The 115,343-nt window shown below is 59.4% G+C and carries 87 protein-coding genes and 15 pseudogenes (2 of these 102 cut by a window edge); 50 read left to right on the top strand and 52 right to left on the bottom strand.

All coding sequences use genetic code 11. The features are described 5' to 3' along the window. From QWI20_RS09740 to QWI20_RS09595, 30 genes and pseudogenes are all read left to right on the top strand, one after another. Positions 1-794, top strand: a pseudogene (locus QWI20_RS09740) (RHS repeat-associated core domain-containing protein); its annotated part reaches 2,257 nt to the left of the window's first position; the annotation flags it as partial. Positions 795-803: 9 nt separating this feature from the next. Continuing rightward, positions 804-1,163: an HNH/ENDO VII family nuclease gene (locus QWI20_RS09735; protein ID WP_369305413.1), complete on the top strand. Its 360-nt coding sequence runs from the start codon at positions 804-806 to the stop codon at positions 1,161-1,163. Between the two features lie 9 nt (positions 1,164-1,172). Further along, entirely contained in the window at positions 1,173-1,643 is a 471-nt protein-coding gene (locus QWI20_RS09730) for an SMI1/KNR4 family protein (RefSeq protein WP_369305278.1), read from the top strand. Positions 1,644-1,915: 272 nt separating this feature from the next. Then, positions 1,916-3,752 (top strand): annotated as a pseudogene (locus QWI20_RS09725) (RHS repeat domain-containing protein); the annotation flags it as partial. A gap of 422 nt (positions 3,753-4,174) precedes the next feature. Further along, positions 4,175-4,618, top strand: a complete 444-nt coding sequence (locus tag QWI20_RS09720) for an Imm26 family immunity protein (RefSeq protein ID WP_369305277.1) — start codon at positions 4,175-4,177, stop codon at positions 4,616-4,618. A gap of 288 nt (positions 4,619-4,906) precedes the next feature. Further along, positions 4,907-5,077 (top strand): annotated as a pseudogene (locus tag QWI20_RS09715) (hypothetical protein); the annotation flags it as partial. A 46-nt stretch (positions 5,078-5,123) separates the two neighbouring features. Then, positions 5,124-6,723 (top strand): annotated as a pseudogene (locus QWI20_RS09710) (RHS repeat-associated core domain-containing protein); the annotation flags it as partial. Next, complete coding sequence (locus tag QWI20_RS09705) at positions 6,724-7,353, top strand: hypothetical protein (protein ID WP_369305276.1); 630 nt, start codon at positions 6,724-6,726, stop codon at positions 7,351-7,353. 311 nt (positions 7,354-7,664) lie between these two features. Then, positions 7,665-7,979 carry a hypothetical protein gene (locus QWI20_RS09700; RefSeq protein WP_369305275.1) on the top strand — a complete coding sequence of 105 codons (315 nt, stop codon included), beginning with the start codon at positions 7,665-7,667 and terminating at the stop codon, positions 7,977-7,979. 6 nt (positions 7,980-7,985) lie between these two features. Continuing rightward, on the top strand, positions 7,986-8,201 hold the full coding sequence (locus tag QWI20_RS09695; protein WP_369305274.1) for a suppressor of fused domain protein: 216 nt from the start codon (positions 7,986-7,988) through the stop codon (positions 8,199-8,201). Positions 8,202-8,292: 91 nt separating this feature from the next. Continuing rightward, entirely contained in the window at positions 8,293-8,679 is a 387-nt protein-coding gene (locus QWI20_RS09690) for a hypothetical protein (RefSeq protein WP_369305273.1), read from the top strand. Positions 8,680-9,076: 397 nt separating this feature from the next. Continuing rightward, positions 9,077-9,391, top strand: a pseudogene (locus tag QWI20_RS09685) (RHS repeat-associated core domain-containing protein); the annotation flags it as partial. 223 nt (positions 9,392-9,614) lie between these two features. Next, positions 9,615-9,758 (top strand): annotated as a pseudogene (locus QWI20_RS09680) (type IV secretion protein Rhs); the annotation flags it as partial. A 7-nt stretch (positions 9,759-9,765) separates the two neighbouring features. Then, positions 9,766-10,197, top strand: a complete 432-nt coding sequence (locus QWI20_RS09675; protein WP_369305272.1) for a hypothetical protein — start codon at positions 9,766-9,768, stop codon at positions 10,195-10,197. Positions 10,198-10,598: 401 nt separating this feature from the next. Beyond that, positions 10,599-13,238, top strand: a pseudogene (locus QWI20_RS09670) (RHS repeat-associated core domain-containing protein); the annotation flags it as partial. After that, positions 13,232-13,690 carry a hypothetical protein gene (locus QWI20_RS09665; RefSeq protein ID WP_369305271.1) on the top strand — a complete coding sequence of 153 codons (459 nt, stop codon included), beginning with the start codon at positions 13,232-13,234 and terminating at the stop codon, positions 13,688-13,690. The pseudogene QWI20_RS09670 and the gene QWI20_RS09665, both read left to right, overlap by 7 nt. A gap of 55 nt (positions 13,691-13,745) precedes the next feature. Beyond that, the gene (locus tag QWI20_RS09660) at positions 13,746-17,396 is read left to right on the top strand and encodes an RHS repeat-associated core domain-containing protein (protein WP_369305270.1); all 3,651 of its coding nucleotides are present in this window, start codon (positions 13,746-13,748) and stop codon (positions 17,394-17,396) included. A 7-nt stretch (positions 17,397-17,403) separates the two neighbouring features. Next, on the top strand, positions 17,404-18,027 hold the full coding sequence (locus QWI20_RS09655; protein ID WP_369305269.1) for a DUF1963 domain-containing protein: 624 nt from the start codon (positions 17,404-17,406) through the stop codon (positions 18,025-18,027). Between the two features lie 256 nt (positions 18,028-18,283). Then, a pseudogene (locus tag QWI20_RS09650) lies at positions 18,284-19,934 on the top strand (RHS repeat-associated core domain-containing protein); the annotation flags it as partial. A gap of 587 nt (positions 19,935-20,521) precedes the next feature. Continuing rightward, the gene (locus QWI20_RS09645; RefSeq protein ID WP_369305268.1) at positions 20,522-21,382 is read left to right on the top strand and encodes a hypothetical protein; all 861 of its coding nucleotides are present in this window, start codon (positions 20,522-20,524) and stop codon (positions 21,380-21,382) included. Between the two features lie 1,032 nt (positions 21,383-22,414). After that, a complete protein-coding gene (locus tag QWI20_RS09640; protein WP_369305267.1) occupies positions 22,415-23,209 on the top strand; it encodes a hypothetical protein in 795 nt (264 codons plus the stop codon). Continuing rightward, positions 23,130-25,541, top strand: a complete 2,412-nt coding sequence (locus QWI20_RS09635; RefSeq protein ID WP_369305266.1) for an RHS repeat-associated core domain-containing protein — start codon at positions 23,130-23,132, stop codon at positions 25,539-25,541. Before QWI20_RS09640 ends, QWI20_RS09635 begins: the two co-directional genes overlap by 80 nt. 10 nt (positions 25,542-25,551) lie before the next feature. Continuing rightward, a complete protein-coding gene (locus QWI20_RS09630; protein ID WP_369305265.1) occupies positions 25,552-25,971 on the top strand; it encodes an NTF2 fold immunity protein in 420 nt (139 codons plus the stop codon). A gap of 740 nt (positions 25,972-26,711) precedes the next feature. Then, positions 26,712-28,112: pseudogene (gene tssI / locus QWI20_RS09625) on the top strand (type VI secretion system tip protein TssI/VgrG); the annotation flags it as partial. Between the two features lie 32 nt (positions 28,113-28,144). Then, entirely contained in the window at positions 28,145-28,714 is a 570-nt protein-coding gene (locus QWI20_RS09620) for a hypothetical protein (protein WP_369305264.1), read from the top strand. 33 nt (positions 28,715-28,747) lie between these two features. Then, positions 28,748-29,212 (top strand): DcrB-related protein, encoded by a 465-nt coding sequence (locus QWI20_RS09615; RefSeq protein WP_369305263.1) that lies wholly within the window; start codon positions 28,748-28,750, stop codon positions 29,210-29,212. 3 nt (positions 29,213-29,215) lie between these two features. Next, positions 29,216-30,538, top strand: a pseudogene (locus QWI20_RS09610) (DUF6531 domain-containing protein); the annotation flags it as partial. A gap of 58 nt (positions 30,539-30,596) precedes the next feature. Then, complete coding sequence (locus QWI20_RS09605) at positions 30,597-31,067, top strand: SMI1/KNR4 family protein (protein ID WP_369305262.1); 471 nt, start codon at positions 30,597-30,599, stop codon at positions 31,065-31,067. 329 nt (positions 31,068-31,396) lie between these two features. Next, positions 31,397-31,750 (top strand): hypothetical protein, encoded by a 354-nt coding sequence (locus tag QWI20_RS09600; RefSeq protein ID WP_369305261.1) that lies wholly within the window; start codon positions 31,397-31,399, stop codon positions 31,748-31,750. A 561-nt stretch (positions 31,751-32,311) separates the two neighbouring features. Beyond that, a complete protein-coding gene (locus tag QWI20_RS09595; RefSeq protein WP_369305260.1) occupies positions 32,312-32,656 on the top strand; it encodes a hypothetical protein in 345 nt (114 codons plus the stop codon). A gap of 541 nt (positions 32,657-33,197) precedes the next feature. Here the strand turns inward: QWI20_RS09595 and QWI20_RS09590 are convergent. From QWI20_RS09590 to QWI20_RS09560, 7 genes and pseudogenes are all read right to left on the bottom strand, one after another. Next, positions 33,198-33,638 carry an SRPBCC family protein gene (locus tag QWI20_RS09590; protein WP_369305259.1) on the bottom strand — a complete coding sequence of 147 codons (441 nt, stop codon included), beginning with the start codon at positions 33,636-33,638 and terminating at the stop codon, positions 33,198-33,200. A gap of 131 nt (positions 33,639-33,769) precedes the next feature. Then, the gene (locus QWI20_RS09585; protein WP_369305258.1) at positions 33,770-34,156 is read right to left on the bottom strand and encodes a nuclear transport factor 2 family protein; all 387 of its coding nucleotides are present in this window, start codon (positions 34,154-34,156) and stop codon (positions 33,770-33,772) included. 61 nt (positions 34,157-34,217) lie between these two features. Next, positions 34,218-34,961, bottom strand: coding sequence for an SDR family oxidoreductase (locus QWI20_RS09580; RefSeq protein WP_369305412.1), 744 nt, complete (start codon positions 34,959-34,961; stop codon positions 34,218-34,220). A gap of 115 nt (positions 34,962-35,076) precedes the next feature. After that, positions 35,077-35,610, bottom strand: a pseudogene (locus QWI20_RS09575) (alkene reductase); the annotation flags it as partial. Further along, on the bottom strand, positions 35,544-35,678 hold the full coding sequence (locus tag QWI20_RS09570) for a hypothetical protein (protein ID WP_369305257.1): 135 nt from the start codon (positions 35,676-35,678) through the stop codon (positions 35,544-35,546). The pseudogene QWI20_RS09575 and the gene QWI20_RS09570, both read right to left, overlap by 67 nt. Before the next feature lie 70 nt (positions 35,679-35,748). After that, positions 35,749-36,234: an N-acetyltransferase family protein gene (locus QWI20_RS09565; RefSeq protein ID WP_369305256.1), complete on the bottom strand. Its 486-nt coding sequence runs from the start codon at positions 36,232-36,234 to the stop codon at positions 35,749-35,751. 29 nt (positions 36,235-36,263) lie between these two features. Continuing rightward, positions 36,264-37,172 carry a LysR substrate-binding domain-containing protein gene (locus QWI20_RS09560; protein WP_369305255.1) on the bottom strand — a complete coding sequence of 303 codons (909 nt, stop codon included), beginning with the start codon at positions 37,170-37,172 and terminating at the stop codon, positions 36,264-36,266. Positions 37,173-37,302: 130 nt separating this feature from the next. Here QWI20_RS09560 and QWI20_RS09555 point away from each other — a divergent pair, with 130 nt between their 5' ends. Further along, complete coding sequence (locus tag QWI20_RS09555; RefSeq protein WP_108119461.1) at positions 37,303-37,692, top strand: RidA family protein; 390 nt, start codon at positions 37,303-37,305, stop codon at positions 37,690-37,692. Between the two features lie 122 nt (positions 37,693-37,814). Next, positions 37,815-38,510: a tRNA (adenine(22)-N(1))-methyltransferase TrmK gene (locus QWI20_RS09550; protein WP_369305254.1), complete on the top strand. Its 696-nt coding sequence runs from the start codon at positions 37,815-37,817 to the stop codon at positions 38,508-38,510. Positions 38,511-38,576: 66 nt separating this feature from the next. Here the strand turns inward: QWI20_RS09550 and QWI20_RS09545 are convergent, their stop codons facing one another. Together QWI20_RS09545 and QWI20_RS09540 are read right to left on the bottom strand one after the other, a co-directional pair. Then, positions 38,577-39,998 carry a sugar porter family MFS transporter gene (locus QWI20_RS09545; RefSeq protein ID WP_369305253.1) on the bottom strand — a complete coding sequence of 474 codons (1,422 nt, stop codon included), beginning with the start codon at positions 39,996-39,998 and terminating at the stop codon, positions 38,577-38,579. Between the two features lie 108 nt (positions 39,999-40,106). Then, positions 40,107-42,770 carry an ATP-binding protein gene (locus QWI20_RS09540; protein WP_369305252.1) on the bottom strand — a complete coding sequence of 888 codons (2,664 nt, stop codon included), beginning with the start codon at positions 42,768-42,770 and terminating at the stop codon, positions 40,107-40,109. 257 nt (positions 42,771-43,027) lie between these two features. Here QWI20_RS09540 and QWI20_RS09535 point away from each other — a divergent pair, with 257 nt between their 5' ends. The 3 genes from QWI20_RS09535 to QWI20_RS09525 all read left to right on the top strand — a co-directional run bounded on the left by QWI20_RS09535 (position 43,028) and on the right by QWI20_RS09525 (position 48,193). Next, the gene (locus tag QWI20_RS09535) at positions 43,028-45,091 is read left to right on the top strand and encodes a chemotaxis protein CheB (RefSeq protein WP_369305251.1); all 2,064 of its coding nucleotides are present in this window, start codon (positions 43,028-43,030) and stop codon (positions 45,089-45,091) included. A gap of 126 nt (positions 45,092-45,217) precedes the next feature. After that, entirely contained in the window at positions 45,218-45,931 is a 714-nt protein-coding gene (locus tag QWI20_RS09530) for a PAS domain-containing protein (protein WP_369305250.1), read from the top strand. A 12-nt stretch (positions 45,932-45,943) separates the two neighbouring features. Beyond that, positions 45,944-48,193: a putative bifunctional diguanylate cyclase/phosphodiesterase gene (locus QWI20_RS09525; protein ID WP_369305249.1), complete on the top strand. Its 2,250-nt coding sequence runs from the start codon at positions 45,944-45,946 to the stop codon at positions 48,191-48,193. On the opposite strand, the gene QWI20_RS09520 is transcribed toward QWI20_RS09525, so the two are convergent. After that, the gene (locus tag QWI20_RS09520) at positions 48,153-48,989 is read right to left on the bottom strand and encodes a phosphatase PAP2 family protein (protein ID WP_369305248.1); all 837 of its coding nucleotides are present in this window, start codon (positions 48,987-48,989) and stop codon (positions 48,153-48,155) included. The two genes, QWI20_RS09525 and QWI20_RS09520, sit on opposite strands and share 41 nt — an antisense overlap. 334 nt (positions 48,990-49,323) lie before the next feature. Here QWI20_RS09520 and QWI20_RS09515 point away from each other — a divergent pair, with 334 nt between their 5' ends. Further along, positions 49,324-50,010 (top strand): histidine phosphatase family protein, encoded by a 687-nt coding sequence (locus QWI20_RS09515; protein WP_369305247.1) that lies wholly within the window; start codon positions 49,324-49,326, stop codon positions 50,008-50,010. A gap of 26 nt (positions 50,011-50,036) precedes the next feature. Here the strand turns inward: QWI20_RS09515 and QWI20_RS09510 are convergent, their stop codons facing one another. Together QWI20_RS09510 and QWI20_RS09505 are read right to left on the bottom strand one after the other, a co-directional pair. Continuing rightward, entirely contained in the window at positions 50,037-50,423 is a 387-nt protein-coding gene (locus QWI20_RS09510) for a winged helix-turn-helix domain-containing protein (RefSeq protein ID WP_369305246.1), read from the bottom strand. Between the two features lie 87 nt (positions 50,424-50,510). Further along, the gene (locus QWI20_RS09505; protein ID WP_369305245.1) at positions 50,511-52,442 is read right to left on the bottom strand and encodes an LTA synthase family protein; all 1,932 of its coding nucleotides are present in this window, start codon (positions 52,440-52,442) and stop codon (positions 50,511-50,513) included. Between the two features lie 455 nt (positions 52,443-52,897). Between QWI20_RS09505 and QWI20_RS09500 the strand changes: the two genes are divergently transcribed. Continuing rightward, positions 52,898-54,376 carry an ArnT family glycosyltransferase gene (locus tag QWI20_RS09500; protein WP_369305244.1) on the top strand — a complete coding sequence of 493 codons (1,479 nt, stop codon included), beginning with the start codon at positions 52,898-52,900 and terminating at the stop codon, positions 54,374-54,376. A gap of 268 nt (positions 54,377-54,644) precedes the next feature. Here QWI20_RS09500 and QWI20_RS09495 read toward each other — a convergent pair whose 3' ends face one another. From QWI20_RS09495 to arnB, 8 genes and pseudogenes are all read right to left on the bottom strand, one after another. Continuing rightward, positions 54,645-56,039, bottom strand: coding sequence for a UDP-glucose/GDP-mannose dehydrogenase family protein (locus tag QWI20_RS09495; RefSeq protein ID WP_369305243.1), 1,395 nt, complete (start codon positions 56,037-56,039; stop codon positions 54,645-54,647). Next, positions 56,017-56,422 (bottom strand): annotated as a pseudogene (gene arnF / locus QWI20_RS09490) (4-amino-4-deoxy-L-arabinose-phosphoundecaprenol flippase subunit ArnF). The gene QWI20_RS09495 and the pseudogene arnF overlap by 23 nt, the downstream one beginning before the upstream one ends. A 53-nt stretch (positions 56,423-56,475) precedes the next feature. After that, complete coding sequence (gene arnE / locus QWI20_RS09485; protein ID WP_369305242.1) at positions 56,476-56,820, bottom strand: 4-amino-4-deoxy-L-arabinose-phosphoundecaprenol flippase subunit ArnE; 345 nt, start codon at positions 56,818-56,820, stop codon at positions 56,476-56,478. Next, the gene (gene arnT, locus QWI20_RS09480; protein WP_369305241.1) at positions 56,817-58,469 is read right to left on the bottom strand and encodes a lipid IV(A) 4-amino-4-deoxy-L-arabinosyltransferase; all 1,653 of its coding nucleotides are present in this window, start codon (positions 58,467-58,469) and stop codon (positions 56,817-56,819) included. Before arnT ends, arnE begins: the two co-directional genes overlap by 4 nt. Beyond that, on the bottom strand, positions 58,466-59,347 hold the full coding sequence (gene arnD / locus QWI20_RS09475; RefSeq protein WP_369305240.1) for a 4-deoxy-4-formamido-L-arabinose-phosphoundecaprenol deformylase: 882 nt from the start codon (positions 59,345-59,347) through the stop codon (positions 58,466-58,468). Before arnD ends, arnT begins: the two co-directional genes overlap by 4 nt. Further along, the gene (gene arnA, locus QWI20_RS09470) at positions 59,347-61,359 is read right to left on the bottom strand and encodes a bifunctional UDP-4-amino-4-deoxy-L-arabinose formyltransferase/UDP-glucuronic acid oxidase ArnA (protein ID WP_369305239.1); all 2,013 of its coding nucleotides are present in this window, start codon (positions 61,357-61,359) and stop codon (positions 59,347-59,349) included. Before arnA ends, arnD begins: the two co-directional genes overlap by 1 nt. After that, positions 61,356-62,369, bottom strand: coding sequence for an undecaprenyl-phosphate 4-deoxy-4-formamido-L-arabinose transferase (gene arnC, locus QWI20_RS09465; RefSeq protein ID WP_369305238.1), 1,014 nt, complete (start codon positions 62,367-62,369; stop codon positions 61,356-61,358). The genes arnA and arnC overlap by 4 nt, the downstream gene beginning before the upstream one ends. Further along, on the bottom strand, positions 62,366-63,514 hold the full coding sequence (gene arnB / locus QWI20_RS09460) for a UDP-4-amino-4-deoxy-L-arabinose aminotransferase (RefSeq protein ID WP_369305237.1): 1,149 nt from the start codon (positions 63,512-63,514) through the stop codon (positions 62,366-62,368). Before arnB ends, arnC begins: the two co-directional genes overlap by 4 nt. A 792-nt stretch (positions 63,515-64,306) precedes the next feature. Between arnB and QWI20_RS09455 the strand changes: the two genes are divergently transcribed. Next, the gene (locus tag QWI20_RS09455; RefSeq protein ID WP_369305411.1) at positions 64,307-65,194 is read left to right on the top strand and encodes a LysR family transcriptional regulator; all 888 of its coding nucleotides are present in this window, start codon (positions 64,307-64,309) and stop codon (positions 65,192-65,194) included. Between the two features lies 1 nt (position 65,195). On the opposite strand, the gene QWI20_RS09450 is transcribed toward QWI20_RS09455, so the two are convergent. Continuing rightward, positions 65,196-66,416 (bottom strand): MFS transporter, encoded by a 1,221-nt coding sequence (locus tag QWI20_RS09450; protein WP_369305236.1) that lies wholly within the window; start codon positions 66,414-66,416, stop codon positions 65,196-65,198. Between the two features lie 119 nt (positions 66,417-66,535). Further along, positions 66,536-67,915 carry an HD domain-containing phosphohydrolase gene (locus QWI20_RS09445; protein ID WP_369305235.1) on the bottom strand — a complete coding sequence of 460 codons (1,380 nt, stop codon included), beginning with the start codon at positions 67,913-67,915 and terminating at the stop codon, positions 66,536-66,538. A gap of 349 nt (positions 67,916-68,264) precedes the next feature. Between QWI20_RS09445 and QWI20_RS09440 the strand changes: the two are divergent. Continuing rightward, a pseudogene (locus QWI20_RS09440) lies at positions 68,265-69,161 on the top strand (ATP-binding protein); the annotation flags it as partial. A 3-nt stretch (positions 69,162-69,164) separates the two neighbouring features. On the opposite strand, the gene QWI20_RS09435 reads toward QWI20_RS09440, so the two are convergent. The 15 genes and pseudogenes from QWI20_RS09435 to QWI20_RS09365 form a co-directional block, all read right to left on the bottom strand. After that, a complete protein-coding gene (locus tag QWI20_RS09435) occupies positions 69,165-69,980 on the bottom strand; it encodes a DUF1206 domain-containing protein (RefSeq protein ID WP_369305234.1) in 816 nt (271 codons plus the stop codon). A 392-nt stretch (positions 69,981-70,372) separates the two neighbouring features. Further along, entirely contained in the window at positions 70,373-71,347 is a 975-nt protein-coding gene (locus QWI20_RS09430; RefSeq protein ID WP_369305233.1) for an alpha/beta hydrolase, read from the bottom strand. A 73-nt stretch (positions 71,348-71,420) separates the two neighbouring features. Beyond that, a complete protein-coding gene (locus QWI20_RS09425; protein ID WP_369305232.1) occupies positions 71,421-72,056 on the bottom strand; it encodes a LysE family translocator in 636 nt (211 codons plus the stop codon). A 212-nt stretch (positions 72,057-72,268) separates the two neighbouring features. Continuing rightward, positions 72,269-74,608 (bottom strand): type II secretion system secretin GspD, encoded by a 2,340-nt coding sequence (gene gspD, locus QWI20_RS09420; protein WP_369305231.1) that lies wholly within the window; start codon positions 74,606-74,608, stop codon positions 72,269-72,271. Further along, entirely contained in the window at positions 74,605-75,120 is a 516-nt protein-coding gene (locus QWI20_RS09415) for a hypothetical protein (protein ID WP_369305230.1), read from the bottom strand. The genes gspD and QWI20_RS09415 overlap by 4 nt, the downstream gene beginning before the upstream one ends. A 107-nt stretch (positions 75,121-75,227) precedes the next feature. Beyond that, positions 75,228-75,809 (bottom strand): annotated as a pseudogene (gene gspM / locus QWI20_RS09410) (type II secretion system protein GspM); the annotation flags it as partial. Further along, on the bottom strand, positions 75,799-76,830 hold the full coding sequence (locus QWI20_RS09405) for a PilN domain-containing protein (protein ID WP_369305229.1): 1,032 nt from the start codon (positions 76,828-76,830) through the stop codon (positions 75,799-75,801). The pseudogene gspM and the gene QWI20_RS09405, both read right to left, overlap by 11 nt. After that, positions 76,827-77,555 (bottom strand): type II secretion system minor pseudopilin GspK, encoded by a 729-nt coding sequence (locus QWI20_RS09400; RefSeq protein WP_369305228.1) that lies wholly within the window; start codon positions 77,553-77,555, stop codon positions 76,827-76,829. Before QWI20_RS09400 ends, QWI20_RS09405 begins: the two co-directional genes overlap by 4 nt. Further along, on the bottom strand, positions 77,552-78,163 hold the full coding sequence (locus QWI20_RS09395) for a prepilin-type N-terminal cleavage/methylation domain-containing protein (protein WP_369305410.1): 612 nt from the start codon (positions 78,161-78,163) through the stop codon (positions 77,552-77,554). The genes QWI20_RS09400 and QWI20_RS09395 overlap by 4 nt, the downstream gene beginning before the upstream one ends. 11 nt (positions 78,164-78,174) lie before the next feature. Then, entirely contained in the window at positions 78,175-78,558 is a 384-nt protein-coding gene (locus QWI20_RS09390) for a type II secretion system protein (protein ID WP_369305227.1), read from the bottom strand. Next, the gene (locus tag QWI20_RS09385; protein WP_369305226.1) at positions 78,555-78,992 is read right to left on the bottom strand and encodes a Tfp pilus assembly protein FimT/FimU; all 438 of its coding nucleotides are present in this window, start codon (positions 78,990-78,992) and stop codon (positions 78,555-78,557) included. Before QWI20_RS09385 ends, QWI20_RS09390 begins: the two co-directional genes overlap by 4 nt. Position 78,993: 1 nt before the next feature. After that, positions 78,994-79,419, bottom strand: a complete 426-nt coding sequence (gene gspG, locus QWI20_RS09380; RefSeq protein WP_192173599.1) for a type II secretion system major pseudopilin GspG — start codon at positions 79,417-79,419, stop codon at positions 78,994-78,996. A gap of 10 nt (positions 79,420-79,429) precedes the next feature. Beyond that, positions 79,430-80,632 (bottom strand): type II secretion system inner membrane protein GspF, encoded by a 1,203-nt coding sequence (gene gspF / locus QWI20_RS09375; RefSeq protein ID WP_369305225.1) that lies wholly within the window; start codon positions 80,630-80,632, stop codon positions 79,430-79,432. Between the two features lie 2 nt (positions 80,633-80,634). Further along, the gene (gene gspE, locus QWI20_RS09370) at positions 80,635-82,353 is read right to left on the bottom strand and encodes a type II secretion system ATPase GspE (RefSeq protein ID WP_369305409.1); all 1,719 of its coding nucleotides are present in this window, start codon (positions 82,351-82,353) and stop codon (positions 80,635-80,637) included. Between the two features lie 93 nt (positions 82,354-82,446). Then, on the bottom strand, positions 82,447-82,674 hold the full coding sequence (locus QWI20_RS09365; RefSeq protein ID WP_369305224.1) for a hypothetical protein: 228 nt from the start codon (positions 82,672-82,674) through the stop codon (positions 82,447-82,449). Positions 82,675-83,141: 467 nt separating this feature from the next. On the opposite strand from QWI20_RS09365, the gene QWI20_RS09360 reads away from it, so the two are divergent. After that, positions 83,142-85,883 (top strand): glycoside hydrolase family 3 C-terminal domain-containing protein, encoded by a 2,742-nt coding sequence (locus tag QWI20_RS09360; protein WP_369305223.1) that lies wholly within the window; start codon positions 83,142-83,144, stop codon positions 85,881-85,883. A gap of 125 nt (positions 85,884-86,008) precedes the next feature. Here the strand turns inward: QWI20_RS09360 and QWI20_RS09355 are convergent, their stop codons facing one another. After that, positions 86,009-86,635 carry a TetR/AcrR family transcriptional regulator gene (locus tag QWI20_RS09355; RefSeq protein WP_369305222.1) on the bottom strand — a complete coding sequence of 209 codons (627 nt, stop codon included), beginning with the start codon at positions 86,633-86,635 and terminating at the stop codon, positions 86,009-86,011. 290 nt (positions 86,636-86,925) lie between these two features. Between QWI20_RS09355 and QWI20_RS09350 the strand changes: the two genes are divergently transcribed. Further along, positions 86,926-87,147 (top strand): hypothetical protein, encoded by a 222-nt coding sequence (locus tag QWI20_RS09350; RefSeq protein WP_369305221.1) that lies wholly within the window; start codon positions 86,926-86,928, stop codon positions 87,145-87,147. Positions 87,148-87,194: 47 nt separating this feature from the next. Here the strand turns inward: QWI20_RS09350 and QWI20_RS09345 are convergent, their stop codons facing one another. The 6 genes from QWI20_RS09345 to QWI20_RS09320 all read right to left on the bottom strand — a co-directional run bounded on the left by QWI20_RS09345 (position 87,195) and on the right by QWI20_RS09320 (position 93,440). Next, positions 87,195-87,335, bottom strand: coding sequence for a DUF2256 domain-containing protein (locus tag QWI20_RS09345; protein ID WP_369305220.1), 141 nt, complete (start codon positions 87,333-87,335; stop codon positions 87,195-87,197). Next, positions 87,332-88,882: a cryptochrome/photolyase family protein gene (locus QWI20_RS09340; protein ID WP_369305219.1), complete on the bottom strand. Its 1,551-nt coding sequence runs from the start codon at positions 88,880-88,882 to the stop codon at positions 87,332-87,334. Before QWI20_RS09340 ends, QWI20_RS09345 begins: the two co-directional genes overlap by 4 nt. A 147-nt stretch (positions 88,883-89,029) precedes the next feature. Beyond that, on the bottom strand, positions 89,030-89,335 hold the full coding sequence (locus QWI20_RS09335; protein ID WP_346625882.1) for a protealysin inhibitor emfourin: 306 nt from the start codon (positions 89,333-89,335) through the stop codon (positions 89,030-89,032). Positions 89,336-89,373: 38 nt separating this feature from the next. Further along, complete coding sequence (locus QWI20_RS09330; RefSeq protein ID WP_369305218.1) at positions 89,374-90,438, bottom strand: M4 family metallopeptidase; 1,065 nt, start codon at positions 90,436-90,438, stop codon at positions 89,374-89,376. Positions 90,439-91,422: 984 nt separating this feature from the next. Further along, positions 91,423-92,169, bottom strand: coding sequence for a response regulator (locus tag QWI20_RS09325; protein ID WP_369305217.1), 747 nt, complete (start codon positions 92,167-92,169; stop codon positions 91,423-91,425). Further along, the gene (locus QWI20_RS09320; RefSeq protein WP_369305216.1) at positions 92,154-93,440 is read right to left on the bottom strand and encodes a GAF domain-containing sensor histidine kinase; all 1,287 of its coding nucleotides are present in this window, start codon (positions 93,438-93,440) and stop codon (positions 92,154-92,156) included. The genes QWI20_RS09325 and QWI20_RS09320 overlap by 16 nt, the downstream gene beginning before the upstream one ends. 276 nt (positions 93,441-93,716) lie before the next feature. On the opposite strand from QWI20_RS09320, the gene QWI20_RS09315 reads away from it, so the two are divergent. Genes QWI20_RS09315 through QWI20_RS09295 form a run of 5 tightly spaced genes read left to right on the top strand, consistent with a single transcriptional unit; the run spans position 93,717 to position 99,141 of the window. Next, positions 93,717-94,757, top strand: coding sequence for an ABC transporter substrate-binding protein (locus QWI20_RS09315; RefSeq protein WP_369305215.1), 1,041 nt, complete (start codon positions 93,717-93,719; stop codon positions 94,755-94,757). 59 nt (positions 94,758-94,816) lie between these two features. After that, the gene (locus QWI20_RS09310) at positions 94,817-96,274 is read left to right on the top strand and encodes a sugar ABC transporter ATP-binding protein (protein WP_369305214.1); all 1,458 of its coding nucleotides are present in this window, start codon (positions 94,817-94,819) and stop codon (positions 96,272-96,274) included. Next, a complete protein-coding gene (locus QWI20_RS09305) occupies positions 96,271-97,260 on the top strand; it encodes an ABC transporter permease (RefSeq protein WP_369305213.1) in 990 nt (329 codons plus the stop codon). The genes QWI20_RS09310 and QWI20_RS09305 overlap by 4 nt, the downstream gene beginning before the upstream one ends. Next, positions 97,257-98,213: an ABC transporter permease gene (locus tag QWI20_RS09300; RefSeq protein ID WP_369305212.1), complete on the top strand. Its 957-nt coding sequence runs from the start codon at positions 97,257-97,259 to the stop codon at positions 98,211-98,213. The genes QWI20_RS09305 and QWI20_RS09300 overlap by 4 nt, the downstream gene beginning before the upstream one ends. Before the next feature lie 16 nt (positions 98,214-98,229). After that, positions 98,230-99,141: an SMP-30/gluconolactonase/LRE family protein gene (locus tag QWI20_RS09295; protein ID WP_369305211.1), complete on the top strand. Its 912-nt coding sequence runs from the start codon at positions 98,230-98,232 to the stop codon at positions 99,139-99,141. A 48-nt stretch (positions 99,142-99,189) separates the two neighbouring features. Here QWI20_RS09295 and QWI20_RS09290 read toward each other — a convergent pair whose 3' ends face one another. Further along, the gene (locus QWI20_RS09290; protein ID WP_369305210.1) at positions 99,190-101,214 is read right to left on the bottom strand and encodes a methyl-accepting chemotaxis protein; all 2,025 of its coding nucleotides are present in this window, start codon (positions 101,212-101,214) and stop codon (positions 99,190-99,192) included. A 365-nt stretch (positions 101,215-101,579) separates the two neighbouring features. Between QWI20_RS09290 and QWI20_RS09285 the strand changes: the two genes are divergently transcribed. Then, positions 101,580-103,388 carry an EAL domain-containing protein gene (locus QWI20_RS09285; RefSeq protein WP_369305209.1) on the top strand — a complete coding sequence of 603 codons (1,809 nt, stop codon included), beginning with the start codon at positions 101,580-101,582 and terminating at the stop codon, positions 103,386-103,388. A gap of 268 nt (positions 103,389-103,656) precedes the next feature. Here QWI20_RS09285 and gloA read toward each other — a convergent pair whose 3' ends face one another. Continuing rightward, positions 103,657-104,187 carry a lactoylglutathione lyase gene (gene gloA, locus QWI20_RS09280; RefSeq protein ID WP_192173618.1) on the bottom strand — a complete coding sequence of 177 codons (531 nt, stop codon included), beginning with the start codon at positions 104,185-104,187 and terminating at the stop codon, positions 103,657-103,659. Positions 104,188-104,387: 200 nt separating this feature from the next. Between gloA and QWI20_RS09275 the strand changes: the two genes are divergently transcribed. Continuing rightward, complete coding sequence (locus QWI20_RS09275) at positions 104,388-104,891, top strand: DUF4946 domain-containing protein (RefSeq protein WP_369305408.1); 504 nt, start codon at positions 104,388-104,390, stop codon at positions 104,889-104,891. Positions 104,892-105,370: 479 nt separating this feature from the next. On the opposite strand, the gene QWI20_RS09270 is transcribed toward QWI20_RS09275, so the two are convergent. The 6 genes from QWI20_RS09270 to mexE all read right to left on the bottom strand — a co-directional run bounded on the left by QWI20_RS09270 (position 105,371) and on the right by mexE (position 114,264). Beyond that, positions 105,371-105,736, bottom strand: a complete 366-nt coding sequence (locus QWI20_RS09270; RefSeq protein ID WP_369305208.1) for a histone-like nucleoid-structuring protein, MvaT/MvaU family — start codon at positions 105,734-105,736, stop codon at positions 105,371-105,373. A 488-nt stretch (positions 105,737-106,224) separates the two neighbouring features. After that, complete coding sequence (locus tag QWI20_RS09265; RefSeq protein ID WP_369305207.1) at positions 106,225-106,926, bottom strand: haloacid dehalogenase type II; 702 nt, start codon at positions 106,924-106,926, stop codon at positions 106,225-106,227. Positions 106,927-107,109: 183 nt separating this feature from the next. Beyond that, on the bottom strand, positions 107,110-108,207 hold the full coding sequence (locus tag QWI20_RS09260; RefSeq protein ID WP_369305206.1) for a tetratricopeptide repeat protein: 1,098 nt from the start codon (positions 108,205-108,207) through the stop codon (positions 107,110-107,112). A gap of 214 nt (positions 108,208-108,421) precedes the next feature. After that, positions 108,422-109,819: an efflux transporter outer membrane subunit gene (locus QWI20_RS09255; protein ID WP_369305205.1), complete on the bottom strand. Its 1,398-nt coding sequence runs from the start codon at positions 109,817-109,819 to the stop codon at positions 108,422-108,424. Then, on the bottom strand, positions 109,819-113,010 hold the full coding sequence (locus QWI20_RS09250) for an efflux RND transporter permease subunit (RefSeq protein ID WP_369305204.1): 3,192 nt from the start codon (positions 113,008-113,010) through the stop codon (positions 109,819-109,821). Before QWI20_RS09250 ends, QWI20_RS09255 begins: the two co-directional genes overlap by 1 nt. 12 nt (positions 113,011-113,022) lie before the next feature. After that, the gene (gene mexE, locus QWI20_RS09245; RefSeq protein ID WP_369305203.1) at positions 113,023-114,264 is read right to left on the bottom strand and encodes a multidrug efflux RND transporter periplasmic adaptor subunit MexE; all 1,242 of its coding nucleotides are present in this window, start codon (positions 114,262-114,264) and stop codon (positions 113,023-113,025) included. 322 nt (positions 114,265-114,586) lie between these two features. On the opposite strand from mexE, the pseudogene QWI20_RS09240 reads away from it, so the two are divergent. Next, positions 114,587-114,673: pseudogene (locus QWI20_RS09240) on the top strand (XRE family transcriptional regulator); the annotation flags it as partial. Positions 114,674-114,871: 198 nt separating this feature from the next. Then, positions 114,872-115,343 carry the 5' portion of a histidine phosphatase family protein gene (locus QWI20_RS09235; protein ID WP_369305202.1) on the top strand. 128 nt of this gene lie beyond the right edge of the window, so 472 of the gene's 600 nt are visible here — the first part of the coding sequence; its start codon is at positions 114,872-114,874; its stop codon lies beyond the right edge, outside the window.

Here is a 115,343-nt window from a genome sequence, read left to right as displayed (position 1 = left end):
GCCGTAACACGGGCAAACTCGTCGATAGCGAAGATTTCCGATACGACGCTGCCGCCAACCGCCTGAACTTCAACACCAGCCAGTTTGATCAGGTTAAAGACAACCGCATCAAGCAATGGCGTGATCAGGAATATACCTATGACGCTTGGGGCAACCTGATTGAAAAACGGTCGGGGTTAACCAAGCTGCAGACGTTCACCTACGACTGCGAAAACCGGCTTGTGCGTGCGGAAACGATGGTCAACAGCCAGGTGCACAGCGTGGGCACGTATCGGTACGACAGTTTGGGTCGTCGGGTTGGCAAGACGTCCGAAATTGATGGCCAGACTGAGCACAAGCACTTTCTCTGGCAAGGCCTGCAGATGCTGCGCGAAGAAACACCGTGGCAGAGCAGCCTCTATATTTACGAGCCAGGAAGCTACGCGCCACTTGCCCGGGTTGACCAGAGCGAAGGTGAGGCAGAGCAGACGCTTTACTACTTCCATACCGACCAGATTGGCACGCCGCTCGAGATGACGGATGTCGACGGCCAGATCGTGTGGCAGGCGACTTACAAGGCTTGGGGTGAAGTCGAATCGTTGGCCGTGAGTGAAATTGAGCAGAATCTGCGGTTTCAGGGTCAGTACTTTGATGACGAAACGGGTCTTCACTACAACACATTTAGGTATTACGACCCGGAAGTTGGGCGGTTTATCACCCAGGATCCGATTGGGTTGTCTGGCGGTAAAAATTTTTACGCTTACGCGCCCAATGCAACTGGGTGGGTGGATCCCTTAGGTTGGGCATGCTGGAGCCCAAAAAATGTGGCCGGCAGGAAGGTTTATCAGAGGAATGATATATTTGATCCTCATGGCGTCGACGACGCGGGAAGAACGAACCTCCAACGGATGCGAAAAGGCGATGCCCCGATAGGAAAAGATGGCATGGAGGTGAATCTGCATCACTTAACTCAAGATGAGCCTGGGTCCGTGGCAGAGGTTTTGAGCAGCTTCCATTCTAAAAATGACAGGGTGCTACACATTTATTCCAATCAATGGGACAAAAGTTGGGTGGGACCGGACGGCCTGCGGCGTGTTTATAACAGCGCGCCGCAAAGTATGAATCGTGGCCCTTTCAACACTTGGAAGAAAAGTTATTGGAAAGAACGTTCATTAGATTTTTGAGAGGTGAGGATGACTTACGTTGATGCTATTGAAAGTGAAATAAAGCTGAGTGGTGAAGAAGCTGCGTTTGTGGGAGGTGCTACTGATGAGGTTATTGCTGCGTTTGAAGCCGCACTCGGGGTTGAATTTCCTGTGTCCTATAAGCTGTTCCTCAAAAAATTTGGTGCGATGTCTTTTGCCGGCGATACATATTACGGTATTACAAAAAGCGGGCTCGAAGCTACTGCGGTTCCCAGCGTGTTGTTCGCGACGAAGACGGCACGAGACAGAGGAGATGCGGATTCAGCTATGATAGTTGTTAAAGCGTCGGGTTACGGGCCTATATTCTCTATCGATACTTCTCAGCTTAGCCCGTCGGGCGAGGCGGTAGTGGTGTTGACGGAGCTGTCTTTTAAGCGAGATGGTGCCAAAGAGGTTATGTACGAAAGTTTTGAGGCGTTTTTTTGCGACACTATTCGCACCGCAATAGCGGAGCTTTAACTATTGGGGCTACGTTTACCGCCGGCAGTGTCTTTTGACACTTGGAATCTGTGATCGACGAGCCCTAACGCCAGGTTAGGATAGCGACGGTTCAGGGGGGATTACCTAAGGTGAATTATTGTGCCTAAGCGGACCGACTAGTTCGGCTCACAGCGTCGGTGCGCTTAGATTTCAGCTAGCCAGTCACCGGCTGCCAAGATGCGGCCATTTCAAACGTAAGCAGCTATCTCGCAGCCAGCTTCGTCACTGGCCTGCGCTCGGGACGGTCTTCGGGGCTGGTTGGCAATCCCGTCGATCTCACAACAGGCCGCAAGCTACTGCTGGACTCAGGCAAAACCGATTTTGTGTTGCCGGGCCTGATGCCAATCGGGTGGTCCCGCTTCAAAGCAAGCGACCTGGCCTTGGACAGCGTGCTAGGTCGCGGATGGGTCCTGCCGTGGGAGCAAAGCATGCACCGCAGTGCAGCTTTTTTTAACTCACCGACAACCAGGGCTGCAGCGTGCCCTTTGTCGACATCGAGCCTTCAGCGCCAACGGCGCCTGCGCGTGCATTTGCACTACAACCACCCACTCGGTCGCCTCACCGAGGTCAAACGTATCGTCGGTGACCAAGCGCTCGAAACTTTGGTCACTTATCACTACGACGACAACGGCCAGTTGAGCCAGGTCAGTAATCGCAACGGCGACACTCTGCGTTATTTCAGCTACACCGATGGCGTTATGACGCGGCACAGCACCGCGCTCGGCCTCGCCTGCGAATACCGCTGGGAAACCATTGACGGCCAGCCGCGTGTTGTCGAGCACTGGACCAGCGACGGCGAACATTTCAATTTTGACTACGACTTCAAGGCGCGCACCACCCGCGTCACAGACGTACTGGGTCGCGAGGCGCGGGTTCACTACAACGCCGATCGCCGCGTCACCGCTAGTCGCGACTTCGGTGGTGAAGAGTACGCAATTACGCTCGATGACTTCGGCAACATCGTCGGCTTGACGCTGCCCGGCGGCAACCAGCTGACACTCAAATACGACGAGTACTCGCGCCTGATCGAGGAGGTGGACCCGCTGGGTCGCAGCACGCGCTATCAACATCACCATCTGACCTCAATGGTCAAGCAGGTCAGCTATCCCGACGGGAGTACCTGGAAGGGCCATTACGACAACAAGGGAAACCTGATAGAGGAATACGACGCGCTAGACCAGCGCACCGAGTATTTCCACAACGATGACGGTTTGGTACACACCATCATCGATGCCAACCACAAGTCGAAATTCATCTGGTGGAACAACCACGCACAGGTTGAGAAGTTTCAGGACTGCTCTGGAAAGTGCACCACGTACCATTACAACGAGCGCCTGCAGCTGGTTTCGGTCACTGACGCACTGGGTCAGACCACCGAGCTGGAGCTGAAACCCGCGGGTGAAGGACAACCGCATCAAGCAATGGCGCGATCAGGAATATACCTATGACGCTTGGGGCAACCTGATTGAAAAGCGGTCCGGGCTAAATAAGCTGCAGACGTTCACCTACAACTGCGAAAACCGGCTTGTGCGTGCGGAGACGATGGTTAACAGCCAGGTGCACAGCGTCGGTACGTACCGGTATGACAGCCTGGGTCGTCGGGTTGGCAAGACGTCCGAGATTGAAGGGCGAACCGAGCACAAGCATTTCCTCTGGCAAGGCCTGCGGATGCTCCGTGAGGAAACGCCTTGGCAGAACAGCCTTTATATCTACGAGCCTGGCAACTACGCGCCTCTGGCGAGAGTGGACCTAAACGAAGGCGAAGAGGAGAAAAAGCTTTACTACTTCCACACCGACCAGATCGGCACGCCGCTGGAGATGACGGATGTGTACGGCCAGATTGTTTGGCAGTCAACCTATAAGGCGTGGGGCAAAGTTGAATCGCTTGCCGTGGGTGAGGTGGAGCAGAACCTGCGTTTCCAAGGTCAGTACTTCGACGAGGAGACGGGTCTGCACTACAACACGTTCAGGTATTTTGATCCGGAAGTGGGACGGTTTATAACGCAGGATCCGATTGGTTTGGCTGGTGGCTGGAATCTTTATCAATATGCAAGCAATACGATTGCATGGGTTGATCCGTTAGGGCTTACTCCGTGTATGGGGAAGCCATCACAGCGTAGTGCAGGCGGTACTGGCGCCAAGTACGATCCCGTTAACGGCCAGGGGCTTTATGTGCTAACTGATAAGGGTGTAATAAAATATGTTGGTCGTGGTGATGCCAAGTCGCGTTTGGCTATACATGCGGCTACTGATGGTAAGTCTCATTCAGAGCAGCATATTATTTTTAATAATAATTTGACAAAGGCTGAGGCCAAGTTTCTTGAGCAACAAATCATGGATCTTAATGGTGGGGCTAAATCTACTAACTTTGCAACGAATCTTCTTAATGAAATCAGGTCCTATAGGCCGGCTAACCCTAACTCTGTAAGATATGATGTAGCAGGACATAGCTCCGATTGGGGGGGCAAGGTGCTATCTGACGCATTGAAACAAATTAAGGACATGGGATTATGAAGCTCAAGCAGGCAGTAAATAGTGGTGATTATTTCACGATACCGATGTCTGACGGGAGACAGGCTATCTGTCAGGCGATCTGGATAGGAAAAAATAACTCAGATCCAACTTTCAAGAGAGTTTTCGCGTTCTGTGTTTTGTCCGTGGGAGATAAAAAGCATATTCCTGAAGAAATAAGCTATTTGAGTTTTCAGAATCATAGGGGAACTTTCAAGGTGATTTTTACTGCCGTAGATAAACTTCTTTCTGGAGAGTGGCCAATAATTGGAAGTGGCCCTATAAAAGATCAAAGGCTGGTGAATTTAGAGTTCAATATGGCAGGGGATTTATATCTTTGTGGCGAGTTTGTGAGAAAGCTATCGGGTGAGGAGTATAAAAATTATTTGCTTATGGGGGTCGCCGGGTATGTGTTGGTCGAGAACTATTTAAATCAGTACTGATCGTCGAACGACCGGTAAGCTTTTTAATAAGGTAACGATCAGTTTTCAGCGGGGTTATTGGGCAGGAACCAGTACTCGTCATAGCACGACCACAGGCTGACCTGCGGTGTCAAGATTTTAGGTGGCTCAAGCAAGGGTTTATCGAGTGCGGCACGGTTTGGTACCTTAACATTGATGATGAATTCTTAGGTTGGCTTCGCGTCATTGCCGACATACTGATGATCGTCGCATCGATGGGCAAAGCGTTGGTGTCGGTGGCCAAGCGGGGGTTGGCGCAAGGGTTGGAGACTGCAGGGCTCCTCGCGTCATGCTTCGGCGCTACCTTCTCCACCATCTGCTTCGCGGGCATTTACGAAATCGGCCGGCAGTCGAAAAGTCTTAGTCGATATTATCGGCAATCCGGTCGACATCACGACCGGCCGCAAGCTTCCGCTTAATCCAGGCGAAACAGACTTCGTTCTTCCGGGAATTATGGCTATTGAGTGGTCTCGTACTTACTCCCACGAAATACGATCCGCTCAGCAACCTGACTACGCTGACCTCGCCGACTGGCCAACATCTCAATCACCTCTAACTACGGCAGCGGTCGTCTGCACCAACTGAACCTCGACGGTCTGCTCATCCGTGACATGGAGCGCGATGACCTGCATCGGGAGGTCTATCGGTCCCAAGGCAAGCTAACCAGTTGTTTCGGTTATGACGCGATGGGGCGCAAGAGATGGCAGTTTGCGTCGACGCTACCGGCGGACAAGCTGTCGCAGATCCAGAACCCAGGCATCAACACTTCGCTGCTGGTCGATCATGCGTACAACCCGATTCATCGGCGATATGAATACGATCCGGCAGGCGAACTGGCCCGCACGCTCGACAAACTGCGCGGTGAGATCAAATACGAATATGAGGCCAACGGCCAGCTCCACCGCCGGGATACCGGGCGACTGGTGGACAGCGAAGAGTTCAGATACGACGCTGTGGCCAACCGGCTGAACTTCAATACCAGCCAGTTTGATCAGGTCAAAGATAACCGCATCAAGCAATGGCGTGATCAGGAATATACCTATGATCCCTGGGGCAACCTGATTGAGAAGCGGTCGGGCTTATCCAAGCTGCAGACGTTCACCTACGACTGTGAAGACCGGCTCGTGCGCGCGGAGACGATGGTTAACAGCCAGATGCACAGCGTTGGCACGTATCGGTATGACAGTTTGGGTCGTAGGGTTGGGAAGACGTCTGAGATTGCGGGGAAAACCGAGCACAAGCTTTTTCTCTGGCAAGGCCTGCGGATGCTGCGCGAAGAAACACCGTGGCAGAGCAGCCTTTATATCTACGAGCCTGGAAGCTACGCGCCGCTAGCACGTGTCGACCAAAACGAAGGTGAGGCAGAGCGGACGCTTTACTTTTACCATACCGACCAGCTCGGCACGCCGCTGGAAATGACTAACGCAGATGGCAGCATTGTCTGGCAGGCGACGTATAAGGCGTGGGGTGAGATAGAGTCGTTGGCCGTGAGTGAAGTTGAGCAAAATCTGCGGTTTCAGGGTCAGTACTTTGACGATGAAACGGGGCTGCACTACAACACGTTCAGGTATTACGACCCGGAGGTTGGGCGGTTCATCACACAAGATCCGATAGGGCTACTAGGGGGCATAAATCTCTACCAGTACGTACTAAGCCCGCTGGGCGAGGTAGACGTTTTGGGACTGTGTTCTACAAAGCTCGGTCAAGCGATGGGGCATAAAGTTGGTGATGATATGGCGAATCACCATCTGATCCCGGAGCAGTTAATGAAGGATAAACTCTACGCCGGTATGTTCTCCAAATTGAAAAGCATCGGTTTCAGAAACGACGGGCCGTCGAATGGCATGTTTCTACCTGACAATCCGTCGCTTGCAAAGATTCTCGATCTACCGGGCCACTGGACAAGTCATAAAGAATATACCGCAGCCATTCGCCCGGAATTAGATAAGCTAAACAAGCTGTTTGGACGGGGCGCATTAAGTGATACCCAGCTTGCGCTGGGTATTGGTAACATCCAACGAATAGCTCGGGAGGGCTTAGAGAGCGGAAAATATGCGGTTAATGCAATCACAGGGGGATTAAAGTAGATGGGTCACGAATTTTACATAGTAGAATATGCAGGCGGTTCTAGTGGTTGCCCTATCTATTTGGCTGGGGAAGAGAATTGTGACTGGGAATGGGAGGCTTATGATCCGGATCCGGACAAGTACGTGATCAAGAACACGCATATTTTTCAGTGCACTGACTTAGAAGATGTGGATTTGGATTTTGACTATATTGGATCGCCTAGAGGCTTTGTTTCTCATAAGTTTATCGAGGTCTGTGAGTTTCTAGGTGTTAAATATAGAGAAGTTCCTGTTGAAGTGCGTCTGGCTAATGGTGGAAAGCCAAGTAAAGATTATTTTTTCTATTTGGCAGCAGAGTGGGCTTCGTTGCTGGATGAGGAGAAGTCAGAGTTTTCACTAGAGAGAAATCTCTCCACTGGAGAGGTTGCTGTCAACAAATTTTATCCTGGAGCGCATTGTTATAACTGGATCAAAAAGTTTTCAGTTCGAAGTGGTCTGGATAAGGATTTCTTCTGGTGCTCAGAGTTAATGGAGCATGCATGTAGCCAAAGATTCGTTGATGAATCTCTACAAAAAGGGCTTAAGGGTCTTAAATTTATACCTATTGACGAAAAGTTCATCTATGACCCATGGAGTGAATTGAGGGGTTAAAGTAAATTTTAATAAATTAACGACTCGTTTATGCATTCATGATCCGCTGCTCCGTGAGAATTCAGCTCGCCACGAATGTGGTGAGTTGCTATTCGACTAAAACTGATCCAGCTAGACTCTCGCTGCCACTTGTCAGAACGCCAGCGCCTTATATGTTGTTTGGTTGTTAGTGCAGAAGGGTTAATGAACCCTGTTAAGTTTCTTAAGGCGCACGTTAGCAGTGCAGTGCACTGCACTGTATGGCTACAGGGTTTACTTTTCACTAAGCAATTTTTCTGATTCGATAGCAATCACATAGTTAGGGCCTCAAGATGTCTACTCCAAGTGACCAGCGTCGCGCAGTAGCTAAACATGCTCTTCAAGTTTTCAAAGGTGAGCTAAAAGTTCAAGTCTACTACGACGACGACAATAGAGCATTGTCGGTCGAGTTGCTTACGACGCTTGATTCGGTGCATAAAGGTGTCAAGTCAATTGGGTCCATCGGTCTTTCTGAGATTTCGTTGCTTGACGCAGACGGCGACGAGTTTGGGACTCGTGTGGAATTATGTGCTGCGGCGCTAACCCCCGAAATATATCGGGAGAATGCTGTTGCTTCAGCCGCTTTCTCCATTCAAAAGCGCAAATAAGCTGTGATGCCTGGAGATGTTGTTCCGAACATATTTCAGGACCATCTGCCCGATCCCATTATGCCTCACATCTATTTAACTGTGCCCTACATTTGGAATGATGCTCACTTTCCAGAGCTAAGCTTTAAAAATTTAAAGATTGACTGGTTAGAGTGCGTCGCGATTTATGAGGTTGAAAGAGTATTCATCGAAAAATTTGGTGGTGATGCGTTAGCCAGGTGATGCGTGGCGTGGAAGTTTTCTCCAGATGCTTATGGTGAGTCAGAAGTCCTACTCTAAGGGAGTCGATCTGGCCTAAAGGTGTTTGATCCAAATGAACTCTAAAGATTTATTAGAAAACGCAGACTTTGAAGGATTTGTTAAATCTGGCCACTTTGATCGCCGAACTGCTGAGGTGCTAGCTAAAGCGAAAGTTTTAAATGGCCGACTCCCTATTCCTTTAGATGTAAATAGCTACAACGAAGAGGAGTTGTCGACAATCCGTTCCATAATAGAGTTTCGCGCTAATAACCTAAAATCTCAGGGGCGTGTGCTTAACGGTTCGACAAAGTGTCTGCAATCTCTGAGGGACAAAGATAATTCTGATAAACGGGCTTGGGTAGCGATGAAGGTCCACGAAAATATACTGATTTTTATCGTAAATGTGAGGACTTACGAAATTGACGGATGCATGTCTTTACAAGTTAACGAGCCCGATTAGAGCATGCCGTTAACGGTGTGAAGGTCCCTATTTTATATTGATTCATGAGCGCTGGGCCGCATTCGACGACTGCAGCGCGTTTAACGAGGCTTCTGAGAGTACGTGTTCCATAGAGGACGTCACCAAAAGGACGGTTCAAAGGCAAGAGGTGTGATCTCCCTCGGTGCTTTACGTTCCTGATCGGAGCAATACTGGCGAATCATGCCAGTCTGAGATCAGCTAGTGCTGGCGTGGCTCTCGGTATTACCTGCATTTCACCCGCACGGCCGATGGCAAGTTAACTGACATCAGCGCGACCGGGGGCCTGCGCGTGCATTTGCACTACAACCACCCGCTCGGTCGCCTCACCGAGGTCAAACGCATCGTCGGTGATCAAGCGCTCGAAACTCTGGTCACTTACTACTTCCACACCGACCAGATCGGCACGCCGCTGGAAATGACGGATATCGACGGCCAGATCGTTTGGCAGGCGACGTACAAAGCGTGGGGTGAGATTGAGTCGCTTGCGGTAAATGAGGTTGAGCAAAATCTGCGGTTTCAGGGTCAGTATTTCGACGCTGAGACAGCGCTGCACTACAACACATTCAGGTATTACGATCCGGAAGTGGGGAGGTTTATAACTCAGGATCCGATTGGGCTGTTGGGCGGTAGTAATCTCTATGCTTTCGCGCCTAATACTAATGTTTGGATTGATCCTTGGGGTCTGAGTTGCAGAACAGATTACGTCGGGCGAACTCCAGGAAAAGGCAGCAAAACTGGACGAGAGGCGATTGAGGATATGCGATCCCAAGGAAAAATACGCGGCGAGGGAGAAGGCATGAGATTTAAAGCCTCTGACGAGCAGTGGTATCCAATAAAAGAGGCAGACATGGCATCATAAAACAGATGCAGTCACGTATTGGAATTCTAAGGGCGGATACTATGGAGCTAAGTCTAAAGAGGTGAGGAGCTGGATGTTGGATTCGAAAAACTATGAATTGGATCACTACTCAATTAATCGATCTGCAGGCGCCAAGCTAAATCAGTTGTATCGTCCTCCTGAAAGCATGGTCGGTCCGCACGAAAACTTTAATTACTGAGAATGCTATGGAAGATTTGAGTGTTGTTGATCGTGAGCTGTCTGACGCCATTGTTAATGTCGTCGAGTCAGGTAATCGTTTTGAGTCCGCCGGGAACGGTATTGAATCTTTAAGTAAGTATCGTGAGGCATGGTCCTTGCTCCCTGAACCTAAGAAGAATTGGGATCTGGCTCACTGGATAGCGAGTTGCTTCGCGACCTCATATTTCGCCGCCAAGCAATACGATGAGGCAAAGAGCTGGTCCGTGATTGCTATGGATACTAAACCTCCGCGGGAGACAAGTAGCATTGTAGTATTCGCTAGCGCTTGCTACGAGCTTGGTGAGACTCAACTGGCCTTCGAACATTTCGATAAGGTTTTTAAGTTCGGCAAGAAACGAGCATTCGAAGGTTTCGACAGCAAGTATTTGAATTTTTATCTTGATCATCTCAAAGGATAACCATATGTGTGATCTAGAGGATAATATTTATGCGAAGGTTTCGGAGCTAAGTGAGTTGGGGAACTCACACATGGACAGCGGGATGTATGAATTAGCGTTTGATGACTTTCAAAAAGCCCTTGGGATGCTTACACTTGGTTAAAGGCTGGAACGGCAGATGCTCTCTTTTTTCTAAAAGATTACGAGCTCGCTACTGCGGAGCTGTTTGATGCAATGAATGGGCCCGATGGTGCGTCCAACCCATTCATTTTACTTAGGCTGGGTCAGGTGTTGTATGAGCAGAATAAGCCAAATGCAATAGAGTATTTATGCAGAGCGTACATGATGGAAGGCGAGAAGATTTTTGCAGATGAGGATGGTAAATATATTGCGTTGGTAAAATCTCATCTTGATATTGATTCCTAGCCAGCCGGTATTACGGCGGCGAGCCCTACGCCATGGACCTGGACGAAGCCGGCAACCTGACCGGCATCACGCTACCCGATGGCAATAAGCTGGCGTTCAAGTACGACGACTTCTCCCGCCTGATCGAAGAGACCGATCCGCTGGGCCGCAACATCCGCTACAGACACCACCTCGGTACGAGGTTGGTGACCGAAGCGAGTTATCCTGACGGCAGCGTCTGGAACGCCCGATACGACGATAAAGGCAACCTGATCGCTGAAGTCGATGCACTCGGCCACAAGACGGAGTACCTCAACAGCGACGACGGCTTGCCGCACACCATCATCGACGCCACCCACAAATCCAAATACCTGTGGTGGAACGAACTGGCGCAAGTCGAGCGCTTTCAGGATTGCTCGGGCAAAAACACCTTCTACACCTACGACGATCGGTCCCATCTGGTCGCAGTCACCGATGCGCTGAATCAGACGACAAGACTTCAGCGCAAGCCTGACGGCGAAGTGGTGCGCATTGAGCACCCGGATGGAACGTCCGAATCGTTTACCTACAACGCATTGGGTCAGGTGCTCACGCACACCGATGGCAAGGGTCAGATTACGCGTCTGCTGCGCACGGCGCGCGGACTGCCTGCCAGCCGTCAGGACGCCAAGGGCCAGCGCATCAGCTACGAGTACGACAAGGCGATTCGCCTCACCGCGCTGGTCAACGAAAACAATGCGTCTTATGAATTTGCTTATGACGCTTCGGATCGGCTGATCGAAGAGAAGCGCATCGACAACCTGACGCGCCGGTTCTCCTACAACCTAGGCGGACACCTGACGCGGTTGGATGAAATCGGCTACGGGGATAGGGCAGAGCGGCCACAGCGCAGCACCGAGTTTGAGCGTGATGTGATTGGTCGCCTGCTGGCCAAGGTCAACCAGGATGCGCGGCAGGATTACAGTTACGACGAAGCAGACCGGTTGCTCAGCATTCACCGGCTGCCTTCAGGCATTGGCAAGAAACTGGGCGTTGCGGAAGAGACGCTAGACTTCAGCTATGACCTGCTAGGTCGTTTGGTAAAAGAAACTACATCTCAAGGTGCGCTGGCTTACGAATACGATCCGCTCAGCAACCTGACCACGCTGACCTTGCCGACAGGCCAACACCTCAATCACCTGTACTACGGCAGTGGCCACCTGCACCAACTCAACCTCGATGGATTGTTGATCAGCGACATGGAGCGCGACGATCTGCATCGAGAGGTCTACCGCTCTCAAGGCAAGCTGACCAGTTGCTTTGGTTACGACGCGATGGGCCGGAAGAGTTGGCAGTTTGCGTCGACGTTGCCTGCTGAGAAGCTGTCGCAGATCCAGAACCCAGGCATCAACACCTCGTTGCTGGTCGATCATGCGTACAACCCCATTCATCGGCGTTATGAATACGACCCGGCGGGTGAACTAGTCCGCACGCTGGACAAACTGCGCGGGGAGATCAAGTACGAATATGAAGCCAACGGCCAGCTGCACAGCCGAGACACCGGCCGCCTGGTGGATAGCGAAGAGTTCCGATATGACGCTGCGGCCAACCGGCTGAACTTCAATACCAGTCAGTTCGACCAGGTCAAAGACAACCGCATCAAGCAGTGGCGCGACCAGGAATATACCTACGACGCGTGGGGCAATCTGATTGAAAAACGGTCGGGTTTGAGCAAGCTGCAGACGTTTATGTATGACTGCGAAAACCGACTGGTGCGTGCTGAGACGATGGTTAACAGCCAAGTGCACAGCGTTGGTACGTATCGGTATGACAGTTTGGGGCGTCGGGTTGGAAAGACGTCTGAAATTGCGGGACAAACCGAGCACAAGCATTTTCTCTGGCAGGGCCTGCGGATGTTGCGCGAGGAGTCGCCGGGACAGAGCAGCCTCTACATCTACGAGCCAGGCAGCTATGCGCCACTTGCCCGGGTTGACCTAAGCGAAGGTGAGGCAGAGCAGAAGCTTTACTACTTCCATACCGACCAGATCGGCACGCCGCTTGAGATGACTGATGTCGACGGCCAGATCGTCTGGCAAGCTACATACAAGGCGTGGGGCGAGGTCGAAACGCTTGCCGTGAGTGAGGTTGAGCAGAACCTGCGTTTCCAAGGCCAGTACTTTGACGATGAAACGGGCCTGCACTACAACACATTCAGGTATTACGATCCGCAGGTTGGGCGTTTTATTACGCAGGATCCGATTGGGTTGGATGGGGGGACGAATCTATATAAATATGTCCCGAGCCCGACAGGTTGGATCGACCCTTGGGGGTGGGAATGCTGGTCAACTGCACGGAAAAATTACTGGAAAAATACGGCAACTGAAGAAATGAGTAAGCCCGTTTCCATCTATTCTCCGCGAAATCTAGCAGCAATGGCCGGGGGGCAGCCGCCGAACATAACTGCAAAAATAAGAAACCTGAAGACGGGTAAGGTAAGTGTTAAAGACTTACCCTACGAACTGCATCACACAGATGTTCCACAGCGTGTTGGCGGCGAAGGTGTACATGGTAGTTCTAACCTGACTGAGGTTGATCGCTGGCAGCATGCCGCTGTGGACAAGTTTAGGCACGCAGGTTCCGAATTGTTGGAAGTGATTAAGGGAGTGAACTCATGGTAGATGTGGATAAGAGCTATATTTTATTTAGTTCAGTGGTCATCGAGATTGCATCGAAAAAGTTCAATGCCGGAGTCAGTCATGAGGAAGCTGAGCCGTTTGTAAAAGCGCTGTATGAAAAATATATTGGTTTGAATTTGCCGCAGCCGGATTTGACGTGGATTTCGGCAACGCCCAAGTCAGCAAAAGCTTGGGTTGCAGATGAACTAGAGGGCAAGTTCGCTAGTTACGGACAACGCCCTCGTTGGCTCCACCAACCAAGTTGGCGATATTTAGATGGTGTGCCAATGTCATTTGTACACCAGTTCTCTGTCGAGGCTGGAGGGGATGATTATTTTGGTGGAGTCATGACGTATGTCTTTTTTGGAAGAAATTTTATCGGGGGGGAGGATTGGGAACTCGTCGTAAAAATGGTTCAACAAGATGAAGATGAGGCCGGTTCCACTTTCCTATAGTGTCACTGCGAGAAGGGTTATCCCCCGACTAATCAAGGCCGGCCGGCAGACGGGCATGAAAGCCATCATGCCGTGCGTCATGAAATTCACCGCAGGGTTCGTTGCGGGCGAAGTTCCCAGTCGCTACGTCGTCGGCCCGGCCATCGAAGGTGCTGTCGGGGGGCTGACCGGTAATCCAGTTGACCTGACAACCGGACGTAAGGTCATTCCCGATGAAACCGACTTCAGCCTGCCGGGCCTGATGCCGATTGAGTGGTCCCGCTTCTATGCTAGCGATCTTGCGGTTGAAAGTCTTCTGGGACGAGGTTGGGTGCTACCCTGGGAACAAAGCCTGCGCCGCAGTGGGAGCTTTGTTTACCTCACCGACAACCAGGGCCGCGGCGTGCCTTTTGTCGACATCGAGCCTGGCGAAAGTGTCTACAACCCCTACGAGCAGATCTATCTGGTCCGATCGCCCGGCGGTCACTACCTCCTGCAAACCCTCGATAACACCTTCTTCTACTTCGGCGAAGTGCCGGACGACAACACGCATGCACCCTTGCAACGGCTGGAAAATGCGCTCGGGCATTACCTGCATTTCTCCCGAACGGCCGACGGTACGCTTACCGACATCAGTGCCCCCGGCGGGGTGCGGGTGCATTTGCACTACGACGATACTTTGGGCCGCCTGACTGACGTCAAGCGCATAGTGGGCAATGAGGCCGTCGAAACCCTCGTTCAGTATCGCAACAGCGACGACGGCCAGTTGAGCGAAGTGATCAACCGCAACGGCGATACGATGCGCCGCTTCAGTTATGCCGAAGGCGTGATGGTCAGCCACAGCAACGCATTGGGTCTGAGCTGCAACTACCGTTGGGAAACCATCGACGGCCAGCCGCGGGTGATCGAGCACTGGACCAGCGATGGTGAGCACTTTCATTTTCGCTACGACTTCGCGCAGCGCACGTCCTGGGCGGTCGACGTGCTGGGCCGTGAGCTTGAAGTGCATTACAACGAGGACCGCCTTGTCATCGCCAGCCGCGATTATGGCGGTGAACGCTACGCCATGGACTTGGACGAAGCCGGCAACCTGACCGGCATCACGCTACCCGATGGCAACAAGCTCGCGTTCAAGTACGACGACTTCTCCCGCCTGATCGAAGAGACCGATCCGCTGGGCCGCCAGATCCACTACAAACACCACCTCGGTACGACGCTGGTGACCGAAACCACTTTCCCCGACGGTAGTGTCTGGAAAGCCCGATACGACGATAAAGGTAACCTGATCGCTGAAATCGATGCACTCGGCCACAAGACGGAGTACCTCAACAGCGACGACGGCTTGCCGCACACCATCATCGACGCCACGCACAAATCCAAATACCTGTGGTGGAACGAGCTGGCGCAGGTGGAGCGGTTTCAGGATTGCTCTGGCAAAAGTACGTTTTATACCTACGACGATCGGTCTCATCTGTTCGCCGTCACCGACGCGTTGAATCAGACGACGCGACTTGAGCGCAAACCCGACGGCGAAGTGGTGCGCATCGAGCACCCGGATGGAACGTCCGAATCGTTTACTTACAACGCATTGGGTCAGGTGCTCACGCACACCGATGGTAAGGGTCAGATTACGCGTCTGCTGCGCACGGCGCGCGGACTGCCTGCCAGCCGTCAGGACGCCAAGGGCCAGCGCATCAGCTACGAGTACGACAAGGCGATTCGCCTCACCGCGCTGGTCAACGAAAACAATGCGTCTTATGAATTTGCTTATGACGCTTCGGATCGGCTGATCGAAGAGAAGCGCATCGACAACCTGACGCGCCGGTTTAGCTACAACATCGGCGGGCATCTGACTCAGATTGAGGAAATCGGCTACGGCGACAGGGCAGAGCGGCCGCAGCGCAGCACCGAGTTTGAGCGTGATGTGATTGGCCGCTTGCTGGCTAAGGTCAACCAGGATGCGCGGCAGGATTACAGTTACGACGAAGCAGACCGGTTGCTCAGCATTCACCGGCTGCCTTCAAGCATTGGCAAGAAGCTGGGCGTTGAGGAAGAGACCCTCGACTTCAGTTATGACCTGTTAGGTCGTTTGATCAAAGAGACCACGCCGCAAGGTGCGCTTGCCTACGAGTACGATCCGCTTAGCAACCTGACCACGCTGACATTGCCGACGGGTCAGCATTTGAATCATCTGTACTACGGCAGCGGCCACCTGCAACAGCTCAACCTCGATGGATTGTTGATCAGCGACATGGAGCGCGATGACCTGCATCGCGAGGTCTATCGGTCCCAGGGCAAGCTAACCAGTTGCTTCGGTTACGACGCGATGGGGCGTAAGAGCTGGCAGTTCGCATCGACGATACCTGGCGAAAAGCTCTCGCAGATCCAGAACCCAGGCATCAACACTTCGTTGCTGGTGGATCATGCGTACAACCCGATACATCGGCGCTACGAGTACGATCCCGCGGGAGAGCTGAGCCGCACGCTCGATAAGCTAAGCGGTGAGATCAAGTACGAGTATGAACCCAACGGCCAACTGCACAGCCGTGACACCGTCAAACTCGTCGATAGCGAAGAGTTCCGGTATGACGCTGCGGCCAACCGCCTGAACTTCAACACCAGCCAGTTCGATCGGGTCAAAGACAACCGCATCAAGCAATGGCGCGATCAGGAATATGCCTACGACTCCTGGGGCAACCTCATTGAAAAGCGCTCAGGGCTGAGCAAGCTGCAGACGTTTACGTATGACTGCGAAAACCGGCTTGTGCGTGCGGAGACGATGGTCAACAGCCACGTGCATAGTGTTGGCACGTATCGGTATGACAGCTTGGGTCGCCGGATTGGCAAAACGTCAGAGATCGAAGGGCGAACCGAGCACAAGCACTTCCTCTGGCAAGGCCTGCGGATGCTGCGTGAGGAAACGCCTTGGCAAAGCAGCCTCTACATCTACGAGCCAGGAAGCTATGCGCCGCTAGCACGGGTCGACCAGAGTGAAGGTGAGGATCACCGAAAGCTTTACTACTTCCACACCGACCAGATCGGTACGCCGCTGGAGATGACGGATGTCGACGGCCAGTTTGTTTGGCAGGCGACGTACAAGGCGTGGGGGGAGATCGAGTCGCTTGCGGTAAGTGAGATTGAGCAGAACCTGCGGTTTCGAGGACAGTACTTTGACGATGAGACGGGCCTGCACTACAACACGTTCAGGTATTACGATGCGGAGGTGGGTCGGTTTATTACGCAGGATCCCATTGGAATAGGCGGCGGGGTAAACCTTTATCGCTATGCCACAAACCCGATTGCTTGGATTGATCCTAAGGGGCTGGCATCCCTCTTTGAGCTAGGTACCTACGGTGAATTAAATGGTCCCACTCATATCGGGGACGGTCTGCAGGCCCATGAGCTCCTGCGCCATGAATATCTTGTGCAGCAAAATCTTGCCGAGAAAGGATCGAGATTGGCAGGTAACCCCTCGATCGCGCTCGATTTGGACCATCACACTAGGGGACCCCTCAAAGACACAAGAGGTGTTGGCGGAACGCATTGGCATGAAACACAAATTCGAGAGAGCCAAGGGCTGGGTCGGAATGATTTCGCACCATCCCTGAAACGCGAGCTTGATATCACATCAGGCGCGCTTAGGAAAAGCGGAGTTCCGAGTTCTAGGGTTAAGCAGCTTAAAAAAATGGCGAAGAAATTTCACAGTAGTCTTAACAGTTGTGGGTGAGGTCTATATGGTAGAAGTTAACGGGATTGTGGTGCTGCCTGAGTCAAAGCATGGATCAGATCGTTATTCTGGAATTGTCCTCGGAGGCGATAGAGCCAATGTAGATTATTGGCCTTCGAATCCGGATGGAGAGCCACTGCTGTTGGTGGCCACCATTGAGTGTGCATTGCTAAAGAAAACAACGGCGATCACTGCCTTGCCAAATACAGGCTTTCTATCCATATTTTCAACGTATAGCACCACTGAATATTTCTTGGAGAATATCACTTATTCTGGTGATCCTTCTGAGTTAGAGGCTATCAAAGCTGGCTACACAGCAGTCGTGTTTAGTGAAGGTGAAGCCCAGCAGTCTAGCCCGGTGAGTTCAGTTCCGGTCACCGTAACAAGGCTGGAGAACAGGGAGGTGTCAGAAGACGCATTCCCGGTGTTTTCTTTGTGTTCGTCGACGCCTCCTAACGGATTAGAGGTCCCAGCCGATATTGCTAACGAATACGAATTCGTGCTGCAACTGTACTCCGCAGACTTTCCGGATCCTTTCAAGGACATCTTTTACTTATCTGATGCGCTCGGTTACCTTTTTTTGAATAAGAACGGCTCAGGTGAGGGTTTGTTTTTTGTTCAGAGCGCGTAACCCACAAGTGTGGCGTGAATTTTCGTGAATACATGTGCGGGTTAGCATGGGGAGTGATTTATTTCAAAAGGTCTTAAAAGAATTCAGCAGTGAGCGCATTGGAGCTGGTCGCGGTTTTTTCCAATGCGCGCGTCACTGCCGATATCAAAACTGTTTCTTATGACTAAGTCGGTGACTCCGATAAGCACTACAGCAAATTCATAAGTAAATAAGTTTAAGAACGTCTTGCCTACGAAAGGGGGGCTAAAGCGGCGTGGAAGACGCCAAAGGTCAGCGCATTCGCTATGAGTACGACAAAGCGATTCGGCTGACGGCACTGGTCAACGAAAACAATGCGGCTTATGAGTTTGCCTACGATGCGTCGGATCGCCTGATCGAAGAGAAACGCATCGACAATTTGACGCGTCGGTTCAGCTATAACCAGGGTGGGCATCTGACGCGGCTGGATGAAATCGGCTACGGCGACCGGGCAGAGCGGCCGCAGCGCAGCACCGAGTTTGAGCGTGATGTAATTGGCCGCTTGCTGGCAAAGGTCAACCAGGATGCGCGGCAGGATTACGTTTATGACGAAGCGCATCGGTTGCTCAGCATCCATCGACTGCCTTCGAGCATTGGCAAGAAACTGGGCGTTGAGGAAGAAAAACTCGACTTCAGCTATGACCTGTTAGGTCGTTTGGTAAAAGAAACCCACGCCGCAAGGTGCGCTGACATACGAGTACGATCCGCTAAGCAACCTGACCACGCTGACCTTGCCGACTGGCCAACACCTGAATCACCTGTACTACGGCAGTGGTCACCTGCACCAACTCAACCTCGATGGAATGCTCATCAGCGACATGGAGCGCGATGATCTGCATCGGGAGGTCTATCGGTCCCAAGGCAAGCTCACCAGTTGTTTTGGTTATGACGCGATGGGTCGCAAGACCTGGCAATTTGCGTCGACTATCCCGGCGGAAAAGCTGTCGCAGATCCAGAATCCAGGCATCAACACTTCGTTGCTGGTGAATCATGCGTACAACCCGATTCATCGGCGCTACGAGTACGATCCCGCGGGAGAGCTGAGCCGCACGCTCGATAAGCTGCGTGGCGAGATCAAGTACGAATATGAAGCCAATGGCCAACTGCACAGTCGTGATACCGGTCGTTTGGTCAATAGCGAAGAGTTTCGCTACGACGCTGCGGCCAACCGCCTGAACTTCAACACCAGTCAGTTTGATCAGGTCAAAGATAACCGCATCAAGCAATGGCGTGATCAGGAATATACCTACGACGCGTGGGGCAACCTGATTGAAAAGCGGGTTGGGCTGAGCAAGCTGCAGACCTTTACCTACGATTGCGAAAACCGCCTCGTGCGTGCTGAAACGATGGTCAACAGCAAGGTGCATAGTGTTGGCACGTACCGGTATGACAGCTTGGGTCGTCGGGTCGCGAAGACGTCTGAGATTGAAGGGCGAATCGACCACAAGCAGTTCCTCTGGCAAGGCCTGCGGATGCTGCGTGAGGAAACGCCTTGGCAAAGCAGCTTCTACATCTACGAGCCAGGAAGCTATGCGCCGCTAGCACGGGTCGACCAGAGTGAAGGTGAGGATCAGCGAAAGCTTTACTACTTCCACACCGACCAGATCGGCACGCCGCTTGAGATGACGGATGTCGACGGCCAGATCGTGTGGCAGGCGACGCACAAGGCGTGGGGGGAGGTCGAAACGCTTGCCGTTAATGAGGTTGAGCAGAGTCTGCGTTTCCAAGGTCAGTACTTTGACGAAGAAACCCACCTGCACTACAACACTTTCAGATATTACGACCCGGAGGTTGGACGGTTTATTACCCAGGATCCGATTGGGTTGATCGGCGGCGACAATCTTTACCGTTACGCCCCAAATGCGATCACGTGGGTTGATCCTTCGGGATTGATGCCGTTGGGCAATCCTGTGTTATTGGGGCACCATATGGTTCCGCACGCTGTCGCCACCAAGCTGGGAATCGCTCCTTTCAACTCTCTCCATAACGTGCCCTCAATGTATTGGTTGCAACCGGGACAATGGAACAAGGTCGAGCACAGTGGTATGCATGGCTACAATAACATGGGAGCTAATACTAGGCCGCTCGTCACCGCAGATGCTGTGAGGGCGAAAGGCTTGACGAACGATGGTTGGCTCAAGTCGCTGGAAACTCATTATAACAATCCAGAAATTGCACACCTTAGAGGTGATGTAAGAATTATCGAAAACGGGCGGCCCGGTAAGATTCTCGCGTCAAATGTATCGCCATCCCAAGCTTGGGAGGCAACAAAACAATGGGCGAGAAGTAAAGGGTTTGCCATGGGGGGGTGTAGTTGATGTTAAGCTTTGAAAGTAAGTATCTTACGTTGAACGATTCAAGGGTTGTCGCGAATGCAACTATAAGTTTAGGCGCCACTTCAATAAATCTTCGTGATTATGACTTCTCACGATTTTCAGAGGAGCAGCGTAAAGTCATTTTTCGATGGACCAGAAACGTGGATTTCTTCGATTACGGTCCGACATTCAAGTCCACGTTATTATCAAAAAAACAAGTTGTCATAAATCTGTCGTCTATAACTGAAACTATTTCTATTGAGCTTGCCGGCGAGCGAGTTACTCTCGACTCGACACCATTACCCGCTGGCATCTATCACCTAGATTTGGCTATTTACTTGGATAGGCCATTGGAGGCGTTAGGTGAGGTGCCCGATCATATTAAGCCCATGCTTCAATACAGTGAGATCGTCAACGTAACTGCAGTGCTTTCTGAACTAGATAAGGCTCCGTCAGAAATTGAACGTTATCCGGGGCCCGTGTACGATGGGGCTGCGCGGCTTGGTTTTTTTCTGGCTGATATAGATAAAATGGATGCCTTCATTAAACAAAATCTTTCTGGTGAGATAATTGATCTGCAGAGAGAATTTTGTGAGACGGAAATTGCTAATTATCTATTTGAAGCAGGTTTTCTAGTATTGGTATGGGGTATGACTCCGTGGCACTACTATATTCACGGGCTTGCTAGGTGCGAGGATGTTGATCTCGTTCCGAATGTGCCTTTACCTCAGTTCAATGGTAGATATAAGGTCAGGGACGATATCCAGGAGCTTAGCGTTGTCCCCGGCGAGCAATTGCTGAATTGGCCATCATGTCGGACGCAAGAATGGCCAAAAATAGCGCTGCCAGGCAGTGGTGAATCTGTGTCAGTAGATGTTCACTTAAGGGGTTTTGATCCCATCCCTGGCGAATTTGGACCATTACTTGCGGTGATTACAGTTCAGCGAACAGATGCTGATCCAGAGATCGCACCGCTTCTTGCGGTAGACATCGAGAGCGTGGAGGCAGAACCCGGATATTAATTTGCTAGAGCCGTCGTGGGTTATTCAGATTGGGCGGCTGCGCTTCTATGCGCCGTACGGTCTAGTTACAGCGATGGACAACGCTAGCACTTGAAACTATCGGTACTCTGAAGTCTACGAATAGACTTGATCGTAATCCCCACGGTTAAGTGCTGCGCATCGAACATCTGGACAGCACCGCCTAGTCGTTCACCTGCAAAGCACTTGGCCAAGCCTGACGCACCCGGTGGCAGAGCTCATATCACGCGGCTGTTGCGTACGGCACGCGGTTTAGCCTCCTGCCGGCAGGACACTAAGGGCCAGCGCATCAATTACGGGTACGACAAAGCCATTCGCTTCACCGCACTCGGCAACGAAAAAAACGTCACGTACAACTTCGAATATCACGCCCCCCGACCGCCTGATTGAAGAGAAGCTTATCGACAACTTGATGCGCCAATTCAGCTACAGCGTCGGTGGTCACCTAACACGTGTCCATGAAATTACGCTGCTGCATCGGTTTCGTTTACCGGACCGATAACCAGAGTCGCACCGTGCCGTTTGTGGGTATCAACCCTGGTTAGCGCATATATAACCAACACGAGCAGATTTTCCTCGTCCGCACCGAGGGAGGCCACTACCTGCTGCAGACGCTGGATAACGTCTTTTTTTACTTCGGCGAAGTGCCCGAAGACAACACCTCAGTAGGTCACGATCAGTTTTCTGAAGCTATTGCGAATAAGTTAGCAATGAGCGGAAGATTTAAAGATGTGTATTTAAATCGTAGCTATAACTTTGCAAAAGGCCCCGGTGTGTCAGCGCGGCGTCCTGATGTAATGGCTGTCGACTTGAATGGTAAGGTGCATGCAATCGAGTTAACATCTAAATCTGATATGGGCAGAAAGCTTCCCACGCTGACAACTAGGAATACAGACGCAATGAGTGGCTTGCCTGCTCAGAGTCGAGGGAGGGTTCTTACGCTAGAGCATCCTTACAATGCTTCTGAAATGAAAAGCATACTTGATCCCTTTATATCAACTTTATAGGTTAATTATGACTACAGGGATTGCAATTTACGGGGTGGATCGGATTTCTGTTTTAGACGTTTTTGATGAGGCTTTGAGGTTTTTTAATGAGCTAGGCTATCCGATTACTGGGGCAGGCTATGATAGAAGAGGACTAGTGGATGGCGTGGAAGATATTGAGTTCGTCGAAGTTTCGCCTAAGGAGCTCAAAGTCCTAATCTCTGAAGGTAAGGTTGTTAATTTTAGAGTCTTCAGCGAGATCAAAAATGTCAAGCCTTGGTTTAGTTCGTTTGGCTACACTACCGAAGAATTTGGAAGTATCTTTTGTATAGATATGCAGTCGGACGTGGGGCTTGAAGAGTTAAATATTAAAATTAAAAGTTTTTTGATTTCTGCTTCCGTAAAGCTCAAGTATATCTATGCAATAGTTTACGAGTTGGCTAGTGTTTCGGGTGCGATGTCTTATGCTAGAGGCCTAAATTTCAAAACGATATATCAGTATGAAGACCCGGTTGCTTTTGTCGACGATGCGTCTCCGCTATATTTAGGAGGGCGTCAGTATGAGCATGCACGTCTTAGAATGGTCTACCCTATTAACTTTTTAAATGATCAGCACACGTCTATCAAGATCGGTAGTACGTCCCTTTTGGAATGGATTTCAGAAAGTCCAAGCCGCGGCGTAATTACAAAAGTTTTAAATGGATGGCGCTGGGAGGTGGGGCGTGAATATATCGATTCGGTAAATGAGATATGTGGTAAAGCGGGAGCATTGTTGGCTTGGAAGCCAAAAAAAGCTGAAACGAAAAAAAAGCTGCCGGGATAACAGTCACGCACAGGTTGAGAAGTGTAAGGACTGCTCTGGAAAGTGCACCACGTACCAATACAACGAGCGCCTGCAGCTGGTTTCGGTCACTGACGCGCTGGGTCAGACCACCGAGCTGGAGCTGAAACCCGCGGGTGAAGTGCTGCGCATCAAACATCCTGATGGCACACAAGAAGGGTTTACGTACAACGCCTTTGGCCAAGTGCTTACCCATACCGACGGCAAGGGCCAAATCATAAGGTTGCAACGCAACGAGCGCGGCCTGCCCAGCTCGCGGCAAGACGCCAAAGGCCAGCGCGTTCGTTACGAGTACGACAAGGCGATTCGTCTCACCGCGCTGGTCAATGAAAACAACGCCACGTACACCTTCGAATACGACGCCTCCGACCGCCTGATTGAAGAAAAACGCATCGACAACCTGACGCGCCGGTTCACCTACAACCTGGGTGGGCATCTGACGCGGTTGGATGAAATCGGATACGGGGACAGGGCAGAGCGGCCGCAGCGCAGTACCGAATTTGAACGTGATGTGATTGGCCGCTTGCTGGCGAAGGTCAACCAGGATGCGCGGCAGGATTACAGTTACGACGAAGCAGACCGGTTGCTCAGCATTCACCGGCTGCCTTCAAGCATTGGCGAGAAACTGGGCGTTGAGGAACAAAAACTCGACTTCAGCTATGACCTGTTAGGTCGTTTGGTAAAAGAAACCACACCGCAAGGTGCGCTGACATACGAGTACGATCCGCTAAGCAAACTGACCACGCTGACGTTGCCGACTGGCCAACATCTAAATCATCTGTACTACGGCAGCGGCCACCTGCACCAACTGAACCTTGACGGTCTGCTCATCAGCGACATGGAGCGCGATGACCTGCATCGAGAGGTCTATCGTTCCCAAGGCAAGCTCACCAGTTGTTTCGGTTATGACGCCATGGGCCGCAAGAGTTGGCAGTTTGCCTCGACTATTCCGGCTGAAAAGCTGTCGCAGATCCAGAACCCAGGCATCAACACTTCGTTGCTGGTGGATCACGCGTACAACCCGATTCATCGGCGTTACGAATACGATCCAGCAGGCGAGCTGACTCGCACGCTCGATAAGCTGCGCGGTGAGATCAAGTACGAATATGAAGCCAACGGCCAGCTGCACAGCCGCGACACCGGCCGCTTGGTGGATAGCGAAGAGTTCCGATATGACGCTGCGGCCAACCGCCTGAACTTCAACACCAGCCAATTTGATCAGGCGAAAGACAACCGAATCAAGCAATGGCGTGATCAGGAATATACCTATGACGCTTGGGGCAACCTGATTGAAAAACGGTCGGGGTTAACCAAGCTGCAGACGTTCACCTACGACTGCGGAAACCGGCTTGTGAGTGCGGAAACGATGGTTAATAGCCAAGTGCACAGCGTCGGTACCTACCGGTATGACAGCTTGGGTCGGCGGGTTGGAAAAACGTCTGAGATTGAAGGGCAAACTGAGCATAAGCAATTTCTCTGGCAAGGATTGCGGATGCTCCGTGAGGAAACGCCTTGGCAGAACAGCCTTTATATCTACGAGCCTGGCAACTACGCGCCTCTGGCGAGAGTGGACCTAAACGAAGGCGAAGAGGAGAAAAAGCTTTACTACTTCCACACCGACCAGATCGGCACGCCGCTGGAGATGACGGATGTGTACGGCCAGATTGTTTGGCAGGCAACCTATAAGGCGTGGGGCAAAGTTGAATCGCTTGCCGTGGGTGAGGTGGAGCAGAACCTGCGTTTCCAAGGTCAGTACTTCGACGAGGAGACGGGCCTGCACTACAACACGTTCAGGTATTACGATCCGGAAATTGGACGGTTTATTACGCAGGACCCGATTGGGTTGCTGGGGGGCAACAACCTGTACGCCTATGCCCCCAATACGAACGGTTGGATCGATCCATTAGGATGGTGTGTGAGTACCGCTGTAACCAGAGGGGCGGCTGGTCAGCCTATTCGCGCGACGGCGAGGATCACTTTAGCTGATCTGCGTACTGGAACTGCAACCAACAAAACTTCGCGGGCATGGGCCCGAATGTTGGGAAGTTCCAATGATGATGCGGGCCATATTTTAGGAAAGCTTCTTGGCGGATCGGGCGGAAAAGATGGAGTATTTCCTCAACTACCTGGGATTAATAGGGGGCTATTCAGAGACTTCGAGAGGGACGTGGCAAACTTCGTAGAGAAGACAAAAGGCGCAGTAGATGTGGATATTAAATTTATCTATGGCAAGTCGTTGACCCGTCCGGAGGAGATCGTATACGAAGTGTCGCAGAATGGTAAGCGTGTATTGTTCGATATTTTTGAAAACTGAGAGCCTTAAAATGATTGATGTTTCTGAGTCATGTGAACTACTGAAACAATTTCTTAAAGAGATGAAGTTATGGGAGCGGGACTTCTTTGAGAAAAAAATGGAATTAATCGATAGCGGCCAATCCACGACTGAATGTAACAAATATTTTTCTGAATCTTTACGACTAATATTGGAAAAATATACCATCAAGGATGCTAAAAGTTGGGCTCGGCTGGAAGCTCCTGGCTGTGGCGAACCAACGATGTATGATCCCGCACGCGATAAACTGCATGAGCCTACAATCAAAGGCTCTACAGTATTCATCGTGGTAGACCAAATGGTGGGTTTGGAATCTAGGTTCAGATTTAGTTTGGTCAGAGAAAATGATCTCTGGAAGATAAAAAAGAAGGATACGTATAGGTCTGGTAAATGGGCTGGCTCGACTCTTTAATATCGGAATGATGTCCAAAATTATCCAGCGCTGATCTTGCTTAGACTGGCCGATTACTCGCCGAGATTAATCAGCATTTGTGGTTCTATCAGGGGGTTACGAAGGCGATCGGCTTCGGTCGCTTATATGCATACCTACTGCCATTTGGTAGAAGGCTTGGTGTATGGGGAGAAACTGTGCCTGCATTTGGAATAATGCTCACTTTCCACAGTTAAGCTTAAATAATCTTAAGATTAATTGTTTGCAGTGCATCGCGATTTATGAGGTTGAAAGAGGATTCATCGAAAAATTTGGTGGTGATGCGTTTGATGACTTGCTTTCCAAGCAGGAGATTAATACCTTAAATTCTCAAAGGCCACCAGTGAAGTTTGATTGATCTCATGTGTTTAGTTGTGTCTCTTACTAATGGGCTCTGTGATGTCGTCTGTCGTTGGGATTAGATAATTTTTTAAGCATTTGGTCGTTTTGCTGAGTCTAAACGGCCAAAGGCCTTATAAGTAATGTCGCTCATGTATGGCAGTAAGCCTTGGGTGCGAAGTTATGCGTTCCGATGCTGTTTGTATGGGTCGAATATTTAGCTCAGCTGCTGTCGCCTGACCGTACAGTTAGAATGTTAATGCCGTCATTAAATTATGCTGAGTGCTTGATCTCCAGAGTTGTTGTAGATCTCCTTTACTTCTTTTCAATTGAGGGGGTTGGCGGAATTTTGGCATCGATCTACTTAAACTGACATATCGCAAAAGCGCTATACCTACATCACCCAGTACCGTGAAACCGAGTACAACTTCGTCCAGCGTCTGCTTGAAGAAGAAGGGATGTTTTACTACTTCGAGCACACTGCCGAAGGTCACACCATGATCATCTGCGACGACTCCAGCATGCTGCAGCCGTTGCCGGAACAACCGCAGATCCGCTTCCAAACCGCGTCCGTCACCGAGACCGCAGACTCCATCACCAAGTGGAGCGGCAACCGCCAGTTGCAGGCGGGGAAGATGGCCATGCAGACCTTCGACTACCGTCAGCCCAACAACCGTTTGCCCGTAGGGATGAACAGCCTCAACAAGCAGGGCGACGTAGAGACGTTCGAGATCTACGACTTCCCCGGCCAGTACACCCACGGCACTTATGACGAGGGCGAAACGCTCTTGCGTCTGCGCATGGAAGCTTTGGAAATCCGCGGCAAGAAGTTCGAAGGCGCGAGCAACTGCCGCGCGATGAAGCCTGGCTACACCTTCGAGCTGGTGCAGCACTACGACCACGATCAAGGCTCCGCCGACGATCGTCAGTTCCTGCTGATGGGCGTCGAAAGCGAAGGCCACAACAACTATTTGAACGGCCATCAGGCGAGCTACTACAACACCTTCTCCTGCGTGCGCAAAAAGATTCCCTTCCGCCCGCAACTGTCCACGCCGCGGCCGACCATCTCCGGGCCACAGACCGCCATCATCGTCGGCCCGCCGGGCGAAGAAATCTTTACCGACGAACTCGGTCGCGTGAAAGTCCAGTTCCACTGGGACCGCAACGGTAAGTACAACGACCACAGCTCCTGCTGGGTCCGCGTGGCACAGTCGGGTGCCAGTGGCGGCTTCGGCAGCATCCAGATTCCGCGTGTGGGTGATGAAGTGGTCGTGGTTTTCCTGGACGGCAACCCCGACCGCCCGCTGATCATGGGCAGCGTCTACAACAGCAAGAACACCCCACCGTGGTCGTTGCCGGCGAACAAGACCCAGAGTGGTTTTCTTACGCGCTCGACCAAGGGCAGTGCGGCCACGGCGAACTTCTTCCGCTTTGAGGATAAGTCCGGCGCCGAGCAGATCCATATGCACGCCGAACGCAACTTGGACACCGAGATTGAGGTGGATGAAAAGCACGAGGTGGGGAATAACAGGACCATCACCGTAGGCGGCAAGCACACCGAAACGATTACCAAAGACACGCTGGTACAGGTTCTCGAGGGTTCGTTAAAGATTCATGCCGACAGCCAGTTTATTGAGATCATTGCCAAGGAGAAGATAACCCTCACCGTGGGTACCAGTAGCATCACCATTACTCCGACCGGTATTGATATCAACGCCGAGAACATCAATATCACTAGTAAAAAAACCTTCATCCAGGGTGATCGAGTGGATATCAACAAATGAGAAATCCGCCGATTCCCAGCACCAGAACCAGCATGTACGACCGCATCTCGGAAAAGCGCCTGGCCGCCGAGGCACTGGCCCGGCAGCAGGCGGAGGAGGCGGCCAGTGCTCCAGCGATCGTCATAGAGCCTGAACCCGCAGCGGTGGTACCGCTGCAACCTTCGCGCAACGAATTGAAGATCGCCGGCTTGGCGTTGCTGATGCCTCACGCGCTGACGTTTCGCGACCTTGACATGACCCTCGACAGAGAGGGTCAACCTGTCACGTTCAGCGCGAAGCGTCGCCCGGCGCCGGAGGGGCTGACACTGCAGCGCTCCGCCGAGCTCTACGTGGACAACCTGCGCAAGCATCATGGCGATGTCACCGTTGTGCGCCAGAGCGACTGCCTGTTGGCGGGCAGCCCGGCGATTTCGCTGGATTATGCGTTCATGGCAGGAGAGGAGCGCCGCCATGGTCGTGCCACCAGCGCCATCATCGCGCCTGCCCACGGCAACGAGCGCCAGTGGTTTAGCGTGTCGACTGTGATCAATCCAGAACATGCCGCGCTGGCGAGCTGGCTGATCGAGTTCGACGAAATGCTCGAGAACATCGCGGCTTTCTGAATCCCTTCTTTATTATTTTACGGACACACCTCAATGGACTATCAGCTTCAAGAAGGATCGATCACATTGCCGGAAGGCGTTCAGGACCGCACTGTCAATATGTTCGTGGTCGGTAACAGCGTTCCCGCTCCGCTGAACATCACGGTCGGCCGTGACAACATGCTTCCAGCCGAAGATCTAAACGCTTACATCAGCCGCCAGATCAAGCTCATCACATCGAAGTTGCGCGGTTACACCTTACTGGGCAAGAAGGCGGCGGAACTATCCACCGGCCAGACATTTGCCGGAATTAAGGTCGATGCCTATTACATGAACGATGGTCGGCCGGTGTACCAGCGGCAGGCAGCGTTCGAGATTCAGCCAAGGCGCATTCTTGTTTTTTCCACGACCAGCCAGGCCGACTTCAGCGCTGTGCAGGATGAAAACTGGCTGAAGCTCCTTACGAGCTTTCAGCCGCGTGAGGGCATTGTTGCCTCAACCAACACCGAACAGGAATAACCCATGTTCGAAGCGGCGCGTTGGGGGGACGGAATAGAACACACCGGGGCTTTGGGCGGTTTCCTGGCGGGTGCGGTCATTGGGATCGCGATGGCAGTTGCCGCTGGCGCGTTGATGACCTGCACGTTAGGCTTCGGCACCATCCTCCTGATAGGCGTACTTTCGGTGGGGTCCGGCGTAGTGCCTGCTCTCGGAGAAGCGTGGGGATCTTCGCGAACATCTCCTGCCGGGGGCATCCTGTTGGCAGGTTGTTCAACAGATGTGTATATCAATAGCCGCAATGCCGCTCATGCCATATTGAGCATGGCCACCTGCGACAAGCATCCGCCTCCAGTGAAAGTCGCTGAAGGTTCCAGTAACGTGTTCATCAATAACGTCGCGGCTTCGCGTAAAGGCGATAAGGTGACCTGCGATGCGAGAATCGCAACCGGGTCAAACAACGTCTTTATCGGCGGCGGCACCACGCGTTATCTTGATGTGGATGAGGAAATATCTGACGAGCTGCGCTTTGGTGTCGACATAGCGATCATTGCAGCGGGCGGGTGGCGGGCAATGGGTAATGTTTTCCGCCTCGGTCTGACCAAGGGGCTGAAAGCTGCTGGCCCTTGTGCTTTAAAATTTATGGGCTGGGTGACGGGTACTTACCTGGTCGGTCGCTTCATCGCCGGGCCAGCGATTGGAGGCGCACTAGGTGCTGCGACCGGCAATCCGGTGGACCTCACCAGCGGTCGAAAATTACTGTTTGAGTCAGGCGAAACTGATTTTGTGTTGCCAGGGCTGATGCCGATTGAGTGGTCCCGCTTCTATGCTAGCGATCTTGCGGTTGAAAGCGTTCTGGGACGAGGTTGGGTGCTGCCCTGGGAGCAAAGCCTGCGCCGCAGTGGCAGCTTTGTTTACCTCACCGACAACCAGGGCCGCAGCGTGCCCTTTGTCGATATCCGGCCCGGCGAAAGTGTCTACAACTCCTACGAACAGATTTATCTGGTCCGATCGCCCGGCGGTCACTACCTCCTGCAAACCCTCGATAACACCTTCTTCTATTTCGGCGAGGTCTCTGACGACAATGCGCCGGCGCCCTTGCAACGTCTGGAAAATGCGCTCGGGCATTACCTGCATTTCAGCCGAACGGCCAACGGTACGCTTACCGACATCAGCGCCCCCGGCGGCGTGCGGGTGCATCTGCACTACGACAATCCTTTGGGCCGCCTGACTGACGTCAAGCGCATAGTGGGCAATGAAGCCGTCGAAACCCTCGTTCAGTATCGCTACAGCGACGACGGCCAGTTGAGCGAAGTGATCAACTGCAACGGCGAATCGCGGACCTTTTAATACTTGGAAAAGCACCTATTGGGAAGAGCAGTATTTAGACTTTTGAGAGGTGATCATGACTTATATTGATGTTGTTGAAAATGAAATGAATTTGAGCAGTGATGAGCCTGTATTTTCCGGAGGCGCGAGTGATAAAGTTATAGCTGAGTTCGAAAAAGCATTAGGGGTTCAGTTTCCTCCCTCCTACAAGCTGTTCCTCAAAAAAATTGGTGCGTTATCTTTTGGTGGTAACACATATTATGGTATTACCAAAGGCGGGCTCACAGCCGCGGAGGTGCCCTGCGTGTTTTTTGCGACGAAGGATGCTCGAGATGCGGGAGATGCGGATTCAAAAATGATCGTAGTCAAGGCATCGGGCTACGGTCCTTTATTCTCTATCGATACTTCTCAGCTTAGCTCCTCTGGCGAGGCGGTAGTAGTATTGACGGAACTTTCTTTTAAGCGAGATGGTGCCAAAGAAGTTATGTACGATAGTTTTGAGTCGTTTTTCTGTGACACTGTTCGCACCTCAATAGCGGAGCTTTAACTATTCGGAATCCGCTCGCCGCCGGCATTATCTTTGTGGTACTTGGAATATGTCATCGAAGAACTCTGCTCCGGTAACGACTCTGCAGTCCACATGCTGCAATCAGTGCCGCTCAACGAACCAGAAGAGCAGCAGCAGGAGGATGAGATAACATATTGAAGCATGAGTTTAATATAAGCTATAAGGAGATGCCTGATTGGGAGCGTCCACATCGCAGGCAAGAAAATTATTGGGGATGCCTATAATTATTTCGATGGGCTTCGAACGAAAGGTATGGAAAACCAATTTTTTGATATCTAATTGTTGACTCGCGAATGAGGGCTTTGAATATGGACGCAAGTCAGGTGCGGAAAAAACTCAAAGAGATTGAAGCTACTCTCGGCGGTAAGATTTCTGAAGATTATAAAAAGTTTTCTTCTGAAGTGGTACAGGGAAATGAAGTTTATGAGTTGGAGCTTGTTTCAGAGGGGCAGGTCTACCTTTATGGTTGTGCAGAGTTGCTTGAAAGAAATGCAACGTATGAAGTGCAAGTGTATGAGTCTGACTATCTTCTTATCGGCCAGGATGGAGATTTAGGGTATTTTTTAAGTCTGAAAGGAGAGGATGAAGTCTATAGTTTGGACTTGGGAGCTTTGGGGGCGTTAAGTATGAATAAAGAAGCTGATAGTATTTATGGGCTTTAAATATCAGCGCCGCCAACCTGGCCGGCACGTCACATACCAATTACCGTTCAACGATGCGTTATAAAGTTGGCTGAGCTACACGTTCGACGTTCTTATGTCTGCCGACGGTGCCAAGGGTCTGGTAGGCATCTACTTTGGCATTCAGCTAGGTTTGAAGGCCGCCATTCCCTGCACGCGCTTCGTGATTTAGCCGCCACGACGACAACAGTCAGCTCATCGAAGTCATCAGTCGCAATGGCGATTCCATGCGCCGGTTTACCTACGCCGAGGGCGTGATGGTCAGGCACAGCAACGCATTAGGCTTGAGCTGCAACTAACGCTGGAATCCATCGCCGGCATGCCACGCGCGATCTAGCGGTGCGCGTTGCATTTCTAAGAAAGGCGTCGACTGATCCTCATACGAAATAATCTTGCATTATCATCAGAGGTTGGCGGCTCACTACAGTGGTTAATGGATCAGTCTATAACTCCAGACATTTGAACTTTCATCTGTAATGCGGCCATGGGCAAAGAAAAACGCGGAGCGGTGGTTCATGTTGCAGAAAACAAGGGTGCACTCAAATGAAAGCTTATAGTTCGTTAGGGCAAGTGATCGCCGATCTTTCAGATTTAGATTCGGGTGAGTGGGTATACGCAAATATCGAATCTTGGGGGCGAGAGCCTGAAGATACTGATTTCTATTTTATCCCGTGGGATTATCTACAAAGCCTAGAGGACGATCAGATATACCTAGATGATGAAGATATGGAGATGCCATTACAGGTCCGGAATTTAGGTTTACGCAGCTGGATGCTAGTTAGCTCCTTGTCATATATATTGGGTCATAAGGTGGCGGGAGAGCATGACACGACCTGGCTTATTGATGAAATAAATTATTATCGGGAGATTGACACTTTTAGGACTTAGGTTGATTTGAAATTTTATATCACGGATAAACGACTACTTCAGGGATGATGAGAACGACTGTCCGGGACAAAGTTTGTCATGTAAAGTGTGCGTATCCATAGCACTACACAATCTGCCATAACGTCAGGTCTACCCGTCGAAACCCTCACTCTATATCGCTACGACGAAGCGACCAGTTGACTGAAGTGATGAACTGGACTGGCGACTCAATGCGCCGTTTTCAGTTTTGCCTCGAGCCAGTAGATACGTCACTTCAATATCTGGCTAAAAAGGCCGCAGATTGATAAGGATGTCGTCATCGGTCTTGATCTGCCGGTTTTTGCGCCACCGTTACTGAATGCGTCGCGCAGCGGCTCAGTCGTCAGCGACTTGCCGATCCCGGCTTGGGCCAACTGATCAGCGCAGTATTGGCGGATCCACAGTTGTACGGCCCGCTCTCAACTTTTGGTCCTCGCAAACCTGCGGAGCGGTCAGACTCCTCGATAAACGTACTGTCTACCGGTCGAATTATTCCAAAAAAACTAGCCCTCCCGCGCCGCCATCATCCCCGAATTACCCCCTCCAGCCCCTCATGCCCCTGCACAATCAACCCCCTGACCAACCCCTCAAATTCCGCCTCCGTCCCAACCCCCTGTACCTCAAACCGCGCGCTCCATCGCACTACACACTGGTCCACCAAATCCGCAACCTCATCCACCCGAACCTGCGCCCGATACCCATCCACCGGCAACGGCGATTCCTCAAACACGTAAGCCAACCCCCGAACCCCATCATCAAACTCAATCAACCGTTCCCGCAACACGCCACCGCCCGCAAGCGCCAGCCGCCTGATCGCACCCACCCGCAAAATCCCGGCTTCACCCTCGATGCCGCTCTTCACAATCCCCGGATGCCAGTCCGCAATCCCGCCAAACGCCCGCAGCACCTTCCACGCCTGTTCCGCACTGCACGGCAAACCTGCGCTGTACTCAACTAAAACCATCTCTGCTGTCTCCCAAATAACTTACGCTGCGACTCAAAGAACGCTCAATACCCAGCCGCTAGAACCCGGCACGCAAGTCCCGAAGCCAAAACACGAAGACCTGCGTCCATAAAATTCATCGCAGTAAAAACCTACCCCTCAAACTGGTGATAAACCTTCGCAATCACCTTCCAGTCCCCATCGATCTTGATCAACGTCAGGTAGTCGTTGTAATCCGCGCCAATGGCGTCCTTCTCCATGTCCACCCGCACCACAGCCGTGGTCGGCGTAATCGCCAACACATCCAGCCGCGTCGTGATGTCCGCTGCTTTACCGTTGCTCTCAACAAAGTCATACAAGTTGCTGATCGGCCCGCCCAGCAGTTGGCCGTTCGTAAAACCGTACATCACCGCCTCTTCATGAAAGGCCTGTTTGATCGTCGCAACACTCCCTTCGCGCAGGCCTTCAACGTAACGGCTGGCGGTCTCGATGACGGCGTTGTAGTCGTGGGTGGCAACGGCTTTGATGTTCTTGCTCATGTTTATGACTCCAGGGGTTAAGTTAGGTAGGCGATAGCCTTGATGACCAACAGCTGCGCAATCACCAATCCTGTCGGGTCGGTGAAATGATCAGATCGTTGACGGTGACGTTGGCCGGCTGATTCAGCGCGTAGATCACGGCGCGGCTGATGTCTTCCGGCGCGATGGCGATTTCGTTGAGCGCTTGTGCGGCTTTGCGGCCGGCGGGGTCGGTGACTTTGTCGGCCCAGCCGGTGTTGATCACGCCGGGGCTGACAGTGTTGACGCGGATGCCGTGGTGCACGCCCAGTTCTTTGCGCATGGATTCGGTCATGGCCTGCACGAAGAACTTGGTCGCGCTGTAGACGCCGGCGCCGGGGCCGACTTGATGGCCGGCCACCGAATCCATGTTGAGGATCTGCCCGGCTTTCTGTTTGAGCATGAAGGGCAGGGCGCCAGCGATGGTGTTCAGGTAGCCCTTGATGTTGACGTCGATCATGGCGTTCCAGTCCTGGGTCACGAGGTCGACCCAGTTGGAGAACAGCATCAGGCCGGCGTTGTTGACGAGGATGTCGACGGCGCCGTAGGTGTCCTTGGCGAACTGCGCCAGGGCGCGAGTCTGTTCGGCGTCGGTCACGTCGGTGACAAAGCTGGACGCCTCAAAGCCCGCCGCGCGGAGTTCGCTGACCAGCGCTGCGAGGGCTTTTTCGTCTAGCGCGGCAGCAACGACATTGACCCCTTGGGCGGCCAATGCTCTGGCCGTCGCGGCGCCGATCCCTGACGACGCGCCGGTGACGATGGCGGTTTTCTTGTCCAGGTAGTTCATCTTCATGTTTCCTCAAATTCAAGGCGTACAGGCAGCGTCGGCTTTCCTGGGAAAGCCTTGCCGTCTAGCCGTTATTGAATGCGGTGCTTGAAAGCGGGGCGGGTTACGAGCTAGGTCAGTAATTACCCAGCGGCCAGTCGGTGTAGCCCTTGGCACCGCCGCCGTAATACGTTTCGCGGGGGGCGATGGTCAGTTCGGCGCCGTGGCGCAGACGCGCGACCAGGTCCGGGTTGGAGATAAACAGGCGACCGAACGCGACGGCGTCGATCTTGCCCTGGGCGCGGCGCTCGACGGCCATGTCCAGGTCGTAGTTGTTGTTGCCAGTGAACGGGCCGTTGAACTGGCCACTTAGCGCATCCATGTCGACGCCTTCCGGCATTTCGCGGGAGGTGGCGGTCGCGCCTTCGACGAAGTGCAGGTACGCCAGGTTGAAGCGGTTCAACTGCTGAATCAGGTAACCGTGCAACGCCATTACGTTGCTGTCCGGCGGTGTGTTACCCGCGTCCGGCGTCACCGGCCACAGGCGAATGCCCACGCGGTCGTTGCCCCAGATATCGACGATGGCCTGGGTGACTTCCAGCGTCAGCCGGGCACGGTTTTCGATCGACCCGCCGTGTCGGTCGGTGCGCTGATTGGTGGAGTCGCGCAGGAGCGGGTCATCAGCGACTTGGCGACGTCGATGATGTGTTGGCGCATTTCCAGGTTGGGTTTCTTCATAATGCGCAGCGCCTCAAGACAAAACTGACCGGTCGTCCACAAGGTCGCTGTCAGGTGCGGTGAACGGCAGTCACATCAACCCCATCCCCATTTCATACGCCCGCGTCTCAAATCCGAGCTCTTCATACAGCCGCCGCGCATGGGTATTGAAGCCCCACACCGTCAGCCGAATATCCTGGGCACCGCGTTCCAGCGCCCATGCTTGCACGTGCTGGATCAGCCCACGCCCCAAGCCTTTCCCCCAGAAAACCTGGGCCACGCACACCGAGCCGATGCGCGCGAATGCCATCGGCTGCAGCAATGGCCCACCTGCCGAAAACATCCCTGCGCTGACAAACCCCGCCGCCCGATCCCCGACAAACGCCAGGAAAATAACCTGCTCCGGGTTGTTCAGAAAGCTCATCCAGTGAGGGGCATCGCGCAGATAATCCAGGGTTTCGGCCGCATAGATATCAGGCCGCTCAGCGTGGTGAATGGCGTTGAGCAACTGCCCCAGCTCGCAGATTGCCGCCACGTCCTCGGCCGTGGCTTGTCGGTAGCTGATCACTTCGTCCATCGCACCTTCATCCTTGTTCAATCGTTAGATCAGCTTTTGTACCCGTCGCCCATCAACTCCACAACCCAGTCGATGAACACCCGCAGCTTGATGCTGATGTGCCGGTTGGGCGGGAAGGCCACGTACATCGGCATCGATTCCAGTTGCCAGTCCTCGAACAACGCCAGCAGTTCACCGCTGAGCACCGACGGCTGGGCCATGTACTGCGGAAGCCAGAGCGCGCCCATGCCGGCAAGCCCTGCCGCGAGGTACGCGTTGCCGTCGTCCACCGAGAGCAGATAGCGGCTCTGCACTTGAACCCGTTCGCCGTCCCGCTGCAGCACCATCGGGAACAGCTGCCCCGTGCGAGCCCAGCGATAACCGACGATGCAGTGCTGCGGGTCTTCGAGGTCACGGGGATGAGCCGGCGTGCCTGCGCGCTGCAGATACGCTGGGGCCGCGTAGACGCCCAGCTTCAGGTCGGTGATGTGCCGCGCCATCAGCGATTGGTCGGTCAGCTCGCCGCCGCGCACCACACAGTCGACGTTTTCGCCGATGAGGTCGATCATCCGGTCGCTCACCCCCAGGTCGATCTGGATATCGGGGTAGCGGGCGTTGAAGTCGGGCAGCGCCGGGATCAGCACCATGCGTGCGAACGGGCTGGGCACGTCGACGCGCAAACGCCCTCGGGGCGCGGCGGAGGCAGCGGACAGACCGGTTTCCGCGTCGTCCAGATCCGCCAGCACGCGCAGCGCCCGTTCGTAGAACACCGCGCCGTCGGCCGTGACATTGACCTTGCGCGTGGTGCGGTTGAGCAGCTTGACCCGCAACCGCGCTTCGAGCTGCTGCACCAGTTGCGTCACCGTGGTCTTGCTCATATGCAAGGTACCGGCGGCCTTGGTGAAGCTGCCGGTTTCCACGACTCGGACGAACGCCTGCATCGCGTCGAAACGGTCCATCGCGCCACCTTATTGTTTGGGGAATGCAAACAGTCTTGATCAAGGCTGCTGGTTTATCCAGCGAATCCGCCGCCCTACAGTCTGCCCATCGAAACGACGGAGCATCCCGCTCCGCTGATGGAGAAGACCCATGACTGTCCGTGACGTTGTATTCCCCCCTGGCCGCCACGCGCTGTACGAGCGCAATCGCTACTCGCCGGCGATCAAGTCCGCCGGCTTGCTGTTTGTCTCGGGCCAGGTCGGCAGCCGCGAAGATGGCTCGCCCGAACCCGATCTGCGCGCCCAGGTCCGCCTGGCATTTACCAATCTCAACGCCATTCTCAATGCCGCCGGCTGCACCTTCGATGACGTGATTGACGTCACTGTGTTCATGGTCGATCCGCAGTCGACCTTCGAAAAGGCCTGGGAAGTGGTGCCGGAGTTCTGGGGCGAAGCGCCGCACCCGACGATCACGGCCGTCGGCGTGACCTGGCTGTACGGCTTCGATTTCGAGATCAAGGTCATCGCCAAGCTGCCTTAGCACCCGACGCTCAATCCGCCGGCCACGCGTCAACGCAGTTGAAATCCGCGCCATGGCCCGACAGACTCACGCCCCGTTTCGGCAGGTCGTGCCGGGCGATGGCGAGAAAAGGGGCGGCAAGGTTGAACGAACACACATTGTCCAAGCGCCTGGAGCGCGTGGCGGCGCTGGTGCCCGCCGACGCGCGACTGACCGACATCGGCTCCGATCACGCCTACCTGCCGGTCGCGTTGATGCGCCGTGGGCTCATTGCGATGGCCGTGGCGGGGGAGGTGGCGACGACGCCGTTCAGGGCGGCCGAACGTACGGTGCGCGAGAACGGCTTCGAGGAGCACATCCGCGTGCGCCTGGCCGATGGCCTGGCAGCGATTGAAGCGGAAGACGGCATCACCGCCATCACCCTCTGCGGCATGGGCGGCGAGACGATTCGCGACATCTTGGAGGCCGGCAAAGCGCGGCTCAATGGAAAGGAACAACTGATTCTGCAGCCCAATGGCGGCGAGCCTGAGCTGCGCCAGTGGTTGATGGAAAACGGTTATCGCATCGTCCACGAGGACGTGCTGCGGGAGAACCGCTTCGACTACGAAATCATCGTCGCCGAACGCAGCGGGCCGGTGGTGTACAGCCCTGAAGCGCTGTACTTCGGCCCGCTGTTGATGGCGGCGCGCAGCCCGGCATTTCTCGAAAAGTGGCGGCGTCTGCTGCGTTACAGGCAGCGCACGTTGGCCAACTTGCAACGTGCGCGGCAGGCGGTGCCGGAAGACAAGCTTCGTGATACCGCGCAGCAAGTGCGCTGGATCACCGAATTGCTCGGCTGAACGCGCGCGGTCTCAGCGCCTCGGTTCAACCTCCCGGACGCAAGGCCCGGGACCTGAAACCCCGTCTTAAAGCTCCTTCTTCATGTGCTTCTCGATCTGCTCCAGGGACTTGCCCTTGGTTTCCGGCAGGCACAGGAACACGAAGATCAGCGAGCCGATGTTGATCGCCGCAAACACGAAGAAGGTCGGGTTGCCGATCGTGTCCACCGCGATCGGGAAGAGGAACGCGACGGTCGCGTTGAACAGCCACTGCATCGACACCGCCGTGCCGGTCAGCAAGCCGCGGACCTGCATCGGGAACAGCTCGGACATCAGCAGCCAGTACACCGGCGAGATGCACATCTGCATGAACAGCAGGAACACCAGAATGCATGCCAGCGCGGCATAGCTCTGGGTCAGGTTCTGCGGCATGAACATCAGCACGCAACCCAGCGCTGCCTGCATCATGATCACGATGACCAGGCCGGTCATCAGCAGGTGCCGACGCCCGTAACGGCCGATGGCCCAGATCCCCAGCAGTGTGGCGATTACCGACACGATGCCGTTGCCGATGGTCGCGGTGAGCGCAGCGTTGGTGCCCATGCCGGTGTGTTTGAGGATGATCGGCGTGTAGTACATGAACGCGTTGACGCCGGTGAACTGCGCGGTAAAGCCCAGCCCGACGCCGATCAGCAACAACTTCAACACCCACGGCTGACGCAGCAACTCGCGAGCGGCGACGCGCTTGTGCGCCTGTTTTTCCTGGGTTTTCATTTCCTCGACTTCGCGCTTGGCGGCGTCTTTGGTGTCACGCAGTTGTTCGAGCACCTGCTGCGCTTCATCGAAGCGGCCTTTGGAGGCCAGCCAGCGCGGCGACGGCGGCACGAAGAACGTACCGATCAGCAGCAAAACGCCCGGGACCATGGCGATGGCCAGCATGTAGCGCCAGATGCCGGGGGTGTGCAGCAACGCCGCGAGCACGGCGCTCAGCACGTAGGCCAGCAACTGGCCGCTGACGATCATCAGCTCATTGCGGCTGACCAGTCTCGCGCGGCGCGAAGGGCCGGCGATTTCGGCGATGAACACCGGCACCGTGGCCGAGCCACCGCCCACCGCGATACCCAGCAGAAAACGCGCGGCGACCATGAACGGCACCGACGGCGCCGTGGCCGTGCCGAGGGCGCCGACGATGAACAACAGCGACAGCATGCGCAGGGTCACGCGTCGGCCAAAACGGTCGGACAGGTAACCGCTGGCCAGCGAGCCGAAAGCGGCGCCGACGATCAGTGATGCGGTGATCAGCCCTTCGCTGACGGGGTTCAGGCCAAGACCGCCCTGATCGAGCGGCAAGGTCATGAAGGGCAGAGCGCCCGCGATGATGCCCGTGTCGTAACCGAAAGCGAGTGCGCCCATGGTGGCGACAAGGACCGAGATGAAGATCAGACGACGCGGCGAAGTGCGCGGCTCGTCTGGTTGGCCTATGGCGGCGGATGGGGTGCTGGAAGACATGGAAACCTAAACCTCTCGTGGAACGGGCGTTGTGCCGGTTCGCTGACGTCGAGCTTAGGGGCATGCCGGGCCTGTGAGTTCCGTGAGAGGGCGAAAAAACCTGACCGATCAGCCGTGAGCGGAGGCGCCAGCCTGGAGCATCTCGCCGACTTTCTGCGCGAAGCTGTTCATGCCGAAGGGTTTGAGCAGCACGGCCATGCCAGTTTCCAGTTGATCGCCGCCCACCGCCGAGTTTTCCGCGTAACCGGTGACGAACAGCACATCCAGGGAAGGCAGCAAGGCGCGGGCGGCGTCGGCGACCTGTCGGCCATTCATCCCGCCGGGCAGGCCTACGTCCGTCACCAGCAGATCGATCGATGCCATCGAGCGGAGCATTTGCAACCCCGACGGCCCGTCCATGGCTTCGCTGACCTGATAACCGCGTTCGCGCAGGGCGTCGCACATCAGCATGCGCACGTGGGGCTCATCGTCGATCACCAGCACGGTTTCGCCGCGGCTCTGGGTCTGCGACGGGCCGCGGGCCGGTGCCTGTGCGCGCGCGCCCACGTAGCGCGGCAAATACAGCGAAATCGTGGTGCCCGCGCCGTGGGTTGAACGCGCCTGAAGGGTGCCACCGGACTGATGAACGAAGCCGTGAATCATTGACAGCCCCAGGCCCGTGCCCTGACCCATGGGCTTGGTGGTGAAGAACGGGTCGAAGATCCGGTCGAGAATGTCCGGGGCAATGCCAGTGCCGGTATCGCTCACGCTGACTTCAATGAAGTCACCGGCGGGCAGTTTCGCCGCCATCCCCTGGGCGCTGTCGGCGGTGATGTTGCGTGTCTGCACGGTGAGCTCGCCGCCGTTTGGCATGGCGTCACGGGCGTTGAGCGTCAGATTGACCAGTGCGCTTTCCAGCTGCGGCCCATCGATCTTGCTGAGCCACAGGTCGCCGGCGGCGATCGTCCGTGTGCTGATGGACGGGCCGATGGTCGAGGAAATGAGCTGGCCCATACCTGCCACCAGCCGGTTGACGTCGGTGGGCCTGGGGTCGAGGGTCTGGCGACGGGAAAACGCCAGCAGCCGTTGCGTGAGGGTGGCCGCGCGCTTGGCCGAGTCGTGGGCGGCACTGAGGTAACGGTCCAGACCGTCGACCCGGCCGTTGGCGATGCGGCGGTCAATCATCTCCAGGCTGCCGATGATACCGGCGAGCAGGTTGTTGAAGTCGTGGGCGATGCCGCCGGTGAGCTGCCCGATGGCTTCCATCTTGTGCGCCTGGCGCAAGGCCGAATGGGCTTCGGACAATGCCTGCGAGCGGGCCAGCACGCGTTGTTCAAGGGTTTCGTTGGCGCTCTGGACCTGTTGGAACAGCGTCGCGTTGTCAATGGCGATGGCCGCCTGAGCGGCGAGGGCCGACATCAGCGTTTCATGCCGCGGGGTGAATTGGCCGGGTTCGCTGTGGCCGTAGAACAGCCCGCCCAGCACCTCGCCCGAACGCGACACCACCGACACTGCCAGGTAGCTGCGCACCGGTGCATGACCGGCGGGCAGGCCGAAGTGCGGCGAGATGCGTCCGTAGCGTGGGTCCAGCAGCATGTCGTCGGAACGCATCACGCCCTTCGTCAGGAATGCCGGTGCGAACACCGGGCTGGCACGCGGGCCAGGCAGTCGGGCCAGTTCCGGCGACTGCACGCCAGACAGTGTGAAGAGGTCAAAATGATCGCTGGCGGCGTTGTGAAAATACCCGCCGATCTCGGCGCCGGTCATCTCGCGGCCGGCATCGGTCACCGTCTGCACCAACCGCTTGAGGTCCAGCTCCAGAGCCAGCTCCATGTTGACCCGGTTCAGTGTTTCCAGGGTCCGGGTTTCCTCGCGCAGGGCTGCTTCGCTGGCTTCCAGCGCAGCACGGGAAAGGTGCGCCTCGGTGACGTCGTAGCCCTGACAGAAAATGCCCGTCACCTGGCCCGAGTCATCAAGCAGCGGCTCGTAGATGAAATCCAGATAACGCACCTCCGACGGGGCGTCGGGGTGACTGAGCTGAATCGGCGTGTTCTGGTGCACCAGGCGCTCGCCGGTGGTGTAAACCGCATTCAGCCACTCGTAATAGCCTTGCCCGTCCAGCTCCGGGAATGCCTCGTAGATCGTGTTGCCCAAGTAGTCACGCTCGCCGAACAGCCGGGTGTAAGACTGGTTGACGAATTCGAAGCGGTGCTCGGGGCCGTTGAGGATGGTAATGAAGCCGGGTGCCTGCTCGAACATTTTGCGCTGGCGGATCAGCTCCTGCGCCTTGCGCCGCTCGGCGAGGACCCGCTCGGTGACTTCGTGACCCTGATTGAGGATTCCGGCGATGCGCCCGTTTTCCCCACGGATCGGCGTGAAACTGTAGTTCCACCAGGTCTCGTGCAGGGTGCCGCCACGCTCCATCATCAGCAGTTGGTCGTACGCCGAAAAGCCTTCGCCATCCCGTACAGCCGCTTCCAGCTGCGGCCCGACAACGTCCCATATGGCGGACCAGACTTCCCCCCCCGGTCGGCCCAGCACGGCCGGATGCCGATCCGCCGGAATCGGCGCCCAGGCGTCGTTGTACAACAGGCAGAAGTCTTCACCCCAGTAAATAGCCGTCGGAAAACTCGAATGCAGGCAAATGCTGATGGCCGAGCGCAGTGACTGCGGCCAGCCCTCAGGATCGCCCAGTGACGTCGATGTCCAGTCAAAGTCCCGGATCAACTGCCCCATGGCGCCACCGCCATGGAGAAACCCCAAGGGGCCGATTCGTACGTTGTCCGACATCATGGGCGACTTCTCGACACGGCAATTCAAAAGAGGGGAGGTTGGCGCTGGCAGACCGGATAGACGCGTCAGAGGAACGCGTACGCGCCATAGGATAGCACCCGGCCATCATGTGTTGCACAGGTCGGCAGTGTGACACTAATGCGTCGCGTCGTGTGGCCGATCGGCGGAACCTGCGCAGTCAGTCATGCACAGAATGCGTTGCCCGCCCTGACCGCAGCGGGCATCATCCCCGTCCATTCGACACATGGAGGCGTCCCGTGCCCGACACCGCGCTGCACAACCGCCCGCAAGGCCGCCTGCTCGTCGGGCTTGGCGCGTCAGCGGGCGGCCTGGAAGTGTTGCAGCGATTCCTGCGCCTGATGCCGAGCGACTCCGGGATGAGCTTTCTGGTCATCCAGCATCTTGCGCCGACCACGCCCAGCCTGCTCACCGAAATCCTCGCCCGTTCGACCTCCATGACAGTCGTCGAGGCCACCCATGGCGCGACCCTTGACGCCGACACCCTGTACGTGATCCCGCCGCAATACGCCTTGAGCGTCACGGCCGATGCGCTGGTCCTGACGCGCTACGAGGGCGAGCGCGGCCACCATCTGCCCATCGACGCCTGCTTCGCGTCGATGGCCGAGCACCATGGGACAAGAGCGGTCGGCGTCATTCTGTCCGGGACCGGTGCGGACGGCACCGCCGGCTGTCGGTCGATTCTCGACCATGGGGGCAGAACCCTGGTGCAGTGGCCGGAAGAGGCCACCTACAGCGGCATGCCCAACAGCGCGATCCAGGCGGGCAACGCCAGTCATGTCCTGAGCGTCGAGCAAATGCCCGGCGTACTGACCGGCGCCAGGGACCCGGACGGTCCTGCACCGTCGAGGAAGCAGGGCGATGCCATCGAGCAGATTCTGCTGCACCTGCGCACCATGACCGGCCATGACTTCACGCAGTACAAGAAGAGCACCATCGCCCGGCGGATCGAGCGACGCCTGCAGATCATGCACCTCGCCAGTGAGGATGATTACCTGCGGCTGCTGAAGGGATCGGCGGAGGAGTGCAAGTCGCTGTTCAACGAGTTGCTGATCAACGTCACTCAGTTCTTCCGTGACCCTGCCGCCTACACGGTCATGCAGCGGCAGATCCTCCCGCCGATGATCGACGCCAAGGCGGCCAATGAGCCGCTGCGGGTATGGGTCGCCGGTTGCGCCAGCGGCGAAGAGGCCTACTCGGTGGCCATTGTCCTGCACGAACTGCTGCACGCGCAGGGTCAGGCCGCCGGTGTGGTGCCGGGCATTCAGGTGTTCGCCACCGACCTGGATGCCGACGCCATCAGTACGGCTCGCGCCGGGGTTTACCCGCTTTCCGTGGCCAGTGACGTCGGCGCCGAGCGCCTGGAGCGCTATTTCAGTCGCGTGGAAGGCGGTTACCGAGTGAAAAAGGAAATCCGCGAGATGATCGTCTTCGCGGTCCAGAACGTGATCAAGGATCCGCCGTTCACCCGCATCGATCTGCTGTGCTGCCGCAACCTGATGATCTACCTGGGGCATGCGCTGCAGAACCGGTTGATCCCGACCTTTCATTACGCGCTGAAACCTGACGGCGTGCTGTTTCTCTCGCCTTCCGAGAGCATCGGCGGGCATGCCACACTGTTCACGCCGTTGCAGCGCAAATGGAAATTCTACCGGGCCGTGAAGACCCGAACGCCTAAATCCATGCCGATGGACAGCACGCTGTCCTGGCTGCCCAGCCCCATCAGCCGACCCCCGGACCGCCCCGCGACCATGACCAAGGAAACCAACATTGCCGAACTGACCCGCCGGGCGCTGTTGCAGGACTTCGGCCCTGCCTCGGTGGTCACTGACCTGACGGGCAACATTCTGTATGTACACGGCGACACCGGCCGCTACCTGCGGCCTGCGCCGGGGCAACCGAGCCTTAACGTCGTCGAAATGGCCCGCGAAGGTCTGCAACTGGACCTGCGCAGCGCGGTGCAGCGTGCCGCCCTCAGCGCCGAGCCGACCTCGACCCAGCCACTGGCGGTCAGCAGCGATGGCGCGACGCGCTGGGTCAGCCTCAGCGTGCGCCGGATGGGCAACACCGCTCAGGGGGAGCAATTGCTTCTGATCACGTTTCAGGAACCGGCCAGCGGCGTGGATATCCCGGCCGACGCAGTGCCCGACACTGCCGCTCATCTGGCGCCGGAACGGGTCAGGCTGCTGGAGCATGACCTGGCGTACACCCGAGAGAACCTGCAGGCGACCATCGATGAGTTGCAGCACCTGAACGAGGAGCTGGGCGCGGCCAATGAAGAGATGCAATCGACCAATGAATAGCTGCAGTCGTCCAACGAGGAGCTGGAAACCTCCCGTGAAGAGCTGCAATCGGTAAACGAGGAACTCGTCACGGTCAATGCCGAGCTGCAAGCGAAAATCGAACAGCTCGGCGACATGCAAAATGACATGAAGAACCTCCTCGACAGCATCAATATCGGGACTATATTCCTTGACACAAAGCTGATCATTCGCCGCTTCACGCGGGACGCCGTGAAGATCTACCGCCTGATCCCCAAGGATGTGGGGCGGCCGCTGGCCGATATCTCTTCGTACATTCACTCCATGGACCTGCTGGTCCCGGCACAGGAGGTGCTCGACATGCTGATCCCGCAAGAGATCGAACTGTGCACTGTCTCGGGCAACTGGTTCCTGGCGCGGCTGGCACCGTACCGCACGCTGGACAACGTCATTGACGGCGTGGTGATGACCTTTCACGACATCGACAGCCGCATCGCCAATCAGAAGGCCGTGCAGGCAGCGCGGGAGCTGGCCGAAGCCATCGTCGACACGATAATCGAGCCGCTGCTGGTGCTGGACGAAGACTTGTGCGTCGTGTCAGCCAGTCGTTCCTACTACCGCACCTTTCCGACCACCGAGCCGTTGACCACCGGTCGGACACTCTTTGAGCTCAACAACCGCCTGTGGGACATCCCGGCGCTGCGGCAAAAGCTCGGCACCCTGCTGGAAAACGACACCAGCTTCGACGGCTTCATCGTGGAGCATGAACTGACCGACGCAGGCCCGCGGGCGATCACCCTGAATGCCCGTCGGGTGGTGGGGGACGCTACGCGGGCGCACCTGATTCTTCTGGCAATGCAGCCACTCACTTTGCACGCCTGAGGCGCGACGACCATGAAGACGCCGCCCCCTGTGTCTCATGTGGTTCATCCCGCGAACCCTCCTGACAGCCTGGACGACAACGCCCGACTGCTGCATGACCTGCAATTGCACCAGGTTGAGTTGCAGATGCAGAACGAGGAGCTTCGCGCTGCGCAATCGGCCCTGGAAGCCTCGCGCGATCTTTACCTGGATCTATACGAGAACGCGCCGGTGGGCTACCTGACGCTGACCCCGCAAGGGGTCATTGAAGCCGTCAACCGCACGGGCGAGACACTGCTGGCCTATCCGCGTCACCGGCTGTTGCAGCGCCGTTTTGCCGGCCGCGTCGTCAGCCGTGACCGTGACCGCTGGCAGCAGGTCTTCGCCCGGGTCTGTCGCAGCGGCCAGGCGGAGGAGTGCGATCTGAGCCTGGAGCGCACCGACGGCACGGACTGGCAGGCGCGGCTGAACTGCGTACGCCACGGCGGCGAGACGAGCGGCATCCGTGTGACCCTGACCGACCTCACCGCGCGCCGCCAGATCGAGCAACGCCTCAACCTCGCCGCCAGCGTGTTCACCCACGCGCGGGAAGGCATCATGATCACCGACCCGACGGGTGCGATCATCGAGGTCAACGACGCGTTCACCACCATTACCGGCTACGAACGCGATGAGTCGACGGGCAAGAACCCGCGCTTTCTCGCATCCGGCACGACCCCTCGTGCCCAGTACGTCAGCCTCTGGCGCAGCCTGCTGACGGAGCATCACTGGCAGGGCGACCTGTGGAACCGCCGGCGCGACGGTTCGGCCTATGCCGCGCGGCAAACCATTACCGCCATCGTCGATGCCCATGGCGTCATTCAGCATTACGTGTCGCTGTTCACCGACGTCACCGAACTGCACAGCTACCAGCGTCAGCTGGAATACGTGGCCCATTACGACCCGCTGACCCACCTGCCGAACCGCGTCCTGCTCGCCTCGCGCATGCAGCAGGCGATGGCCGACGCCCTGCGCAACGGCACCCGGCTGGCATTGGGTTACCTGGACCTCGACGGCTTCAAGGCGATCAACGACCTGCATGGGCATGACGTGGGTGATCGGGTGCTGTCCAGCGTTTCCCGGCGCATGCAGAGCGTGCTGAACGATGCCTGCACGCTGGCGCGTCTGGGCGGAGACGAATTCGTGGCGCTGATCGTCGATCTTGATCAGCTCTGCGACAGCGCGCCGATCCTTGAGCGTCTGCTCACGGCCGCCAGCGAGGTGGTGCAGGTCGGTGCGCTGAACCTGACGCTGTCGGCGAGCATCGGCGTCAGTTACTACCCGCAGGACGACGACATCAGCGCCGATCAACTCCTGCGCCAGGCCGATCAGGCGATGTATCAGGCGAAACTGGAGGGCAAGAACCGTTTCCACGTCTTCGATGCGCAGCATGATCAGGAAATGCGGGGGCACAACGCCCGCCTGGACCGCATCGATCAGGCCATCCGCGACCAGGAACTGCGCCTGTATTTTCAGCCCAAGGTCAACCTGCGTACGGGCGCGGTCGTCGGTGCCGAAGCCTTGCTGCGCTGGGACCATCCGGAGCGAGGACTGCTGTTGCCGAACAGTTTTCTGCCGCTGATCGAAAGCAGCTCGCTGGCGGAGGTGGTCGGAGAGTGGGTGCTGGAAAGTGCCTTGAGCCAGATCGAGCACTGGCAACGGGAAGGGCTGCATCTGGCCGTGAGCATCAACGTCGGGGCACGGCAACTTCAGCACCCTGACTTCGTGGCGAACCTGATCGAGCGCCTTGCAGCGCACCCGGATGTCGGGCCGGAAATGCTGATGATCGAGATCCTCGAAACCAGCGCGCTGGAAGACGTTGAAGGCGTCTCGCGCACGCTGCGCAACTGCGAGCACCTGGGAGTGCGCTTTGCCCTGGACGATTTCGGCACAGGGTATTCGTCCCTTAGCTACTTGAGGCGCCTGCCGGTGGCGCAACTGAAGATCGATCAGACGTTCATTCACGGCATGCTCGACGCCCCCGGCGATATCTCGATACTGCAGGCGATACTCGGCCTGGCCAGCGCGTTCGGTCGCGAAGTCATCGCCGAAGGTGTCAACAGCCCCGCTCAGGCGTTACGCCTGCTCCAGTTGGGCTGTGAAATCGGTCAGGGTTTCGGCATCGCCGAACCGATGCCGGCCACGCAGATGCGTGACTGGATCGACGAGTGGATGGCTGATCCGCTGATCCGATGGCTGCAAGTCAGTAACTCCGTTGAGTCTGAACGCCGCCCGCTTGTGTAGCGTCGGGCAAGTGCCCCTGGGCGGGCGAGGGCGCAAGCTGTCGCCAGCCATAGAAGGCAAGGGCGGTGAGCAGCGCACCGATCCACACAATCACCCCGGCCCAAAACGTGTGCGACATAAAGTGCCAGCCCTGCAGCACGCGCGTCGTGCCGTAGATCGCGCCCAGAACCATCGAAGCGTAGAGGATCGCCCGGGCGTGGCGCCACTGATGACGCCGCGCGACGAAGTACAGCGCGACCATGGTGAAGCCGCCGGAGGCATGCCCACCCGGCCAGCAGCGACCGGCGCCGGCTTCATGGAACAGGCTGAAATTCTCGAACCACTCCTTTTTCTCCATGGTCCCGCCGTACAGCGTGGTTTCCACGGGGCAATAGATGCTGGTGTGGCTTTTAAAGAAATGGATCATGCCGGTGATGATTGCAAACGACACGACGATGTACAGGAAGTCCCGCCGGTGGCGAGCCGTGAAGCGCAGCAGCGGGGCGATACGCAACCTCTCAAGCGCAGTCAGTAGCCGGTCATCCCGTCCCGGTTTTAATAGAGGCCAGATGAACGACAGGATCGACCCGATGATGGCCGCTTCACCCGTGAGGTCGGGAATGATCCGCGGCCAGCGGTGGGTCAGGTTTTCGAACAGGCGGTTGTGGCCGTAGGGAAACTCGTGGTTGGGGTAGTACAGCCAGTTGCTGATCATTTCGTCCAGGGAAGTGAGGTCGAAGACCACGAATATCGCCAGCGCAATGGCGATCGGTAAACCCAAGTTCCAGGCATAAAATCGTGATCGTTCGCTTCGCACGTTGGAATGTCCCGATAAGCATGAATGATTAACTTTGCCCGGCTATTGCCGGCCGCTGGTGGAACATAGACACGCACAGGTCAAGCCGCAGTGAAGGGAATGTGAAAACTCTATTATGTTTAAAGCTTGTAGCGTCCTCATGAGACGAAGCAGAGACTTCCTCACAAACTACGGCGTGACGTTCTCCCCACGGGTCGGGAAACAATAACGTTTTACAGCCACTGTTTTTTTCACGTGCCGTTTACCAAATAACCATGCATCGCTGTTTACGCTCGTTGTCATTCAATGACGCAGATTTCCATCTGCCGATGGACTGTACAGCCGGAGCAACACGATGCGCGAACACATCAATGTCCCGCCCGCGCCCACGGCGGGTAAGTTACTTAAAAGTGCCACCAAATTCCGTGTTTTGCTCACCGCTGCCGCGATTGTCGTGTCGCTGCTGCTGCTGACGGGTTACACCTACTGGCCCCGTTCGCCCATTGAACTCGCCAGCGGGCACAACATGAGCAGGGCGGGTCTTTACGAGAGCTGGAAGAAAGGCGAAGTGGTGGTGCTGGTGCGCCACGGCGAGCGCTGCGACCGCTCCGATAATGAATGCCTGGGGCCAAAGGACGGGATCACCCGCAACGGCAGCCAGGTGTCTGCCGAAGTGGGACGTTCATTGAGCCAGTTGGGTTTGGACCAGACCGATGTCCTCGCCAGCCCCTCTACGCGCACGGCGCAAACCGCCGAATCCCTGTTCGGCCACCCGGTTGCGTCCCAGGACTGGTTGTTTGATTGCGAGAAGATGAACCTCGGCCAGGTCATGGCGCACAAGGCGAATAACCGCAATCTGGTGTTAGTCACCCATAGCGGTTGCATCAGTCAGATAGAGGGCAAGCAGGGTTATCCCCATGCCGATACCAGCGAATACGACAGTGCGGTGTTTATCTCACTGGACAAACGCAGCAGGCCGGTTATCAGAGGCGTGCTTAATCCGCAGGACTGGAAGCAACTGGCGATGAAAGCGGGAGATTGAAAACAACGTGAGGCGTTGACAACAGGTTATTTACGCAGCTGGTAGCCGACGCCATACACCGTATGAAGCAGGGGAAACGCAAAACCGTCATCGACCACTTTTCTGATTTGATGCACGCGTGTACCGACGCCACTGCTCTTGTTCACCCCTAGTTGGCCCCACAGCATTTCCGCGATTTCTTCTTTGCTGACAATGCCGGGACTTTTCAGCATCAGCAGTGCCAGGATGTCGATGTTGGTCGGGTTGAGCTTGAGCGATCTTTGCGCGCGGGTCGCCCGGTATTTGCTTGTGTCCAACACCAGATCCTCGACCACCAACATAGTTAAAACCCGCCGCTTTAAACGTTGCGCGATCCTAGACAGGCGTTTGTCAAAAATAGGTTCGGCTGCCGTGAATATCTTGTCGTTTACCAAAGCGATGCTGTCGGCTTCAGAGCGATGATCGGATGGCGTCCACTCACCGCTCTTCTGCCGCAGGCCCTTACGGTCCCCGCCTGCCGGTCAAGGCTTGAAGCTGTCAGGCTTCCAGTCCAGCAGATGCTGTTTGAACCCTTCGCTTGCCACTTGGTAATAAGCGATGGCGCGCGCAATCAGTGGATCGGCACGGGTTGACTGGCTTTCGACACTTTCACCCAGCGCATTGTCGTGGCGACGCAGCCCTTGGCGCGGGCTGAGGATGGCGAGATCCTTGCCGTCGAACAGTCCCAGGTGCTGGTAATTGCCGACCACCACCCGGGGCGGCAACGCCGAATCGAAGAACAGATTGCGGCCAAAGAAGGTGGACTGATAATCGAGATTCAGCAGCCCCAGCAGCGTCGGCGCAAGATCGATCTGACTCGCCAATTGAGAGATTTCCCGCGGCTGGATCATCTTCGGCGCGTAGATGAACAGCGGAATGAGGTAGTTATCGATGGGCAGGTCTTCTTTGCCAGCACTGCCTGCCGTGTGGTCGGCGACGAAGACGAACAGCGTGTTGTCGAACCACGGTTTCTGGCGGGCGCTTTCAAGGAACTTGCCGATGGCGTAGTCGGTGTATTTCACCGCGCCGTCGCGACCGTTGCCCGAAGGGATGTCAATGCGTCCCTCGGGGAAGGTGTAAGGGCGGTGGTTTGAAGTGGTCATCAACTGCAACAGAAACGGTTTGTTCGCAGCGAAGTCCGCATCCGCCAGATTGAGCGCCTGCTGGTACAGGTCTTCGTCGCCCATGCCCCAGGCGTTTTTGAAGTGAATGTCCTGTTCATTGACGCTGCTCTGGTCCACCACGCGGTAGCCGTTGCCGCTGAAGAAGGCGTTCATGTTGTCGAAATAGCCCCGTCCCCCATAAACGAAAACGCTGTCGTAACCGACGCCCGCCAGTTGCTGACCGAGGCTGGCGAAACCGCTCTCGCGGCCCACCCGTTTGACGATGGAGCGTCCCGGCGTCGGCGGGATGGACAGGGTAATGGCTTCCAGGCCGCGGTCGGTTCGGGTGCCGGTGGCGTAGAAGTTATTGAAGTAGACGCTTTGCTTGCGCAGTGCATCCAGATAGGGGGTCAGGTTGCGCGTGTCGCCGTTGCTGCCCAGGTATTTGGCGCTCAGGCTTTCAATGGTCACCAGGACGATGTTGGCTTTGCGCGTCGCCCCCGGATTGTCAATCGTGCGTCGGATATCCACTGGGTCCGTGCCGACAAATCGGCTGTTGGGCTCGGCCAGCTCCCGGCGCATCTGATCGGCGACTTGCGGGTCGGGCAGGGTGGCGTAGAACTGCTGATAATCCAGCTCGTTGTTCCTGAATGCGGCGAAAAACTGATACGGGCCGTTGCTCGCCAGTTCCCGCTGATAAGCGTTGCCACCCAGACCGCGAGGATTATCCTGATCAACAAATTGCAGGCTGATGGCCGCCAGGGCCAGCAACAGCGCGATACCGGCCAGCCTGCTGCGCAGCGGCGGTGTGGGGGCTTTGATCGAGGCTACGACGGCGCGACTGATGATCGCACTCAATACGATGGCAACGATCGCCAGCGCGCCGAGCAGTTTGCCGATGGGGTAGGACTCGAGGATGTTATTGAGGACCTCGTCGGAATACACCAGATAGTCCACGGCGATGAAGTTGAATCGCACGCCGAACTCGTCCCAGAAGAGCCATTCGGCCACGGCGACAAACAGCATCACGAAAATACTGACTGTCATCAGCCCTTGCAGGAACCAGCGGTGCCCGCGAGCGCGCCATAAGCGTGGCGGGCAGAGCAGGACATATATCCCCAGTGGCAGGGCGGCGTAGGTCAGGAACGCCAAGTCATAGAGCAGCCCGGTGGCGAAAGTGGCTATTACTTGATTGCCGGCTTCGTCGAGATGGGTGGTGAATAAAACGACGCGTGTGAGAAAAAAGAGGGCGAGCCATGTGCCGGTTGCCAACAGCAGGAACCGGGCTGGGGCCGATGGGTAAATCCGCATGTGTCTAATCCTTTGGACAGGTGTGTCGAGTTTCCAGTTATTTGGCGCTGCGCCTCGTTTACCGTTATTCACCGGTGGGCACATAGCGCAAATAAGTTTATTGTCAATTTTTTAAGGGTTTCTAATACGTTTCAAATCGTAACTCCTGTAAAAGCGTATTCATAACAGTCATCCATGGACTGTCGGGCTGGCGTCGTTAAAGTTGTGTGGCCTGTGTGTGAAAACTCCGTCAGTGTTTAATATTCGTTTGCCCATTTATAAGCGCATGGGCACTTTTGATAGCGGCGGAGAGTATGCCAGTGATCATTCGCGAGTGCGCGTTTGTCAGTCATCCTTTGAAACACCCCGCCGCTCGATCCAGTGGTGACGGGGCGTTGACAAGACTTCAACAAAGCGCCGCCTATACTGCCGACAGCCATCAACTGATGATTCGCTCCCCAGCCGGTATTCCCTCGATGACTTCTCGTGCGCTCTCGTTGTTCGTGCTGGCGGCTGTTCTGTTTTTCTTCGCGTTGGGCAATCACCAATTGCAAAACTCGACGGAGCCGCGGGTGGCAGGCATCGCCATGGAGATGCACCTGAGCAACAACTGGGTGACACCGACCCTCAACGGACAGCCTTTTCTTGAGAAGCCCCCGCTGAGCGTCTGGCTGGATGCGGCGGCGATCCGCGTGTTCGGCGCTACGCCATTGGCGGTGCGGCTGGCGTCGGCGTTCGCCGGGCTCTTCAGCGTGTTGCTCCTTTACCGCATGCTGGTGCGGTTCGGACGCCCGGCCTCTGTGGCCTGGCTGGCGGCGTTCATGCTGGCGACAACGGCCAGCTTCTGGAGCAATGCGCGGCAGGTGGGCGAAGATGCATTGCTGTCCCTCGGTGTGACCCTGGCGCTGCTGGCGTTCTTCCACGCCAGCGAGGGCGCGCGACGCGGGGCGCTGGCATTAAGCCCTTGGCTCGCGTTCACGCTGGGCATCGTGATTTCGACCTTGAGCAAAGGGGTGCTCGGCCTGGCGTTGCCGGGTGTCGTGATTTTCTTCTGGCTGATCTTCGAAACGGTGCAGTTAAAACGCGTGAAGGTGGCCGACTGGGTTCGCCCTGCAGCCTTCACCCTGTTGGCGCTGGTGCCGCTTCTCGTCTGGCTGGGTTTTCTGTACGGGCAGGGCGGTTCAGCGTCATTGAAAGAGGTGCTGTGGACCAACAGCGTTGGTCGGTTCAGCGGTTCGTTTACCGAAGCCGGGCATTACGAGCCGTTTTATTACTACCTGGCGAAACTGCCGGAAGCGTTTTTGCCGTGGAATCTGTTGGTCTATCTGGGGCTTTGGCACTTTCGCAAGCAGCTGATGAGCAATCGCTATCTGTTGTTCTTCACCCTGTGGCTGGGCGCGCAATTCCTGTTGCTGACACTGGCGTCGAGTAAGCGCACGGTTTACCTGATGTCGTTGGCGCCGGCCGCTGCGGTGATTGCTGCCGAATATGCGTTGGTGCTGGGGGCCAGGATCCGCGTGCATGCAGCACGGTCCGCGTTTGTGGCGGCGGTGGTGCGCCATCGTCGAGGGATCAGCGGGGCGGGTGTCTTGCTGGTGGTTGTCACCTACCTGGGTGCAGCGCAATGGCTGGCGCCGCGGGAGGACAGGCAGCTGTCATTCCTGCCATTGACCGAGAAAATCCATGGCCTGCAACAGCAAGGGGTGAGCGTAGCGCTGTTCCACCCCAGCGAACGCTTGGCGGGCGCCGGCGTGTTCTACAGCCAGAGCCAGCTTGACAGTGTGATGTCTGGTGCTGAACTCGACCGTTTTCTGGCACCGGGGGCTGACAGGATCGTGGTGATGGAAAGCCAGTCGCCTCCCGCGTTGCCACTGCGGGTGCTCGACTCCTTCATGGTGGGAGAACGAATCTACTACTTCGTCACTGCCGCCCCGACTGCAGAACGCCGTCCATGAACGCGGAGCGTCCCGGTCTGCATTCCCACGCGGAGCGTGGGGACGATCATCAATAAGCATCGTGTGAATTCAGTGGGGCCTGCGCCGGACACAATTGTGGGACCGGCTTTAGCCGGGAAGGCGTCAGGCGTCACGCTGCAAAATTTATGGCGCACACGCGGGCCTCTTCCCGGCTGTAGCCCGTGCCACAAAAATCAAGGCGGGCCTTCAGTAGGGTCGGCGCCGGACACCATTGTGGGACCGGCTTCAGCCGGGAAGGCGTCGGCCGCTAGACCATCGCTCCACCCGCCACGCTTTTATACGGCAACCACTGCTTCTGCGGGATCGGCAATTCACAGGATTCCCCGCGCCCGATCGGGAAGTAGTGAAACCCGCTGCGCGCCAGCCGTTCGGTGTCGTACAGGTTGCGGCCGTCGAAGATCACCGGCGCGGCGAGGCGTTGCTGGATCAGCTCGAAATCCGGTGCCTTGAACTGTTGCCACTCGGTGCAGATGATCAGCGCGTCTGCATCGTTCAACGTCGACTCCGGCGTGCCCATCAGAATCAGGTCCTTGCGGTTGCCGTAGAGGCGCTGCGTCTCTTGCATCGCCTCGGGGTCAAACGCCCGCACCGTGGCGCCGGCATCCCACAACGCTTCCATCAGCACACGGCTTGGCGCGTCGCGCATGTCATCGGTGTTCGGCTTGAACGCCAGGCCCCACAACGCGAACGTCTTGCCGCGCAGATCCCCTTCGTAAAAGGCTTTCACCCGCTCGAACAGTTTGTTCTTCTGCCGCTCGTTGATGGCCTCGACCACCGCCAGCAGGTCGTTGGAGCAATGGGCTTCCCGGGCGCTGTGGATCAAGGCGCGAATGTCCTTGCCGAAGCACGAGCCGCCATAACCGCACCCGGGGTAGATGAAGTCATAGCCGATGCGTGAATCCGCGCCGATGCCCAGCCGGACCGACTCAACGTCCGCGCCCAAGTGCTCGGCCAGTTCGGCAATCTGGTTGATGAAGCTGATCTTGGTCGCGAGCATGCAATTGGCCGCGTACTTGGTCAGCTCGGCACTGCGCAGGTCCATGAACATGATCCGGTCATGGTTGCGATTGAACGGCGCGTACAGCTCGCGCATCACTTTGCGCACGGCGTCGTTGTCGCAGCCGATGACGATACGGTCCGGACGCCGGCAGTCGTTGACCGCCGACCCCTCTTTGAGAAACTCCGGGTTGGAGACGATATCGAACTGCAGCAAGCGACCGGCCTGGCGCAGCGCCTTGTCGATGTGCCCGCGCAACGCGTCGCCACTGCCGACGGGCACCGTGGACTTTTCAACAATGATCAGCGGCTCGGACCGGTACATCGCGATGGCCTCGCCGACCGCGAAAAATCCTCTCAGGTCCGCGGAACCATCGTCGCGGGACGGGGTGCCGACCGCGATGAACAACACCTCGGCGTGCTCGACGGCCAGTTGGGTGTCGGTGGTGAACTGCAGGCGCTTGTTCTCCAGATTCTCTCGCACCAGGCTGGCCAGCCCCGGTTCGAAAATATGCACCTGACCCTGCCGCAACTGCTCGACCTTGGCCTGATCGATGTCCATGCAGACCACGTCGTGGCCGACTTCAGCAAGGACGGTGGCTTGCACCAGCCCGACATACCCGCTACCGAAAACGCTGATTTTCATGAAGAGAAGCCCTGTGGAGGAGTGCTGGAAATGCGCCGAAGGTTGATGGTCAGCACGCCCATCACGATCAGCATGACGCCCAAAGTTTTCGATACCGTGAACGTCTCGTTGAAAAATGGCAGCGCTGCGGCGAGGGCATACACCAGCCCATAGCTGACGCTGAGCAGGGAATAGGCGCGACTCAGCGGCAGATCGCGCAGTGCCAGAAGCCAGGCGAGCATCGACAGGGCGTAAGCGATGATCGCGGCGCCGATCACCAGCACGGCTGCGGGCTCGAATCGCAGCAGACTCCCCGGCTCAAACCAGAGCGCAGGCGAGGGCAGACGACTCATGCCCCAGCGCATGCCCAACTGAGCTGCACTCACCAGCACCACGCTGCCCATCGCCCACGCGGTTGCCCCGCGCTTCACGGGGGAGCACCTCAGAGCTGACCGGCTCATGCCTGGCGCCCGAGCAGCACAACGCCGGCCAGAATCAGCGCGACACCCAGCCAGTGCACGGCGTCGATGGATTCCTTGAAAACAAAGCGGCTGGCCAAAGTGATCAGCACCACATTCAGCCCCAGCATCGGGTAGGCGATGCCGACCTCCAGGCGCTGCAACACCAGCAGCCAGCCCAGCAAACCCAGGCCCAGACACGCCATTGCCAGCCACAGCCAGAACGAGCGCAATGCGGCGAGCACCCGCGGAAATGTGCCGTGCCAACGCTCCACCGCGCACTTCTGCGCGACCTGGCCCAGGCATGTCAGCCCGCAGGTGCCCAACAGCAGCAGCCAGGTCATGGCGCCGTCTTCGGGTAAATGAGGATGATCAGATTACCTTCGTCGAAGCGCTCGGCGTCTTTGGGCAGCAGCTCAAGCTCGCGCAGCTCCTCGTCGCTTCTTCCGCGCATGACCACGCCGACCTGGCCCTCGCTGCGGGCTTTGGTCATCCAAGTGTTGATCCTTTTCAGGGTGACTTCACGGGCTTGCGCATCGGGATAGCCCAGTCCGTATTCCAGCTCGTTCCAGGTATTGAAAAACGATACGTCGGTTCTGTTCAGGCGCCAGGCCAGGGCCGAGGCAGCACCCAGGTCATTGCTCAACAGGTGGGTGCTCGCCGCCAGTTGCGCCTGATGGGCAAGCACGAACTGGTCAGGGGTCTTGTTGTGCACGACGTCATAAGGAAGAGCCGCCGGCAACAACGCGACCAGCAGCCAACCGCCCAATGCCGGCGCGGCCCAATACTTCATCGGACGCAGACCTTGCAGCGCATTGCTCGCACACCAGCCGGTCAGCACGACGAGCGCCAGTAACAGGTGCAGCGGTTCGTGGTCGTACAGCGGCTGTTTGAGTTGCAGGTACACCAGCGCCAACAGTCCGAGTAAACCGGCGGCGGCGTTGAGCCAGCCGTTGACGCGCAACGCTGTGAGCTGACGCTGACGGAGGCGTTCGATCAGCCCATCGGCCATCAACAGTGCCACCGGCAGCAGGCACGGCAGAAGGTAGGTCGGCAGCTTGCCGTTGCTGATGCTGAGAAATGCCAGCGGCACCAGCAGCCACAGCAGCAGAAAGGCAATCTCGGGTCGACGCCGGTGCTGCCAGGCCTGGCGGAACGTGACGGGCAGCAGCACCGCCCACGGCAGGCAGGACACCACCAGCAGCGGCAGGTAAAACCACCAGGGTTCGGCGTGCTGGGCATCGGCCCCGGCAAAGCGCCGCACGTGCTCGTGCCAGAAGAAGAACCGCCAGAAGTCGGGTTCCTGGGCATGCACCGTGAGGACCCATGGCAGGCTCACGACGATGGCAATCAACACCGCCAGCGGCCCATACCGAAGCAGTTCCCCGACGCGTCGCTGCCAGAGCATGTAGGGCAGGGCGATCATCACCGGCAGTGCCCAGGCCAGAAAGCCCTTGGTCATAAAGCCGATGCCGCAGGCCAGTCCGATCAGCGCCCAGGCACCCAGTCGAGCGCGCCCGCTGCTGTGAACGGCGCACCAGAACCCGACCAGCGTCAGGTTGGCCCACAGGGTGAACTGAGGATCGAGGTTGGCGTAACCGGCTTGCCCGGCAATGAACGCAAAGCTCATGAACAGCAGCGCACTGGCGAAACTCTTGCGCGGGTCGTTCCACATCCGCGTGGCAAGCCAGTACGCGAGCACCACGCTCAAGCCACTGCTCAGCGCCGACGCAATCCGCACGCCAAACAGGTTTTCGCCAAAAATCGCCTGACCCACGGCAATCAGCCAATAGCCCGCGGCGGGTTTCTCGAAATAGCGCAGGCCCATGAAATGGGGCGCGGCCCATTGACTGCTGTGGAGCATTTCCTGGCTGATCTGGGCGTAGCGGGTTTCATCGGGAATCCACAAACCGTGGAACCCCAGCGGCAGCAGAAAGAACGCGGCGAAGGCCAGCACCAGCAAGGCGATGTTGCGCTGTTCGGCTGTGATCATCGCTGCACCCCCAACCAGCCTTCGCGGCCGCGCAGAACGCCGCGCACCAGCTGGCCTGAAGGCACCTGATCCAGTGAAGCCGGCAGCAGCGCACCGAGGGGCTGAAAGTGGATGCCACGGGTTTTCGCCTCACTCAACAGCGCGCGAAAAGCCGGGGCCATGACGATGCCTTCGACCTCGGCGTGAACGGTGTAGACGTTCAGCTTCGATGCTGCGAAGCGCCGAAGGATGTCGTCGTTGAACGCCCGCGCGTCGAGCTGTGGCGACACCAGTTCGTCGTAGGTCGGCAGGTCCACCGGAATCTGCGGCGTGCCCAGCGCGCCATCGGCCAGCACCGGGCGGAATATCGACGTGCCCCGGCAATCGCTGTTGTAGCGAAAGCCGAATGCCTCTTTCGCCTGCACCACGCGCTCATCGGCGCGCCAGCCAGCGGCGGCGGAGCAGGTCACCGGGTGGCCGAGAATATCGCTGAGAACGTCAACGCCGCGCTGGATCTGATCGGTCAGCCCGGCCTCGCTCCAGCGCCCGGCATTGGCCTGCCAGCCGTGATGATCCCAAGCGTGTAAACCCACCTCGTGACCGGCGTCCCGGGCGCGGCGCATCAGCGGCCCGAGGTCGCGGCCTATCGGCTTGCCGGGCCACGCGGTGCCTGCGAGCAGAATGTCCCAGCCGTACAGACTGGCCGCCCGGGAGCGCAGCATTTTCCAGAGGAATTGCGGACGCGCCAGGCGCCACAGATGGCGACCCATGTTGTCCGGGCCGACGCTGAAGAAAAACGTCGCCTTGACCTGCGATTCGTCGAGCAGGTCCAGCAGTCGCGGCACGCCGTCGCGGGTGCCGCGCCAGGTGTCGACATCGATGCGCAGGCCGGCCATCATCAGCCGCGCGCGCCGGTGGTGACGGTCAGTTCGGCCTTCTCGGCCATGGCTTCGCGGAGGAAGAAGTCCAGGGTCTTGCCGATGGTTTCGCTCAGCTCGATGGTCGGTGCCCAGCCGATCAGCCGCTTTGCGTTGTCGATGCTCGGTTTGCGGTGGCTGACGTCCTGATAGCCCTTGCCGTAGAACGATTGGCTTTCAACCTCACGGAACCCGGCGAAGGGCGGGAAGTTGTGGCGCAGCGGGTGGGCTTCGAACTGGCGCAGCAACTCTCTACCCAACTGGCGAATGCTGGCTTCGTTGTCGGGGTTGCCGATGTTGATGATCTGACCGTTGCAGTGGCCGCCTTTGTTTTGGATGATCCGCGCCAAGGCTTCGATGCCGTCGACAACGTCGGTGAAGCAGCGTTTCTGCGCGCCGCCGTCCACCAGGCGGATCGGCGTGCCTTCCACCAGGTGCAGAATCAGCTGAGTGATGGCCCGCGAGCTGCCAATGCGCGCGGAGTCCAGGCGGTCCAGCCGCGGCCCCATCCAGTTGAACGGGCGGAACAGGGTGAACTGCAAACCCTTCTGCCCATAGGCCCAGATCACCCGGTCGAGCAACTGCTTGGACACTGAGTAGATCCAGCGCTGCTTGTTGATCGGGCCGACCACCAGATTGGAAGTGTCTTCGTCGAAACTGGCGTCCTGGCACATGCCGTACACCTCGGACGTCGAGGGGAAGATCACGCGCTTGTTGTACTTCACGCAGTGGCGAACGATTTTCAGGTTCTCTTCGAAATCCAGCTCGAACACCCGCAGCGGGTTGCGCGTGTATTCGATGGGCGTGGCGATGGCCACCAGCGGCAGCACCACGTCGCACTTCTTGATGTGGTACTCGATCCACTCGGAGTGAATGCTGATGTCGCCTTCGATGAAGTGGAAATTCGGCCTGGCGCGCAGGCGTTCGATGGCGTCCGAACCGATGTCCATGCCGTAGATTTCGTAGCGGTCGTCCTGCAGCAGACGCTCGGACAGGTGATTGCCAATGAAGCCGTTGACCCCGAGGATCAGCACGCGGGTGCGCCGGACCGGGCGGTGCGGGTCAATGCCCTGCAAGCGCGAACCCTCCACCAGACCGAACTCGCGAGCCAGTTGCGCGCCGCTCAGGTACAGGCCGTCGTCACCGCGCTGGCCGGCGCTGATTACCAGCGAGCCTTCGCCGCAGGCAACGCGCAAGGGCTCGCAACCGAGCACCGTGCCGGGCGCCTCGCCGCTGTTACCGGCCTCCGCTCGCGCGGCCCAGACAATCAATTTGTGTTCGCCGACTGGGCAAAAGGCGCCGGGGTAGGGTTGGGTCACAGCACGCACCAGATTGCCCAGTCGGATCGCCGGCAGCGACCAGTCGATCAAGCCGTCGGCAGCGGTGCGGCGGCCGTAATAGGTGGCGGCAGATTCATCCTGGGGTGTCCCCGACAACTGGCCCCGGGCGAGCAGTGGCAGGGTTTCCGAGAGCAGGCCCGCAGCGGCTTCACGCAATTTGCCATGCAGGGTCAGCGCCGTTTCCGTCGTGCTGATGGCGATACGTTGCTGGGCGAAGATGGGCCCTGCGTCGGCGCGCTTGACCATCTGGTGCAAGGTCACGCCGGTTTCGCTTTCGCCATTGACCAGCACCCAGTTGGCCGGCGCCCGGCCACGGTATTTGGGCAGCAGCGAACCGTGCAGGTTGAACGCGCCGTCTTTTGCGCAGGCCAGCAGCGGTTCGCTGAGCAACTGGCGGTAGTAGAACGAGAAGATGAAATCGGGTTCGAGCCGGGCGATGCGCTCAAGCCACAGCGGGTGATTGGGGTCCTCCGGCGCGTGCACGGGAATCTCGTGCTGAGCGCACAGCTGGGCCACCGAGCCGAAGAAGGTTTTTTCCTTCGGGTCATCGGCGTGGGTGAACACCGCCGCGATCTCATAACCGGCGTCGAGCAGTGCCTGCAAGCCAACGCAGCCAATATCGTGGTAAGCAAAAACGACAGCTTTCTTGTTCATGGTGCGACCTTGTGGGCGTAAGCGGGGGCAGAAGAGGGGACGGCTTCGAGCGCTGTCTGGGGGGACCCGCGCACGACTTTCTCAATGAAAAAACGCGGCCGTGCGCGCACGTCGCTGTACATGCGGCCGAGGTATTCGCCGAGCAGGCCCATGCCGATGAACTGCCCGCCGGTGAAGACGAACAGCACCGCAAACAGGACGAACGTGCCGTGCCCGGCCCACGGCGCGCCGAACATCAGGCGCAGGACCACCAGCGCCAGGGCAAACAGCACGCCCAGCAGCGCCATGCCAAAACCGACAATGCTCAGCAGCCGCAGGGGCGTGGTGGTCATGCAGGTGATCAGGTCGAACATCAGGTTGATCAGGCGCATGGGGCTGTACTTGGAATCGCCGTGTTCGCGTTCGGCGTGCTCGACCAGGATTTCCGTGGTGTGCCGGGCGAAGCTGTTGGCCAGGATCGGGATGAAAGTGCTGCGCTCACGGCAGGCGAGCATGGCGTCGACGATGTTGCGCCGATAAGCGCGGAGCATGCAGCCGTAGTCGTTCATCGCCACGCCGGTGGAGCGCTGCACGGCGAGATTGATCAGCTTCGACGGCCAGCGCCGCCAGGCGGAGTCCTGCCGGTGACTGCGCACTGTGCCGACCACGTCGTAACCCTGTTCGGCCAGGCGCACCAGACGCGGGATCTCTTCGGGCGGGTTCTGCAGGTCGGCGTCCAGGGTGATCACCACGTCGCCCTTGCATTGCTCGAAACCCGCCATGATCGCCGCGTGCTGGCCGTAATTGCGATTGAGAATGACCGCCACTACGTGGCTGCCTTGTCGCTCGGCGGCCTCTTGAAGCAGGTCGGCCGAAGCGTCGCGGCTACCATCGTCGACCAGCACGATTTCGTAGGCGCAGTTCAACAGGGCGCAAGCGGCCTCGGTGCGGTCCAGTAACTCGGGCAGGCTCTGCTCCTCGTTGTAGACCGGGATTACAACGGACACACAGCGGACGGGATAGGCTTTCAAGGGCGCGCTCCGACGATGGATTCAATGGCACCGACGACGCGCTCGACTTCGTCGCGGGTCATGTCCGGGAACAGCGGAATCGAACACAGCCGCGACGAATTCCACTCGGTGTTCGGCAGGTGCACGTCCGGGAAGCGCTGGCGGTAATAGCGGTGCAGGTGAGTGGCGATGAAATGAATGCCAGTGCCGATGCCGCGTTCTTGCAGGGCCTTCATGAACCCGTCGCGGTCCAGACCGCAGCGCTCGGGGTCGATGCGCAAAATGAACAGATGCCAGGCGTGCTGTTGCGGGTAAACAGGCTGGGAGAGCGGCATGACCGGGCTGTTGGCCAGTCGGTCCCGATAGTGGCTGGCCAGCCGGCGACGTTGCTCGTTGATGTGATCGAGCCGGTGCAGTTGCACGAGGGCGATGCTGGCGTTGATGTCCGCCAGGTTGTATTTGAAGCCGGGTTCGATGACTTCGGCCTGGGGTTTGCGGCCCAGGGTCAGACGGTCGTAGGCATCGACGCCGAGGCCGTGGAATTTCAACTGACGCACCCGATCCGCCAGTTTCGCGTCATCGGTGACGAACATCGCGCCTTCCGCACAGGTCATGTTCTTGATCGCATGAAAGGAAAAAATCGCCGTGCCACGGCTGCCCACTGGCCGGCCCTTATAGCCCGTGCCGGCCGCGTGGGCGGCGTCTTCGATGACCGCGATGCCGTGGCGGTCTGCCAGCGCGTAAATAGGATCGAGGTCGCAGGCGGCGCCGGCGTAATGCACCGGGACAATGGCTTTGGTGCGCGGGGTGATGACCTGTTCGATCAAATCGGCGTCGGTCATCAGCGTGTCGCGGTCGACGTCGACAAACACCGGGGTGGCGCCCAGCAGGCAGATCATGTTGGCCGTCGAGACCCAGGTCTGCGAGGGCGTGATCACTTCATCGCCGGGGCCGACGCCCAGGGCGAGCAACGCGATGTGCATGGCGCCTGTCGCCGATGAAACCGCGACGGCATGCCGTGCACCGACCCGCTCGGCGAACTGCGCTTCGAGCTGCTGACACTCCGGGCCCGTGGTGATCCAGCCGGAGCGCAGCACGCGGGTCACCGCCGCCACTTCTTCATCGCCGAGGCTCGGTCGCGAGAAAGGAAGAAATGCCTCATTCATAGTTTGAACGTCCCCGTGAAGTCCGATGTTTTGCAACGCGAACCGCAAGCACAGTGATGCCCGGATCGTCAGTTATTATTAAACGCGTACGGTTGATCAGCAGTGTGATCTTCGCCGGATATACCGATCAGGCGCGTCGGTTAAACATGTTCTGGCGGATCATTGAATCGCAGGTTAGTCGCTCAAATATGAAAATAATGTCTGTGGAGTGTAGGCGTTCTGTCTTGGATGTTTGCTGTCAGGGCCAATGATCCCGGGCGTATCAGCTCGTTGTGACAATTGTTCGTGCGGGTTCATATTTCAGCCTGTTTATCAACGCTGGGGCCGCTGTTATTTCGATGGCAGACAGCATCTGTTCAGTAAGGTGTTTATTCAAGTTTGGTCGGATTCAACACCGTCCCTGTCGGGAACAACACTAATTCCTCCATTAATATGTAATGACGCACGCAGCAATTACCCTCTGCTTCCAATGGGTGTGTACTTTTCAAGCTAGTCCACCTATCGGTATTTCGCGAATGTGTTCGCAAAGGCCTGCGTTTACAAAGAGCGGGTCCACGCTCTTTCATGGCCGTTCCCTTAACCTAGCGCCCGCATACTTAATCGCAGCTGAACATGAAGCACTGAAGTGATCACGGCTAACGCCGGTCCCACGGTCGAGGTCACAACTGGGTCCACAGTCGTGATCATCGCCGGTCCCGCAATCGGGTCTGGAGTCACCCCCACCGTCAGTGCTACAACCCGTCTCACTCAACGATGAATCAACCCCTTTCAGCCAAGAGCCAACCACCCATGATGGACAGTCTCAGCGGCATCACGGCGTTCATCACCGTGGCCGAAACCCGCAGCTTCACTGAAGCGGGACGCTTGCTGGAAATCTCTTCGTCCGCCGTGGGCAAGAGCGTGGCGCGCATGGAGGAGAGGCTCGGCGTGCGCTTGTTCCATCGCAGCACGCGCAGCGTCACCCTGACCACCGAAGGCGAACGGTTTCTGGATCGCTGCAAGCGCATCGTCAGCGAGGTCCAAGCCGCTGAGCTGGAGCTGCTCGAACTGTCCGCCACGCCACGGGGCAAGGTGCGCATCAGCGTGCCGATTCAGAACGTGCTGATCATGCCGGTGCTGGCGGGGTTCATGCGCGCGTACCCGGACATCGAGCTTGAAGTGGACATGTCCGACCGCATGGTGGACGTGATCGAGGAGGGCTTCGACGCGGTGATCCGCACCGGTGCGCCCCAGGATTCGCGGTTGACTGCACGCAAGCTCGGTGGCTTCCAGCTGCAGCTGGTGGCATCGCCCGCGTACCTGGAACGCTGCGGAGAACCGGCGCACCCCGACGAGCTGATTCGCCACACCTGCCTGCTGCACAAGTTTCCGGCCACCGGGATGATCGAGCGCTGGCCGTTGCGCGTCGGAGACACGCACATTCAGCCGAACCTTTCGCGGGCGTTGACCTGCACGACGACGGATCCGCTGGCGCATCTGGCGATCGACGGTGTCGGGATCGCCTGCCTGCCGGATTTTTCCATCCGCGCGCCGTTGGCCGACGGCAGGCTGAAGGTGGTGCTTGGGGACTATACCGACCACACCGGCAACCTGTGGATGCTCTGGCCTGCGTCGAAGCAGACGGCACCCCGGTTGCGGGTGTTGATCGACTATTTCAAGGACAACATTCTCAAGGGCTGACTCAGCGCTGCAACGCCTGAGCGATGGGCGCGCGGGCGACACCGAAGCTGAGCATGACCGCCAGGCCCAGCAGCCCCAACCCCGCGCCCAGCCACAGCGCCGCCGAGACGCCCTGGTGATCGACCATCAGCCCGCCGAACAGCGAGCCCGAGGCGATCGCCACCTGAAACATGGTCACCAGCATCGCCGAACTGGCCTCCGGCAACTGCGGCGAGGTGAGCTGCATCCAACTGCTGACACCCAGCGGAATCGCGCCGTACGCCACGCCCCACACCAGCACCGCCAGCATCACCCCGACGCCTTGCAGATGCGGCAACGCCAGCTGCGCCAGCACCATCAGCACAATCACCGCGCCCAGCGACGCGCGCAAATGCGTGGTGAGGGTCCCGGCCATGGCGAAGTTCGCCAGCATGCCCACCAGCCCGAAACCCAGCAGCACCCCGGTGATCGCGTTCGGCGAGAACCCGGCGTACTGCCCGAGAAACGGCGCGACGTAGGTGTAGGCGGTGAAGTGCGCGGCGACCACCGTGCCGAGCAACAGCATGCTGCGCCGCGCCGTGCCCCGTGACAGAAATGCCCGAAGCGCGCGGGCGTTGAGTCCTTCGCTGGAAGGCAGCGAGGGCAGGGTGTACGCCTGCGCCGTCAGAGCGATCAGCCCCAGGCCGGCCGTAACGACGAAGGACATGCGCCAGGAAAAGGCCGTGCTGACGAACGTACCGAACGGCACCCCGAACACCGTCGCCAGGGTGATGCCGGCGAAGATCAGCGCCGTGGCCTTCGCCGCCCTCGACTCGCTGACCAGACGCCCGGCCGCCGCAATCGCCACGGCCCAGAAGCCGCCGAGGGAAATCCCCAATAGTCCGCGCCCCAGCAGCATGATCGCCAGCGACGGTGATACCGCACAGAGCAGATTCGACAGCACCAGCAGCAGGCTCAGCAACAGCAGCAGAAGCCGGCGGTTCATGCGCCCGGCACCGAGCATGATCGCCGGCGCGGAGATCGCCGCGACGATGCCCGGTACGGTGACCATCAGCCCGGCCACGCCATCGGTGACGTCGAGGCTGTCGGCGATCTGCGGCAGAACGCCCACCGGCAGGTATTCGGACGTGACAAAGGCAAACGCGCCCAACGCCACGGAATACACCGAGAGCCAGTCGCGCCAGGAGGAAGATGCCGCAGACGCGGGCGCCGCGTGGGGTGAAACAACGTGCAAGTCGTGCATGGGAAAGCTCCACCGTAATGAGTGGAGCCATGCTAGGGAGCGGGAGCACGGGGAAAAACAGGCTGCGGTTCCGATCACTGCGGATCGATCACTCCGCAATCAAGCGAGTGCTCAGCGCGTCAACCGACCTGAGTCCAGTGAGTTTTCGGCGGCTCTGACCCGGGCACGTGTTCGGGCAGGCGCACGAAGATGCTGTAGCGGGTCTTGTTCTCGATGGCCTCGAAGGCCGCCAGTTTGTCGATCAGCGCGGCGTTGACTACCTTGCCCGCGTTCAGCAGCAGCATGCCGTTGTCGGCGTTCAAGTTGCGCACCAGGATCATGCCCGGCACCAGCTCGCGAGTGGTGACGGCCTTGACGGTCGGGTCGTTGAGCACCGCATCGTCCAGGTACGCCGCGCAGGCCTTGGCGAAATCCTCGATCAGGCCGGGGTCGTAGAGCTTGCCGGCGTAACGGCGGATGAACAGCAAGGCCTCGCCGCTGCTCAGGTGTCTTTCCAGAATCAGCCCGCGCTGCAGTTCGATGAAGTCGACGACCAGCTTGAGCAGCCGTGCGCCGTAGGGAATCGCCTCACCCTTGAGGTGCGCCGGAAAGCCGCTGCCGTCCCAGCGCTCCTGATGATGCAGGATCAGACTCGCGGCGTCCTGGATGGGTTCGAGGGTCATCAGCAATGATTCACTCTGCCGCGGGTAACTGCGCCAGGTGTCGCGGTCGGCGTGGCTGACCATGTCCGACGGCGTGTTGATCAACGCGTCGCTCCAGCCGAGCTTGCCGATGTTGTACAGCGCGGCGGCCATGCACAGGTCACGGCGGGTGGACTCTTCCAGGTTGAGTTGGCTGCTGCAGGCATTGACCAGGTCGATGACGTCGCGATTGGTCTGCTTGTCCACGGGCAGACGCTGATTGACCAGCATCGAAAACACCTCGGTGCCGGTGGCGTAACTGTGCTTGAGCTCCTCATAGGCCAGATCGAGCATGTCGGCGGTCTGCTGCAATTCGGCGGTGCGCGCCAGCACGCGTTTTTCCAAGGTGGCGTTGAGGCTTTTCAGCTCATCGTTCTGCCGCTGGGTGAGCTGTTCAAGGCGCTGTCTTTCGCGTTCGGAAAACTGGAATGCCAGCGACTGACGCAGGGTCAGCACCAGCTCTTCGTCGGTCCAGGGCTTGGCGATGTAGCGATGCACATGGCCCTGGTTGATGGCTTTGACGATGGTTTCGAGGTCGGCGTAGCCGGTCAGCAGGATGCGCGTGGTGTCCGGGTACAGGCTGTAGACCCGCGCCAGCAGCGCGGCGCCGTCCATGCCCGGCATGCGCGCGTCGCTGACGATCAGATCAACCGGCTTTTCGGCCATGATCGCCAGGGCCTGTTCGCTGCTGGTGGCCAGCAGCAGGTCATAGGGCTGCTCGCGAAGCAGGCGGCGCAGGCTGTTCAGAATCGATTCTTCATCGTCTACCAGCAGGACGGTGGGGCGTTGCTGCAACGAAACACTGGTTGAGGCTTCCATGATTGACCCCCGTTCGTACCGACATCGTGCCCGTGCCCTGGCTGCCATCCTGACTGGCATCATCACCGGAAAGGACACCTGGATGCCGCAAGGTTAGTCGAGATATGGCAAGACCTCGCGGCTTTCGCGCAATATAAATCGCCCCCTCAACTTCACCTTCGGCGGGCCGACACAAGGGCATGAGTCCACGGATTGAGGCGCTTGGTCGATCATGTTGCTGCTGCAGATATTCTCGATCATTTCCGTCTGCCTGCTGGTGCTGCTGGGTCGCTGGCTGCTGCACAGTTATCAGGTGATCAACCGGGTCAACGAGGACCTGCGGGCGGCCAACGAAGGACTGGAGCAGCGCGTCGAGGAGCGCACCCGGGCATTCAGGCAGGCCAGTCACGCGTTGCAGGTCGAGATCGAGGAGCGCAAGCAGCTCGAGAGCCAGATGATCGGCGCTGAAAAGCTCGCCTCACTGGGGCAGATGGCCGCCGGCATCGCCCACGAGATCAACAACCCCATCGGTTTCATCTCGTCGAACCTCGGCACCCTGGCGGTCTATTTCGGCAAAGTCCAGGAAGTGCTTGAGGCCTACAAAGCGGCCGAGGATCAGCTTGGATCGGCTGAGGTCATTCAATCGCTCACTGCCTTGAAAACGCGTCTGGACCTGGCGTTCGTCGAGGCGGAAATCCCGTTGCTGATTCAGGAGTCGCGAGACGGGGTGGCCCGCGCCGCGCAAATCATCAAGGACCTCAAGGAGTTTTCCCGGGCCGACACCCATCCGCAATGGCAGTGGGCGAGCCTGCAGCGTGGCATCGATTCGACGCTGAACATCGCCGCCAATGCGGTCAAGTACAAGGCCGATATCGTCAAACACTATGTGCCGTTGCCGGACATCGAATGCCTGCCGGCGCAGCTCAATCAAGTGATCATGAATCTGGTGGTGAACGCGGCCCAGGCGATTGGCCCGGAGCGCGGCACCATTACCTTGCGCAACGGCGTGCAGGGGGACAGCGTGTGGCTTGAGATCAGCGACACCGGGAGCGGCATTGCCCCGGAGGTGCTGCCGAAGATTTTCGACCCGTTCTTCACCACCAAACCGGTGGGCCAGGGCACCGGTCTGGGGCTGTCGCTGTCGTACGGGATTGTGCAAAAGCATCGCGGAACGATCAGCGTGCGCAGCGTCGAAGGGGTCGGCACGACGTTCCGTATCGAGCTGCCGATTCAGCAGCAGCGCCCTGAAGAGGGCGCATTGAACTGAGACTCAGGCATGCGCCATGCCAGGAACGTCCATGTTGATCCGGCGCCAGGCGGCTTCGGCAAAGCTGTACACCGAAAACGCGATCAGCCCCAGCGCCATGACCATCAACACCACGCCACCGGCGGGCAGGTTTTGCAAGGCGTTGAGCGCGTCTTTCAGACCGGGCGGGTGCATCGCCTGATAGCTCGAACCGCTGATGGCCAGCAGCACGCCCATTTCGACAAACGCCACGCCGCGCGCGATCAGGCCGAAGCGGGACACCGGGGTCACGTATTTCATGACCTCTTCGTCGGCCTCGAAATACTTCTCGAACGAGGCTTTCCAGCCCTTGAAGAAATGCGCGATGCCGACGCCAAGGGGCACCAGCGCAACGAGGTAGACGACCAGGTTGGAGTGTTTCCACGACAGCAGGGTGGCAAGCAGGTCTTGGGTCTGACCGCCGCCGCCACTGCCGGAACTGCGCAGGCCGTCGATCAGCAGGCCGAGGGCAAAGAACGCCAGCGCACCGTTGACCAGCCCGCCCGCGAGCAGCCCGCCACGGATCACCAGGCCCTTGAATTCGCTGCCGTGATGGTCAACGTCCCGCGTCGCCTGCAACACCCGCCAGGCAGCGAACGCGAGCAGGCCCGCAACCACCAGCCCGACCAGAATGTGGCCGAAGGGCTGGCTGAACAGGGTTTCGAGGCTGCTGTGGCTGTCTTTGGGGCGTGACGAGTCACGGGCAGCCAGCAAGGCGAAAATGCCGATGATCAGGTACAGAACGCCACGGGCGGCGTAGCCCGAACGGGCAAGCAGGACAAGGGTGTGATGCGGGGACATCGAAGGTTCTCCGGGTAAGCGATTGATCAGCAGACCCGGGAGCGCGCAAGGGGTTCGATCGGGTTGCTTTTTGCAGGACCGGCATCAGCGGGAATCTCAATGGCTGCACGCGATGCTTTTTAGTGGGACCGGCTTTAGCCGGGAAGAGGCCGGTGTGCACGCCACCAATTTTGCGGTATGGCTGCCGACGCCTTCCCGGCTAAAGCCGGTCCCACTCAGGCTGTGTGAAAACCCCGAACGCCGATGCACTGCTCAAAAAATGTACTAAAAAATGCGTTTCTACGCGAAATCTGGGTCTGCAAACCACGCGAGCATTTGCAAAATTCACGTGAGAGCGCGCAGTTCATTTTTGGTGGAGGGTTTTCACACAGCCTGCACTAAAACCAAAGCGGTCAATCCGCCGCAGATTGAATGCGCTGACGAATCCAGGTGTGGCTGTGGTCGAGCACGCGGTCGGCCATCATGGTCGGGAAATGGATGAAACCGTGGGGCGCGTCGGGCAACAGGTGCGCTTGGACCCCGGCGGTTTTGGCCCAGCGATCCGCCAGTTGCAGGGTGTCATCGCGCAGCGGGTCCAGTTCGCCGACCCACATCAATGCGGGCGGGAAACCGGATAGATCGCCATACAACGGCGAAAGCGGCGGCGCCTGACGCTGGGCATCGCTGATGTCTTGCGTCAGCAGGCGCAGGGCGGCAACCATGCCCGGTCCGTCCAGCACCAGCGTGTCCTTGCCTGCCGCTCGCACGCTCGGCGTGCCGGTCAGGTCATAAACCCCGTAATAGAGCAGGGCGCCGCACACCCGCTGGAACAACTCGGGCCAGGCCTTGAGCTGCAGCAGGGTCGCCGCCGCCAGATGCCCGCCCGCCGATTCGCCGACAACGATCACCGGCAACCCGGCGAACTCCGGGCAACCGTCACCCAGCAGCCATCGCGCCGCGACCAGGCAGTCTTCCATCAGCCCTTCGACCGGCGTTGACACCGCCAGCCGATAATCGACCGAAACAACGGCCACATCGCACGCCCGCACCATGGCCATGTTCAGATCGTCGTTCATTTGCGCGTTGCCGATCACCCAGCCGCCGCCATGAATGTCCAGCACCACGCCTTTGGGCTTGCCCTTGGGCCGGATGATCCGTACCGGCACGCGATGACCGTCGACACTCGCCGTGGTGCTTTCAGCGTGCAGGCCATGGCGGGCCAGCTTCGCCGCGCCATTGAGCTGGCCGACGCGCAGCAGCGACTGAATCAAAAGCGGGGTGAAGCGGTTGCGGATACGAAAGCGCGGCAGCCAGGCCAGCTTCTGGTTGAAGCGCCGCGCCTGCGCCAGTTCGTCGTCGGGAAAATGCAAACCGTCGTTGCTGTCCAATTGCGTGCTCTCTCTCGGGCTCACACCCGCCAGTGTTGGGTACTGACTTGGTGTGCGCGGACGGCTGAGAGTTTCACGTGCGCGAGTAAAGCAATTTCAGGCCCGCCGTGGCGTAAACCAAGGTGAGGGTGCCTTCGATCCAGCGGCGCGCCCTGCGGTAGGCACGGATCATCGGCGCGGTCGAAAAAACCAGCGCGTAGCCACAGAAGATGGTCACGCTCAGCACCGCGCAACCGGCAAGGATGACCGCGACGGTTTGCGGCGTCGCTTGCGCACCCAACCCCAGCGTCATCGTCGCCACCCAGCCCAGCAGCGCCTTGGGATTGGTGAGGTGCATGAGCAGGCCGCGCTGGTAAAGGCGCCAGCCAGAAAGCGCCGGTGCGTCAGCGATCTCACGCTCGACCTTTTCGGTGGACGTCAGTGCGGAGCGGGCCGCTTTGAAGGCGAGAAACAGCAGGTAGGCGCCACCGAGGATTTTCAGCAGCGTGAGCGCTTCGGCGTATTGCGTGAGCACGGCGGAAACACCGGTGGCCGCCATCGAACCCCAGAAAAACGACCCGCTGATCACGCCTGCCGCGAGCATCAGCGCCGGGCGTCGGCCCCGGTGCATCGCCACGCCCATGATGCGCATGTTGCTCGGCCCGGGACTCGCCGCGCCGACGATGTAGGCCGTGTAGACGAGCAGAAGGTGATGAAGATCGAAGGGCATGGGCCTTGGTCCTTTAAGGTCGCGGTAAAAGGGTCGTCTGAAAACCTGTTTTACCACGGAGCGGCGGATTGCCAAGCGCGCGATCACTTCTGATGATTGATCGTGCCCACGCTCTGCGTGGGCATGCCTCCCGTGACGCTCCGCGTCATCCCGCCCCCAGACCTTAAACAGCCTCCAACGAACGGACGCGGAGCGTGGGAACGATCGACAAACTATCGGGCATTCATCGGCGGCGTCGGCTTGATCAACTGCAACTGCTGACGATAGTCGTCGGTCACTTGCCGTGCCTGGCTGTTGCTGGTGATGACCCGTGGGGTGATCAGCACGACCAGTTCGGTGCGTTTCTTGCTCTTGACGGTGTTGCCGAACAGCCAGCGCAGGCCGGGGATGCGGCCCAGGTACGGCACGGCGGACACGGTGTCGAGGTTGTCCTGTTTGATCAGCCCGCCCAGCAACACGGTTTGACCACTCTGCACCGCCACCTGGGTCGACACCGAGCGGGTCGAGATCCGCGGGTTGCCGTTGGCGTCAGTGGCCGTGTCATTGGCGTCGCTGACCTGCTGCTGAATGTCCATGTACACCAGGCCGCCCGGGTTGATGCGCGGAACGACGTCGAGGATGACCCCGGTCTGCACGTATTCAACGCTGCTCAGGGTAGCGGTGGTGGCCGAGGTGTTGACCGTGGTCTGGCTGATCGGGATGTTGTCACCGACCTGAATCTGCGCCTGCTGGTTGTTCATCACCACCAGCGACGGCGCCGACAGCACCTGCGTGCGGCCGCTCTTTTCCAGCGCGTGAAGGGCGATCTGCAGGTTATTGCTGACGAACGAATAAAACAGCGAATCGCTGGCACCCAGGCCTGCACCGCCGCCACCCAATGCGCCCTGACTGCCGGCGGTGTTCGCCACGGTAGTGCTGCCGGAATTGCCGGCCAGCTGCCCGAGGTACCACTGCACGCCAAGGTCCAGCTCGCCGGTCAGGTTCACTTCAAGAATCCGCGTCTCGATCTGTACCTGCATCGGCGCGTTGTCCAGGCGCTTGATGGCGGATTCGATCTCCGCCCACTGGGCCGGGCGCGTGCGGATCAGCAACTGGTTGCTGCTCTGCTGGGCGGTGATGCGGGTGCTGTCGTCCAGACGCCTGCTGGCGCCAGAACCGCTGGCTGCGGCGTCAGAGCTGTCGCCCTGACTGCTGCTGTCGGCGCTGTCCTCGGACGCCTCGCCGTCCTGCTCTTCATCGCCTTGCTGAGTGCCGGTTTGCAAACCACCATTGGCGCCACCCATCCCTGAACCCATGCCGCCACCGATCCCGGAGGAGCTGCTGTTCAAGCCCTGGCCGCTGCCGCTCAGGCCGCCGCTGCTGCCGGTGCCACTGCCGTTCAGCGAGGACAGCGAACGGGTGCGCAGACCCGGTGCAACCTTGGCCGCGCTGTCGTCCTTGATCTGGCCGTTGCCGTAGATCTGCCGCAGGTATTTGGCCAGGTCCGAGGCCTTCATGTTGCGCACGTCGTAGACGTACATCTGCGGCTCGTTGCCGCCGCCTTCGTCGATGGTGTGAATCCAGTCGCCGACTTCGCTCAGGTAGCGCGGCTGGGAAGAAATCGCCACCACCGAGTTGGTCCGCTCGATCGGCAGAAACTTGACCATGCCGGCCAACGGCATGCCGCTGTCCGGGCCGAACATCTTCTGCAGCTCGGGCATCAGCTCGCCGACGCTGGCGCGTTGCAGGCCATAGACGGCGATGGACATGCCCTTGAGCCAGTCGACGTCGAAGGTGTCGATGGTGTCCTGGTAGTTGGCCAGTTCATCCGGCGTACCGGCCAGGCTCAACACGTTGCGTGCCGGATCGACCAGCAAAAAGGCGTTGTCCCGGGCGAAGGGCTTGAGCAGCTTCTGCATCTCGGTGGCCGAGATAAAGCGCAATGGGAACAATCGCGCTGACAGCCCGGTGGACGGTCGCGCCACCGGCATTTCCGGCACCAGCTTGCCGGCGACAGCCTGGTTGGCCGGCAGGATCACGTAACGGTCGCCCTGGCGGATCATCGCGTTGTCGGTCCACGACAGCAGCGTTTCCAGAATCGACAGCGCCTGCTGCTTGTTCACCGGCTGCGAGGTCGAGAAGCTGACGTCGCCTTTCACGCCCTGATTGATGCTGTAGTTCTCGTGCAGCAAATCGCCGAGCACGGTGTTGATCACCGCTTCGATGGGCTGATTGGCGAAGTTGAAGGTGATGTCACCGGCGGCCGCCGACGCGCTTTTTCCACCCGCGCCGCTTTGGGCCGGGCCCGCACCGCGCACGAACGTCTGGTTGCCACGAATGATCTGCTGGCGCGCGGGCGCAGGCTTGGCGCCGGGGTTGTTCGGGCTCGGCGCTTCGACCGGATCGCTGACCGGGCCTCGCTGCGAACCGGTGCCATTGAGTGCTTCCTGCATCAGGGCCGGATCGTTTTCAAAACGTTCCGGGGTGGACGCGCATCCGGCCAGGGCCACGGCGGTGGCCAGGCACAACAACGGGCTGCGCAAACGGGAAAACTCAGGGGTGCGATTGTTCATGGTGTGGGTACGTTTGGAAGGGTAATAGGGGGGACTTTCGACGGCGGCGGAAGGCGCAGCAGGGGCAGACGCAGTTCGCGGGTCTGGCCCTGATGGCTGAAAGTGGCGTGTTGCGGCGTGACCGAATCCAGGGTCCAGCCGTTGTCCAGGGTGCTGCCGACGGCCAGCTTCAGGCGGCGCTTCTGCGGCAGTTGCAACAGCACCCACTGTGAAGCGCCATCGATGACCACGCCGCTCAGGCTGATGCCGTCCAGGGACGACGCCTGGGATTTGCCGGTGACCAGATCGGGCGTGCGGTCCGGGCTGAACATCGATTGCTGCCACGTCAGCGCGAGGGCCTGGGCCGGCAGCGCAGGCAATGCCGCAGGCCCGGCCGTTGGTGTGGCTTGGCGCGCTTCGCCGGCCGGCAGCCAGTCGATGTCCTGACCGGCGCCCATGCTCAGGCTGACGGCGACGGCAGCAAGGGCTACCGTGGCAGCGCCGAGCGCCAGGGTAAGGGAGTCGAACTTCATGCGTCAGGCTCCTCGGTGGACTGCTCGGAGGGATCGGGTTGTTGCCTTTCAGGCATTGGCTCGGCGTCTGGCGCTTTGGACGGCAACGCCTTGTGCGGCGCCGCCTGTTGCAAATAACCGCGCAATAGCAGGTGCACCTGCAGGCGTCCGGCACCGCCACTGGCAGGGGCCGAGGTGGCGCGGCGAATGCTCAGGTTGTTGATGAACAGAAACGGCTGGCCGTATTCCAGTTCGTGCAGCAAACCCACCAGCGGCTCCATGGCGCAGTCCAGGGTCAGGCTGACTTTGACCTGACGATACGGCTCGGCACTGTCGCGCTCGGGGGTGATCGGCATGCGCTGGGTGACCTGGCAACCAGGGCCCTGATCGGCGTGGGCCTTGACCAGATCGAGGCTGCGTTGCATCAGGTCGGCGGCCACGGCGCTCGGGTCTTCGCCCGGCAACAGGCTGCTGCGGCTCGACGGGTCGCGGCGCGCCGCCTGCAACTGCTGCTCAAGGCTCTCCCGTTGAGCGAGGGCGCCGGCATAGCGTTGCTCCTGGTTACGCAGGGTGTCGGCCTGGTCCTGCAGGTCGCTCAACGGATCGAGAAACCAGCTTTGCACCAGCAACCACCACGCCGCCCAGAGCACCAGCGCCAAGGCAATCAGCGCGGCGCCGCGGCGTTCACGGGGGGTCAGTTCACGGCGCATCGGCGGCCTCCTTGCGCAACTGGGCGCGCAGGGAAAAGCGCTCTTTGCCGGTCTGCGCGTCGGGCTGAATGATCCCCTGGAACTGCGCGTCGGCGAGGGTGCGGCAGTCTTTCATGCGGCTGATGAGGGCGCTGGCCTTGGCGCTCTGGCCGGTGATCGACACGCTGCCGCCGTCGGCAATCTCCAGCTGCTCGACCCAAGTGTCAGCGCCCAGGCAACCGGTGAGGTCAGCCAGCACACTGGAAGTGGTCGGCTGCGCGGCTTTTTGCTGGGCCAGGTAACGCGCGGCGCCCTGGGTGTTGATCAATTCGCGGCGCAAATTCTGCACCGCTTGCACCTGGCTGCGTTGCTCGTCGACGTGCTGTTGCATCGCTTCGACCTGGGCCGTGCGCGCGTCCAGCCAGAGCACCATGCAGGTCAGCAGCAAGGCGCCACAGACCACGGCGAGGAAACGCGGCAAGCGCGCGGAACCTGCGGTCGCCGGCTTCAGCTCGGCTGGCAGCAGATCGACATTCAGCCGTTCGCCCTTGGCGTTGCGCGCGTCCACCGCATACAGCGACAGGCCACGTGCCGTGCAGGTGTCGATGACCGGCTGCAAGCGCTCACGCAGCACCGCCACCAGCAGCACCTGCGCCAGGGTTTTGCCCTTGGCGGTGACGCGCGCGACGTAGTGCATCTGCTCGCGGGGGTAGGGCGTGTATTTGTCCAGCTCGAAACCGACCACGCTGTGCAGATCCCGCAGCGCCGCCAGCGGCAGTTGCAGCGGCTGCGCCAGGACCATGCCGGCGGGGAGCATCAGGATCAGCCGCTCGCCATTCTCGGGGGCAATGTGCTCGGGCAACGGCCAGTCGATCACCCGCTCGCGCACCTGGGGCATCAGCCGTGCGCGAACGCCGGCGGGCAGCAGCGCCTGCAACTCCTCGAGCCAGGCCTGCCAGAGATGCTGCGCCGGGCTGTCACGCCACTGACTGCGCACCCGGGCCTGCAAGGGCGCCAGCTGCTGTAAAAGTGATTGCTTCATTCTTGCCAACGCAGAACGCGATACGGTCGCGCTCCCTCCTTCGATGGGTTCAATAACAACGTGACGTTGAGCGTCGTGGTGTAACCGCCGGGCAATGTCGCCTGGCTTCGAATACTGATGACCGGGCCTGCGTCTTCGGTCGCTGGACCCGCTTGCGGCAGACCCAGCGCTTGCCGCAGCCAGGGCGATGCCATGCGCGGATCGGGCGCGGTCAGGCCGCTCCATAATGTGACGTGGGGGCTGGCGCACTGGTAGAGCGGCTGGCCGATGCCTGGCAGTTCGCGCACTTCCTCGACCATCCGCAGCGGCGCCCGGCCACCGCCGCGACGCTGCTCCAGGCCCTGGGCCACTTCCCGCGCCAGGTCCGGATTCGCCCCGCACGCTACCAGCAGGCGGGTGAAGGATTCGGCCGGCGCCGCGTTGAGGTCCAGCTTGCCGGTCTCGCTGCCCAGACTCACCGCCAGCGCGGCCTCATCGAAACGCAATCCGTGGGGCTGGTTGTCGGCTTTCCAGTGCCGCACCGGGTCGCGGTCCAGCTGGGCCAGCACCGCCATGCCGATGCCAGCCTCCGCCGCGAGTACCGCCTGGGTGTGCTGGCGCTGCCACAGCGCCTGGCGATTCTGCAGGTGCACCCAGCCGAGCAAACCGGCGAGCAAGGTGCTCAGTAGCGCCAGGACCCACAACACCAGCAGCAATGCCACGCCTTTTTGCCGACGTTCGTTCATAACGTGTGCGCCTCGCCGGACAGGTCCAGGCGCAGATTGATGCTCTGTAACGGCCAAGGCACGGGGCCGCCCAGTTGCGCGTCGATGCGCACACTGATCGGCAGTCGTCCCGGCCACGGCCAGTGATCCAGCCACGCGGTTGATTCGCCGGTGGGCGACACGCCGCGGTAACTCAATTGCAGCGCGCGCACTTCATGCAACAACACCTGTGGCTCTTCGGCCGGCAGCAAGGCCTGACCGCGCAAGCGCTCCAGGCTAATCTGCAAACGCTGTCCGGCCGCCAGCCTCACGCTGTGCCGGTACAAACCGCCGCCCAATGTGGCGGGCAGCGGCGCATAAAAACTCATGGCCTGGGCATCGCCCTCGAACACCGGTGCCTGGCCGGGCTCGGAACCGCTGGCGGCGAGGGGCAGCGCCTGACCGATGGCGCTGCGCAGAAAATTCTGTGTCGACCGTATTTCGTCCAGCCGCGTGCTGTAACGCTCGGCCTTGGCCATGGCGCGGTTGGCCCCGGTGATCGCGGCGCCGACCATGGTCAGCAGCACGCCGAGCAGGCTCAACACCACCAGCACTTCGAGCAGCGTAAAACCCTGGCTTCGACGGCCCATTGAGCGGCGCGTCATTGCCCGGCCCCTGACTGTCCAGCTCCAGAACCAGCGCTGCGCACTTGCAGGCTGCTGTAACGGGCCCGCCGCGCGCCGTCCCTCACTTCGAGATCCAGCCGCCATGCCGTCGCCGGGCTGTTGCCCCGGGGCAGCGCGCTGACGTCCATCTGCCAGTTCACGCCGCTCCACTTGCCCTCGGTCCGGCCCGGCTGCAAGCGACCGGCGCTGGCTTCATCCATCAGCGAGCGCGCGGCCAGGCTTAACCGGTCACTGCGTTGCGCTTGCTGCAAGGCCCGTGCGCTCTGCCCGAACGCCACCACCAGCACGCTGCTGCACACCGCCAGCACGGCGAGGGCAGCGAGCATTTCCAGCAATGTGAAACCGCGCTGACGCCTCAATTGAGCGTGCGCAACTGAACGTTGCCGGTCAGCCAGTTGATGTCCACACGCCAATGTTTGTCGCCTCGGGCCAATAACAGATGGCCGCCGCTGGAACCGCCGTCCGGGTAGAACTCGAACGCCGGGCCCAGGCCGTCAGCGGTCTGTAATTGCACGCGCATGTCGCTGGGCAATTGCACCGGCTTCAGGTGCGGGCCCTGAAGGCGCCCGCTGCGCAGATCAAAGCGCGTCTGCGCCGGTTGTCCGGTGACGATCGCCTGCACCCGCGCCGCGCGCAGTGACTGCACCACTTCGCTCAACGCCCGGCGCTCACTGGCCGCGTGCAAACCCCGGCCCACGCCAAAGCTCACCAGGCCGACGCTGATGCCGATCAGAACGATCACCACCAGCAATTCGAACAGGGTGAAGCCGCGGGCGCGGGGCAGGGCGCGCATGTTATTCCCAGTTACCGATGTCGGCCTTGTAGCCGTCACCGCCAGGCTGACCGTCCTGACCGTAGAAGATCAGGTCAAAGCTGCCGTGCTCGCCGGGGTAGCGGTAGCCAAACGCATGGCCGAACGGGTCTTTCAGGTCCGAAGGCTTGGCGTACGGACCGGCCCAACCGGTGGCATTGGCCGGCTTGGTCACCAGCTGCTGCAGATTGGCCGGTGGCGTACCGACGTCCAGGCCGTAGCTTTCGACTTTCATGCCGAGGCTGGCGAGTTGCGCCTTGCCTGCGCCGTATTTGCCCTTGTCGACGTTGCCGCCGACCTGACGCACGACGATGGTGGCGACGATGCCCAGCAGCACGATCACGGCGAGCATTTCCAGCAGGGTGAAACCGCCCTGGCGACGGCCTTGGGCAGCGTTGAATCGGGACATGTGTATTTCCTCAAATGTTACTGGTAAGGCTCATCAACGGCAGCATGATGGCAAGCATGATCACCGCGACCATGACGGCCATCACGACGGTCAGGCTCGGCACCAGCGCGGCGAGCAGACGGTCGATGCCGCGCTTGGCTTCGACGTCGAACACGTCGGCGACCTTGAGCAGCATGCCGTCCAGGTTGCCGGCCTGTTCGCCGACTTCGATCATTTGCAGCGCCAGTTCCGGCAGCAGCGGTTGCTCGCCGAACGCCTGGGCCAGGGTGCCGCCACCCTTGACCCACTCGGTGGCTTGCTCGACTTGCGCACGCAGGGCGTAGTTGCCGCACACCTGCCGGACGATGGTCATCGCCTGCAACAGCGCAACGCCGTTGCTCAGCAGGGTGCCGAGGGTACGCGCCAGACGCGCGGCTTCGATCCGCTGCAACAGCGGGCCGATGACTTTGATAAACAGCAGGCGCCGGTCGTGACGCTGACGCCGTTGCGGATCTCGGCGCAGCACCGCGACGGTCCAGATCAGCCCGACGATGGCACCGAGCAACAGCAATCCGTAAGCGCTGAGGAATTCCCCGAGCCACAGGATCGCCTGGGTGATGAACGGGATCGGCACGCCCAGATCACGAAAGATCGGCACGAACTGCGGCACCACGTAGGCCAGCAGCAAGGCCAGCGAACCCAGCACGCCGACCACCAGAAAGATCGGGTAGATCAGCGCATTGATCACTTCGCCCCGCAGCATCTGACTGCGTTCCAGGTAGTCGCTGAGCTGACGCAGGGTGTTTTCAAGGGACCCGCCGGCTTCGCCTGCGCGGACCATGCTGATGTACAGGCTGGAAAACTGGCCGTGCTCTTCTTCCAGCGCCTGGCTCAAGGGTTTACCGGCCTTGACCTGTTCGCGAATGCGTTCGAGCAGCGCTTGGCGCTTGGGCTCGTGGGTCTGCTTGAGGAGGATGGTCAGGGCGCGTTCCAGCGGCTGGCCGGCACCCAGCAGGGTCGCCAGTTGCTGGGTGAAACTGACCAGCGCCGCGCCGTTCATCGCGCCCCGGCGCATGGCCGCGCGCAGGCCGCTGTTGGCACTGGCTTCAAGGCTGAGCAGCAACAGGCCGCGCTTGTGCAGCGCTGCTGTGGCCGCGGTCTGATCGGCCGCTTCGAGGGTGCCGTGTTGGGCGACGCCGTCTGCATCCAGTGCGCGGTATTTGAAATGGGCCATGGTCAGTCGCCACGCGTAACGCGCAGCACCTCTTCAAGGGAGGTCACGCCGGCCACGGCTTGACGCAGGCCTTCCTCATATAGGGTGCGCAGGCCACCGCGACGGGCCGCTTGCTCCAGCGTCGAGGCATCGGCCTGGCGCATCAGCAGGCCGCGCAGTTCTTCATTCATCACCAGCAATTCGGTGATGGCGCTACGGCCGTGATAACCGCCGCCGGGCAATTCGCTGGCCGGGCGATACAGGGTGATCGGGCGTTGATCGGTGAAGCGATCCAGACCGTGCTCGGCAACCAGTTCCGGCGGTGCTACGAAGGCGATGCGCGTGAGCGGATCAAGCCTGCGCACCAGCCGCTGGGCCAGAATGCCTTTGACGGTGGAGGCGATCAGGTAGCTTTCGACGCCCATGTCCAGCAGCCGCGTGATACTCGCCGCGGCACTGTTGGTGTGCAGGGTCGACAGCACGAGGTGACCGGTCAGGGACGATTGAATGGCGATGCGGCAGGTTTCCAGGTCGCGCATCTCACCGATCATGATCACGTCCGGGTCTTGCCGGACGATGGAGCGCAGGGCGCCGGCGAAGTCCAGGCCAATGGCCGGCTTCACCTGAATCTGGTTGATCCCTTCGAGCTGATACTCGACCGGGTCTTCAACCGTGATGATCTTGCGCTCGGCGGTGTTGAGCCGTGACAGCGCGGTGTACAGCGTGGTGGTTTTGCCGGAACCGGTGGGGCCGGTGACCAGCAGAATGCCGTGGGGGTTTTCCAGCACGTCGAGGAAGTTCTGCAGGCGCTCGCCGTCCATGCCCAGGCTGGGGAAGTCGAAGCTGACGGTCTGCCGGTCCAGCAGACGCATCACCACCGACTCGCCGAAACTGGTGGGCACCGTGCTCACCCGCAGGTCCAGCTCCTTACCCTGAATGCGCAGCATGATGCGGCCGTCCTGGGGCAGCCGACGCTCGGCGATGTCCAGCCGCGCCATGATCTTCAATCGCGAAATGATCGCTGCTGACGAACTGGACGGTGGTGCCTCGGCTTCGTGAAGCACGCCGTCGATGCGATAGCGCACTTTCAGCTGGCTCTCGAACGGCTCGATATGAATGTCGGAGGCGCGTTGCTCGACGGCCCGTTGCAGGATCAGGTTGACCAGCCGGATCACCGGCGCCTCGGAGGCGAGGTCCTTGAGGTGCTCGATGTCTTCTTCGGCGCCGCCGTGTTCGTCGAGGGTCTCGATCAGCGAGCCCATGGCCGAGCGGCCCTGGCCGTAATAACGCTCGATCAGCCCGTCAACCTCACTGCCAGCACCCACCGACACATACACCGGCGCCTGGCAGGCGTAGGCCACGGCGTCCAGCCCGTAGGCATTGCCGGGGTTGGCGGCCAACACATGCACGCCGTCGGCATGGGCGCCGATGGGCAGCAGGCGATAGTGGCGCAGAAAGCGCTCGCTCAATTCCGGCAGCGGTTCACCCGACAGCGTGACGTTTTCCGCCAGCAGCAACGGCGCTTGCAGCGTCGAAGCCCACGCCTTGGCCAGGTCCAGTTCGGACACCAGCCCCAGGCGGGTCAGCAATTCAGTCAGCGAGCTGCCTTCGGATTCCTGAGCCAGCCGCTGTGCCCGTTCCAGATCACTTGTCTTCAACCCGGCATTGGCCAACAGCCACGCACACAGCGCTTCGGCCGAGTGCGCGGTCAATCGTTGGCTATTGATAGGGGACAGTTTTATGGACACAACGGGGATTCAAATAAGTGAGGCCTCTGACGAGACCTCGGGGTGATGAATAAACAGTCGTAATAAAACAGTAGCTAACTGAATGCGTTAGTTTGTCGCAGACGACGTTTTAGCGGTCGGACGGCCACGCTTGTTTTCATCAGCCTGATTCTGTTTGGTGGCTTTCACGGTGGTGGCATCTTTTTGTGTTTGCGTCATGACAGTGGAATCTGCTGCGCCGGAAACAGTTTCCTGAGTGTCGGAGTCAGCGGCCATTGTTGCAGTTGCAAACGACAGGGTCAGTGCGGCGATGGCGCCCAGTACTGGCAGTTTCATGTGATGTTTCTCCAATGTTTGTCATGTGTTTGAAATGATCGCAACGCTGGCTTCAGCGTGGGCCCACCGCTTGCCCTGAGGGTGAAGCCCAGTGTTTACGGGGTTTTTAGCGTCGAGGGTGAAAATTGCTAAACCTACAGACCTGTAGGTTTAGCAAGAGTTCAGATGATGTATCAAAAAATGTCGAGTTTGTTGAAGATTGATTTTTTTGTTTGACATCAATTGAAAACAATTGCCTTAATTTAAACGTCTCGGGCAACGCTCGTGCAGTTCGGTGGCTCATCGCCATTAACGTTAGTTACAGAAGATCAAATTGCCCATACTCATCGTCACGTTGTAACGCCACTTTCCCGTTCACCGATGTTCTTTCGAGAACTTCGGTATAGGCCTAGTCATGCCTGAATTAAAGGCTTGTGGCGTGTCAACTGCGACAAATGAGCGCGGGTGATACTTGGAGAGCGTCCCCTATGCGAAACCGTAAAACTTTCGGTGCCCACTCGGCACTGGCTTTGTTGAGCCTGGCTATCTGCCACGCCAACGCAGCCGACACCACGACCCAAGAGCAACTGGCGGCCAAGGAACTGCGCGCTGACAAAGCGGCAGAAAAAACCCTGGCGAAGATGACTCAGGAAGAAAAGCTGGCCTACATCGGCGGCATCGGTGGTTGGGACGTCAAGCCGCTGACCCAGTACGGCGTGCCACAGATCCACGGCGCCGACGGTGGCGCGGGCATCCGTTACACCAGCGAAGGCAACGATCCGGGCGTGGTCTATCCGTCCGGCCCGAACCTGGCGGCCACCTTCAACCCGCGTCGCGCCATCGACTTCGGTCGCGCCCTGGGCTACGACACTGCCAGCGGCGGCTACCAGTTCGTCACCGGCCCGGGCATGAACCTGTACCGCATGCCGTGGAGCGGTCGTGCCTTCGAATACCTCTCCGGTGAAGACCCGTTCCTCGGCGCAAGCCTGGGTCCTGCGGTCATCAACGGTATCCAGCAGCGTCGCGTCTGGGCCGAAGCCAAGCACTACGCCGGTAACGATCAGGAAACCAACCGCTTCATCCTCAATCAGGTCATGCCTGAGCGCGTTCTGCGTGAGATGACCCTGCCGCCGTTCGAGTCCGCGACCAAAAACGGCACCGTGGCGATGATGATGTGCTCGTTCCAGAAAGTGAACGGCGAGTACGCCTGCGAGAACAAGCACCTGATCGCCGACATCCTGAAGAAGGAATGGGGCTTCAAGGGCCTGGTGCAGAGCGACTACAACGCCGTGGTTCACGGTCTGCCAGCGGCACAGGCCGGCACTGACCTGGACATGATGGGCGGCCAGATGAACAGTTCGGTGCTCAAGCCGTACCTGGACAGCGGCGAGCTGGACATGGCGACCATCGACGACAAGGTCCGCCGCATCCTGAAGAACATCTACCTGTATCAGTTCGACAAGTTTGCACCGCTGACCACGCACAACATGAACAGCGCCACCAGCAACAAGGTCGCTCTGAACATCGCTCGCGAAGGCATCGTGCTGCTGAAAAACCAGGGTGACGTGCTGCCACTGGACAAGAACAAGGTCAAGCGCATCGCCGTCGTTGGCGATCTGGCCAAGTACGCGCCGCCGACCGGTTTCGGCAGTGCTCACGTTGACGCCACCCGTTACATCAGCGAGCTGAGCGGCCTGCGCCAGATCGCCCCGGGCGCCCAGGTCGAGTTCCTCGACACGCTGTCCCTTGATCCGACCGCCATGCACTGGACCACCACCGACAGCAAAGGCAACAGCGTCGCTGGCATGAAGACCGAGTACTTCAACAACGCCACCTGGTCCGGCGACCCATCGGCCACCCGGATCGACACCTACGTCAATCTGGACTGGTCCACCGACAGCGTGCCGAGCAACGGCGACACCGCCAACACTTCCATTCGCTGGAGCGGTCAGGTCACCCCGACCATCAGCGGCGACCAGGTCTTCAAAGTCCGTGCCGACGGCGCCGTGCGTCTGTGGGTCAACGGCGAGAAAGTCATCGACAACGGCGACGGTGAGAACATCACCAACAAGAGCATTCCGCCGACCATCCCTGTTTCCGGCAAGATCAAGCTGGAAGCCGGCAAGGCTTACGACGTGAAGCTTGAATACTCGCGCCGTGACGGTTACCTGTCGACCATGGGCGGCCTGGTGGGCGTGCAGATGTCGACCGCTTCGCTGACCGCACCTTCCGACCTGTCGCAATACGACGCGGTCGTGGTTGCCGTGGGTAACAGCTCGGAATACGAAGGTGAAGGTTTCGACCACAGCTTCGATCTGCCTGAGTACCAGAACGAGCTGATCCAGAACATCGCCAAGGCCAACCCGAACACCGTGGTGACCATGCACGGCGGTACCGCGCTGAAAATGAGCGACTGGATCGACCAGGTGCCGGCTGCGCTGCACGCCTTCTACCCGGGTCAGAACGGTGGTCAGGCCCTGGCCGAGATCCTGTTCGGCAAGGTCAACCCTTCGGGCAAGCTGCCGATCAGTATCGAGCGCAACATCGAAGACAATCCGCTGTACAAGGATTTCCCGGCCTTCGATAACACACGCACCAAGGTCAAGGAAATCAGCTACGCCCACGACCTGACCATGCTCGGCTACCGTGGCTACGACAAGACCAACACCAAACCGCTGTTCGCGTTCGGTCACGGCCTGTCGTACACCCAGTTCACCTACAACAACATCTCGGTCACCCCGGGCGTTGCAGTGGGCAACACGCCGATCAAGGTCTCGTTCGACCTGACCAACAGCGGCAAGCGTGCCGGTTCCGAAGTCGCCGAGCTGTACGTCGGCCAGCAGAACCCGAAAGTCGAGCGCGCCGTCAAAGAGCTGAAAGGCTACAAGAAGGTCTTCCTGCAGCCGGGCGAAACCCGTCACGTCACCATCGAACTCAACGATCGTTCGCTGGCGTACTTCGACGAGGCCAGCAAGCAGTGGGTGATCGATGCCGACACCTTCAACATCAGCCTGGGCGCGGCCTCGGACGACATCCGTCTGAACGCCAAGCTGGTCAACCCGTTCCGTCAGGAACTGTCGACCACCACCAGCAACCCGCTGCCACGTTCGGCGCTGAACTCGGTCAAAGTGACCCTGCCAGCGGTGAAGACCGGCGGTGTGCTTGATCAGACCGAAGACACCGACGCAGCCAATGGCAACACGGACTACGACGGCAACACCGAGTACTGAGTGATCGAAGCGGGAGAGGGCTGATCAGTTGGCCGGCGTCGGGAATTGATCCCGGCGCCGGCTGAGGCCTGAACCCGAGTGACAAAGCATTGAGGCGATCCGGCCAGCCCGGATCGCCTCAATTTTTAGGCGCGGATATCGCGCTCGACCTGCGCCATGTAACTGTCGAAACGCTGCACCAGGTCCACCGTCTCCGGGAAGCGCAGCCATTGCAGCTGCAGCCCGTCCATCATCGCCAGTATCTGGTGAATGATCGCGTCCAGATCCACATCCCCACGCACTTCGCCGGTGGCCACCAGATGGTCGAGCCGTGCCCGCATTCGCCCGTGAATCGTCACGTAGCGGGACTGAAACCATTCCCACCCCGGATGACTGTCCACCAGGCTTTCGGCGTTCAGCATGCTGAACGCGCGAATCACGCCGGGCGCCGTCGCGTTGGAACGGTTGATCTGCCGCAGGCCGCTGACGAAGCCCGCCAGCGTCGGCTCACTGTGCAAGCTGCTGACGACTTTGTGATTGACCTCGTCGCGACGGGCGAGCACGCCCATCAGCAACGCAACCTTGTTCGGAAAGTGATGCAGCACGCCCGCCACTGAAATGCCGACGATGTCGGCGATGCGGGCAATGGAGGCGCCGGTGTAGCCCTCCAGCGAAAACAATTGCAGCGCGGCGTCGAGCAGTTCTTCGCGGCGCTTTTCACCCTTGGGGGCGCGACGGGTGCGGGGGAGTGTGTCTGACGTATTTCCTGTCATCGGGTTTACCTGGCGTCTCCATGATTTGCAGGTGTCTGGGCGGTTCGGCAGGCCTGTCCCGACGCCGGGTTGCGAGGGCGCAACGGGCAGAACGGGCGAGGCAAGTCGTCGCGGGTGCTGAAACGGCACGCTCTGTTTAAGGGGGCCACCGGGTTTTGGCAAGCGAAAACTGATATTCAGGACTCCCGGCAGGCGGGTGCCACCGTTCGGGTGAGCCCTGTCCAGAAAATGGGAACTCCCGCCGCGCGTGCCTCTCCTTTGAAGTAACTGACATGCATGGAGGATCCACTGTGAACGAACAAGCCAATCCGGGAATTGCCTATCTGATCCAATGCGCCGAGGAGACAACGATTGATTCGCGGCTGTTTGCCATTTACGAAGCCTTGGCCGAGGCGGGCGGGCTGATCCCGCAGGAATACTTGATCAAGGTGGCGCGCGAGACCACCGCAGGCCCCAAGCAGCAGTTGTTGATCAGGCTGATCGGCAGAGCCAGTCGCGCACAGGTCCACTGATCAGGCGCGGCCCCCCGTGTAGGCCCACTGACGCCGATTGAACCCTTTCACGACTCGGAGCGCTTGCCCCGTCGGCAACGCTCCGAGCAGTAACGCACCTCATCCCAGCAGCGCGCCCATTTCTTCCGCCAGGTGAACGGTAGCCCGCACACTGCGCAGGTCTTGACCGGCAGCTCGCTCTTCTTCAAATCGCCTCTCCGGCGTCGAGTTTGCCCAGCAGGGACTCGCCCCTTTGCCATAGCGCGTCCTGTTTCGCTTCGGTCATCCGGTCGAGGTTCTTGTAGACCATGCCCATCCGTTGATTGGCGCGCAGCAGATTGCTGTGGCGCATCACGAAGTGCCAGTACAACGAATTGAACGGGCAGGCGTCCTCGGTCGTGCTTTCCTTGACCTTGTACGCGCAGCTGCCGCAGTAATCGGACATGCGCTTGATGTACTGGCCGCTGGCGCAATAGGGCTTGGAACCCAGATAACCGCCGTCGGCGTGCATAACCATGCCGAGGGTGTTGGGCAGCTCGACCCAGTCGAAGGCGTCCATGTAGATCGCCAAATACCACTCGCAGATCTCCCTCGGCGCGATCCCGGCCAGTAGAGCGAAGTTGCCGGTGACCATCAGCCGCTGGATGTGATGGGCGTAAGCGTGTTCAAGGCTCTGGCCGATGGCCTGGCTCATGCAGTTCATCTTGGTCTGCCCGGTCCAGTAGAACTCCGGCAGTGCGCGGGTATTACCGAACGAATTGCCGTCGGCGTAATCCGGCATTTTCAGCCAGTAAACGCCGCGCACGTATTCCCGCCAACCGATCAGTTGGCGGATGAAGCCCTCAGCGGCGTTTAGCGCGACGCCCCCCGACCAGTAGGCCGACTCGACGTCGCTGCACACCTGACGCAGATCCAGCAGGCCGATGTTCAACGCCGCACTGATGCGCGCGTGGAAGAGGAAGGGCTCGTCCATGGCCATGGCGTCCTGATAGTCGCCGAAGGCCGCCAGGCCGTAATCGAGAAAGTACTGCCACAGCGCCTGGGCGTCTTCGTGGGTCACCGGGTAGTCGAAGTCCTCCAGCGAGCCGTAGTGACTGGCGAACCGCTCACGCACCAGCTCCAGCACGTCGCGGGTGATGGCGTCCGGGGCGAAGCGTGCGGGGTAGGGCGCCGAGACCTTCTTCGGCAGCGCTTTGCGGTTTTCGGCGTCGAAGTTCCAGGCACCGCCCACGGGCGTGCCGTCGTTGTTGAGCAGCAACCGTTGCTTGCGGCGCATCTCGCGGTAGAAGAATTCCATGCGCAGCTGGATCTTGCCGCTGGCCCATTTGGCAAACTCTTCGCGGGAGCACAGAAAGCGCGTGTCGCTGTGCCAGACCAGCGGCAGCCCGCATTCCCTTATGGACTGCTCCAGACGCCAGTCGCCGCACTCGGTGGCGTGGACTTCTTCGGCCTGCAAGGACGCGTGCCAGCGCTGCAATTCAGTCGGCACCGAGCCGGTGTTCAGCGGATCGTCCAGCGTGACGTACTGAACGATGACGCCGCGCTCCTGCAGCGCCTGGGCGAAATGGCGCATGGCGCTGAAGATCAGGGCGATCTTTTGCGGGTGATGGGCGACGTGGGTGGCCTCTTCCATGACCTCGACCATCAGCACGGCGTCGCGCTCGGCGTCGCGCTCGGCGTCGAGTTCGGCGAGGCAGGCCAGGTCGAAGGACAACTGGTCGCCGAGGACCAGGCACAGGCGGCGGACAGGCATCATCGATGGGCACCGCGTGACGCATCGGCACTGCGGGCTGTTGGCGTGAATCGACGGAGGACAGATGAGAGAAGGTTGGGCACGGGATTCCTGATGGGCAGGGAGTAATGGCGCCGAGCATAGCGGTTTGCCCGGCGCGCGGTCATGGGGCTAGCCGGACACGTGGCGCCGGACACACTGCATCAGGCCCTGCAACGGGCCGGATTCCACCGGAGCGGGAACGCAGACCGTGCGCTCCCGGTCGCCTTCGCTGATGGTCAGCGTGTAATGCTGCATGCCGCGCAGCGCACGGGCGGGGTGCCGACCCTCCGGCAGCGCGAAGAACTCGGACGCGTCGACCAGTTGTCGCAACTCCTTCTGGTCGCCCTCCGGCAGGGCGTCCACTTCAATGGTGTTGGGCTTGTTCAAGCCCGGAAAATAGGCGACCCCGCCGCTTTCGCTGAATGAGATACGCATGTGGGTGGCTCCTTCTTTTGCCAGATGGCCATGGCGGATCATTGCGCGTTGATGCCCACGGCCGCCCAACCTTCTTTTACCGCGATTTGAGCGTCTTCGCCTACACCGTACAGCCGGCCGGCCACATCGTGGGTGATCCGCGCAAACCGCACGAAGCCGGCATTGGGGCGTAGACGTGAATCGCGCAGCGCGTCGTACCAGATGCGCCCGGCTTTTTCCCAGGCATGGCCGCCAATGCGCGTCGCCACTTGATAAAACGCGTGGTTGGGGATGCCCGAATTGATGTGCACGCCGCCGTTGTCGTCGTAGGTGTGGACGAAGTCGTCCATGTGCCCGGGTTGCGGGTCTTTGCCCAGCACTTTGTCATCGAATGCGGTACCGGGCGCTTTCATCGAGCGCAGGGCGCTGCCGGTGATTTTGTCGGTGAACAGCCCTTCTCCGATCAGCCAGCTGGCCTGCTCGGCGGTTTGTTTCAGGGCGTACTGCTTGATCAGCGAGCCGAACACGTCGGACATCGATTCGTTCAGCGCGCCGGCCTGGTTGAAGTAGACGAGGCCGGCTTCGTCTTCGGTGACGCCGTGGGCCAGTTCGTGGCCGATCACGTCGAGGGCGATGGTGAAGCGGTTGAACAGTGACTGGTCACCGTCGCCGAAGACCATCTGCGCGGAGTTCCAGAAGGCGTTGTTGTAGCCCTTGCCGAAGTGCACGGTGGCGTCGAGGGCCATGCCGGCGTCGTCGATGGAGTTGCGGTCGAAGACGTCGAAGAAGAAGTCGAAGGTGGCGCCGAGGCCGTCGTAGGCTTCGTCGACGGCGATGTCGCCGCTGACGGGCTGGCCTTCGCCGCGGACGAGGGTGCCAGGCAGGGTTTCGCCGCCGTCGGCGGAGCAGATGGAGCGGCGTTTGCCTGTGGGGGCTACAGCGGCCAGGTGAACGAGGCGCCGGTCGGGTTGCGCGCTGAGGCGCAGGGAGCGAAAAGTGTTGTCCTTGGCGCGGGTGCGCAGGGCCGCTTCGCGCTGGGCTTTGTTGCCGTTGCGCGCGATCTGGTCGAGCAGGTACGGGGGGATGAGGCAGAGGATGGGGTTACGGGTGTGGTTCCTGCACATGGGCAATGCTCCTGGGTGGCATCGTTCGATTAAGCGACGCGTCGCGGTCTTGCTTTAATCGACAAGCGGGGGTGATCACGCGTTCCCCACCTGCATTTAATGGGACCGGCTTCAGCCGGGAAGAGCGTCTGCCTAACGGCAGACATTTCGCCTTCGGCGAGTTACTTGGAAAAGTCGAAAGTCGCACCATCCCCAAGTAACCAAGGGTGCCTGCTCCTGGCTTGGTTCCTCCTACGTCGGAATACCCTCACTCCGACGACGCTCCGTGGGCCCGCGCCGAACGGACATCCATGTCCTGACGGCGCTCTCGCCGCATCCATGCGGCTCGACCCACTGCGCGTCGTCTACGTTCGGCCAGCGCCCAAGTCGCGATTGGCGGTGACTGGAATTTTTGTGTATGAAGATCAAAACCAGATCAAGGGCAGATCGAGGGCGCATCAGTCGCCACGGACTTGTGGGAGTGAGCTTGCTCACGAAGGGGGCGGTACATCCGACAGATATCTGGTGTTTGTGATACAGCATTCGCGAGCAAGCTCGCTCCCACAAGGAGGGGGACTGTCAGCAAAAATGTCGGCGCCTGAGCGGGCCTCTTCCCGGCTAAAGCCGGTCCCACTAAAAGCACCGCATACACCCTGTGGAATCGCCTCCGACTGTAGGACCGGCTTCAGCCGGGAAGCCGTTCATCTGCTTTAAAGCGCTTTTGATCTTCGTACACAAAAAGTCCAGTCACCGAAAAACGCGACTTGGGTGCAGGCTGAACGCAGGTTTCGCGGAGTGGGCCGAGCGGCATGGATGCCGCGAGAGCCGCCCCCCCCATGGATGGCGGATGGCGGCGGGCCCACGGAGCGAGACCGGAGTGAAGGAACCCCGAGGTACGAGGGGCCAAACCAGGAGCAGGCACTTTTGCTTACTTTTGGTGCTTTTCAAAAGTAAGTCGCCGAAGGCGAAACAGTCTGCCCTCAGGCAGACGCTCTTGATCTTCCCTCAGTCCCCTCCAAACCGATGCCGCGCCGGGTTTTTCAGCCACAGTTGCAGTTCGGCTTCGGCCTGTTCCAGCGCAGTACGGTTGAGCAGGCGGCGTAGCAGGGCGACGTTGACGGCGCGGGCGCGGAGGTTGAAGGCGGTGCTGCGTTCGCCGGCCGCGTCGGGCTGGTAAACGCCGAGCTTTTCGTAAAGTTGCTGCAGCCGGTTCTGCACGCTGCGCAACGACAGGTTGCGCCGGGTGGCGATGGTGCGGTCGGTGAGGCCCAAGGCGATGTCCTGCAGCACTTCGTATTCGCCGTCACTCAGCCCGGACAACTGATCGTGGGCTTTGAGCTGCACGCCGCGAATCTCGCGGTCGATCACGCACTGCTGCTCGATGAACAGCCCCCGCAACGCCAGGCGCAAGCGCTCTTCCGAGGCGGTCTTGAGGATGTAACCGTAGGCCGCCCCCTGGGGCACGATCCGCGCGATGCCCCGCACGTAGGCCTCGTCGGAGTAATTCGACCAGAACAGAATCGACGTGTCCGGCTGCAGCCGCCAGATCGTTTTCGCCGCCTCGACGCCGGTGCGGCACGGCATCTGCAGGTCCATCACCACCGCATCCACCGGGCTCTCGCTGAATAATCGCTCGCCGATCTGGCCGTCTTCGGCCTCGAGTAAGCGCGTGCATTCCGGCAGGGCCACTTCGATGACTTCGCGCAGGAACGCCCGGTGCACCGGGTCGTCTTCGATCAACAGGACGTGCATGGCGCCTCCGTTCCAACGGACGGCGCAGGCTCGACGACAAGCGGCAGATCCGCCAGCGGCAGGCACACCCGGACCCGGGTGCCGCGCTTGTGGGGCCCGCGCTCGATATACAACTGCGCCGCCATCAGTTGCGCGCGCACCTGCATGTTCTGAATGCCGCCGCTGTTGAGCCGGTGGCTGACGTCGAGCCCAATGCCGTCGTCGTCGATGGTCAGCTGCAACAGGCCGCCTGTGTGACTGATGTGGATGACGATGCTGTCCGGCATGGCGTGCTTGATCGCATTGTTCACCGCTTCCTGAATGATGCGGAACACCGCGACTTTCACCGACTCCGGCAAGCGATCGCCCATGCCGTCGGTGCTGTCCTGCAGACGCGTTTCAATGCTCAGGCCGCTGTCGCGCACGCTGCGCCGCAACAGGTCTTCAACGCCTTCTTCGAAACCGAACAACTGCAGCACCGTCGGCTTGACCGCATCTATGAGCTGCCGCAGCTCCTGCATGCTGTCCTTGAGCGAGCAGACGATGCCGCGCAAGTCCTCGCCCGGCACGCTGGGCAGGGTTTGCAGGCGGGCGATGCGCCGGTGCAGGCGGGTCATGTCGGCGAGGGTCTGGTCGTGCAAGTCCATGCCGACCCGTTGCCGCTCACGCTCCAGTTCCTCGGTCAGGCGCAGCGCGCCCTGGCGCAGCCCTTCTTCTCGGGCACGCACTTGGGCTTCGGCGATGGCCAGTTGTTTGGCCTGTTCGGTCTGGCGCAGGGCGTACACGTACGAGGCCAGCAGATCGGCGACGTGCTGGGTGTGGCGCACGTCATCCAGGGTGTAGAAATGCTCGGTGTGTTTCGAGCAGCTCAGCGCACCGATGATTTCACCCCGGGCGCGCAAGGGCACGTGCAGGCGACTGCGCAGGCGGGCGTCGAAAATCGGGTGGTTGACGGCGCCGGGGAAGGCGAAACGTGCGTCGTTCATGGCGTCGTGGGTCAGCAGAAACGCCTGCTCGCCCAACAGCACCGCTCGAATGGGGCTGGTGTGCACCGGCATCGGTTGAGCGACATCGCCCCACAGCGTGTGCACGCCGCTTTCATAGGTGATGTGTTCGCGGCCGTCGAGGATAAACAGGCACACGTCGAGGTGGTCGTGGGGCAGGATCGGGCTGATTTCCCGGGAGACGGCGTCGATCATCGACTGGAAATCCAGCTGGCCGGCGAGGGCGCGGGAAATACCGAGAAAATGATGCAGCACGTCTTCGGCAAGGGTGTGCGGTCGCTGTGCCATGGGCTTCAACCTGTTTTTATTGTCTGGATCGAACGCTTTTTGCAAATGATCACTTTTTTCAGTGAGCAGGAGGCAGCCCGGTCATTATGGCCCCTGTGCGCTAAAAAGAACGCAGGATCCTGCAGGTCGCTTGCGGGATCCCGCATCAGGTCTGCACGATTGACCACTGACGCTCCGCACCGGCCAGTGCAGACTCGCCGCGTACTGTTCGTAATAAGGTGCGACCGACGCCGTCGGCCACCCTGCAGCCCCCATAAAAATAACAAGGGTTCAACTATGAAAAGTCGTCGTCATCCGCTACGCCGTTCATTGCTCTGTGCCGCACTGGCCGTGGCGCCCCTGATGGCTCTGCCCGTCGCTGCCCACGCCGATACTGCCGACAAGAAGATCGCGCTCTCCAACAATTACGCCGGCAACTCCTGGCGCCAACTGATGCTCGCCAGCTGGCAGCAGACCACCGACAAAGCCGTCAAGGATGGCCTGATCGCGTCGGCTGACAGTTTCACCACGGCGGAAAACCAGGCCACCGAGCAAGCCGCACAGATCCAGAACCTGATCCTGCAGGGCTATGACGCCATCGTCATCAATGCCTCGTCGCCGACCGCGCTCAACGGCGCGGTGAAACAGGCCTGCGACGCCGGCATCATCGTCGTCTCCTTCGACGGTACCGTCTCCGAGCCGTGCGCGTACCGCATCTCCATGGACTTCAAACAGACCGGCATCGAGCAGATGGATTACCTGTCCGAGCGCTTCCCCCAGGGCGGCAACGTCCTGGAAGTGCGCGGCCTGGCCGGCGTGTCAGTGGACGAGCGCATTCACTCCGGCATCACTGCCGGCGCGCAGAAACACCCGAACCTGAAAGTGATCGGAGAAGTGAACGGCAACTGGTCACCGACCGTGGCGCAGAAAGCCGTTTCCGGCGTGCTGCCCAGCTTGCCGAAAGTCGACGCCGTGGTGACCCAGGGCGGTGAAGGCGTCGGCATTGCCCAGGCCTTCGTCGCGGCAGGCCGTCCGTTGCCGGCGATCATCTTCGGCAACCGCGAAGAAGAGCTGAGCTGGTGGAAAAAGCAAAGCGACGCCCAGGGCTATCAGAGCTTCTCGATCAGCAGCGGACCGAGCATTTCCAGCCTGGCGTTCTATGTCGCGCAGCAGTTGCTCGACGGCAAAAAAATGCCCCATGACCTGTTGTCGCCAGCGGTCACTGTCACCCAGCAGACCCTCGACGCCAGCCTGAAGGACCTGCCCAAGGGCGGGATCGTCAGCGAGACCTACAGCGTCGACGACGTCGCCAAGCTCAAGCCCGCCGCTTCCCTGTGAGCTTTTCCATTTGAGCACCGCGGGCCGCGTTGCCTGCGGCCCGCCAAGGAATTCTGACCATGAACGCAAATGGACCTGTGCGGGTGACCTTCGCCGGCGCCGGCAAATCGTTCGGCGCCGTGCGTGCCCTGTGTGACGTCGACCTGAGCGTGCGCGCCGGCGAATGCCTTGGCCTGATCGGCCATAACGGCGCGGGCAAATCGACCCTGATGCAAGTGCTCGCCGGCACCCTGGCTGCCGATTGCGGGCAGATGCTGATCGAAGGCCGCGACCTGCGCGAAGGCTATTCGGTGCAAGTGGCGCGGCAGCACGGCATTCGCTGCGTGTTTCAGGAGCTGTCGCTGTGCCCAAACCTCAACGTGGCAGAGAACACCCGGCTGATGTCACCGGCCCTGCGCGGCTTCGGCTGGCGGCGTCGGGCCGGTGCGTTGATCGAAGCGATGCTGGAGCAGATTTTCCCCGGCCACGGCATTCAGGCCGATGACATTGTGGCTGACCTGTCCATCGGCAAGCGGCAGATGGTGGAGATCGCCCGGGCGTTCATCAACGTCGATGAGCGCCTTGATCTAATCATCCTCGACGAACCCACTTCATCCCTCGACGCGCGGGTGGCCGAGCAGCTGTTGCGCCACGTGCGGCGATTCGTCGAGGGCGGCGGCAGCATCGTGCTGATCAGCCACATCCTCGGCGAAATGCTCGGCACCTGTGACCGCATCGCGGTGATGCGTGACGGCAGAATCGTTGAAACCCGAGCAGCGCAAGCCTTCACCCACGATTCGCTGGTGGAAGTCATGGGCGGCACGGCACGCGAACAAGCGCAGGCGACACAGGACTTCGCCTCCCGACGTGAGCAGGGCAGCCCGCGGGTGCAACAGCGCCCCGCGCGACAAACCGATGAGCGCTCGGTGCAGGCGTTTGCCGGGGAGATCGTCGGGCTGTCCGGGCTGGCCGGGCACGGCCAGAGCCAGTTGCTGACCCAAGTGCTGCGCGACTGCATCAAGCGCGGCACCGGCGCCAGTTTCGTCGCCGGCGACCGCCAGACCGATGGCGTGTTTGCGCTGTGGTCCATCGCCGAGAACATCACCATCGGCTCCCTCAACCAGCTCAAGCGCGGCCTCTTGCTGAACCCGGACGCTGAACAGGCCATGGCCGACGACTGGATGAAGCGCATGAGCATTCGCACCCCGGACATGGGCAATCCGATCCTCTCGCTGTCCGGCGGCAACCAGCAAAAAGCCTTGTTTGCCCGGGCCCTGGCGTCCGACAGCCAGATCATCCTGATGGACGACCCCATGCGCGGCGTCGACGTCGGCACCAAGCGCGAGGTGTATTCGATTCTGATGGAGGAGGCCGCCCGTGGCCGCACGTTCATCTGGTACACCACCGAGCTTGAAGAGCTGACCTATTGCGATCACGTGTATGTCTTCCGCGACGGCCAGGCCGTGCTCGATATGCCGCGCAGTGAATTGAGCGAGGAGCGCATCTTGCGCAGCTCTTTCGCCGAGGAAACCCCATGAATGCCCCGTTGAATTCCGTTGCCCGCGCACCCGTCGCCACGCGCAACAACGCCGCGCGCCGTGCCCGCATGCTCCGCGCCGCCTTGCCGGCGGTGTCGCTGGTGGTCTTGCTGGCGACCATTTTCATCATGCAACCCCGGGCCATGAGCTACATGGGCCTGAACCTGATGCTCAACCTGGCGGTGCCGATTGCCCTGGCAACCATCGCGCAGATGCTGATCATCAGCGTCAACGACCTCGATCTGTCCATGGGCAGTTTCATCAGCTTCGTCGCCTGCGTGGCCGTGACGCTGCTCGATCAACACCCGTTCCTCGGCTGGCTGGCGCTGGCCGGGTGCGTGGGTGTGTATGCGCTGCTCGGCGCGTTGATCCACAGCCGCAACCTGCCGTCGATTGTCGTCACCCTGGGCATGTCGTTCATCTGGGTCGGCGGCGCGATTCTGCTGTTGCCGTCGCCCGGCGGGACGGCGCCGCAGTGGCTGCAAACCCTGGTGCGAATCAAGCCGCCGCTGATTCCGCTGGCGATCATCGTCTGCATCGTGCTCGGGCTGGCGATGCACTTTTTCCTGATGCGCTCCACCGTCGGCGTGGTGTTGCGCGGCGCCGGCGGCAATCCGCTGGCGATCGCCAAGGCCGGTTGGTCACTGCTGCGTATCAAGGTGGCGATGTACGCCATGGCCGGGGGCTTCGGCGTGTTGTCGGGGCTGTTTCTGGTGGGGCTGACCACCTCGGCCGACGCCAACGTCGCCCTGCGCTACACCCTGTTGTCCATCGCCGGGGTGATTCTCGGCGGCGGCGAATTCGTCGGCGGGCGGGTGTCGCCCATGGGCGCGGTGCTCGGCGCGCTGACTCTGGTGCTGGCCGGTTCGCTGCTGTCGTTCATCCGCATCTCGCCTGACTGGCAGATCGGCGCCCAGGGCGCGATTCTGATTTTCGTGCTGGCGCTGCGTGCGGCGGTCAATCGTCTGGAGGTACGCCCGCTATGAGCACTTCAACTGTTGCAGCGCTGCGCGGCAAGCCATGGCTGTGGTCATTCCTCGCCGCCTTATTGATCTGGGTGGCGACCCTGGTGTTCACCGGCGGGCAGGGCGCAGGCGCTTTACTGTCTGGCGCGCTGGCGTTCTCGACCTTCTTCGCGATCGTCGGCATCGGCCAGATGTTCGTCATCAGCACGGGACCGGGAAACATCGACCTGTCGATCCCGGCCAACATCGCCCTCAGCGGCGCGCTGGGCATGAAGCTCATGGACGGCCAGGACGCGAACATCTGGCTGGGCGTGATCGGCGTGCTGGGCATCGGTGTGCTGGTGGGCTGTGGCAATTTCGCGCTGATCCGCCTGCTGCGCATTCCGCCGATCATCGCGACCCTGTCGGCCAGCTTCATCCTGCAATCCCTCGCCATTGCCTATGGCCGCAGCGTGCGGGTGCCGCCGCCGGACAGTTTCTACACCTTCGCCACCGGCCGCGTGTTCGGCGTGCCGTATCTGGCCATCGTGGTGATCGCCGTGGCGGTGCTCATGGGTTACGTGCTGACCCGCACCCGCTACGGTCGCTCGGTGCTGGCCATCGGACAAAACGCCCGCGCCGCCGAACTGGCCGGTATTCGGGTTGGCCGCATGCGCTTCGCCACCTACGTGCTCTGTGCGGTATTCGGCAGCCTCTGCGGCTTGACCCTGGCCGGGTTTTCCGGCGGTGCGTCGCTGGGCATGGGCGAGGAATACCTGCTGGCCTCCATCGCCGTCGTGGTGATCGGCGGCACCTCGGTGGCCGGCGGGTTTTCCAACGTGCCAGGCATCTGGGGCGCGTCGCTGTTCCTTTACCTGCTGGTGAGCATGCTCAACACCTTCGGCGCCAGTGCCGGGGTGCGGCTGATCCTCACCGGCCTGATCATCATCGCGGTGATTACCGCTGTCAGCGGCCGCAAAAATGCCCGCGCCTGAATTAAGGATCGAACCTGTGTCCGACGACCTCTACGAATGCCATGACAAGCGTTTCCATCGCCTGATCCTGCCCAACACCCAGCTCGAGCGTCTGTATGACCAATGCCGCTGGGCCGAAGGGCCGGTGTGGTTCAACGACGGCGGGTATCTGTTGTGGAGCGACATCCCCAACCAGCGCATGTTGCGCTGGACGCCCGAGCAGGGCGTGTCGACGTTCCGCACCCCGTCGAATTTCGCCAACGGCAACACCCGCGACCTGCTGGGCCGTCTGATCACCTGCGAGCACGGCACGCGCAGCGTCACCCGCACCGAACCGGACGGGTCGATCACTGTGCTGGCCCAGCGCTTTGAAGGCAAACGCCTGAACTCGCCGAATGATGTGGTGGTGCACCGCGACGGCGCCGTGTGGTTCACCGATCCGAGCTACGGCATCCTCACCGATTACGAGGGCTATCAGGCCGAAGAAGAGCAGCCGGGCCGCCACGTCTATCGCATCGACCCGGACAGCGGCGAGATCGCCTGCATGGCCAACGACTTCGTGCAGCCCAACGGCTTGGCGTTCTCCCCGGACGGGCAGACGTTGTACATCGCCGATTCCGGTCGCTCCCACGATCCGGACGGCCCCCACCACATCCGCGCGTTCGAGGTCATCAATGGTCGTGAGCTGGGGCAGTCGCGGGTATTCGCGGTGATCGAACCGGGCGTGCCGGACGGCATGCGCGTGGATGTGCAGGGCAATGTCTGGACCAGTGCCGGCGACGGCGTTCAGTGCTTCGCCGCCGATGGCACCCTGCTGGGCAAGATCCGCCTGCCGGAGAAGGTCGCCAACCTGACCTTCGGCGGGCCGCGCCGTAACCGCCTGTTCATCGCCGCGAACACGTCGTTGTACTCGGTGTACGTGGCGGTGGCGGGGGCCCAGGTGCCTTGAGCGATAAACGGGCAGGTCGCGCGGCGTTTGACACCGCGCGCCCGGTCCTCAGAGTTTGAAGCGGCCGACCACGGTGCGCAGTTCGCCGGCCAGCAACGACAGTTCGTCCGCCGTGACCGCGTTGTCCTCGATGCCCTCCATCAACACGAAGGTGCCATTGCGGATCTCGGTGACGTTGCGGTTGATGTCCTCGGACACGGCGTGCTGCTGAACGGCAGCGCTGGCAATCTGGGTGTTCATGCCAACGATCGATTCCACGCCTTCGTTGATCGCGTTCAGGCTCGAGGACGTCTGATCGGCCGAGGTCAGGCAATCCTGCGCCCGGTCCTTGCCCGCTTTCATCTGCTCCACGGCAGCGCTGGTCGCCAGTTGCAATTGCTGGATGATCCGCTGGATTTCGGCGGTGGAGTTTTGCGTGCGGGAAGCCAGGGTTCTGACTTCATCCGCGACCACGGCGAAGCCACGACCTTGCTCGCCAGCGCGGGCGGCTTCGATGGCGGCATTAAGGGCGAGCAGGTTGGTCTGGTCGGCGATGTTGCGGATCACTTCAATGACCCCGCCGATTTCCTGACTGTGCAGCGCCAGCGCCGCGACCTTTTGCGCGCTGAGGTCGACTTCGCCGGCCAGTGCTTCGATGGTCTGGCGGGTCTGCTGCATCACGCCCAGGCCTTTGCCGGACGCCTGACTGGCCTGTTCCGCCGCACGCGCCGCGCCTTCGGTGTTCTGGGCGACGTCGGCGACACTGGCGGTCATTTCGTTGATGGCGGTGGCGACCTGTTCGGTTTCGCCCTGCTGGGCGTTCATCGACACTTTGGCGCGGTCGATGGAGGCACTCAGGCGAGTTGCTGCGTCGGACACCGAACTCGAACTGCGCTCGACCTGAGCGAGGGATTCACCAAAGGCCTGGACCATGTGGTTCAAACCGGTGCCGATGTCGGCCATTTCGTCTTTGCCGGCGACGTTGACCCGTGCGGTGAGATCGCCCTGGGCGATGCGGCGGGTGGCGCTCAACATGTCTTCCATGGCCCGACGCATGGCGCTGTAGATCCCGCTGAAGGCATAGATCAACAGCAGGCCGGCAATGGCGAACATGGCCAGCATGGCGGCGCGTTCGGCCGACTTGTCCTTGACCCGTTGCTCCAGCACGGCGGACAGCGCGGCTTGCAAGGCGTCCTGCGCCTTGTAGAGCTCGGCGACCACAGCGTTGCCTTTGGCCGGCAGCCCCTGCATGCCGGCGATGGTGTTTTGCGGTGAGCCGATCAGGGTTTCCAGGTCACTGCGAAAGCTGTCCAGGCTTGAAAGCCCGCTGCTGACGGGGGTCTGGATGCGGTCGGCAAGGGCCGGTTGCTGACGGCGCAACAGGGTAAGGCTCTGCAGCAACTCCTGGCGAATCTGGGTTTCTTGCTTGAGCAGCGACTTGATCGTCCCACGGGTGGCGTCGGTCAGCGGCTGGCCTTCATGCAGGCCGCTTGCCAGGCCGCGCAACTGTCCGACCACGTTGATCTGGCGCGGCAGGCGCAGGGTGCTTTGATCGATCAGGAACAGCGAGGCGTAGTCTTCGTCGAGGACCATTCCGGAGGTGGCGGAGATGAAATAGATGAAATTCAGCGTTTGAGTCATCTGATCGCTCCAGGCGTCAAACAGGGTCGCCTGATCGGCCCCGGTTTTGGTCTGGCTGATCAACCCTTCGGCCCCGGAGCGCAAGCGTTGTACGCGATCTCCGGTTTCGAGCCCCGCACCGAGCTGGCGGTCGGTAGTTTCCAGTTTGGAGTACGCATCCAGCAGTTTGGCCTGGTTGGCGGCGAGGTCAGGTTGGGCTGTCTGATCACCGCTGAGCAGGCGGTTGGTCAATGCTCGTTGCAGCATCGACAGGCGCAGTACCGGGGTGACGTCCATCAGATAGCGCTGGCCGACTTGTTCGGAATGGATGTTATCGATGCTGGTAGTGAGTTGATGCAGCAGGCGCGCGCCGAGCAGGGCCAGCGGCAAAAGCACAATGATGGCCAGCACCGCGAATTTGGCGGGAAAGCGCAGGCGGTTGGTCAAGTAAACGGCAGGGGCAAGAATGTTCATACTGTTCTCAAAGCCCCGGAGCGGGGCGCTTGGGTTGTAGTCGGTGAGAACGGTCCTTTTTCTCGGGATTCAGTGGCGTTGACGACGTTCTTGCAGGAAGCGTGGTGGCTGGCTGCGCGTCGTTCTGATCCATCTGTCGGCGTCGATCCTATTAACTTTATTAAAACTTGTACAAAAATATATTTCTGTATAGCTTTGGAACTGAACCGATTAACTGATGTCTTTGTGATATCACTTTTCTCAACTCGCCCGAAGTCTGTATTTATCCTTTATCGCGGTCACGACCTTCCGTCATGACACCGTGCGAGGAGTGGTGGCCATGAGATATCATTTAACCTGTATTTTTAAAACCGAGGCCGCATGCCATGAACTGTTCGCTGGAAACTGAGCAGAAGCGCCTGTCCGCGGTTCACGCGTTGCAATGGCTGGAAACCGCCCACAGTGAGGATTTCGACCGCCTGTGTCGCCTTGCTGCTGCGCACTTTCGCGTGCCGACGGTGCTGGTCTCGCTGGTGGAAGAAGACCGTCAGTGGTTTCCCGGTCGGGTGGGTTTCGACGCGAGTCAGACGCCCATCGAGCAGTCGTTCTGTCGCTACACCATTCAGAATTCCGACGTCATGGTGGTCAATGATGCCCGCCTGGATCCGCGGTTCGCCGACAACGTGCTGGTCACCCGGCCTGATGGCATCCGTTTCTACGCCGGGGCGCCGTTGTGCAATCAGCACGGCGATGTGCTCGGCAGTTTTTGCCTGATCGACACCGTCCCCCGCACGCTGCAACCCGACGAAGTGGCGGTCCTCGAAGATTTCGCGCAACTGGTCATGGGGCAGGTCGAACAATGCCAGGCGATGCGCTACCGCCACCCGATCAGCCGTCTGCCCAATTTGCAGCAGTTCCTGCTGGATACTCAGGGCCTTGCAGTGACCGAAAGCCAGGTGCGGCTGCTGGTGGTGATCCGCACCCAACCATTGGCGAGCGCTGCGGATGTCAGCGTGAGCAGCAACCTGGATGCGCAGCAGACGCGCCGCGACATGGCGGACTGCCTGCGTCGCCGTCTGGATGGCATCGCCGAGCTTTATCACATCAGCGACCAGGATTTTTGCCTGCAGATGAGCTGTGACCGTTCTCGACGCGACGACCTGGTTCGCATGCTGTTGGTGCTGATTACCGAGCCTTTCACTCACCAGCAGGTTGCCGTGGGACTGGCATGCTGTGACGACGGTCAGAACTCCGCCGCTGCGCTCATGGGCAAAGCGACCCACGCGGCGGGGAGGGCGTTTTATCGACAGGTGCCGTGGGCGGCCTATGACGAAGCCGAGGATTGCGCCCAGCGTCGCGCCTTGACCCTGCTCAGCGAACTCGCCGAGTCGTTGGTCAGTGGCGACATCTATCTGGAGTATCAGCCACGCTTCAGCCTGCAGGATGGCCGCCTGCTCAGCGTCGAGGCGTTGATTCGCTGGACCCATCCGATGCTGGGCAAGATCTGGCCAAGCGAATTCATTCCGTTGGTCGAGAGCGCTGGTAGGATCAGTACGGTGACGCGCTGGGTGATCGACCGCGCGCTGGCCGACCTTAGCGGCTGGATCGACGAAGAGGTGCGCCTGTCTCTTAATCTGTCGCCGCTGGACTTCGCCGACATGGACATCGCGCTGACGCTGCAGAGCGCCTGCGACCAACACGGCGTCCATCCCTCACGGCTGGAAGTCGAGATCACCGAAGGCGAGTGGATCCGCGCCGACAAACGCGTCATTGCCCAACTGACCCGCATTCGCGAGCTCGGCGTCGACGTGGCCATCGATGATTTCGGCGCAGGCTACAGCAACTTCGCCTACCTGCATGAGATCCCGGCCAACATCCTCAAGCTGGACAAATCCCTGGTCACCGATCTTGAGAGCAACCCGCGCAACCGCATCATCGCTCGATCCGTGCTGCACCTGGCCGGCGAGTTGGGCTATCGCACCGTGGCGGAAGGCGTCGAGACGTTCCGTTGCATGAGCCTGGTGCGGGATTTCGGCTGCGAAGAGGCCCAGGGCTACTTCCTGAGCCGGCCGCTTAAGTTGCAGCAGCTCAAACAACAGTGCGAGAACATCGCGCTGACATTCACCCCTGAACCGTCGAACGCGCAGGTTTATGCGGATCTGACTGATGCGGATCAGGTGATAGAAGCGGCGTGACGGCTGACGCCTTCCCGGCTGAAGCCGTTCCTACGGTCAAGGTCATCGCTGGATGCACGCCCTGCTTTTAGTGGGACCGGCTTCAGTCGGGAAGAGGCAATTACATCCTCTGCAACTTCAGCGGCAGAGACGCTGCCTTCGCGAGCAAGCTCGCCCACCTGTTCATCGTCGACCCGTGATCCCGGCCACGCTGAAGAGCGTGTGGGAGTGAGCTTGCTCACGAATAGGCTTATTCCTGGCTAACGCCCGTCCGACTCGCGATGCGCGATTACTCGCCCGATACCGGCGTTGGCTGGATGATTTCGACCCAGTAACCGTCCGGGTCCTTGATGAAGGCCAGGCTTTTCATGCGGCCGTCGGTCAGGCGTTTCTGGAAGTCCACGCCCAGTTCTTCGAAGCGCGCGCAGGCAGCCTTCACGTCTGGCACCGAGATGCAGATGTGGCCGAAGCCGCGCGGGTCGGTGTTGCCGTTGTGGTAGGAAAACGCAGGGTCTTTTTCGGTGCCGTGGTTGTGGGTCAGTTCGAGCACGCCGGGGATGCCTTTCATCCAGACGTTGCGCGCAGCATCGTCCTGCGGAATCTGCGCTTTATCCACCAGCGCCAGGAAGTAAAGGCTGAATTCCGCTTCCGGGAAGTCGCGCTTTTCCACCAGGCTGAAACCCAGCACGCGGGTGTAGAAATCCAGAGAAGCGGTGGCGTCCTTGACGCGCAACATGGTGTGGTTGAACACGAATTGTGCGGTCGAGGCGTCCGGGGTGGCCGTGACGCCGGGGAAGGTGTTCAGGTCGTGCAGACTCATGGTTGTCTCCGGGTTAACGCTAAAAAGTTGCGTAATGATACGGGCTCATGGCCGACGCGCCAAACCGAAGGCGCATAAAGCGCGGCTTTCGACTTGTGGGCGATGGATGACCGGCTCACACTTCGCGGCTCGACCTTCAGGTACCGCCCATGCATCTCTCATTGCGCTCATGCGCCCGCGTTGCTTTCTGTTTCGTGCTGATGATTCCGGGCGTCGCGTCATCGGCGGACGCCATGATCATCTGGCCCGAAGGCTGGGAAGTGGAAGCGCTGCCCCAGCCGCCGGCGAGCGAAGGGCAGCCCGCCGTGCAGATACGACAGCGTGCGGTTAAAAACGATCAGAACGGTGATCCGGCCATGGTGGTCGAGCTGACCCAGACGCAGCTGCAGCCCGGTCACTCGGTCAACGTGCAGAGCGTACTGCTGGAAATGCGCAAGGCGGTGCAGGTCAATTTTGCGCGCGGTGGCTTTCAAAGCGTCTGCACGCACATGAAGGACAGCACGCTGAGCAACATCCCCGCCATGGAGACCACATGCACGATTACCCAGAACGGCAATCACGTCATGACCCAGACGCTGGTGGCGGCGGCCAGTCCGGAACTGGCGTGGTCGTTGTCATACGCCGGCTCGGCAGAAGGCTACGCGGCCCATAAAGATGAAGTGTTGCAGATCAGGAATGGCCTGCGCCTGGGGTCGGCGCCGTAGGTCGAGGCGCGGATCACACAAATCGCGGGCATAAAGAAGCCCGCCGAAGCGGGCATTGGGGCACTAATCCTTTAGTAGCCTCCATCCTGTACAAGCCGGTGTGAAAAAAATGTGAAGCTTGCGAGCCGTCCTGCCGCAGCGGATAAATTTATCTGTTGATGCATGAAGGCTCATAGCCAGCTTCGCGGCGCACGATGGCGATACTTAATGGAATTAACAAGCGGGAAACCTTCGGCAATTGAGCATGCTATAAGCCTGCCGCCTATTGAAAGCGATATATCACACTAATACGAATCTGTTCAGCTAATTGTCAGGTTGAATATTCAACGCTGGGGCTACACCAGCACTCATTATCTAAACTGCGTCAGACTTCGCTGGCAATCATCGCGTATCCAGCACTTGTTTCACTGCGATATCCCTACACTTTCAGAGAAGCCCTGCGAGCAGAGCTTCTTCTCGATACTGCAAGGGATACAGGACTAGCGGCCGCGCAACCAGGAATCAACGGTTTCGGCACCGTATTGTATTTTCCAGTTCTTCAAACCGCGATGGTTGCCGCCTTTGGTCTCGATGACTTCACCGGTGTGCGGGTTTTGATAGACTTTGACGACACGCGGGCGGCGGCGTTTCGGGGCCGTTGGCGCGAGGGTGGAAGCGCCGGTGTGAGGGTCGAGGATCGCGATGATGTCGCGCAAGGTCTTGTCATACGTGCTCATCAGGGCTTGCAGCTGCTGCTCGAACTCGATTTCCTTCTTCAGTCCGGCGTCGTTCTTCAGATACTCCAGCTGGGCCAGCTGCTCCTGAAGGGCTTTTTCTGCTGCGCGAAATTCGGCAAGTCTGGACAAAATAATACTCCGGCAATTAATGGCTGTTGTCAGCTCAATGCAAGCAACAATGCGAGTAACAAGGACGCGCATCTGGGTCTGCTGCTGTTGGTTTCACCACTTTCTACCGTGTCCTTGACATCAGGATCAGCCGTCGACACTAACTTCTTGAGGATGAAGGTTGGTATCAATACGGGGTAGTTCAGTTGCGGCGCGAGTAAATAATGCACGTTTTTTACGCGTTGTAAAATAGGGGATGACTAATTGTTAAGTGAAAGATCCCGGCGACGATATGCCCGTCTGACAAAAAAACAATAATAGTCGCAAACCGTTGTAAGTCATTTCTTATACTTTGGCGCTAATGGAAACTAACCCGTCCCAAGGGCGAAGGCATACAGCCGTTTGCGTACGCCGCAATCACCCCGGACCCTCTTTGCGTTGCCTGCCGGTGACTCCTCTCATGCGCGTCAGAGTGCACGATGCAGTTGGATTGCCATCGACGCCTCAGGCTACGCCCGTCCGCTCCAGCGTTGAATGATCTGCTCGGCCAGTGCGCCCAGCTCGGGGGCCATCAGGTCTGGCACGGGCATTTCGTCTATCAGTAACGGCGCGTTGTACGGCCGGGTCAGCAGGGCACCAAAGCACCCTGCCGCCTGTGCGCCTGCCGTATCCCACTGATGACACGCCACCAGAAGCAAGTCTGCCAGTCCGACATTCAGCGCCTGGGAAACACTCTGGTAGGTTTCCGGTGCAGGCTTGAATTTTCCAACCGCCTCAACGCTGAAACTGCGCTCGAAGAATGTCGCCAGCCCGGCGCGCTCTAGGGGCGAAGGGGATGCACCGCTGGCCGAGTTGCTCAGCGTCACCAGCCGAAAACCGGCGTCACGCAAGCGGTTAAGTGCCGGCAGCACGTCAGCGTGTGCAGGCATGTTGCTCATCCGTGCCTGCAGTTCGTCAATATCGCTGTCGGCAAGGGCGACATGATTGTTAGACGCCACCATGCGCAACGTGCCCACGGCCAGTGTGCCAAACGGGGTGTAACGGCCGCACAGTGTCATCGTCTGCGAGTACAGGATCAGGTTGGCGAACCACTCGCGCAACATGGTTCGTTCACCAAACACACGCTCGAACAGCGGCTCAAGGGTGGTGATATCGAGCAGGGTTTCATTGACATCGAAAACGATGATCGGCGCTGAATGTGGCACTGCCATGAGTAGGCTCTTCTGAGTAGTGCACGCTGCTGCAAGCACGTTTTTGTCGCTTGAAGCCCCAGACGTGCGGACCAGGGCAAGGTTAACCCTATCCAGCCGGCGCGGCGCACTCATCACGATGAATCGTTTCCTGGAAAGGAAGGCAGGCGCATTCCAGCTTGTTCGAGCCGTGTAGGCAGTGCCCTAGAGCCCCTGCTGCAGGGCCGGATCGTCGGCGTTGAGCTGCTCCAGTTCAGCCAGCAGCACTTGTACTTTTTGCAGCTGGCCGGCCTCGGTCCAATAGCGAATCAGCAGAATCCTCGCGCGACGGTCGGCGGGTGCGCGCTGAAGAATGTCCTCCAGCTGACGCTGCGCGGCTTCGAGTTGATCCAGATCGTGAAGCGCGACGGCGAGGTCGTAACGGTAACCGGTGTTGTCCGGTTCCAGCTCAATGGCTCGGGTCAGCGGGAGCAGGGCGTATTCATTTTGTTTATGACGCAGCAGCCATTGGCCGAGTGCGTGTTGCGCCAGGGACGACTGGGGCTGTTTCTCCAGCCACTGGGCGAGCAACTGGCGCGAACGATCGGCCTGGCCCTGGCGGTCGAGCACCTGCACCAGCGCCAGCCCGGTCTCGAGGCTGTCCGGTTCCAGTTTTGCGGCCAGTTCCAAAGCATCGATCGCCTTTTGCGGGGTGCCGTTGTTGAGGTAGAGCTGCGCGAGCGCCAGCTGACGTTGCCCGCTCGGCGGCTGGGCGCTCAGTGCCTGCTCATACTGTTGAGCCGCCTCCTGCAACGCGCCGTAATACAGGCCCAATTCATCCGGGCCCAACGGCAGCAAGGCGCGCACCGCACTGAAGCGCACCTCATCGTCGGCATCGTCCAGCAGCGGGCCGATCAGCGTGCTGCGTTGTTCCTCCGGCAGCATGGCCGACACCGTCTGGATGGCCGCCTGCTGAACCAGCGGCGCGGGGCGCTTGAGGTCGCCGCGCAGAATTTTCAGCGCCTGGGGCCCCGGGTAATTGACCAGCTCGGCGAGCAGACCGGCACGGCGGATATCGGACAGGTCGGTGCGACTGAATTGCTGATACAGCACACGCGCGGCGCCGGGCTTGCCGCCATGGGCCTGCTCCAGTGCTTCGGCGTAGCTGTGATTGACCTGCGGTGCGGCCGGCGGCGCGTGCCAGTTTCGCACCAGCATCGCCATGGCGATGATCAGCAGCAACAGCGCCAGCGCAATTGCCACCTGCCAGCGACGTCGAGCCTTGAGCTGGGCGGGTGTGCGCCGGGAAGACGATTCAGACATATCGGTTTCCGTGTGTGCGTGTGCAGCAGCTTCGGGGAGAGACCGCCGAGTGTCAAACGCTGTGGGGATGGATTCGGCCCCTGGCCGTTCTCACGGCATTTCTTCCGTCCAGAAAAAAGCCCCGAACCTTGCGGGTCCGAGGCTGTTTCAGGGCGGCAGATCAGGGCTGCAGAACGGCCGCCGGTTGAACGATCCCGCTGCTCAACCTGTGACGTCAGGCGTTCGGCTGCCAGCCACCGCCAAGGGCTTTGTAGATGGCGACGATGCCGCGGTACAGATCGATTTCAGCCAGGGCCTGGCTGTCTTCGGCGGCCAGACGCTCACGTTCGGCGTCCAGCAGGACGAGGAAGTCAGCCGTGCCTTCGCGGTACTGGATGTTCGCCAGATTGGCCGCCGAACGACTGGCTTCACTCTGCCGCACCAAGGACACCAGACGCTGCTGACGCTTGTCGTAGTCGCTGAAGGCGTTCTCGGTTTCTTCCAGGGCCAACAGCACTTGTTGCTCGTAATTGGCCAGCGCGCCTTCGGCATCGGCGTTGGCGCCACGAATCCGCGCCCTCACGCTGCCCAGGTCAAACGCTGCCCAAGTGATGCTCGGGCCGAGGCCCCAGGCCTGGGCCGCGCCGGAACCGATCTGCGAACCACGGCTGGCCGTGAAACCCAGGAAACCGCTCAGGCTGACCCGTGGAAACAGGTCAGCGGTCTGCACGCCAATTCGCGCGGTCTGCGCCGCCAGTTGCCGCTCGGCGCTGCGCACGTCCGGACGGTTTTCCAGCAGCTTGGTCGGATCACCGATCGGCAGGGCCTTGGAAATTGCCGGCAGTTTGGCCGGGGCGAGGGTCACGGTCATGGCGTCCGGACGTTCGCCGAGCAGGGTGGCGATGCGGTTGCGTTCGCGCACCTGTTCGGCCTGAAGCTGCGGAATGGTGGCTTCCACCGCCGCCAGACGCGCGTCGGAACGCACCACGTCGAGTTCATTGCCCACGCCTTCGTCACGCAGCTGGGCAGTCACCTTGCGGGAGTCCTGCTGGTTTTTCAGGTTGTCCCGGGCGATGTTCTCGCGCAGTTGAGCGCCACGCAGCTGACCGTAAGCGTCGACCAGTTCGGCGATCATCGTTACCTGCAGCTGATAGAGGTTGGCCTCGGCAGCTTGTTGATCAGCGTCACTGGCTTCCAGCTCGCGCTGGATGCGGCCGAACAGGTCCAGTTCCCAGGCCATGTCCAAGCCCAGGTCGTAACGTTCCTGATTGACCCGGTGCTCGGTTTCACCCGGCACCTGAGCGCGGCCGACCTGGCTGCTGGCGCGGCTGGTCACGACCGGCATGGCGTCGTTGCTGATGTCGTCGCGAATCGCACGGGACGCTTTCAGACGGGCGAAGGCGACGCGCAACTCGCGGTTGCCTTGCAGCGATTCGGCGACCAGTTTGTTCAGGGTCGGGTCGTCGAACTGCTGCCACCAGACGGTCTCGATGTGGCTGCGGTCATAGGCCCGCTGAGTGGCGGCCTGAATGTTGGCCGCCGCGGTTTCCGGCTTCTTGTAGTCCGGGCCGACGGCGCAGGCCGCCAGCGCCAGCACCAGCAGGCTCGGCAGGAAAAGTTTTGCAGCCTTCATCAATGAGCCTCCGCAGCGTTGTTCTGGATGCGTTGCGCCTTGGCGGCCTTGCGAGCCTCTTTGCGTCCAACGTAGTTACGAATCAGTACATAGAAGACCGGCGTCAACAGCAGACCGAAGAAGGTCACGCCGAGCATCCCGGAGAACACCGCCACGCCCATGGCATGACGCATTTCGGCACCGGCGCCGCTGGAAAGGACCAGCGGAACCACGCCCATGATGAACGCGAAGGAGGTCATCAGGATCGGCCGCAGACGCAGGCGACAGGCTTCAAGCACGGCCTCCAGCGGGGTCTTGCCCTTGTCTTGCTCATCCTTGGCGAACTCGACGATCAGGATGGCGTTCTTGCACGCCAGGCCTACCAGTACGATCAGGCCGATCTGGGTGAAGATGTTGTTGTCGCTCCCGGCAATGATCACACCGGCAATGGCCGACAGCAGGGTCATCGGTACGATCAAGATCACCGCCAGCGGCAGGCTCCAGCTTTCATACAGCGCAGCCAGTACCAGGAACGCCAGCAGCACGCAGAGCGGGAAGACCAGCAGTGCCGTGTTGCCCGACAGGATCTGTTGGTACGTCAGGTCGGTCCACTCGTAGGTCATGCCGTTGGGCAGTTCTTCCTTGAGCAGTTTTTCCATCGCCACCTGCGCCTGACCCGAGCTGAAACCCGGACCCGCCGCGCCGTTGATCTCGGCGGTGATGAAGCCGTTGTAGTGCATGACGCGGTCCGGGCCCGAGGTGTTGGTGACTTTCAGCAGCGTCGCCAGCGGGATCATCTCGCCACGGTTGTTACGCACTTTCAACTGACCGATTTGTTCAGCATCCTGACGGAACTGCTGCTCGGCCTGCACGTTGACCTGATAGGTCCGGCCGAAACGGTTGAAGTCGTTGGCATACAGCGAGCCGAGGTAGACCTGCAGGGTGTCAAAGATGTCGCTGATCGGCACACCGAGGGTCTTGGCTTTTTCGCGGTCGATGGCGGCATCGACCTGAGGCACGTTCACCGTGTAGCTGGTGAACAGCGCAGCCAGTTCCGGCACGCTGCGGCTCTTGCCGATGACATTCATCGTCTCTTTGTACAGCTCGTCGTAACCCAGGTTGCCACGGTCTTCGATCTGCAGACGGAAACCGCCGATCGTGCCCAGCCCCTGTACCGGCGGCGGCGGGAAGATCGCCATGTAGGCTTCCTGAATGCCCGCATATTTGCCGTTGAGGGCACCGGCGATGGCACCGGCCGACTGGTCGGCTGCCGTGCGATCCTCGAACGGTTTGAGCGTCACGAACACGATGCCGGAGTTCGGGCTGTTGGTGAAACCGTTGATCGACAGGCCAGGGAACGCCACGGCGCTTTCAACGCCCGGTTGCTTCAGCGCGATGTCGGACATGCGCTTGATCACGTCTTCGGTGCGGTCCAGGCTTGCGGCGTCCGGCAATTGCGCGAAGGCGACCAGGTACTGTTTATCCTGCGCCGGCACGAAACCGGTCGGCGTGGTGGAGAAACCCAGCCACGTCATGACGATCAGGCCGGCGTACACCACCAGTGCCACACCGCTGACGCGAATCACCCGGCCAACAGTGCTCACATAGCCGTTACTGGCCTTGACGAAAAACCGGTTGAACGGCCGGAACAGCCAGGCGCCGAACAGTTTGTCGAGGAAGCGTGAGAAGCCATCCTTCGGCGCATCGTGAGCGCGCAGCAACACGGCAGCCAGTGCAGGCGACAGGGTCAGGGAGTTGAAGGCCGAGATCACCGTCGAGATGGCGATGGTCAACGCAAACTGTTTATAGAATTGCCCGGTCAGCCCGGAGATAAACGCCGCCGGAATGAACACCGCACACAGCACCAGCGCCGTGGCGATGATCGGGCCGGTCACTTCACGCATGGCGATCTGTGTGGCCTCCATCGGCGGATGCCCGAGCTCGATGTTCCGCTCGACGTTCTCCACCACCACGATGGCGTCGTCTACGACGATACCGATCGCCAGTACCAGCCCGAACAGCGACAGCGCATTGAGCGAGAAGCCGAACAGGTGCATGACGGCAAAGGTACCGATCAGCGACACCGGCACCGCGACCAGCGGGATGATCGAGGCACGCCAGGTCTGCAGGAACAGGATCACCACCAGTACAACGAGGATCAGCGCTTCGAACAGGGTGTGAACCACCGCTTCGATGGAGCCGCGCACGAAGATCGTCGGGTCATAGACGATGCTGTAGTCCATGCCCTCAGGGAAGTTCTTCTTCAGCAGTTCCATCTCGCCGCGCACTTCGTTGGAAATGTCGATGGCGTTGGAGCCTGGGCGCTGGAAGATCGGGATCGCCACCGCCGGCTGGTTGTTCAGCAACGAACGCAAGGCGTATTGACTGGAACCCAGTTCGACGCGAGCGATGTCTTTGACCCGGGTGATTTCGCCGTTGTCGCCGGCGCGAACGATGATGTTCTCGAACTCTTCTTCAGAAACCAGACGGCCCTGGGTGTTGATCGACATCTGGAAGCTGGTGGCGCTCGGGGAGGGCGGTGCGCCCAGTTGACCGGCGGCCACCTGACGGTTCTGCTCGCGAATGGCGTTGACCACGTCGGTCGCCGTGATGTTGCGCGAAGCGGTTTTGTTCGGATCCAGCCAGACACGCAGGGAGTAGTCGCCCATGCCGAACAGCTGTACATCGCCGACACCGCCCAGGCGCGCCAACTCGTCCTTGATGTTGAGGACCGCGTAGTTGGACAGGTACAGCATGTCGTAGCGCTGATCCGGCGAGGTCAAGTGGACCACCATCGTCAGGTCAGGCGAGGCCTTGTCCACGGTGATACCGATGCGCGTCACTTCTTCCGGCAGCTTGGGCTCGGTCCGGGTGACCCGGTTCTGGACCTGCACTTGCGCGGTGTCGAGGTTGGTCCCCAGCGCGAAGGTAATGGTCAGGGTCAGCTTGCCGTCGGCCGTGGCCTGGGAGGACATGTAGAGCATGTTCTCGACGCCGGTGATCGCCTGTTCCAGTGGCGCGGCGACGGTTTCGCCGATCACTTTCGGGTTGGCACCGGGGAAGTTGGCGCGCACTACGACGGTCGGCGGCACGACTTCCGGGTATTCACTGATCGGCAGCTGGAACAGCGAGATCGCGCCGGCAATCAGGATCAGCAGCGAGAGCACCGCTGCGAAGATCGGTCGCGTGATAAAGAACTTGGAGAAATTCATCGAGTGTGTCCCTTAACCGCGTGGCGTGGCGGAAGCAGCCACCTTGGCGTCCAGCTTCGGCTGAGCCTTGGGCTGGTTGCTGGCTTCGAGCGCCTGGCGTTGTTGTTGCAGTGCGGTGAGTGTTTCGGCGCTGGCCATCGGTGTGTCTTGCGGATCAACCGGCGAGCCCGGACGCACGCGCTGCAGACCGGTGACGACGATGCGGTCGTCCTTGCCCAGGCCGCTGCGCACGATGCGCAAGCCCTCAAGCTTCGGCCCCAGCTCGACGCTGCGGTAGATCGCCTTGTTGTCCTTGTCGACCACCAGCACGAATTTCTTGCCCAGGTCGGTGCCGACCGCTTCGTCCTTGATCAGCATCGCCGAGTAGGTGCCGCTGCCGACCAGCTTCAGGCGTGCGTACAGGCCCGGGGTGTATTCGCCCTTCCTGTTGTCGAACACGGCGCGGCCACGGATGGTGCCGGTGCGCGGGTTGACCTGGTTGTCGACGAAGTTCATCTGACCCAGGTGCGGGTTTTCCGCCTCGTTGGACAGACCCATGTACACCGGCGTGGTCGCGCCGCGTTTGCCGTCGCGGGCCAGCTGGTTGTACTTGAGGAACACGCGCTCGTCGGCGTCGAAGTAGGCGTAGACCTTGTCGGTCGACACCAGGCTGGTGAGGATCGACTGGTCGGCGGTGACGATGTTGCCGGCGGTGATTTCCGCACGGCTGACCCGGCCGGTGATCGGCGCCGTGACGCGGGTGAAGCTCAGGTTCAGGCGCGCCAGGTCAAGCTGTGCCTGGATGGCGGCGACGGCGGCTTTGGATTCCTGGGCGGTGGTGGTGCGCGAATCGGCGAGTTCGGCGGAGATCGCATTGTTGGTGCGCAGGCGTTCGCCGCGCTGGGCTTCGTTGGTGCTGCGCTGGGCAGCGGCCTTGGACTGTTGCAGTTGCGCTTCCAGACGATGCACTTCCGCTTCGAACGGGCGTGGGTCGATCTGGAACAGCAGGTCGCCTTTTTTCACCAGCTCGCCGTCAGTGAAAGCCACCGAATCGATCTGGCCTGAAACACGCGGGCGCACCTGGACGGTTTCCGGCGATTCGAGGCGGGCGGTGACTTCGTCCCACTCGTTGACCGGTTGCTCGATCACCTTGGCCACGTTGACCTTCGCCGCCGCCGGCGCAACGGTCGCTTCAGGCGTCCGGCCGCACGCGCTGATGACCACTAGGGTCAACGCGGCGAGGGGATAGCGCAAAGGAGTTAAAGACTGAAGCATGGGAGAATCCGCCGATGTTATTGAGATGGGCGGATAATGTTCTCGGGGGTGTTATTGCACGAATCGAATGACGCGAAGGTAACTATCAGTCGTAATGATGTTCGGCGTAATAAAAGGTCTGCAATCGATCCGTCGCACCTTCCTGATGCGTTTCAGATAAATCCATTATCTTGGGTCTTATGTGCGTTAAATGAACATAAGCCCCATTAAACTGGATTTATCTAGGTTGAGTTCAATTGTGGTCTGACTCATGCTTGCTCGCGTCACAGGCACACAGGCACACAGGCACACAGGCACACAGGCACACAGGCCACTCACGCTCATGTTGGATTTAAGCTTCAGCAAGCCCGATGAAATCGTCGATCGCCTCTGCGCCCGGTTACGCGCCGAGCGCCTTGCGCTGCAGATGCGCAACCTGACCAACGAGCGCTATGCAACAGCGTCCAACACGGCTTACGACGCACGAGGGCAGGACTCGGCCAACTTCTACGTCGGTGATCCGATCAACGTGACCACGGGTGTTTCTTACCGCTTCTGATCCGGTCCCGCAGGCCTGCCATGCGGCGGGCCATCATCGGAATCTGCCGCCATCGACCGGAGACATTGCATGCGCTTATATGTCGTACGTCACGGCCAGACCCAGGCCAACGCCGAACACCGTTACCTCGGCGCCCTCGATCCCGGCCTGACTGCGACCGGTCGCGAACAGGCGGCGGCGTTGCGTCTGGAATGGCCGGACTCGATCCGCCGCATCGTCACCTCGCCCTTGCAGCGCGCCCGGCAGACTGCCGACATTCTCAACTACCGATTGAACCTGCCCTTGCAGGTGATTCCGGCGTTTCGCGAGAGGGATGTGGGGCTATTTGAGGGCCTGACCCAAGCCGAATCGCAGGCGCGCCATCCGGAGGTGTGGCAGCGCAACATCACGCGCCAGTGGGACAGCGGACCGCCGGGAGGAGAGTCAATCGCGGACGTGGTCAAGCGTGTTCAAGACGGTCTGATTGCCCTGATCAGCTTGCCTGCGGGCGAGGATCTTCTGCTGGTGGGCCACGGCTTTGTGGCGAAAACCATTCGGGCGC

This window comes from Pseudomonas sp. W2-17, from assembly GCF_041060445.1.
GTDB lineage: Bacteria > Pseudomonadota > Gammaproteobacteria > Pseudomonadales > Pseudomonadaceae > Aquipseudomonas.
This window is presented reverse-complemented; position numbering and strand designations above follow the sequence as displayed.

Excerpts from the sequence above, each read along its gene's own strand:
- arnE (WP_369305242.1), bottom strand. The coding sequence starts at position 56,820 with ATGACCTGGCTGCTGCTGTTGGGCACCTGCGGGCTGACATGCCTGGGC.
- QWI20_RS09720 (WP_369305277.1), top strand. The coding sequence starts at position 4,175 with ATGAAGCTCAAGCAGGCAGTAAATAGTGGTGATTATTTCACGATACCG.
- QWI20_RS09605 (WP_369305262.1), top strand. The coding sequence starts at position 30,597 with ATGACTTATATTGATGTTGTTGAAAATGAAATGAATTTGAGCAGTGAT.
- QWI20_RS09435 (WP_369305234.1), bottom strand. The coding sequence starts at position 69,980 with ATGTCCCCGCATCACACCCTTGTCCTGCTTGCCCGTTCGGGCTACGCC.
- arnA (WP_369305239.1), bottom strand. The coding sequence starts at position 61,359 with ATGAACAAGAAAGCTGTCGTTTTTGCTTACCACGATATTGGCTGCGTT.
- QWI20_RS09315 (WP_369305215.1), top strand. The coding sequence starts at position 93,717 with ATGAAAAGTCGTCGTCATCCGCTACGCCGTTCATTGCTCTGTGCCGCA.
- QWI20_RS09585 (WP_369305258.1), bottom strand. The coding sequence starts at position 34,156 with ATGAGCAAGAACATCAAAGCCGTTGCCACCCACGACTACAACGCCGTC.
- QWI20_RS09500 (WP_369305244.1), top strand. The coding sequence starts at position 52,898 with ATGACTTCTCGTGCGCTCTCGTTGTTCGTGCTGGCGGCTGTTCTGTTT.
- QWI20_RS09265 (WP_369305207.1), bottom strand. The coding sequence starts at position 106,926 with ATGGCAGTGCCACATTCAGCGCCGATCATCGTTTTCGATGTCAATGAA.
- QWI20_RS09540 (WP_369305252.1), bottom strand. The coding sequence starts at position 42,770 with ATGATGTCGGACAACGTACGAATCGGCCCCTTGGGGTTTCTCCATGGC.
- QWI20_RS09595 (WP_369305260.1), top strand. The coding sequence starts at position 32,312 with ATGAAAGCTTATAGTTCGTTAGGGCAAGTGATCGCCGATCTTTCAGAT.
- QWI20_RS09285 (WP_369305209.1), top strand. The coding sequence starts at position 101,580 with ATGAACTGTTCGCTGGAAACTGAGCAGAAGCGCCTGTCCGCGGTTCAC.
- QWI20_RS09545 (WP_369305253.1), bottom strand. The coding sequence starts at position 39,998 with ATGTCTTCCAGCACCCCATCCGCCGCCATAGGCCAACCAGACGAGCCG.
- QWI20_RS09310 (WP_369305214.1), top strand. The coding sequence starts at position 94,817 with ATGAACGCAAATGGACCTGTGCGGGTGACCTTCGCCGGCGCCGGCAAA.
- QWI20_RS09690 (WP_369305273.1), top strand. The coding sequence starts at position 8,293 with ATGAACTCTAAAGATTTATTAGAAAACGCAGACTTTGAAGGATTTGTT.
- QWI20_RS09640 (WP_369305267.1), top strand. The coding sequence starts at position 22,415 with ATGACTACAGGGATTGCAATTTACGGGGTGGATCGGATTTCTGTTTTA.
- QWI20_RS09555 (WP_108119461.1), top strand. The coding sequence starts at position 37,303 with ATGACTGTCCGTGACGTTGTATTCCCCCCTGGCCGCCACGCGCTGTAC.
- QWI20_RS09260 (WP_369305206.1), bottom strand. The coding sequence starts at position 108,207 with ATGTCTGAATCGTCTTCCCGGCGCACACCCGCCCAGCTCAAGGCTCGA.
- QWI20_RS09700 (WP_369305275.1), top strand. The coding sequence starts at position 7,665 with ATGTCTACTCCAAGTGACCAGCGTCGCGCAGTAGCTAAACATGCTCTT.
- QWI20_RS09675 (WP_369305272.1), top strand. The coding sequence starts at position 9,766 with ATGGAAGATTTGAGTGTTGTTGATCGTGAGCTGTCTGACGCCATTGTT.
- QWI20_RS09660 (WP_369305270.1), top strand. The coding sequence starts at position 13,746 with ATGAAAGCCATCATGCCGTGCGTCATGAAATTCACCGCAGGGTTCGTT.
- QWI20_RS09505 (WP_369305245.1), bottom strand. The coding sequence starts at position 52,442 with ATGCGGATTTACCCATCGGCCCCAGCCCGGTTCCTGCTGTTGGCAACC.
- QWI20_RS09415 (WP_369305230.1), bottom strand. The coding sequence starts at position 75,120 with ATGAAGTTCGACTCCCTTACCCTGGCGCTCGGCGCTGCCACGGTAGCC.
- QWI20_RS09580 (WP_369305412.1), bottom strand. The coding sequence starts at position 34,961 with ATGAACTACCTGGACAAGAAAACCGCCATCGTCACCGGCGCGTCGTCA.
- QWI20_RS09560 (WP_369305255.1), bottom strand. The coding sequence starts at position 37,172 with ATGGACCGTTTCGACGCGATGCAGGCGTTCGTCCGAGTCGTGGAAACC.
- QWI20_RS09325 (WP_369305217.1), bottom strand. The coding sequence starts at position 92,169 with ATGCACGTCCTGTTGATCGAAGACGACCCGGTGCACCGGGCGTTCCTG.
- QWI20_RS09385 (WP_369305226.1), bottom strand. The coding sequence starts at position 78,992 with ATGCGCGCCCTGCCCCGCGCCCGCGGCTTCACCCTGTTCGAATTGCTG.
- QWI20_RS09425 (WP_369305232.1), bottom strand. The coding sequence starts at position 72,056 with ATGCCCTTCGATCTTCATCACCTTCTGCTCGTCTACACGGCCTACATC.
- QWI20_RS09530 (WP_369305250.1), top strand. The coding sequence starts at position 45,218 with ATGAAGAACCTCCTCGACAGCATCAATATCGGGACTATATTCCTTGAC.
- QWI20_RS09525 (WP_369305249.1), top strand. The coding sequence starts at position 45,944 with ATGAAGACGCCGCCCCCTGTGTCTCATGTGGTTCATCCCGCGAACCCT.
- QWI20_RS09630 (WP_369305265.1), top strand. The coding sequence starts at position 25,552 with ATGATTGATGTTTCTGAGTCATGTGAACTACTGAAACAATTTCTTAAA.
- QWI20_RS09400 (WP_369305228.1), bottom strand. The coding sequence starts at position 77,555 with ATGAACGAACGTCGGCAAAAAGGCGTGGCATTGCTGCTGGTGTTGTGG.
- QWI20_RS09615 (WP_369305263.1), top strand. The coding sequence starts at position 28,748 with ATGGACTATCAGCTTCAAGAAGGATCGATCACATTGCCGGAAGGCGTT.
- QWI20_RS09255 (WP_369305205.1), bottom strand. The coding sequence starts at position 109,819 with ATGAAGGCTGCAAAACTTTTCCTGCCGAGCCTGCTGGTGCTGGCGCTG.
- QWI20_RS09495 (WP_369305243.1), bottom strand. The coding sequence starts at position 56,039 with ATGAAAATCAGCGTTTTCGGTAGCGGGTATGTCGGGCTGGTGCAAGCC.
- mexE (WP_369305203.1), bottom strand. The coding sequence starts at position 114,264 with ATGCTTCAGTCTTTAACTCCTTTGCGCTATCCCCTCGCCGCGTTGACC.
- QWI20_RS09365 (WP_369305224.1), bottom strand. The coding sequence starts at position 82,674 with ATGAAACTGCCAGTACTGGGCGCCATCGCCGCACTGACCCTGTCGTTT.
- arnB (WP_369305237.1), bottom strand. The coding sequence starts at position 63,514 with ATGAATGAGGCATTTCTTCCTTTCTCGCGACCGAGCCTCGGCGATGAA.
- gloA (WP_192173618.1), bottom strand. The coding sequence starts at position 104,187 with ATGAGTCTGCACGACCTGAACACCTTCCCCGGCGTCACGGCCACCCCG.
- QWI20_RS09450 (WP_369305236.1), bottom strand. The coding sequence starts at position 66,416 with ATGCACGACTTGCACGTTGTTTCACCCCACGCGGCGCCCGCGTCTGCG.
- arnT (WP_369305241.1), bottom strand. The coding sequence starts at position 58,469 with ATGATCACAGCCGAACAGCGCAACATCGCCTTGCTGGTGCTGGCCTTC.
- QWI20_RS09515 (WP_369305247.1), top strand. The coding sequence starts at position 49,324 with ATGCGCGAACACATCAATGTCCCGCCCGCGCCCACGGCGGGTAAGTTA.
- QWI20_RS09305 (WP_369305213.1), top strand. The coding sequence starts at position 96,271 with ATGAATGCCCCGTTGAATTCCGTTGCCCGCGCACCCGTCGCCACGCGC.
- QWI20_RS09565 (WP_369305256.1), bottom strand. The coding sequence starts at position 36,234 with ATGGACGAAGTGATCAGCTACCGACAAGCCACGGCCGAGGACGTGGCG.
- QWI20_RS09250 (WP_369305204.1), bottom strand. The coding sequence starts at position 113,010 with ATGAATTTCTCCAAGTTCTTTATCACGCGACCGATCTTCGCAGCGGTG.
- QWI20_RS09730 (WP_369305278.1), top strand. The coding sequence starts at position 1,173 with ATGACTTACGTTGATGCTATTGAAAGTGAAATAAAGCTGAGTGGTGAA.
- QWI20_RS09620 (WP_369305264.1), top strand. The coding sequence starts at position 28,145 with ATGTACGACCGCATCTCGGAAAAGCGCCTGGCCGCCGAGGCACTGGCC.
- QWI20_RS09590 (WP_369305259.1), bottom strand. The coding sequence starts at position 33,638 with ATGGTTTTAGTTGAGTACAGCGCAGGTTTGCCGTGCAGTGCGGAACAG.
- QWI20_RS09340 (WP_369305219.1), bottom strand. The coding sequence starts at position 88,882 with ATGATGCCTGTCCGCCGCCTGTGCCTGGTCCTCGGCGACCAGTTGTCC.
- QWI20_RS09395 (WP_369305410.1), bottom strand. The coding sequence starts at position 78,163 with ATGGGCCGTCGAAGCCAGGGTTTTACGCTGCTCGAAGTGCTGGTGGTG.
- QWI20_RS09705 (WP_369305276.1), top strand. The coding sequence starts at position 6,724 with ATGGGTCACGAATTTTACATAGTAGAATATGCAGGCGGTTCTAGTGGT.
- QWI20_RS09275 (WP_369305408.1), top strand. The coding sequence starts at position 104,388 with ATGATTCCGGGCGTCGCGTCATCGGCGGACGCCATGATCATCTGGCCC.
- gspG (WP_192173599.1), bottom strand. The coding sequence starts at position 79,419 with ATGTCCCGATTCAACGCTGCCCAAGGCCGTCGCCAGGGCGGTTTCACC.
- QWI20_RS09355 (WP_369305222.1), bottom strand. The coding sequence starts at position 86,635 with ATGACAGGAAATACGTCAGACACACTCCCCCGCACCCGTCGCGCCCCC.
- QWI20_RS09360 (WP_369305223.1), top strand. The coding sequence starts at position 83,142 with ATGCGAAACCGTAAAACTTTCGGTGCCCACTCGGCACTGGCTTTGTTG.
- QWI20_RS09665 (WP_369305271.1), top strand. The coding sequence starts at position 13,232 with ATGGTAGATGTGGATAAGAGCTATATTTTATTTAGTTCAGTGGTCATC.
- QWI20_RS09445 (WP_369305235.1), bottom strand. The coding sequence starts at position 67,915 with ATGGAAGCCTCAACCAGTGTTTCGTTGCAGCAACGCCCCACCGTCCTG.
- QWI20_RS09335 (WP_346625882.1), bottom strand. The coding sequence starts at position 89,335 with ATGCGTATCTCATTCAGCGAAAGCGGCGGGGTCGCCTATTTTCCGGGC.
- QWI20_RS09570 (WP_369305257.1), bottom strand. The coding sequence starts at position 35,678 with ATGAAGAAACCCAACCTGGAAATGCGCCAACACATCATCGACGTCGCC.
- QWI20_RS09635 (WP_369305266.1), top strand. The coding sequence starts at position 23,130 with ATGAGATATGTGGTAAAGCGGGAGCATTGTTGGCTTGGAAGCCAAAAA.
- QWI20_RS09405 (WP_369305229.1), bottom strand. The coding sequence starts at position 76,830 with ATGAAGCAATCACTTTTACAGCAGCTGGCGCCCTTGCAGGCCCGGGTG.
- gspD (WP_369305231.1), bottom strand. The coding sequence starts at position 74,608 with ATGAACAATCGCACCCCTGAGTTTTCCCGTTTGCGCAGCCCGTTGTTG.
- QWI20_RS09320 (WP_369305216.1), bottom strand. The coding sequence starts at position 93,440 with ATGGCACAGCGACCGCACACCCTTGCCGAAGACGTGCTGCATCATTTT.
- QWI20_RS09600 (WP_369305261.1), top strand. The coding sequence starts at position 31,397 with ATGGACGCAAGTCAGGTGCGGAAAAAACTCAAAGAGATTGAAGCTACT.
- QWI20_RS09695 (WP_369305274.1), top strand. The coding sequence starts at position 7,986 with ATGCCTGGAGATGTTGTTCCGAACATATTTCAGGACCATCTGCCCGAT.
- gspF (WP_369305225.1), bottom strand. The coding sequence starts at position 80,632 with ATGGCCCATTTCAAATACCGCGCACTGGATGCAGACGGCGTCGCCCAA.
- QWI20_RS09300 (WP_369305212.1), top strand. The coding sequence starts at position 97,257 with ATGAGCACTTCAACTGTTGCAGCGCTGCGCGGCAAGCCATGGCTGTGG.
- QWI20_RS09655 (WP_369305269.1), top strand. The coding sequence starts at position 17,404 with ATGGTAGAAGTTAACGGGATTGTGGTGCTGCCTGAGTCAAAGCATGGA.
- QWI20_RS09290 (WP_369305210.1), bottom strand. The coding sequence starts at position 101,214 with ATGAACATTCTTGCCCCTGCCGTTTACTTGACCAACCGCCTGCGCTTT.
- QWI20_RS09455 (WP_369305411.1), top strand. The coding sequence starts at position 64,307 with ATGGACAGTCTCAGCGGCATCACGGCGTTCATCACCGTGGCCGAAACC.
- QWI20_RS09330 (WP_369305218.1), bottom strand. The coding sequence starts at position 90,438 with ATGTGCAGGAACCACACCCGTAACCCCATCCTCTGCCTCATCCCCCCG.
- arnD (WP_369305240.1), bottom strand. The coding sequence starts at position 59,347 with ATGATGGCCGGCCTGCGCATCGATGTCGACACCTGGCGCGGCACCCGC.